This is a genomic window from Pseudorhodoferax sp. Leaf274, assembly GCF_001422445.1.
Lineage (GTDB): Bacteria > Pseudomonadota > Gammaproteobacteria > Burkholderiales > Burkholderiaceae_C > Pseudorhodoferax.
Genome location: NZ_LMNA01000027.1, coordinates 54,865 through 168,335 on the forward strand (window position 1 = coordinate 54,865; position 113,471 = coordinate 168,335).

At 72.2% G+C, this 113,471-nt stretch carries 98 protein-coding genes and 1 tRNA gene (2 of these 99 only partly in view); 57 read left to right on the forward strand and 42 right to left on the reverse strand.

From position 1 onward, the window contains the following. From ASF44_RS22605 to ASF44_RS22635, 7 genes are all read right to left on the reverse strand, one after another. Positions 1-25, reverse strand: the 5' portion of a protein-coding gene (locus ASF44_RS22605) for a copper chaperone PCu(A)C (protein WP_056901511.1). It extends 836 nt beyond the left edge of the window; 25 of the gene's 861 nt are visible here — the first part of the coding sequence; its start codon is at positions 23-25; its stop codon lies off the left edge, out of view. Positions 26-36: 11 nt separating this feature from the next. After that, entirely contained in the window at positions 37-2,328 is a 2,292-nt protein-coding gene (locus tag ASF44_RS22610) for a TonB-dependent receptor (RefSeq protein WP_056901512.1), read from the reverse strand. 86 nt (positions 2,329-2,414) lie between these two features. Further along, the gene (locus ASF44_RS22615) at positions 2,415-2,780 is read right to left on the reverse strand and encodes a DUF2946 family protein (protein ID WP_056901760.1); all 366 of its coding nucleotides are present in this window, start codon (positions 2,778-2,780) and stop codon (positions 2,415-2,417) included. A 58-nt stretch (positions 2,781-2,838) separates the two neighbouring features. Further along, entirely contained in the window at positions 2,839-3,990 is a 1,152-nt protein-coding gene (locus ASF44_RS22620) for a cytochrome c (protein ID WP_056901513.1), read from the reverse strand. A 3-nt stretch (positions 3,991-3,993) separates the two neighbouring features. Next, entirely contained in the window at positions 3,994-4,785 is a 792-nt protein-coding gene (locus tag ASF44_RS22625) for an ABC transporter ATP-binding protein (RefSeq protein WP_056901514.1), read from the reverse strand. Continuing rightward, positions 4,779-5,780 carry an ABC transporter permease gene (locus ASF44_RS22630; RefSeq protein ID WP_056901761.1) on the reverse strand — a complete coding sequence of 334 codons (1,002 nt, stop codon included), beginning with the start codon at positions 5,778-5,780 and terminating at the stop codon, positions 4,779-4,781. The genes ASF44_RS22625 and ASF44_RS22630 overlap by 7 nt, the downstream gene beginning before the upstream one ends. A 56-nt stretch (positions 5,781-5,836) precedes the next feature. After that, on the reverse strand, positions 5,837-6,859 hold the full coding sequence (locus ASF44_RS22635) for an ABC transporter substrate-binding protein (RefSeq protein ID WP_056901515.1): 1,023 nt from the start codon (positions 6,857-6,859) through the stop codon (positions 5,837-5,839). 252 nt (positions 6,860-7,111) lie between these two features. Here ASF44_RS22635 and ASF44_RS22640 point away from each other — a divergent pair, with 252 nt between their 5' ends. Next, complete coding sequence (locus ASF44_RS22640; protein WP_056901516.1) at positions 7,112-8,818, forward strand: M14 family zinc carboxypeptidase; 1,707 nt, start codon at positions 7,112-7,114, stop codon at positions 8,816-8,818. Between the two features lie 113 nt (positions 8,819-8,931). Here the strand turns inward: ASF44_RS22640 and ASF44_RS22645 are convergent, their stop codons facing one another. The 3 genes from ASF44_RS22645 to ASF44_RS22655 all read right to left on the reverse strand — a co-directional run bounded on the left by ASF44_RS22645 (position 8,932) and on the right by ASF44_RS22655 (position 12,065). Next, positions 8,932-9,936 (reverse strand): NADP-dependent oxidoreductase, encoded by a 1,005-nt coding sequence (locus ASF44_RS22645; RefSeq protein WP_056901517.1) that lies wholly within the window; start codon positions 9,934-9,936, stop codon positions 8,932-8,934. A gap of 187 nt (positions 9,937-10,123) precedes the next feature. Beyond that, entirely contained in the window at positions 10,124-10,912 is a 789-nt protein-coding gene (locus ASF44_RS22650) for an SDR family oxidoreductase (RefSeq protein WP_056901518.1), read from the reverse strand. A 61-nt stretch (positions 10,913-10,973) separates the two neighbouring features. Further along, complete coding sequence (locus ASF44_RS22655; protein ID WP_056901519.1) at positions 10,974-12,065, reverse strand: alkene reductase; 1,092 nt, start codon at positions 12,063-12,065, stop codon at positions 10,974-10,976. Between the two features lie 146 nt (positions 12,066-12,211). Here ASF44_RS22655 and ASF44_RS22660 point away from each other — a divergent pair, with 146 nt between their 5' ends. Continuing rightward, positions 12,212-12,796 carry a TetR/AcrR family transcriptional regulator gene (locus ASF44_RS22660; RefSeq protein WP_056901520.1) on the forward strand — a complete coding sequence of 195 codons (585 nt, stop codon included), beginning with the start codon at positions 12,212-12,214 and terminating at the stop codon, positions 12,794-12,796. Between the two features lie 45 nt (positions 12,797-12,841). Here the strand turns inward: ASF44_RS22660 and ASF44_RS22665 are convergent, their stop codons facing one another. Genes ASF44_RS22665 through ASF44_RS22675 form a run of 3 tightly spaced genes read right to left on the reverse strand, consistent with a single transcriptional unit; the run spans position 12,842 to position 15,940 of the window. Continuing rightward, positions 12,842-13,846, reverse strand: a complete 1,005-nt coding sequence (locus tag ASF44_RS22665; protein ID WP_056901521.1) for an ABC transporter substrate-binding protein — start codon at positions 13,844-13,846, stop codon at positions 12,842-12,844. A gap of 13 nt (positions 13,847-13,859) precedes the next feature. After that, the gene (locus tag ASF44_RS22670; protein ID WP_056901522.1) at positions 13,860-14,837 is read right to left on the reverse strand and encodes a tripartite tricarboxylate transporter substrate binding protein; all 978 of its coding nucleotides are present in this window, start codon (positions 14,835-14,837) and stop codon (positions 13,860-13,862) included. Beyond that, positions 14,837-15,940: an LLM class flavin-dependent oxidoreductase gene (locus ASF44_RS22675; protein ID WP_056901523.1), complete on the reverse strand. Its 1,104-nt coding sequence runs from the start codon at positions 15,938-15,940 to the stop codon at positions 14,837-14,839. Before ASF44_RS22675 ends, ASF44_RS22670 begins: the two co-directional genes overlap by 1 nt. Before the next feature lie 154 nt (positions 15,941-16,094). Here ASF44_RS22675 and ASF44_RS22680 point away from each other — a divergent pair, with 154 nt between their 5' ends. Both ASF44_RS22680 and ASF44_RS22685 read left to right on the forward strand, forming a co-directional pair. Further along, the gene (locus tag ASF44_RS22680) at positions 16,095-17,303 is read left to right on the forward strand and encodes an acyl-CoA dehydrogenase family protein (protein ID WP_056901524.1); all 1,209 of its coding nucleotides are present in this window, start codon (positions 16,095-16,097) and stop codon (positions 17,301-17,303) included. Positions 17,304-17,589: 286 nt separating this feature from the next. Beyond that, positions 17,590-18,543, forward strand: coding sequence for a CysB family HTH-type transcriptional regulator (locus ASF44_RS22685; protein ID WP_056901525.1), 954 nt, complete (start codon positions 17,590-17,592; stop codon positions 18,541-18,543). Positions 18,544-18,565: 22 nt separating this feature from the next. On the opposite strand, the gene ASF44_RS22690 is transcribed toward ASF44_RS22685, so the two are convergent. Beyond that, entirely contained in the window at positions 18,566-19,159 is a 594-nt protein-coding gene (locus ASF44_RS22690; protein WP_056901526.1) for an SCO family protein, read from the reverse strand. A gap of 2 nt (positions 19,160-19,161) precedes the next feature. Beyond that, positions 19,162-23,955 carry a galactose oxidase-like domain-containing protein gene (locus ASF44_RS22695; protein ID WP_056901527.1) on the reverse strand — a complete coding sequence of 1,598 codons (4,794 nt, stop codon included), beginning with the start codon at positions 23,953-23,955 and terminating at the stop codon, positions 19,162-19,164. Positions 23,956-24,210: 255 nt separating this feature from the next. On the opposite strand from ASF44_RS22695, the gene ASF44_RS22700 reads away from it, so the two are divergent. The 28 genes from ASF44_RS22700 (at position 24,211) to ASF44_RS22830 (ending at position 66,629) form a co-directional block, all read left to right on the forward strand. After that, complete coding sequence (locus ASF44_RS22700; RefSeq protein WP_056901528.1) at positions 24,211-24,615, forward strand: hypothetical protein; 405 nt, start codon at positions 24,211-24,213, stop codon at positions 24,613-24,615. Between the two features lie 141 nt (positions 24,616-24,756). Continuing rightward, positions 24,757-25,755, forward strand: coding sequence for a sigma 54-interacting transcriptional regulator (locus tag ASF44_RS22705; RefSeq protein ID WP_056901529.1), 999 nt, complete (start codon positions 24,757-24,759; stop codon positions 25,753-25,755). A gap of 189 nt (positions 25,756-25,944) precedes the next feature. After that, positions 25,945-26,151, forward strand: a complete 207-nt coding sequence (locus ASF44_RS22710) for a hypothetical protein (RefSeq protein WP_156374636.1) — start codon at positions 25,945-25,947, stop codon at positions 26,149-26,151. Positions 26,152-26,187: 36 nt separating this feature from the next. Beyond that, on the forward strand, positions 26,188-26,787 hold the full coding sequence (locus ASF44_RS22715) for a DUF4255 domain-containing protein (protein WP_056901531.1): 600 nt from the start codon (positions 26,188-26,190) through the stop codon (positions 26,785-26,787). 76 nt (positions 26,788-26,863) lie between these two features. Continuing rightward, entirely contained in the window at positions 26,864-27,667 is an 804-nt protein-coding gene (locus ASF44_RS22720; RefSeq protein ID WP_056901532.1) for a hypothetical protein, read from the forward strand. A gap of 41 nt (positions 27,668-27,708) precedes the next feature. Then, a complete protein-coding gene (locus tag ASF44_RS22725; RefSeq protein ID WP_056901533.1) occupies positions 27,709-29,478 on the forward strand; it encodes a phage tail sheath subtilisin-like domain-containing protein in 1,770 nt (589 codons plus the stop codon). Between the two features lie 10 nt (positions 29,479-29,488). Continuing rightward, on the forward strand, positions 29,489-29,932 hold the full coding sequence (locus ASF44_RS22730) for a phage tail protein (RefSeq protein WP_056901534.1): 444 nt from the start codon (positions 29,489-29,491) through the stop codon (positions 29,930-29,932). Positions 29,933-29,995: 63 nt separating this feature from the next. Beyond that, positions 29,996-31,582: a hypothetical protein gene (locus ASF44_RS22735; protein WP_056901535.1), complete on the forward strand. Its 1,587-nt coding sequence runs from the start codon at positions 29,996-29,998 to the stop codon at positions 31,580-31,582. Between the two features lie 186 nt (positions 31,583-31,768). Beyond that, positions 31,769-32,251, forward strand: a complete 483-nt coding sequence (locus tag ASF44_RS22740) for a phage tail protein (RefSeq protein WP_056901536.1) — start codon at positions 31,769-31,771, stop codon at positions 32,249-32,251. After that, positions 32,251-33,282 (forward strand): hypothetical protein, encoded by a 1,032-nt coding sequence (locus ASF44_RS22745; protein ID WP_056901537.1) that lies wholly within the window; start codon positions 32,251-32,253, stop codon positions 33,280-33,282. The genes ASF44_RS22740 and ASF44_RS22745 overlap by 1 nt, the downstream gene beginning before the upstream one ends. An 11-nt stretch (positions 33,283-33,293) precedes the next feature. Next, positions 33,294-33,458, forward strand: coding sequence for a hypothetical protein (locus ASF44_RS32020; RefSeq protein WP_156374637.1), 165 nt, complete (start codon positions 33,294-33,296; stop codon positions 33,456-33,458). 6 nt (positions 33,459-33,464) lie between these two features. Further along, on the forward strand, positions 33,465-34,547 hold the full coding sequence (locus ASF44_RS22750) for a phage late control D family protein (RefSeq protein ID WP_056901538.1): 1,083 nt from the start codon (positions 33,465-33,467) through the stop codon (positions 34,545-34,547). Next, a complete protein-coding gene (locus ASF44_RS22755) occupies positions 34,547-35,236 on the forward strand; it encodes a phage baseplate assembly protein V (protein WP_056901539.1) in 690 nt (229 codons plus the stop codon). Before ASF44_RS22750 ends, ASF44_RS22755 begins: the two co-directional genes overlap by 1 nt. Positions 35,237-35,472: 236 nt before the next feature. Beyond that, positions 35,473-37,029 (forward strand): hypothetical protein, encoded by a 1,557-nt coding sequence (locus ASF44_RS22760; protein ID WP_056901540.1) that lies wholly within the window; start codon positions 35,473-35,475, stop codon positions 37,027-37,029. Continuing rightward, positions 37,026-37,418 (forward strand): GPW/gp25 family protein, encoded by a 393-nt coding sequence (locus ASF44_RS22765; protein WP_056901541.1) that lies wholly within the window; start codon positions 37,026-37,028, stop codon positions 37,416-37,418. Before ASF44_RS22760 ends, ASF44_RS22765 begins: the two co-directional genes overlap by 4 nt. Positions 37,419-37,422: 4 nt before the next feature. Further along, positions 37,423-39,690, forward strand: a complete 2,268-nt coding sequence (locus ASF44_RS22770; protein WP_056901542.1) for a putative baseplate assembly protein — start codon at positions 37,423-37,425, stop codon at positions 39,688-39,690. A gap of 441 nt (positions 39,691-40,131) precedes the next feature. Continuing rightward, the gene (locus ASF44_RS22775) at positions 40,132-42,864 is read left to right on the forward strand and encodes a phage tail protein (RefSeq protein ID WP_056901543.1); all 2,733 of its coding nucleotides are present in this window, start codon (positions 40,132-40,134) and stop codon (positions 42,862-42,864) included. 49 nt (positions 42,865-42,913) lie between these two features. Continuing rightward, complete coding sequence (locus tag ASF44_RS22780) at positions 42,914-43,228, forward strand: hypothetical protein (protein ID WP_056901544.1); 315 nt, start codon at positions 42,914-42,916, stop codon at positions 43,226-43,228. A gap of 42 nt (positions 43,229-43,270) precedes the next feature. Continuing rightward, on the forward strand, positions 43,271-43,588 hold the full coding sequence (locus ASF44_RS22785) for a hypothetical protein (RefSeq protein ID WP_056901545.1): 318 nt from the start codon (positions 43,271-43,273) through the stop codon (positions 43,586-43,588). Beyond that, the gene (locus ASF44_RS22790; protein ID WP_056901546.1) at positions 43,585-44,511 is read left to right on the forward strand and encodes a hypothetical protein; all 927 of its coding nucleotides are present in this window, start codon (positions 43,585-43,587) and stop codon (positions 44,509-44,511) included. Before ASF44_RS22785 ends, ASF44_RS22790 begins: the two co-directional genes overlap by 4 nt. Positions 44,512-44,526: 15 nt before the next feature. Then, on the forward strand, positions 44,527-46,524 hold the full coding sequence (locus ASF44_RS22795; RefSeq protein ID WP_056901547.1) for a hypothetical protein: 1,998 nt from the start codon (positions 44,527-44,529) through the stop codon (positions 46,522-46,524). Next, on the forward strand, positions 46,521-51,710 hold the full coding sequence (locus ASF44_RS22800; protein WP_056901548.1) for a hypothetical protein: 5,190 nt from the start codon (positions 46,521-46,523) through the stop codon (positions 51,708-51,710). Before ASF44_RS22795 ends, ASF44_RS22800 begins: the two co-directional genes overlap by 4 nt. A gap of 364 nt (positions 51,711-52,074) precedes the next feature. After that, positions 52,075-53,541: a hypothetical protein gene (locus ASF44_RS22805; RefSeq protein WP_056901549.1), complete on the forward strand. Its 1,467-nt coding sequence runs from the start codon at positions 52,075-52,077 to the stop codon at positions 53,539-53,541. After that, positions 53,538-55,481: an ATP-binding protein gene (locus ASF44_RS22810; RefSeq protein ID WP_056901550.1), complete on the forward strand. Its 1,944-nt coding sequence runs from the start codon at positions 53,538-53,540 to the stop codon at positions 55,479-55,481. Before ASF44_RS22805 ends, ASF44_RS22810 begins: the two co-directional genes overlap by 4 nt. Positions 55,482-55,485: 4 nt before the next feature. Beyond that, a complete protein-coding gene (locus ASF44_RS22815) occupies positions 55,486-64,671 on the forward strand; it encodes a hypothetical protein (RefSeq protein ID WP_056901551.1) in 9,186 nt (3,061 codons plus the stop codon). Then, positions 64,668-65,582, forward strand: coding sequence for a hypothetical protein (locus ASF44_RS22820; RefSeq protein ID WP_056901552.1), 915 nt, complete (start codon positions 64,668-64,670; stop codon positions 65,580-65,582). Before ASF44_RS22815 ends, ASF44_RS22820 begins: the two co-directional genes overlap by 4 nt. A gap of 25 nt (positions 65,583-65,607) precedes the next feature. Further along, entirely contained in the window at positions 65,608-65,970 is a 363-nt protein-coding gene (gene arsC, locus ASF44_RS22825) for an arsenate reductase (glutaredoxin) (RefSeq protein WP_056901553.1), read from the forward strand. Next, positions 65,967-66,629 (forward strand): histidine phosphatase family protein, encoded by a 663-nt coding sequence (locus ASF44_RS22830; protein ID WP_056901554.1) that lies wholly within the window; start codon positions 65,967-65,969, stop codon positions 66,627-66,629. Before arsC ends, ASF44_RS22830 begins: the two co-directional genes overlap by 4 nt. Before the next feature lie 8 nt (positions 66,630-66,637). Here ASF44_RS22830 and ASF44_RS22835 read toward each other — a convergent pair whose 3' ends face one another. Beyond that, positions 66,638-67,279, reverse strand: coding sequence for a response regulator transcription factor (locus ASF44_RS22835; RefSeq protein WP_056901555.1), 642 nt, complete (start codon positions 67,277-67,279; stop codon positions 66,638-66,640). A 193-nt stretch (positions 67,280-67,472) separates the two neighbouring features. Between ASF44_RS22835 and ASF44_RS22840 the strand changes: the two genes are divergently transcribed. Both ASF44_RS22840 and solA read left to right on the forward strand, forming a co-directional pair. Further along, positions 67,473-68,453, forward strand: a complete 981-nt coding sequence (locus ASF44_RS22840) for an aliphatic sulfonate ABC transporter substrate-binding protein (RefSeq protein WP_056901556.1) — start codon at positions 67,473-67,475, stop codon at positions 68,451-68,453. A gap of 16 nt (positions 68,454-68,469) precedes the next feature. Continuing rightward, positions 68,470-69,720, forward strand: coding sequence for an N-methyl-L-tryptophan oxidase (gene solA / locus ASF44_RS22845; protein ID WP_056901557.1), 1,251 nt, complete (start codon positions 68,470-68,472; stop codon positions 69,718-69,720). Here solA and ASF44_RS22850 read toward each other — a convergent pair. After that, positions 69,684-70,517: a class III extradiol ring-cleavage dioxygenase gene (locus ASF44_RS22850; protein WP_056901558.1), complete on the reverse strand. Its 834-nt coding sequence runs from the start codon at positions 70,515-70,517 to the stop codon at positions 69,684-69,686. The genes solA and ASF44_RS22850 overlap by 37 nt on opposite strands. Before the next feature lie 66 nt (positions 70,518-70,583). Beyond that, positions 70,584-70,934: a co-chaperone YbbN gene (locus ASF44_RS22855; RefSeq protein WP_082525002.1), complete on the reverse strand. Its 351-nt coding sequence runs from the start codon at positions 70,932-70,934 to the stop codon at positions 70,584-70,586. Between the two features lie 169 nt (positions 70,935-71,103). Here ASF44_RS22855 and ASF44_RS22860 point away from each other — a divergent pair, with 169 nt between their 5' ends. Next, positions 71,104-72,078: a DMT family transporter gene (locus tag ASF44_RS22860; RefSeq protein ID WP_156374638.1), complete on the forward strand. Its 975-nt coding sequence runs from the start codon at positions 71,104-71,106 to the stop codon at positions 72,076-72,078. Here ASF44_RS22860 and ASF44_RS22865 read toward each other — a convergent pair. Both ASF44_RS22865 and ASF44_RS22870 read right to left on the reverse strand, forming a co-directional pair. Next, a complete protein-coding gene (locus ASF44_RS22865) occupies positions 72,075-72,737 on the reverse strand; it encodes an aspartate/glutamate racemase family protein (RefSeq protein ID WP_056901560.1) in 663 nt (220 codons plus the stop codon). The two genes, ASF44_RS22860 and ASF44_RS22865, sit on opposite strands and share 4 nt — an antisense overlap. 11 nt (positions 72,738-72,748) lie before the next feature. Further along, positions 72,749-74,215 carry an MFS transporter gene (locus ASF44_RS22870; protein WP_056901561.1) on the reverse strand — a complete coding sequence of 489 codons (1,467 nt, stop codon included), beginning with the start codon at positions 74,213-74,215 and terminating at the stop codon, positions 72,749-72,751. 264 nt (positions 74,216-74,479) lie between these two features. Between ASF44_RS22870 and ASF44_RS22875 the strand changes: the two genes are divergently transcribed. Beyond that, positions 74,480-74,887, forward strand: a complete 408-nt coding sequence (locus ASF44_RS22875) for a GFA family protein (protein ID WP_056901562.1) — start codon at positions 74,480-74,482, stop codon at positions 74,885-74,887. A 70-nt stretch (positions 74,888-74,957) separates the two neighbouring features. Here the strand turns inward: ASF44_RS22875 and ASF44_RS22880 are convergent, their stop codons facing one another. Then, on the reverse strand, positions 74,958-75,842 hold the full coding sequence (locus ASF44_RS22880) for a MurR/RpiR family transcriptional regulator (RefSeq protein WP_056901563.1): 885 nt from the start codon (positions 75,840-75,842) through the stop codon (positions 74,958-74,960). Between the two features lie 64 nt (positions 75,843-75,906). Here ASF44_RS22880 and ASF44_RS22885 point away from each other — a divergent pair, with 64 nt between their 5' ends. Further along, positions 75,907-76,236 carry a nucleotidyltransferase family protein gene (locus tag ASF44_RS22885; protein WP_056901564.1) on the forward strand — a complete coding sequence of 110 codons (330 nt, stop codon included), beginning with the start codon at positions 75,907-75,909 and terminating at the stop codon, positions 76,234-76,236. Further along, positions 76,205-76,579, forward strand: coding sequence for a DUF86 domain-containing protein (locus tag ASF44_RS22890; protein WP_056901565.1), 375 nt, complete (start codon positions 76,205-76,207; stop codon positions 76,577-76,579). Before ASF44_RS22885 ends, ASF44_RS22890 begins: the two co-directional genes overlap by 32 nt. Here the strand turns inward: ASF44_RS22890 and ASF44_RS22895 are convergent. From ASF44_RS22895 to ASF44_RS22925, 7 genes are all read right to left on the reverse strand, one after another. Continuing rightward, positions 76,545-76,760, reverse strand: a complete 216-nt coding sequence (locus ASF44_RS22895) for a molybdopterin-binding protein (protein ID WP_056670856.1) — start codon at positions 76,758-76,760, stop codon at positions 76,545-76,547. The genes ASF44_RS22890 and ASF44_RS22895 overlap by 35 nt on opposite strands. Before the next feature lie 26 nt (positions 76,761-76,786). Next, positions 76,787-77,575, reverse strand: coding sequence for an ATP-binding cassette domain-containing protein (locus ASF44_RS22900; RefSeq protein ID WP_056901566.1), 789 nt, complete (start codon positions 77,573-77,575; stop codon positions 76,787-76,789). 109 nt (positions 77,576-77,684) lie between these two features. Next, positions 77,685-78,650 carry an aliphatic sulfonate ABC transporter substrate-binding protein gene (locus ASF44_RS22905; protein WP_056901567.1) on the reverse strand — a complete coding sequence of 322 codons (966 nt, stop codon included), beginning with the start codon at positions 78,648-78,650 and terminating at the stop codon, positions 77,685-77,687. A 14-nt stretch (positions 78,651-78,664) separates the two neighbouring features. Further along, on the reverse strand, positions 78,665-79,522 hold the full coding sequence (ssuC, locus tag ASF44_RS22910; protein ID WP_056901568.1) for an aliphatic sulfonate ABC transporter permease SsuC: 858 nt from the start codon (positions 79,520-79,522) through the stop codon (positions 78,665-78,667). Between the two features lie 10 nt (positions 79,523-79,532). Further along, entirely contained in the window at positions 79,533-80,720 is a 1,188-nt protein-coding gene (ssuD, locus tag ASF44_RS22915) for an FMNH2-dependent alkanesulfonate monooxygenase (RefSeq protein WP_056901569.1), read from the reverse strand. Positions 80,721-80,760: 40 nt separating this feature from the next. Beyond that, positions 80,761-81,720, reverse strand: a complete 960-nt coding sequence (locus ASF44_RS22920) for a sulfonate ABC transporter substrate-binding protein (protein WP_056901570.1) — start codon at positions 81,718-81,720, stop codon at positions 80,761-80,763. A gap of 18 nt (positions 81,721-81,738) precedes the next feature. Beyond that, positions 81,739-82,764 carry a sulfonate ABC transporter substrate-binding protein gene (locus tag ASF44_RS22925; RefSeq protein WP_056901571.1) on the reverse strand — a complete coding sequence of 342 codons (1,026 nt, stop codon included), beginning with the start codon at positions 82,762-82,764 and terminating at the stop codon, positions 81,739-81,741. A 296-nt stretch (positions 82,765-83,060) separates the two neighbouring features. On the opposite strand from ASF44_RS22925, the gene ASF44_RS22930 reads away from it, so the two are divergent. Further along, positions 83,061-83,789 (forward strand): sulfite exporter TauE/SafE family protein, encoded by a 729-nt coding sequence (locus tag ASF44_RS22930; RefSeq protein WP_056901572.1) that lies wholly within the window; start codon positions 83,061-83,063, stop codon positions 83,787-83,789. Between the two features lie 88 nt (positions 83,790-83,877). On the opposite strand, the gene ASF44_RS22935 is transcribed toward ASF44_RS22930, so the two are convergent. The 3 genes from ASF44_RS22935 to ASF44_RS22945 all read right to left on the reverse strand — a co-directional run bounded on the left by ASF44_RS22935 (position 83,878) and on the right by ASF44_RS22945 (position 87,665). Further along, complete coding sequence (locus ASF44_RS22935; protein WP_056901573.1) at positions 83,878-84,999, reverse strand: catalase family protein; 1,122 nt, start codon at positions 84,997-84,999, stop codon at positions 83,878-83,880. A 17-nt stretch (positions 85,000-85,016) separates the two neighbouring features. Next, positions 85,017-87,335, reverse strand: coding sequence for an FdhF/YdeP family oxidoreductase (locus ASF44_RS22940; RefSeq protein ID WP_056901574.1), 2,319 nt, complete (start codon positions 87,333-87,335; stop codon positions 85,017-85,019). 117 nt (positions 87,336-87,452) lie between these two features. Further along, positions 87,453-87,665, reverse strand: coding sequence for a hypothetical protein (locus tag ASF44_RS22945; RefSeq protein ID WP_235579314.1), 213 nt, complete (start codon positions 87,663-87,665; stop codon positions 87,453-87,455). Between the two features lie 305 nt (positions 87,666-87,970). Between ASF44_RS22945 and ASF44_RS22950 the strand changes: the two genes are divergently transcribed. After that, complete coding sequence (locus ASF44_RS22950; protein ID WP_056901576.1) at positions 87,971-90,406, forward strand: catalase; 2,436 nt, start codon at positions 87,971-87,973, stop codon at positions 90,404-90,406. A gap of 134 nt (positions 90,407-90,540) precedes the next feature. Here ASF44_RS22950 and ASF44_RS22955 read toward each other — a convergent pair whose 3' ends face one another. Together ASF44_RS22955 and ASF44_RS22960 are read right to left on the reverse strand one after the other, a co-directional pair. Then, complete coding sequence (locus tag ASF44_RS22955; protein WP_056901577.1) at positions 90,541-91,428, reverse strand: LysR family transcriptional regulator; 888 nt, start codon at positions 91,426-91,428, stop codon at positions 90,541-90,543. Positions 91,429-91,903: 475 nt separating this feature from the next. Beyond that, a tRNA-Lys gene (locus ASF44_RS22960) sits at positions 91,904-91,979 on the reverse strand. A gap of 208 nt (positions 91,980-92,187) precedes the next feature. Here ASF44_RS22960 and ASF44_RS22965 point away from each other — a divergent pair. Continuing rightward, positions 92,188-93,114 carry a PfkB family carbohydrate kinase gene (locus ASF44_RS22965; protein ID WP_082524984.1) on the forward strand — a complete coding sequence of 309 codons (927 nt, stop codon included), beginning with the start codon at positions 92,188-92,190 and terminating at the stop codon, positions 93,112-93,114. Here ASF44_RS22965 and ASF44_RS22970 read toward each other — a convergent pair. Then, the gene (locus tag ASF44_RS22970; RefSeq protein ID WP_056901579.1) at positions 93,107-94,084 is read right to left on the reverse strand and encodes a GMP reductase; all 978 of its coding nucleotides are present in this window, start codon (positions 94,082-94,084) and stop codon (positions 93,107-93,109) included. The two genes, ASF44_RS22965 and ASF44_RS22970, sit on opposite strands and share 8 nt — an antisense overlap. A 165-nt stretch (positions 94,085-94,249) precedes the next feature. Between ASF44_RS22970 and nudB the strand changes: the two genes are divergently transcribed. The 15 genes from nudB (at position 94,250) to ASF44_RS23040 (ending at position 105,769) form a co-directional block, all read left to right on the forward strand. Then, positions 94,250-94,702, forward strand: coding sequence for a dihydroneopterin triphosphate diphosphatase (nudB, locus tag ASF44_RS22975; RefSeq protein WP_056901580.1), 453 nt, complete (start codon positions 94,250-94,252; stop codon positions 94,700-94,702). Next, on the forward strand, positions 94,699-95,904 hold the full coding sequence (gene clsB, locus ASF44_RS22980) for a cardiolipin synthase ClsB (protein ID WP_056901581.1): 1,206 nt from the start codon (positions 94,699-94,701) through the stop codon (positions 95,902-95,904). Before nudB ends, clsB begins: the two co-directional genes overlap by 4 nt. 115 nt (positions 95,905-96,019) lie before the next feature. Next, positions 96,020-97,036 (forward strand): ligase-associated DNA damage response exonuclease, encoded by a 1,017-nt coding sequence (locus ASF44_RS22985; protein WP_056901582.1) that lies wholly within the window; start codon positions 96,020-96,022, stop codon positions 97,034-97,036. Next, on the forward strand, positions 97,033-98,784 hold the full coding sequence (locus tag ASF44_RS22990; protein WP_056901583.1) for an ATP-dependent DNA ligase: 1,752 nt from the start codon (positions 97,033-97,035) through the stop codon (positions 98,782-98,784). Before ASF44_RS22985 ends, ASF44_RS22990 begins: the two co-directional genes overlap by 4 nt. A gap of 15 nt (positions 98,785-98,799) precedes the next feature. Then, positions 98,800-99,528, forward strand: coding sequence for a GTP cyclohydrolase I (folE, locus tag ASF44_RS22995; RefSeq protein WP_056901763.1), 729 nt, complete (start codon positions 98,800-98,802; stop codon positions 99,526-99,528). A 2-nt stretch (positions 99,529-99,530) separates the two neighbouring features. After that, on the forward strand, positions 99,531-99,953 hold the full coding sequence (locus ASF44_RS23000) for a BLUF domain-containing protein (protein WP_056901584.1): 423 nt from the start codon (positions 99,531-99,533) through the stop codon (positions 99,951-99,953). 132 nt (positions 99,954-100,085) lie between these two features. Then, positions 100,086-100,463 carry a response regulator gene (locus tag ASF44_RS23005; RefSeq protein ID WP_056901585.1) on the forward strand — a complete coding sequence of 126 codons (378 nt, stop codon included), beginning with the start codon at positions 100,086-100,088 and terminating at the stop codon, positions 100,461-100,463. A gap of 59 nt (positions 100,464-100,522) precedes the next feature. Continuing rightward, a complete protein-coding gene (locus ASF44_RS23010; protein WP_056901764.1) occupies positions 100,523-101,863 on the forward strand; it encodes a CHASE3 domain-containing protein in 1,341 nt (446 codons plus the stop codon). 160 nt (positions 101,864-102,023) lie between these two features. Beyond that, on the forward strand, positions 102,024-102,188 hold the full coding sequence (locus tag ASF44_RS31265) for a DUF1328 domain-containing protein (protein ID WP_082524985.1): 165 nt from the start codon (positions 102,024-102,026) through the stop codon (positions 102,186-102,188). Between the two features lie 97 nt (positions 102,189-102,285). Continuing rightward, entirely contained in the window at positions 102,286-102,705 is a 420-nt protein-coding gene (locus tag ASF44_RS23015; RefSeq protein ID WP_056901586.1) for a hypothetical protein, read from the forward strand. Between the two features lie 34 nt (positions 102,706-102,739). Continuing rightward, entirely contained in the window at positions 102,740-103,126 is a 387-nt protein-coding gene (locus tag ASF44_RS23020; RefSeq protein WP_056901587.1) for a phage holin family protein, read from the forward strand. Then, a complete protein-coding gene (locus tag ASF44_RS23025; protein ID WP_056901588.1) occupies positions 103,113-103,598 on the forward strand; it encodes a hypothetical protein in 486 nt (161 codons plus the stop codon). Before ASF44_RS23020 ends, ASF44_RS23025 begins: the two co-directional genes overlap by 14 nt. A 74-nt stretch (positions 103,599-103,672) precedes the next feature. After that, positions 103,673-103,999, forward strand: coding sequence for a BON domain-containing protein (locus tag ASF44_RS23030; protein WP_056901589.1), 327 nt, complete (start codon positions 103,673-103,675; stop codon positions 103,997-103,999). Between the two features lie 87 nt (positions 104,000-104,086). Beyond that, the gene (locus ASF44_RS23035) at positions 104,087-105,247 is read left to right on the forward strand and encodes a putative zinc-binding metallopeptidase (RefSeq protein WP_056901590.1); all 1,161 of its coding nucleotides are present in this window, start codon (positions 104,087-104,089) and stop codon (positions 105,245-105,247) included. 33 nt (positions 105,248-105,280) lie between these two features. Next, a complete protein-coding gene (locus ASF44_RS23040) occupies positions 105,281-105,769 on the forward strand; it encodes a Crp/Fnr family transcriptional regulator (RefSeq protein ID WP_156374639.1) in 489 nt (162 codons plus the stop codon). Here ASF44_RS23040 and ASF44_RS23045 read toward each other — a convergent pair. The 3 genes from ASF44_RS23045 to ASF44_RS23055 form a co-directional block, all read right to left on the reverse strand. Beyond that, positions 105,763-106,500 (reverse strand): metallophosphoesterase, encoded by a 738-nt coding sequence (locus ASF44_RS23045; RefSeq protein ID WP_056901592.1) that lies wholly within the window; start codon positions 106,498-106,500, stop codon positions 105,763-105,765. The two genes, ASF44_RS23040 and ASF44_RS23045, sit on opposite strands and share 7 nt — an antisense overlap. A 91-nt stretch (positions 106,501-106,591) precedes the next feature. Then, complete coding sequence (locus ASF44_RS23050) at positions 106,592-107,011, reverse strand: BON domain-containing protein (RefSeq protein WP_056901593.1); 420 nt, start codon at positions 107,009-107,011, stop codon at positions 106,592-106,594. 10 nt (positions 107,012-107,021) lie between these two features. Next, complete coding sequence (locus ASF44_RS23055) at positions 107,022-107,219, reverse strand: CsbD family protein (RefSeq protein WP_056901594.1); 198 nt, start codon at positions 107,217-107,219, stop codon at positions 107,022-107,024. Between the two features lie 191 nt (positions 107,220-107,410). Here ASF44_RS23055 and ASF44_RS23060 point away from each other — a divergent pair, with 191 nt between their 5' ends. After that, the gene (locus ASF44_RS23060) at positions 107,411-108,280 is read left to right on the forward strand and encodes a TIGR00730 family Rossman fold protein (protein WP_056901595.1); all 870 of its coding nucleotides are present in this window, start codon (positions 107,411-107,413) and stop codon (positions 108,278-108,280) included. On the opposite strand, the gene ASF44_RS23065 is transcribed toward ASF44_RS23060, so the two are convergent. The 5 genes in view from ASF44_RS23065 to pncB are tightly spaced (at most 10 nt apart) and all read right to left on the reverse strand, a layout consistent with a single transcriptional unit that may run on beyond the window. Continuing rightward, positions 108,268-109,452, reverse strand: a complete 1,185-nt coding sequence (locus ASF44_RS23065) for an MFS transporter (RefSeq protein ID WP_056901596.1) — start codon at positions 109,450-109,452, stop codon at positions 108,268-108,270. The genes ASF44_RS23060 and ASF44_RS23065 overlap by 13 nt on opposite strands. Continuing rightward, on the reverse strand, positions 109,449-110,795 hold the full coding sequence (gene rmuC / locus ASF44_RS23070) for a DNA recombination protein RmuC (protein WP_056901597.1): 1,347 nt from the start codon (positions 110,793-110,795) through the stop codon (positions 109,449-109,451). Before rmuC ends, ASF44_RS23065 begins: the two co-directional genes overlap by 4 nt. Further along, complete coding sequence (locus tag ASF44_RS23075) at positions 110,788-111,771, reverse strand: D-glycerate dehydrogenase (protein ID WP_056901598.1); 984 nt, start codon at positions 111,769-111,771, stop codon at positions 110,788-110,790. The genes rmuC and ASF44_RS23075 overlap by 8 nt, the downstream gene beginning before the upstream one ends. A 10-nt stretch (positions 111,772-111,781) precedes the next feature. Further along, positions 111,782-113,188 carry a sodium:proton antiporter gene (locus ASF44_RS23080; protein WP_056901599.1) on the reverse strand — a complete coding sequence of 469 codons (1,407 nt, stop codon included), beginning with the start codon at positions 113,186-113,188 and terminating at the stop codon, positions 111,782-111,784. Further along, positions 113,185-113,471, reverse strand: partial view of a nicotinate phosphoribosyltransferase gene (gene pncB, locus ASF44_RS23085; protein WP_056901600.1) — the 3' end only. The gene runs 910 nt beyond the window's last position; only the last 287 of its 1,197 coding nucleotides appear in the window; its start codon lies beyond the right edge, outside the window; the stop codon is at positions 113,185-113,187. The genes ASF44_RS23080 and pncB overlap by 4 nt, the downstream gene beginning before the upstream one ends.

A 113,471-nucleotide genomic window follows, 5' to 3' on the forward strand; every position in this document is an offset into this window, starting at 1 on the left:
GCAGGGGAAGGAGCAAGGAGCGCATGGGTGGTGCTTTCAAAGGTCGAATTGGAGCTGCGCGTGGTAGGTGCGCTGCGGATAGGGATGGAAGGCCCAGAACTGCTGGTTGTTGAGGTTGTCGATGCCGAAGGCGGCCGACCATTGCCGGTCGATCTGCCAGCGCAGCCGCAGGTCCAGCGTCAGGTAGCGGCTGGCGCCGAAGTACGTGAACGGGTTGGTGTCGCTGTTGTCCAGGTTGCTGTACTGGCGGCCGCTGTAGCGCGCGGCCAGCGTGGCAGACCAGCGGTCGTCGGCACGCCAGGTGGCCAGCGCCGTGGCACGCCAGCGCGGAACGCGCGGCTGCCACTTGCCCACGCTGGCAGGATTGGCGGCGTTGGCCACGGTCTTGCTGTTGGCGAAGGTCAGGCTGCCGCCGAGGTCCAGGCCGCGCAGTGCCACATCGCTGGCGTTGGCCGCCAGCTCCACGCCGAACGTGCGCACCTTGTCCACGTTCTGCACGCGCGAAGCCGTGCTGTTCGGAATCAGCTGGCTGATCAGCGCATCGCGCGTGGTCTCGTGGAACAAGGTGGCACGGACCAGGCCGGTGCCCAGGTCGCGCTCGGCTGTGAGTTCGCTCGTCCAGGATTGCTCGGGCCTGAGGGTCGGGTCGTTGACGAAGTCCAGCGCGCCACCCGAGGTCGCGCCATACAGCTCGCCCACGGTCGGGTAGCGCACGGCGCGGCCCAGCGAGGCCTTGAGCACGGTCTGCGGCGTGAGTTGGTAGGCCAGCGCGGCCTTGGGCGAGACATCGGACTGGCTGCGCGCCGCGTAGGCCAGCCGGCTGCTGGCCGTGGCGCTGAGGCCGTCCTCGGCCTGCCAGTGCTCCCAGCGCGCGCCCAGCACGGCCTTCCACTGCGGTGCGAAGGCCCAGGCGTCCTGCGCCCAGGCATACCAGGTGCTGGTGCGGCCGCCGACCTGGCTCACGAGCGCGCCGCCTTCGCCGCTGCGCCAGTCGCTCGTCACCGCGGTCTTCAAGATGTTCAGCTCATAAGCATCGCGGCCCGCGCCGAAGTCCACGATGTGTTCCCCGCCGACGCCCTGCGGCCGCCAGGTGCCCTTGGCCGCGAGCTGGTTCCAGCCCGTGCCGTCCTGCGTCTGCAGCGTGCCCGCGCCGCCGTTGGCGGCCTGCGGCAGCGCCGTGGTGGGCGCGCGCTGGCGGTCCCGGGCGTAGTCGTACAGGCTGGCCACGAGTTCCCAGTCCCAGGTGCCCTGGGTGCGGCTCTTGAGCGAGAAGCCATGCATCCAGTGCGTCTGCGCGTCGTCGGTCGAGGGGAAGGCGGTCGCGCCCAGCGTGTAGCTGCGCCCGTCGATCTGCACCGGGCCGCTGTAGACGGGATTGCCCGCCGCATCGCGCAGCCAGCTCTGCGACCGGCCTTCGGACTGGTTCTGCCACCAGCCCAGGGTGTAGCTGGCGCGCAGCTGCGGCGTGATGTCGTAGGCCAGCTTGAGCTTGGCCTGGTCCTGCGCGGTCGTGTACTGCGTGGCGCTGCCCAGCAGCCACCAGGGCTGGCCCGTGAGGTTGCGGCCGGGCACTGCGCCCGTGACGGGCACGCCACTGCCACCGGCCTGGCCGGCCGACTGCAGTGCGGTGGCAAAGGTCTGCGGCTGGCCCTCGCTGCGGCCACGCTGCAGCGCCAGCCACCACGACCAGTCGCCGCTCCTGCTGCCCAGCGAGGCGCTGGTCTGCCAGGAGCTGAAGGTGCGGTCCGTTCCATACAGGTCGTTGGGCTGGGCCGCGTAGCCCAGGCGGATGTGGGCTTCCAGCTTCGTTGGCATGCGCGTCACGTAGTCGACCACGGCACCGGCCGAGTTGCCCGGGTAGGCGGCCGAGAACGGGCCGTACATCACGTCCACGCGCTCGATCTCCTCGGGTGTGACCAGGCCCCAGCGCGGTGCGTAGTTCGTGCCGTTGGCGATGCCGTTGCCCAGGAAATTCGACAGCAGGATGCCATCGGCATAGACGGCCGAGCGCGCGCTGTTGCCCGTGCCCGAGGCGCGCGTGGACAGGATGGCGTGGTTGTAGTCGCCGATGTAGCGCTTGCGCACGAGCAGGCTGGGCAGGTACTTGAGCGCGTCCTCGGCGTCGGTGGCGTTGACCGTGGCGGCGATCTGCGCGCGCGTGACGCCCTCGATGGTGGTGGGGATCTGCGTGGGCAGGGACGTGGGCTGGCCGCCGCTGACGGTCACGACGCCCAGGGATTTCTGGCGCTCGGGCGCGTCGCCTGCGGCCTGCGCCAGGGCTGCGCCGGCCAGGGCGGCGCCCGACAACAGCACGGTGATCTTGTGCATGGAAAAGCTCTCTCGGATGGCGGGCCGGGGCCCGCCGCTGCATGGCAAGGAAAGGGCGCAGCAGCGCTACGCCATCGATGGCAATGTCAGGCGAACGAGGGAGGGCCGCGCGCCGGCAGCGGCGCCGCGGTGGCCGCGGCGATGCGCGCGGCGTGGATGGGCTGGACCGCGTGGCCCAGCGGCAGCACGGGCGGCAGCCCGGCCACGGACGGCAGCGGCGGCGCGCCGCCCAGCACGCACAGCGGGCAGTCCAGGTGGCCGGCGCCCATCTCCTGCACACCGTCGTCGGTGTGCACCACGGCCTTGATGATGCCGGCGCCCGAGCAGATCAGCTCCATGGCCTGAGGCTTGACCACGGGCGACGCGATGGCCACGCCCAGCGACAGCAGGAACAGCGCGAGCACGCCGCGCACCAGGCCCGCGCCCGGCCGCCGGCCTGCCACCAGGGGCATGCGGGCGATCAGGCGGAGCAAGGCGTGCATGGGCCGGCGATTGTGCATGAGGGCGTGCTCAATGCACGAAGCCGCCCTTGACGTAGCGCACGGGCTCGGCGTCCATCGCCGCGATCAGCGCCGACAGCCCATCGGCTGGCGCACGGCCCACTGGCGCGCGCGGCGCGCCTTCCGTGCGGCACAGCAGATCGTCCTCGGACCAGCCGGCCTGGCCCGGCGCCGCGCGCGCACGCGCCCAGCCATCGCGGTCGGCCAGCAGCTGCGTGCCGGCCAGGGCCTCGCTGCCCGTGATCAGCGCGAAGGCCTGCCAGGCCGCATCGCCAGTGGCCACGCAGTCGGCTTGCGGAACCGATGCGGCTGCGCCCGACGGCCGCAGCAGCACGGTGACGAAGCGTGGGTCTTCGAGCACCTGGCCCGCACCTTCGGCAACCACGCGCACGCGCTGCCCGCTCCAGCTGCGCAGCGGCCGCTCGGCCCGCCCCGCGCAGCGCACCGCCACATCGGGCAGGCCCACGGGCTGCGGCCAGAAGCCGGCCGCACGCAGGGCCTGGCCGGCGCCCTGGGCCTTCATGAAGTCGATCAGCGCCCAGGCCTCGTCGTCGGAAATCCTGTCACCGAAGCCGGCCATGGTGGCCTGGCCACCGCGCCCGCGCACGCCGTGCAGCACACGCCACCAGAGATCGCCATCGGCACGCCGCCACAGCAACGGCCCCGCGAAGTTCGGCGGCCAGACCGGCTGCGCCGCGGCCAGCGGCCCCTGTCCGCGCCCATCCGCACCGTGGCAGGCCAGGCAGTGCTGTGCGTACAGCGCCTGGCCCTGCACGATGGCCTGGGCCGAGAAGCCGGTCGGCGAACGGTGGAAGCTGGCCGGTGTGGCCGGCACCAGCAGCACGCGTGCCTCGGGCCAGGGCGCGGCCAGCAGCAGCACGGGCACGCTGGCCAGCAGCAACCAGCGGCGACGCCGCCAGAGCAGGGCCAGCAGCACCAGCAGCACGGCCAGCGCCAGGGCCGCCAGGCTCCAGCCCAGGCGGCGTGCCTGGCCCAGGTCGATCAGCAGGTTCTCGCCCGACAGGCGCAGCGCGAACGGCCAGGCCGGCTGGCCGTCCAGCGGCGGCACCAGCCCCAGCGCACCGAGCAGCCGCAGCAGCCCGTACTGGGCGGATTGCAGTGCGGCGATGAGCTGGTTCAGCCACTCCGTCTCCAGCGGCATCGGCTACCAGGTGGCGTCCAGGCCGAGATGGCGCAGCGCCTCGTGGCGCAGCTCGGCCAGGCGCTTGTGCCCGCGCTGGCGCGGGTACGGCAGGTCGACCTGGAGTTCGGCGGTGATGCGCGCGGGCCGGTCGCTCAGCACGATCACGCGCTGGGCCAGGAACAGCGCCTCCTCCACATCGTGCGTGACCAGCAGCGCCGAGAAACCGGCCCGCTGCCACAGCGCCACGAGTTCGCTCTGCATGGCGATGCGCGTGAGCGAGTCGAGCTTGCCCAGCGGCTCGTCGAGCACCAGCAGCTGCGGGTCGTTGACGAGTGCGCGCGCCAGCGCCACGCGCTGCGCCATGCCGCCCGAGAGCTGGTGCGGGAAGCTGGCCGCGAAGTCCGACAGGCCCACGAGCTTGAGCGCCGCATCGACACGCGCACGCTGGTGCTTGAGCAGGCCGCGCGCCTGCGGGCCCAGCGCCACGTTGTCCCAGACCGTGCGCCAGGGGAACAGCGTGGGGTCCTGAAACACCACGATGCGCGAGGGATCGGGCCGCGTGATGGGCGTGCCGTCCTGGGTCAGCGTGCCGGTGGTGGCGGGCTCCAGGCCCGCGACCAGCCGCAGCAGCGTGGACTTGCCGCAGCCGCTGGGGCCCAGCAGCGCGACGAACTCGCCTGGCGCGACCGTGAGGTCCACGCCATCGAGCACCTGCAGCGCACTGCCCTTCTGTTCGAACCAGTGGCTGACCTGCTGCACCGCGATGTGCGCACCCTTCTTCACCACGGGCGTGGCCTGCACCGTGCTCACCATTTGACCGTCCCCTTCTGCCAGGACAGCACGCGGTCGCGCACTGTGAACAGCAGCGTGATGAGGCCCGAGCACAGCACGGCCATGACCAGCAGCGCCGCGTACATGTTGGCGTAGGCGGCCCAGCCCTGGGCCCATTGCAGGTACCAGCCCAGCCCGGCCTTCACGCCCATCATCTCAGCCGTGACCAGCACCGAGAACGAGGCGCCCAGGCCCATGAACAGGCCGACGAAGACCTGCGGCAGGGCAGCAGGAATCGCCACGCGCAGCACCAGGAACCATTCGGACGCGCCCAGCGTGCGCGCCACGTCGTAGTAGCTCTTGGGCACCGAGGCCACGCCCGACCAGGTCAGCACCGCGACCGGGAAGAAGGTGGCCAGCGCGACCAGGAACACCGCGGCCGAGTAGCTCGACGGCGCGAAGAAGAAGGCCAGCGGCAGCAGCGCCGAGGCCGGCACCGGCCCCAGGAAGCGCAGCAGCGGATGCACCCAGTAGCCCGCGATGCGCGACCAGCCGATCCACACGCCCGTGAGGAAGCCCACGAGTGCGCCGAACACCAGGCCGTTGGCCAGCAGCCGCAGCGAATGCGCGGTGGACAGGCCGAGCCGGCTCCAGTCCTCCGCCACCACTTCGATCAGGCTCTGCGGCGGCGCGAAGAACGGCGGCGGCAACAGGCCCAGCTTGGCCGTCAGCACTTCCCACAGCGCCAGCAGCAACGGCGCGGCGATCAGCCACTGGCCCGCAGGGCGCAGCTTGCGGCCTACCTGGCCGGCGCGCGCGCCGAGCAGCGCGACCGCCAGCAGCAGCACCGCCACCGCCAGCGCGGCGATGCCGAACTCCTCGGTGAAGGCCCAGTCTGAAAAGCCGATGGGCTTGTTGGGCCAGGCCAGCGTCAGCACGCCCAGGCCGACCCAGGCCAAGGTGGCCACGAGGCCGGTGCGCCAGATGCCCGTGGGCACCTGCGCCTGCAGGACTGGCGCGGCTGGCCGTGCGGACATGGAGGGGCGCTGCGGCGGCGCCTCGAAGGAAGGAGTGGGTGCGAGCGCGCTCATGCTCAGCCCAGCACGTCCAGCGACACATGGTTGGCGAAGCGCACCACGTCCGTGCTCTTCTTCAAGATGCCGGCGTTGTGGAAGTCGCGCGCGAAGGCCTCGACCTCGGTGCGCAGCGGCGCGCCGGCGGGGTGGTGCTTGTAGGTCAGCTCGGCCAGCAGCTTCTGCAGGTCTTCCACGGGCACCTTGGGCGTGTACTTGTGGTAGATCCTGGCGGCCTCGTTGGGGTTCTCGGCCACGTCGTTGGAGGCCTGGGCCAAGGCGCGCACCACCGCCGCGGCGTGCGGCTTGTCTTTCTGCGCGAACTGGGCGCGCGCACCGACCACGCAGCAGATGCGCTCGGCGTACTCGCCCTTGGCACTGTTGCCGATCTCGGTGAAGAGGCCCGGGTTGCGCTTCTCGATCAGGTAGAGGTTGGGGTCGCCGTCGGCGATCGCCTGGATCTCGCCCTTCTTGACGGCGCCGTCCAGCAGGTCGGCCGGGTAGACGCGCCACTCCACGTCCTTGTCGATGTCCACGCCGCGCTTGGCCAAGTGGATCGCATAGAACTGCCTGGCCGGGCTGTTGAGGTCGGCCACGCCGATCACCTTGCCCTTGAAGCTCTTCACATCGCTCGTGATGCCGCCGCCCTGCGCCGCCACCAGGCGCAGGCAGCCGCCGTGCACGCTGCTGACGAGCTTCACGTCCAGCCCCGCCTCCAGCGGCTTGACCCAGCGGTGGATCAGGCCCACGGCCACGTCGGCCTTGCCCGTGGCCACGGCCTCGAGCAGCTGGTCGGCCGCGCCGGCCCAGTTCAGCAGTTCCACGTCCAGGCCGTTCTGCTGGAAGAAGCCGCGCTCCAGCGCCACCGGCACGGGCGTCAGGCAGAAGCCGGCCTGGCTCCAGGCAAAGGTCAGCTTGCGTGGCTGCGAACGTGCGCGCGAGGCCAGCAGCGTGCTTGATGCCGCGACGGCGGCAAGGCCGGCGGTGCGCACGAGCTTGCGGCGCGACCAGGTGGTGCCGTGCGTGGTGGGCAGATTGGACATGGTGAACCCCCTCTCCGTGGAACATCAGGAATGGGAGCGACGATAGGGGGGGCTGCGCACTTTTCCAACGCAGGAAAAAGCGTTTGGATATGCGCAGAACCGGGGGTTCGCGTCGGCTGCATGCGGGCAGTGCGATGGCGCATGCACCCATTCGGCGTTGACGACACGCTGCGCCACATCGACCAGTGGTTGGCGAACTGCCAATGCGCCCGGCCGATGCACGCGTGGGCGACTGACAAAATCCGACCGACCATGCAGTACCCGACCAGCCTCGCCCATCCCACACCCTTCGAACTCGGCAATGGCAACCAGACCACCACCTGGGCCGAATGCATCGCTTTCTACGAGCGGCTGGCCGAGCGTTTCCCGGGTGTGCTGCGGTGGTGGCGGATCGGCACCTCCGACACCGGCCTGGCCATGCACGCCGGCCTGGTCACGGCCGACGGCGTGTTCGACCGCGATACCTTGCGCGCGCAGGGGCGCCCGGTGTTCTTCAACAACAACGGCATCCATGCCGGCGAGCCCGAAGGCATCGATGCCTGCATGGCGCTGGTGCGCGACTTCTGCCTGGAGCCCGCGCGGCTGGCGACGCTCGGCGACACGGTGTTCCTGTTCATCCCGGTCTACAACGTCGACGGCTGTGTGAACCGCCAGTCCAGTTCGCGGGCGAACCAGCTCGGCCCCGAGTCGTTCGGCTTTCGGGGCAATGGCCTGCACCTCGACCTGAACCGCGACTTCATCAAATGCGACAGCCTGGCCGCCCAGGTGTTCAACCGCTTCTTCACCGCCTGGGACCCGGATGTGATGGTCGACACCCACACCTCCAACGGCGCCGACTACGCCTACACCATGACGCTGATCCCGACCCAGCCCGACAAGCTGGGCGGCGCCCTGGGCGACTTCCTGCGCGAGCGCATGCTGCCCGCCATCTACGGCGACATGCAGCGGCGCGGCTGGCCGACCTGCCCCTACGTCAACCTGCTGGCCGAGACGCCGGACGAGGGCATCGAAGACTTTCTCGACCTGCCGCGCTTCTCCACCGGCTACGCCGCGCTGCACCACACCATCGGCTTCATGCCCGAGACCCACATGCTCAAGCCCTTCGCCGACCGCGTGGCTGCGATGCGCACGCTGGTCGAGGTGGTGCTGGACTTCAGCGTGGCGCAGGCCCGAAGCATCCAGCAACTGCGGCGCGCAGCGCGGGCCGATGCCGCCCGCCGCACGCAGTGGCCGCTGCGCTGGCGCAACGACCACGCGCGGCCGGCGCGGCTTCGCTTCCAGGGCTTTGCTGCGGTGCGCACGCCGAGCCGGCTGGGCCACTACCAACGGCTCGCCTACGACCGCGGCCAGCCGTGGGAGAAGGACATCGTCCACTTCGACCGCTGCGTCGAGGAATGCGTGGTGGCGGCGCCGAGGGCCTACCTGGTGCCCCAGGCCTGGCGCGAGGTGATCGCGCGGCTGGAGTGGAACGGCGTCGCGCTGCAGCGCCTGGACGCCGACCAGCTGTTCGATGCGGCCCGGGTGTACCGGGTGCTGGAGGTCGGCACACGACCCACCGCCTACGAAGGCCACATGTTCCATGACAGTGTGCGCTTGAGCACGCACTTCGAGGCCATCCAGGCGCGCGCCGGCGATGTGCTGGTGCCGCTGGCCCAGCCCCAGGCCCGCTACGCGGTCGAGACCCTGGAGCCAGAAGCGCACGACAGCTTCTTCCGCTGGGGCTTCTTCAACAGCGTGCTGGAGAAGAAGCAGGCCTCCATCTCGGCCTATGCCTTCGAGGACACGGCCCTGGAGATGCTGGCCGACGAGCCGGCGCTGCGGCAGGCATTCGACGCATGGAAAGCCGCGCATCCGGAGCAGCTGTCCGACCCGCAGGCGGTGCTCTGGTTCCTGTTCACCCATGGCCGGCGCCATGCCGAGCCGGAGTGGCGGCGCTATCCGGTGGCAGCCTTGGTCTAGTCAGGGTCCTCCACGCAGCGTCCGAGTGCCCCCTCCGATCGCCACGGCCCCGCCGAGGTTCCGGCGGGGATCGAACGTCGCTCCGACATCGGCGAGACCGTGTGTCCTGAACGTCACACCGCCAACTGCACCACCACCTTGCCCTTGGCACGCCCACTGTCCACGTAGGCCAAGGCTTGGGCGGTGTCCTGGAACGGGAACACCTGGTCCACGACCGGACGGATGGCGCCCGATTCGACGAGGGACGTGATCTCGCGCAGCTGCGCGCCATCGGCCCGCATGAAGACGAAGCTGTAGGAACTGCCGCGCTGCTTCGCCTTGTTCCGGATGCCGAAACTCAGCAGGCGCAGCACCTGTAGTAGCGGCCAGGCCAGCCCCCGCGCGGCCGCGAATGCCGGGGTGGGTGGCCCCGAGATGGAGATGAGATGCCCGCCCGGCTTGAGGATCTGGAGCGACTTGTGGAGCGCGTCCTTGCCCAGGCTGTTCAGCGCCACGTCGTAATCACGCAGCACGGTGCTGAAGTCCTGCTTCCTGTAGTCGACGACGAGGTCCGCGCCCAAGGCCTTGACCCAGTCGACGTTGGCCGTGCTGGTGGTCGTGGCCACGAACGCACCGAGATGCCTGGCGAGCTGGATGGCGACGCTGCCGACCCCGCCCGAACCGGCTGAAATCAGCACCTTCTGCCCCTTCTTCAGATGGGCGGTTTCCACCAGCGTCTGCCAGGCCGTCAGCGCCACCAGAGGCAGGGAAGCGGCCTCGACCATGCTGAGATTCCTGGGCTTGGGCGCCAGCGACGACTCCTGGATCGCGATGCGTTCGGCGAAGCCGCCGATGCGGTCATCGTCGGGACGCGCATAGACCTCGTCGCCGGGCTTGAAGCTGCGCACGCGCGCACCAACCCGGATGACCGTGCCGGCCACGTCGTTGCCCAGGATCAACGGCAGGCGGTAGGGAAGGACCGGCTTGAACGCGCCGCTCCTGATCTTCACGTCCAGCGCATTGAGGCTGGCCGCGTGGACCTGGACCAGAACGTCGTCGTCGCGCATCTCGGGTTCGGGCATGTCGCCGATGCGCCCGGCTTCCTTCTTGCCATAGCGGTCGATCATGAATGCTTGCATGACGGGGCTCTTCTCCAGCGCTTTGTGCTGGTGTCAATTTCTGGGCGCCGGGCTGCGCGGTGCACGCGTGCGCCTTGGCGCACGCATCGACGGGCCTGCCGACGCAGCGGGCCGTGCCACAACGGCCACGGCCAGCGCCGAGGCAGCGAAGTCCGCGCGCGACACGCCTTGGCCTGTCGCCGGCGCGTCACGCCGCGGCGCGGTAGCGCTGCGCCACATGGGCCTGTCGCAGGTCTGCGATCAGGCCCCGCCGCGCGGCATCCAGTGCGTCCCAGTGCGCCGCATCGTGCAGCGCCGGCAGGGTCACGGGCTCGCGGCGGTCGAAGCCGACCAGCGCCGCATCCACCAGCGCCCCCACCTCCATCAGATCGGGCATGGCACTGGCATCAATGCCCGCGCGTTCCCAGATCTCGGTGCGGGTGCCGGCGGGCAGCACCGCCTGCACATAGACGCCCTTGGGCGCGAGCTCCAGGCTCAGGCCCTGGGACAGGAACAACACGAAGGCCTTGGTCGCGCCGTAGACCGACATGCCGAACTCGGGCGCCAGGCCGACCACCGAACCGATGTTCACGATCGCGCCCGTGCCAGCCTGCGCCAGGCGCGGGGCGATGGCGCTGGCCAGCCTGACCAATGCGGTGGTGTTCAGGGCGACCAGCCGGGCCACGTCGTCGGTCGCCTGGTCGATGAACGGACCGGCCAGCGTGGCGCCGGCGTTGTTGATGAGGGTGTCGATGCGGGTGTCCTCGCGCAGGCGCGCCTCGACCGCCGCAAGGTCGCCGGGCTGGGTCAGGTCGGCCGCCAGGATGTCGACGGCGGCGCCGGTTTGCGCGCGCAGGCGCGCAGCCAGCGCCTGCAGGCGCGCCTCGTCGCGGGCGACCAGCACCAGGTCGTGGCCGCGGTGGGCGAAGCGCTCGGCGTAGGTGGCGCCGATGCCGGTCGAGGCGCCGGTGATGAGAACGGTGGAGCGGGTGGTCATGTGTTGTATCTCTTGGTCCAAAAGGTGGGTCCATGCCGCGCTGTGCGGCGTGGGGAAGGGCTCACTGGGCGGCGCCTGCGAGCGTCGGGTAGTCGGTGTAGCCCGCCGCGCCGCCGCCGTAGAGCGTGGCGGGATTCAGCGCAGCCAGCGGCGCGCCACTCTTCAGCCGCTCCACCAGATCGGGGTTGCCGATGAACGGGCGGCCGAAGGCGAACAGGTCGGCCTGGCCCTCGGCCAGGCGGGCCTTGGCCAGCGGGAGGTCATAGCCGTTGTTGGCCAGGTAGGTGTTCTTGAAGCGGGCGCGCAACGCAGCGAAGTCGAACGGCGCAGCGTCGCGCGGGCCGCCGGTGGCGCCCTCCACCACATGCAGGTAGACGATGCCCAGCGCGCTGAGGCGCTCGGCGATGTGGTCGTACTGCGGCTGCGGATCGCTGCAGGAAATGGCCCCGGCCGACGAGACCGGCGAGAGGCGCACGCCGGTGCGGTCGGCACCGATTTCCTTGGCCACGGCGGCGGTGACTTCGAGCAGCAGCCGCGCCCGGTTCTCGATGGAGCCGCCGTAGGCGTCGGTCCGGGTGTTGGCACCGTCCTTGATGAACTGCTCCAGCAGGTAGCCGTTGGCGCCGTGGACCTCCACGCCGTCGAAGCCTGCGGCCATGGCGTTGGCGGCTGCCTGGCGGAAGTCCTCGACGATGCCCGGGATCTCGTCCAGGCGCAGGGACCGCGGCTCGGACACGTCATGAAACCCGTTGTTGACGAAGGTCTTGGTCGCCGCGCGGATGGCCGAGGGCGCCACCGGCGCCGTGCCACCTGGCCGCAGGTCGACATGGGAGATGCGGCCGACGTGCCACAGCTGCACAAAGATCTTGCCGCCCTTCGCGTGCACGGCGTCGGTCACCTGGCGCCAGCCGTCGATCTGCGCTGGCGTGTAGAGGCCGGGGGTGTCCTGGTAGCCCTGGGCATCGGCCGAGATCTGGGTGGCCTCGGTGATGACCAGGCCCGCGGAGGCGCGCTGGCTGTAGTAGGTGGCGGCATGTTCGCTGGGCACCAGGCCGGCGCCCGCACGGTTGCGCGTCAGCGGCGCCATCACGATGCGGTTGGACAGTTGGAGCGGGCCCAGGGTGTAGGGATGGAAAAGCGTGGTGTCGGTCATGTGGTGGTGCTGTGTCGTTGGGATCGGGCGGGACGTCGAGGCACAATGATGTCGTTCATCATCTTTACTGTCAAGATTTTGATGACGATCGACATCAATGTATATTCACGCCGTCCTCCGATGGCCCATCCACAGAGATCTCCCCCATGAAAGTCACCAAGGCGCAGGCGCAGGCGAACCGGGCGCGCATCGTCGAGACAGCCTCCGCGCTGTTCCGCGAGCGTGGCTACGACGGGGTGGGCATCGCGGACCTGATGGCGGTGGCCGGCTTCACCCATGGCGGGTTCTACAAGCACTTCCCGTCCAAGGCCGACCTGCTGGCCGAAGCGGCGACCTGCGGCTTTGCGCAGGCGGCCGCCAAGGCCGAGGGTGTCGATGCGGTCGCGTTCGTCGAGCACTACCTGTCGCGCGCGCACCGCGATGCGCGCGGCGAGGGTTGCACGATGGCCGCGCTGTGCGGCGATGCTGCGCGCCAGCCGGCGCCGATCAAGGCCGCGTTTGCGGCCGGCATCGAAGGCCTGCTGGCCACGCTGGCCAGCCAGTCCGGTGTGCCGCAGGACGCCCAACGCGAAAGCGAACTGCGTGCCCGGCGCATCGAGGTGATCGCGCAGGTGATTGGCGCGCTGGTGCTGTCGCGGGCCTGTCCTGACGACTCGCCCCTGGCCGACGAGATCCTGGATGTCTGCCGCGCGGCCGTGCTGTCGAGGCGGCCGCCCACCCGTGGTGCGTAGCGCAGGGTCGCTGGGGGCTCGGCAGCCGCGTCGTCCGCCCGGCCCTCAGCCCAGCACGTCCACCGACACGTGGTCCGCGAACTTCGCCACGTTGGTGCCCGGCTTGAGCACGCCCACCGACTGGAAGTCGCGCGCGTAGAACTCCACCTCGTCGCGCAGGCTGCGCCCGGTCGGGTGGTGCCGGTGCGTGAGCGTGCCGAGCAGCGCCTGCAGGTCTTCCACGCCGACCTTGGGCGCATAGCGGGCGAACAGGCGGGCCGATTCGTTGGGGTTGTCGGCCACGTAGTCGGAGGCCTGCACGATGGAGCGCACGAGTGCGGCCACCACGGGCTTGTCCTTGCGCACGAGCTCGCCGCGCGCGCCCAGGATGCAGCAGACCTTGTCCCGGTATTCGCCCGAGAGGTTGGTGGCGATCTCCACGTAGCGCGCCTTGTTGCGCTTCTCGATGAGGTAGATGTTGGGATCGCCGTCGGCAATCGCCTGGATCTCGCCCTTGTTCACGGCGATGTCCAGCAGGTCGGCCGGGTACTGGCGCCAGGCCACGTCCTTGTCGGCGTCGATGCCGTTCTTCTGGAGCAGGATGGAGAAGAAGTTCTTGCCCGGGCTCGCGATGTCGGAGACGCCAATGGTCTTGCCCTTGAGGTCGGCGAGCCTGGTCACGCCGGCCTCCTTCACGCCGACCAGGCGCACGCAGCCGCCGTGCGAGCTGCCGACGATCTTCACGTCGAAGCCCGATTCCAGCGGCTTGAGCCAGCGGTGGATCATGCCGACCGCCGCATCGGCCTTGCCCGTGGCCAGCGATTCGAGCAGCTGGTCGGTGGAGCCGGTGTAGTTGGTCAGCTCCACCGAGAGGCCGTTGCGCTCGAAGTAGCCGCGCTCCTGCGCGACCACTACGGGCGACAGGCAGAAGGCCGTGGCGTTCCAGGCGAAGTTGAGCTTGCGCGGCTGCGACCAGGCGCGCGCGGCCAGCAGGCCACTGGCCGCGACGATGGCAGCGCTGCAGGTAGCGCGCAGTGCGCGGCGGCGGGAGAAGGCAGAGGGTTCGGTCATGGTGTGGTGCGGTTCATTCGATGCGGACATCGCTCTCCCGGATGACCCGGCCCCAGCGGCCATGGTCCACCCGGATCAGCTCGGCGAACGCGGCGGGCGTGTTGTGCTCCACCGTGATGCCCTTGGCTTGCAGTTCGCGCACGGTCCTGGGCGCGCGCGCAATGGCCGCGATCTCACGCTGCAGCCGCTCGACCACCGGCGCAGGCGCGCCGGCGGGCAGCACGATGCCGAACCAGCCCGCGGTCGCGAACTCTGGCAGGCCGGCCTCTGGCGCACTGGGCACGTCCGGCAGCAGCGGCGAGCGCTGGGCGGCGGTGAGCACCAGGCCGCGCAGCTTGCCGGCCTGGATCTGCGGCGCCAGGATGGTCAGCGTGTCGACCGCCACCTGCACCTCGCCGCCCAGCACGGCCGCCACCGCGGGCGCGCTGCCCTTGTAGGGCACGTGCAGCAGGTCGGCGCCGGTCAGGCCCTTGAACAGCTCGCCGCTCAGGTGGCACAGCGTGCCGCTGCCGCAGGAGCTGTAGCTGAGCTTGTTCGGCTGCGCCCTGGCCGCGGCCACCAGCGCGTCCACCGAGTCGGCCGGGAACCTGGCGTTGACCGCGACCACGTTGGGCACCGAGGCCAGCAGCGAGACCGGCGTGAAGTCCTTGAGCGGGTCGAAGCGCAGGTTGGCCTGCAGGTGCGGCAGGATGGTCAGCTGGCCGCTGGTGGCCAGCGACAGCGTGTAGCCATCGGGCGCCGAGCGCGCGGCGGCCTCGGCCGCAATCGCCGTTCCCGCGCCGGGCTTGTTGTCCACCACCACGGCCTGGCCCAGCGCATGCGCGAGCTGCTCGGCGTAGTAGCGGCCGATGGTGTCGGCCGCGCCGCCGGGCGGGAACGGCACGATGAGCTTGAGCGGCTTGCTGGGCCAGGCCTGGGCCTGGGCCAGCGGCGCGGCGAGCAGGCTGGCGGCGCCGAGCAGGCCGAGGGCGATGCGTCGAAGCCTGCGCATCACGCGGCCTCGCGGCGGTTGGCGATGCGCTGCGCGACGCGTTCGCGCGTCAGCGGGATCAGCGCGCGGCCGTAGTCGCGCGCATCCTCCAGCGGGTCGAAACCGCGGATCAGGAAGGTGCTCACACCCAGGTCGTAATAGTCCAGCAGCGCGTCGGCCACCTGCTCGGGCGTGCCGACCAGGGCCGTGCTGTTCGAGCGCGCGCCGGTCTCCTGCGCGATGGCCGTCCATAGCCGCTTGTCCACGCGCACGCCCTGCCCGGCCGCGGCCAGCAGGCGGCGCGCGCCCTCGCTCTGCTGCGGCCCGCCGCGGCCGAAGCCCTGCACCACGCGCAGGCGGCGCGTCTCGGCCAGGATGGATTCGGCGCGCGCCCAGGCCTTCTCCTCGGTCTCGGCCACGATGGGCCGGAACGAGACCGAGAAGCGCACGCTGCGGCCGTGCTTCGCCGCCTCGGCGCGCACGCGCGTGGTCAGTTCGCGCGCCTGCTCGAGCGACTCGCCCCACAGCGCATAGACATCGGCGTACCTGCCGGCCACGGGGATCGCTGCTTCCGATGCGCCGCCGAAGTACACCGGCACATGCGGCTGGCCGTTGCGCTTCTGCAGCGGCTTGACCTCGGAGAAGGCGTTGCGCACGCGGTAGTGCGCGCCTTCGTGGTCGAAGGGCTTGTCGGCCGTCCAGACCTTGTGCAGCACATCGAGGTACTCGTCGGTGCGGGCATAGCGCTGGTCGTGGTCCAGCCAGTCGCCATCGCGCTTTTGCTCGTCGTCGGAGCCGCCCGAGATGTAGTGCACGGCCAGCCGGCCGCCGCTGAACTGGTCGAGCGAGGCGAACTGCCGCGCCGCCAGCGTGGGCGCCACGAAGCCCGGCCGGTGCGCCAGCATGAAGTGGATGCGCTCGGTGACCGAGGCCGCGTAGGCCACCGTCAGCGTGGCGTCCGCGCTGGTGGAATGGTGCGGCACCAGGATGCGGTCGAAGCCGGCGGCCTCGTGTGCCTGGGCAAACGCGCGCACGTAGTCGCGGTCGATGGCGGGGCCCTGGGCGGCATGGATCTCCGAGACCTTGTGGCTCTGGATCATGCCGATGAATTCGACTTGGCTCATGGGTTGCTCCGTTGGGAATCGGCGCGACCTTAGCCAGCGGGCGCCTCGGCAAGAACGAAGAAAAACGCCGTTGCATATGCGCTGCGCAAGTTTGGGCCGGGCGGCCCTGCCGATAGCCTGCGCAGCTCCTTCCCCAACGGCCGGACCCTGCCCCATGAACGCTCCCTTGCTCTACCGGCTTCCCAGCGCGCCTGCCGTGCCTGGACTGCACCCCACCGTGCTCGCCCGCCTGACGGCGCTGCTGGCCAGCGGCGCGGCCGACCTCGACGCCAGCGGCGACTTCCCGCATGCCAACTTCGCCGCGCTGCACGAGGCCGGACTCGTCGCGCTGGTGGTGCCCAAACCCTGGGGCGGCGCCGGCGCGGGCCTGGCCGAGGCACGCCGCGTGGTCGCCGCGCTGGCCCACGCGGAGCCGGCCACGGCGCTGATCCTGACCATGACCTACCTGCAGCACCTGGCGCTTGCGCACGAGGGCAGCCGCTGGCCGCTGGCGCTGCGCGAACGCGTGGCGCGCGACGCGGTGCGGCACGGAGCACTCGTGAACGCGCTGCGCGTGGAGCCGCTGCTGGGTTCGCCCAGCCGCGGCGGCCTGCCCGACACCGTGGCGCGCCGCGTGGGCGCAGGCTGGCGGCTGTCGGGCCACAAGCTCTACTGCACCGGCATCGAGGGCCTGCACTGGCTGGCCGTGTGGGGCCGCACCGACGAGGCCACGCCGCGCACCGGCGTGTTCCTGGTGCCGCGCGATGCGCCCGGCATCCGCATCGTGCGCAGCTGGGACCACCTGGGCCTGCGCGCCTCGGGCAGCCACGAGGCCGTGTTCGACCAGGTGCCGCTGCCGCTGGAGAACGCGGTGGACCTGCGCGCGCCGGCCGACTGGGCGCCGGGCGCCGGCAGCCCCGCCGAGCAACAGGCCCAGGCCCTGCACCAGGCCTGGATGGCCGTGCTGCTGGGCGCGCTCTACGACGCCGTGGCGCGCGCCGCACGCGACTGGCTGCTGGGCTTCCTGCGCACGCGCGCGCCGGGCAGCCTGGGCGCGCCGCTGGCCAGCCTGCCGCGCACGCACGAGGCGCTGGGCGAGATCGAGGCCCTGCTGCGCAGCAACCGCGTGCTGCTCGACGATGCCGTCGCCGCCGTGGACTGCGGCGAGCCGCCCGCCGTGCCCGACAGCGGCCTGCTCAAGCACAGCGTGACGGCCCAGTCCATCGAGGCCGTGGAGCGCGCGCTCAAGCTCTGCGGCAACCACGGCCTCACGCGGCACAACCCGCTGCAGCGCCACCTGCGCGACGTGCTGTGCGGCCGCGTGCACGCGCCGCAGAGCGACGCCGTGCTGGCCGCCGCCGGGCGCCGCGCGCTGGGCCTGTAGCGCGCCCCGGCGCCCGCCGGCCCGGCGCCTTCGCGCGCTGCGGATGGAAGGTTCCGCACCACGTTGCGCACATCAGCAAGCGCACAAATCTTCGTTGGCGGCCCGCGGGCAGCGGCCTGCATTCGGCGCGACAGATTGCTCCCTCGGAAGGGGACTTGGGCCCCATGCCACCCGGCATGGGGTTTTTTTTGGGCGGACGCCGGGCAGACCCTGCGATGTTTTGGCGATATAGAACCAACGAATCAATCGTTGGAGATTGGCGTGCCGGCCCGAACAATGCGGCACGATGAACTTCCAGCAATTGCGCTCCGTCCGTGAAACCGTGCGTTGCGGCTTCAATCTCACCGAAGTGGCCCACACCCTGCACACCTCGCAGCCCGGCGTGAGCCGGCAGATCCGCGAGCTGGAGGAGGAACTGGGCATCGACCTGTTCGTGCGTGCCGGCAAGCGGCTCACGGGGCTGACTGAGCCCGGCGCCCACGTGCTGCCCATCATCGAGAACATTCTGCAGGGCAGCCACAACCTGCGCACCGCGGGCCAGGAGTTCGTGGCGCAGCAAAGCGGCTCGCTCTCCATCGCGGCCACGCACACGCAGGCCCGCTATGCACTGCCCACGGCGGTGCAGGAATTCCGGCTGCAATTTCCCAACGTCAAGCTGCACCTGCACCAGGGCTCGCCGCGCCAGGTGGCCGAGATGCTGCTGTCGGGCGAGGCCGACATCGGCATCGCCACCGAGGCGCTGGCGCAGTACGCCGACCTCGTCGCCCTGCCCTGCTACCGCTGGACGCACTCCATCATCGTGCCGCCCAACCACCCGCTGCTCGAAGGCCCGCTGAGCCTGGAGAAGCTGGCGCGCTACCCGCTGATCACCTACGGCGCCGGCTTCACGGGCCGCGGCCACATCGACCAGGCCTTCGCCAAGCACCGCATCGAGCCGCGCATCGTGCTCAGCGCGATGGACGCCGACGTGATCAAGACCTATGTGGAGCTCGGCATGGGCGTGGGCATCGTGGCCTCGATCGCCTTCGAGGCCGAGCGCGACACGCAGCTGCGCGCCATCGACGCGGGCGCGCTGTTCGGCATCAACCTGACCAAGCTCGCGCTGCGGCGTGGCAGCTACCTGCGCGCCTACGTCTACGCGCTGATCGAGTCCTTCGCGCCGACGCTGCAGCGCAGCGTGGTCGACCAGGCCATGGTGGCCGACAAGGACAAGGTGACGGCGGACGGCTACGAGATCTGAGCCGCCGCCGGCGCCGGGCCGCTCAGCCCATGCGGCGCAGCACCGCGAGTTCGCTGCCCAGGCGGCGCGCGTCCGGCGGCTGGCCGTGCAGCCGCTGGACCAGCCGGCCCCTGGCATCCACGAGCCACAGCGTCGTGGCGTGGTCGTCCGGCCGGCGCACGGTGTCCTCGCGGCGGAACAGCCGCAGCCGCTCGGAGACACGTTCGACATCGGTGGGCCGGCCCGTCACGAAGCTCCAGCGCCTGAGGTCGACGGAGAACCGCGCCGCGTAGGCCTTCAGCGCGGCCGGCGTGTCCGCCAGCGGATCGAGCGACACCGAGACAAAGTGCACGCCCGTGCGCACGTCGGCCGGCAGATCGGCCTGCACCTGGGCCAGGACCTGCGTCTGCACGGGGCACACGGTGGAGCAGCCGGTGTAGATGAAGTTCACCAGCAGCACGCGGCCGGCCAGGCGGCCGATGTCGAAGGCCCGGTCGTCCTGGTCGCGCAGCGCCAGTCCTTGGAAATTGCTGGCGAAGGCGTCGGCGGCCGGCGCCGCCCAGTTCGGCATGGCGACCAGCCCGAGCAGCGTGCCGACGACGCGCCGGCGCTGGGGGTTCTTCGGCAAGGCGGCCATGCTCAGTAGCCCCAGGCCCGCAGTTCGAGGATGCCCGTGGCCCGGGCGCTGCGCATCGAGATGTAGAGCCCGTCGGTCGTCACCGGCGCGAAGTTGAGCCGGTTGAAGGTGTTCAAGGCCAGCTGGATGTCTCCCAGCGACACCCAGGCCGTGCCGTTCCAGGACCACACCGTGGCCGCGGTGGGCGTGGCGATGCCTTGGCCGTCGTTCCACCAGTACACCTCGAACGCGCTGAAGGTCTTCGGCGCGCCCCAGCGCAGGCGGACCCAGTTGGTGGCGCCATAGGCCGCGGTGCCGTTCCAGTTGCCATAGGCGCCCCCGGTCTTGTCGGCGGAGTTGGCCGGGACGATGTTGTTGTTCACCGCCGCCAGCGACTCCCAGTTCGACACGAACGAGGTGGTCAGCGTGGCCGACGGCGCCAGGTTGGCGGCCGACTGCACCGGCGCTGGCGCGGCGGCCTCCTCGCTGCCGATCTGCTGCAGGTAGGCCACCAGGTTGCCCAGGTCGGTGCCGGTGACGGTGTTGCCGGCGTGCGCCTGCACCGCCGCGGCCAGGGTGGGCGCGCTGCCGTCGTGCAGGTAGGGCGCGCTGGCCCACACGTCGCGCAGCGTCGGCGGGTCGATGCCCGTCAATGCGCCACCCAGGCGCTTGCCGCTGCTGGACTTGATGGTGCCGATGTCGCGCAGCGAGGATGCGTTCACGCTGGAGGTGAACGCGGTGCCGCCGTGGCAGCTGGCGCAGTTGGCGTTCTGGAAGACCGTCTTGCCGGCCGCTGCCGCCGTGGTGAGCGTGCCGTTGGCGTTGCGCAGCGGGCTGGGGTCGAAGGTGTTCAGCGAGCCCAGGTAGGCGGCCAGCGCGTCGAGGTCGGTGCTCAGGCCCGCCTTCTTGTCGCCCAGCGCCTGGTTGCGCGTGCCGGCGTTGTAGAGCGCGTCGCTCATCAGTCCCAGGCCGCCGGCGAGGTCGCGGATCTGCTTCTCGAAGTCCTGCACCTCGTCGAAGTTCGCACTCCAGTGCAGGAAGCCGTGCCCCGTGCCGGCGCGTCCCTTCAGGGCCACCGTGTTGCGCAGTCCCTCGCCCAGGCCGGTCAGGTCCCACACGCGGCCGTCGTGGCCGGCGTCGCTGTGGCAGGCCGCGCAGCTCATGTAGGCGTCGCGGGCCAGGCGCGGGTCCCGCGCGTCGTAGAACAGCTGCTTGCCCACCAGCACCTGCGCCGGCAGCAGCTCGGTGCCGACCGTCGCCAGCGTGGCCACGGCGGCCAGGCGCAACTCGCCGTTGTTGACCAGCGGCGCGAGGTCCAGCACGCTCACCGTGCGGTCCATGTAGTTCTGCACGTACAGCGTGCGGCCGTCCGCCGACACGGACAGCGCCTGCGGCGCGCGGCCGACGTCCACCCTGAACAGCTCGTGGCCGCCCACCGGGTCCACCACGGCGACCTGCCGGCTCGTCTCGAGCGCGACGAACAGGTAGGCCCCGCTCGGGTGGAAGGCCGCCGCCGAGGCGAGGCTGGCGTTGTCATGGTCGATACGCCGGCCCAGGTCCTCGGCCAGCGTGCCCATGTCGATGCGCGAACTGATGGCACGCACGGTGTTCTGGAAGTCCAGGTTCTGGCCGCTGCGCAGCATGCCGCGCTTGATGTTGTCCTGCTTGGACGGCACCCAGGCGCTCTTGCCGTCGGGCGAGACCACCGCCGCGCCCAGGTAGTTGGGGATGCCGCTGCCCTGGGTCTCGCTGTCGGCCTTGTCGCTGTGGCGCAGCACGGTGGTCTTGGCGATCGTCATGGCTGCGGCGTTGACCACCACCACCTCGGCACCGGCGCTGCTGGTGTCCACCTTCGCCGTGTTCTCGCCGGGCAGCGGCGGCGTGATGAAGCGCGAGACCAGCACCGTGGCGCCGTCCGCGCTGACCGACACATGGCGCGGGTTGGTGCCCACGGCCAGCGCGGCCTGCTGCGCACCGCTGGAGGGGTCGAGCTTGAGCAGCTGGCCGGTGGCCTCCAGCACCACGTAGGCACTGCCGCCGGGCGCGAAGGCCAGCCCGTGCGGCCGCGAGGCCCGCGGCAGGCCCACCGTCTGCACCACCTGCAGCGTGGTCGGGCTGAGGATGCTGATGCTGGCCGCATCCTTGTTGACCACCCAGGCGCGGCCGTCCGGCGCGAGCGCCACGCTGCGCGGCGACTGGCCCACGGCGACCTCGGCCACCCGCGTGCGGGTGGCCGTGTTGAAGACGGCCACGGTGTTGGTGTCGGGATTGGCCACCCAGAGGTAGGGCGTGGGTGCCTCGGCGCCATACACGCGCGCCTCCAGGATGCCGGTGGCGGCGGCGCTGCTCATCGCGACCCGCACCTGCGTGGTCGTCACGTTGAGTTTGGCCCGGTTGAAGGTGTTGAGCGCCGTGCCGATGGCGCCGGCCGCGACCCATGCGTTGCCGTTCCAGTACTCGACCTGCGCGGCCTTGGGCGTGGCGATGCCTTGGCCATCGTTCCACCAGTAGACGTCGAACGCCGTGAGCACTTTCGGCGTGGACCAGCTGAAGCTGACCCAGTGGGTCGCGCCATAGGCCCCGGTGCCGTTCCAGTTGCCGTAGGCGCCGGCGCTGTGGTCGGCCGAATTGGCCGGGGTGGCGTTGTCGTTGACCGCCGACAGCTTCTCCCAGGCCGACACGTAGGAGGTGGCGAGCGTGGCCGAAGGCGCCAGGTTGGCGGTCGTGGCCGGCGCGGCCTGGCCGGTCAGCGCCACGGCGCTCGATGCCGTCGGGCTCTTGGCGGTGGCGGCGTTGGCCACCGCCTGCACGATGCTGCGGCGCGCGGTCGATCCGTCGGCCGCGCGCGCCGTCAGGGTGACGGCATAGATGCCGGCCTGCGTGTAGACGTGGGTGGCCGACGCGGCCGTGGAAAAGGCCGTCGCCGCGCTGCCGTCGCCGAAGTCCCAGCTGTAGCTGGCACCGGTGGACGCCGGGTAGGAGAAGCTGGCGGTGCCGCCGGCCGCGATGATCGGCGCGTTGACCGCGCCCGAGGTGTCGGGCGGCGTGTAGGGCGTGGTGGACACCGGGGGCGCCTGCACGCCTTGGCCGATGGCCACGATGGCGCCGCGCGAGGGCACGCCGGCCGCGTCGATGGCCACCACCTGGTAGTAGCCCGGCGGCGCGACGGTGCTGCCCGGCAGCGTGGCGGTGAGGCGGAAGTTGTCCTGCGTGAAGGCCAGCGGGATGCGGCGCTGGCCCGCATTGAACGAGTGCGTGCCGACGCTCAGGCCGATCAGCGCGAGCCTGGAGACCGCCGCGCCGCTGGCCATGTCGATCTGCATCTGGCCCTCGTTGGCGTACGACAGGCCACTGATCGCCTTCATCACCGGGCGCGTGGCCAGCTTCGCCGTGCCGTTGACGGTGGTGAACAGCTGCGGCGGGTAGTAGACCTCGGCGTTCAGGTTGGTCACCGGCCCCGGCGTGCCGCCGCCGGTGGACAGGATGGTGCCGTTGGGCAGCAGCACGGTGAACGAGTGGTAGCCGCGGTAGATGGCCGCGCTGGCGCCGGTGCGCCAGGTGCCCGTCGCCGGGTCCCAGATCTCGGCCGCGTAGACGGCGGCCGCCGGCTGGCCCGAATAGAAGTTGCCGTAGGTCGCCCCGCCCGTGACCACCACCTTGCCGTCGGGCAGCACGATCGCATTGGGGTAGCGGCGCGCGTTGGCCATCGCCGGCTGCTCGGTCAGCACGGGCGCGGCGCCGTTGATGTCGATCTGGGTGGCGAGCTTGCTGGCGGGCAGCTCGTCGGCGTTGTACGAGCCGTTGCCACCCACGAGCAGGACCTTGCCGATGTCGTACATCACCGCGGAATTGGTCGCGCCGACGTTGGGCTTGGCCGTCGCGCCGGGCGCCTGCTTGAACGCGCCCAGTGTCGTGATGCTGCCGTTGCCGCCCGGGTCCAGGGACCACATGCGTTCGGCCGAGACGCCAAACACCTTGCCGCTGGGCGCCACCCAGCTGCGCGGATACGACGCACGCAGGTAGTCGGGCCCAAAGGCATCGCGGCTGTAGGCGCCAGGCAGCGAGCGCCAGGCGCCGTTCTCGTAGACCTCCGGCGTCATCGACGCCAGGCCCCGTGCCACGGCCTGGTCGGGGTTGTCCTGCATGGTCTCGGCGTACGGCGCCATGCCGCCCAGGATCAGCGGGCGGCCGTCGGGCAGCGTGAGCATGGTCGCGTACCAGCGATCGTCGGCCATGTTGGCGCTCGACTGGGCGACGGCGTTGTTCGACGGCGTGTAGAAGGTGCTGGTGACGCCGCCGTTGCCGCCCGATACCAGCAGCCGGCCATCGGTCAGGTAGGTGGCGGCCGCACAGAAGCTGTCCTGCTGTTCGGCGCGGTAGGTGGTGGTGTGCGCGGCGTTGGCGAAGCCGAGCGTCGGGTCCCACAGGTCCAGGTAGCGTCCGTTCTGCTGGCCACCGTCCAGGTTGGTGCCGTAGGTCAGCAGCTTGCCGTTGGGCAGCACGGCCGCGTGCAGGCCGTTGAGCGGCCAGGCCTGCACGCCCGACCACATGCCGCGCGTCGGCGCGTCGGCGGCCACCGCCAGGTTGTCCAGCAAGGGATCGGCCGGCGCATCGACGGTGACCCAGTTGCCGGAGGCGGTCACCGCGGCGATCCGCTCGCGGGCGGCATCCGGGCGCGCGGCAGGCCCCGGATCATCGCCGTCGCCTCCGCTGCCGCACGCCGCGAGGGCCAGGGCGGCGAACACGGTCGCCGCCGCCGCCGAACACCGGTGCCGCACGCGGCCCCCTTGCGACTGGTCATGGATGAAGAACAACAAGGCAACTCTCCTGCTCGCACCCCGGCCGACGGCATCGACACGTAAGTTTTAGACACAAATTGTTGCAATGTAACAAATTCGGGCGACGAAAGGTCACCGCGCGGCACCCAGCGGTACCAGACGGCCCTTCGAAGGCCCAGGACGGCACCGCCGCGTAGTCGCAAACCCACGCGCGCTCGCGTGGCCGGCCGACTGCGCCGCCACGCCGACCTGTCTACGCTCGTCCTGTCCCATCTCCTTACAACGGATCGCACCATGACCTCTTCCCGCCACCTGACCCTGATCGCCGTCGCCACCGTCGCGCTGGCCGGCCTGCTGCCTGCCGCCCAGGCCCAGGACATGACCACGCGCGAGCAGCGCATGGACCAGGCCCTGCAGAACTACCGCAGCGCCAACCCGCGCGACATGCAGCCGCAGACCACCTACCGCAGCGCCGACCCGCGCAACCCGCAGCCCGGCCCGGCCGCGCGCGCCGAGCAGAACATCAAGGAAGGCGCGCACAAGGCAGGCGCTGCCGTCAAGCACGGCGCCCAGCGCACCGGCCAGGCCATCAAGCACGGCGCGCAGCGCACCGGCGAGGCCGTGGGCAACGGCATGGAACGCAGCGGCGACGCAATCCGCCGCGGCGGCGAGAAGCTCAAGGACAAGAGCGCCAGCTGACCGGCACGGTGGGTGGCACGCGCCATCCACCATCCAGCCGATAAACGCCCCGGCTGCCGCACCGGCACCGGGGCGCGCCCCTTGCTCCGCGGGGCCATCCAGCGCTAGTCTCATGGACCACCGGCCACCGGGGGAGGATCCATGCAGCAGCCACCCAGCCTTGCCGCCCCACGCCTGATCGGCCGCTCGCCGGCATTCCTGCACGTCCTGCAGCTGATCGCGCGCATGGCACGCTTCGACGCGCCGGTGCTGATCCAGGGCGAGACCGGCACCGGCAAGGAGCTGGCCGCACGCGCCATCCACTACCAGTCCGCCCGCCAGCACGGCCCCTTCGTGCCCGTCAACTGCGGTGCGCTGCCCGAGACGCTGATCGAAACCGAGCTGTTCGGCTGCGAGCGCGGTGCCTTCACCGACGCGCGCCAGGCCCGTGCCGGCCTCGTGGCGGCAGCCGAGGGCGGCACCCTCTTCCTCGACGAGCTGGACGCGCTGCCGCTGCGCGCGCAGGTGGCGCTGCTGCGCTTCCTGCAGGACCAGCGCTACCGCCCCGTGGGCGGCGCGCGCGAATGCAGCGGCGACGTGCGCGTCATCGCCGCCGCCAGCCCGCGGCTGGACGCCCTGCTGGACAGCCACCATTTCCGCGACGACCTGGTCTTCCGCCTGAACGTGCTGCTGCTCGAGTTGCCGCCGCTGCGCGAACGCCCGGGCGACGCCGCGCTGCTGGCCGAGCACTTCATGGCCGAGCACACGCGCCGCCACGCGCTCGCGCCGCGCCGGCTGACCCGGTCCAGCCTGGACTGGATCGCCCGCCATGCCTGGCCCGGCAATGTGCGCGAGCTGGACAACCGCGTGCAGCGCGCGCTGATGTTGTCCGATGGCGACACGCTGGAGCTTTCGCCGCACATTCCGTTCGCCTTGTCCGGGCATGTGACCGTGGTCACACCGTCCAGCGTCGCGCCCGGCGCGCTGCGCAGCTTCCACGACGCGCGCGAGGAATCGCTGCAGCAGTTCGAGCGCGATTACCTGCAAAGCCTCATGCAGCTGGCCGACGGCAACGTGACCCACGCCGCGCGGCTGGCCGGCAAGGAACGGCGCGCGCTGGGCAAGCTGCTCAAGAAGCACGGCCTGGAGCGCCGCGGCTGACCCACCGGGTCCGCCCAAGCGGGTCGCGCACGACCCGCACACCCCGCCCGGCCCGCACAAAACCCAGGCACATCAAGCACTTGCCCCCGGCCCACGGGCTGGCACGGCATTCGCAATGGAACACCCAGACACGTACCGGGGGTGTGATTGCACGACGCAGCGGAACCAGGTTGGCGGCAGGCGCAGCAGGTGATCCTGGACTACCTGGCGCGCCACCCGTTGGCGGCCGATTCCGAGCAAGGCATCGCGCAGTGGTGGCTGGCAACGGCCGGGGTGCTCGTGACGGCGGACGAGCTGCAGCAGGCGCTGGACGCGCTACAGCAGCAGGGCCGGATCGAGCGGGTGCCGCTGCCGGGCGATGGCGCGATCTACCGGGCCCCACGGCCCCGGCATTGAAGAGAGAACCGACGCGAGAACACACGACGCGACAACATGGCGAACATCCAGGCGATCCACTCGGTGGGGCAGTCCCTCGTGACCTACCTGCGCAACACCTACCCGGCCGAGGTGGCGGGCCAGGCCATGCCCGAGTGCGGCTTCGCGCTGCTGTCCTCCGGCGAACTCGCCGGGCCGCAGGACGATGGCACGCGGATCACGCTGTACGTCTACCGCCTGACCGTCAACGAGCACCTGCGCCAGGCGCGGCCCGACCGCATGCCGGCCGACCAGCAGCCGCCGCTGGGCCTGGACGTGCACCTGCTGCTGACCGCCTGGGCCGGCAACCCGCAGGACGAGCTGCTGCCCATGGCCTGGGCCGTGCGCCAGCTCTACCAGCACCCCATCCTGGACGCATCGGCGCTGTCGCCCGAGGCCGGCTGGGCGCCGGACGAGGTGGTGCAGATCATCCCGTCCGAGCTGTCCACCGAGGACATGATGCGCATCTGGGACGCGCTGGAGCCGCCCTACCGGCTGTCGGTCTCCTACATCGCGCGCCGCGTGCGGCTGGACCCGGACGGCCTGCTCGCCGCCGCGCCCGTCGTCGCCACGCGCTTCGTGCACGGCACGGCCGTGCCTGCGGGAGCGCAGCCGTGAGCGCCGCGCCGGGCCGCCCCAGGCAAGCGCGTGCCCGCTTGGGCGGACGACAGGCCGCAGGCCGAAGGGTGCACCCATGACAGCCCTGCTGCTGCGCGAGCTCGAACGCGTGGAGACGCGCGTGCTGGGCGCCGTGCGCTGCGTCGACGCCGTCACGCGCACGCAGATCGACACCCCGCTGCAACTGCAGCTGACCGGCGGCACGCTGCGGCGCAACCGCAGCGGCCTGTACGTGGTGGTGCGCGCCGACGCGCTGGCCGCGCACGAGGCGGCCTTCGCGCTGCCGCCCGCGGCTCCGGCCATCGGCAGCGTGCGGCTGCCGCTCAGCGTGCAGGATCCGCTGGGCCGCTACCTGCCGCGCCGCACCACGCTGGCCCTGCCGCGCGACCCCGTGGCCGGCCAGCCCGATGCGCTCTTCACACCGGTCGAACTCGCGTTGTACCCGGCCGCCGCCGCGCCCACCGGCGCCAACTGGTCGCTGCTGCGCGCCAGCCTGCACGCGCAGGCCGGCGGCGATGCGCTGGGCGGCGCGCTGCTCGTGGTGCGCGCCGACGGGCGCGTGCTGGCCCGCGGCCTGACCGACTGGCGCGGCGAGGCCCTGGTGCCCGTGCCCGGCGTGCCCGTCACCACCTGGTCGGACGAGCCCGATGCCGTGGTCGTGAGCGAGCTGGCGGCCGCGCTGCAGTGGGTCTTCGACCCCACGATGGGCCTGCGCACGCCGCTGGCCGACGTGCAGGCCGGCCGCGTGCCGGCCACGCTGCCGCTGGTCGATCCGGACCTGCTCGAAGCCCGCGCCGCCCTGCTCCCGAACGCCACGCAGGCCGTGGCGCTCGCGGCGGGTCGGTCGCTGTCCCTGTCCCTTGTGCTCGCCCTGCCATGAAGGCCGAGCGAGCTTCCCGCCTGCATGAAAGGAGTTGAGCCATGCCCGAATACCTGGCACCCGGCGTCTACGTGGAAGAAACCAGCTTCCGCGCCAAATCCATCGAGGGCGTGGGCACCAGCACCACCGCCTTCGTCGGCCCCACGCGCCGCGGCCCCGTGGCGGGCGTGCCCGAGCTGGTCACCAGCCTGACCGACTTCGAGCACATCTACGGCGGGCTGGAGAACCTGGAGCTGGCCGACGTGGCCGACGCCGCGCGCCGGCTCAACTACGTCGCCCATGCCGTGCGGGCGTACTTCGACAACGGGGGCTCGCGGCTGTACGTGGCGCGCACCGTCAACGGCGCGCTGTTCGCGGCCGGCCAGCTGCTGGCCGGGGCCGATGCGGCCGGCGCCTTCATGCGCGCGCGCTTTCCCGGGGCTTCCTCCAACGGCCGCGTGCTGTTCCGCGTGGCGCAGCGCCCGGCCACGCTGCGCACCATGGCCACCGCGCCGGCCGGCAGCATGCTGGCCATCACGGTCGGCAGCACCGAGACGCTCTACCAGGGCAACGGCGCCACCTGGGCCCAGGCCAACGCCGCGGCGCTCGACCTCACGGGCCTGGGGCCGAACGACGTGCCCGGCGGCGCGGGCGCCACGGCCGCGCTGCTCACGCTCGCGCTGGACGTGGTCGATGCCGACGGCGGCGCCCAGACCTGGGAAGACCTGGGCCTAGCACGCGCCCACCCGCGCTGGCTGGGCACCGTGCTCGCGCTGAACCCCGGCAGCCGCGCCGAGGCGCTGAACAACCTGGTCATGGCCGACATCGGCGCCGACGTGGACGCCTTCGAGCTGCTAGCCGCCGTGCGCGCGCTGCCGGCCGTGGCCGGCGACACCGAAGGCCGCCGGCTGCTGCTGCTGGCCGGCGGCAGCGACGGCAACGCGCCCACGCTGGGCGCCGAGACCACGGCCGGCAGCTACGCCGCGGCGCTGGCCACGCTCTCGGGCCTGGAGGACGTGTCCATCGTCGCCGCGCCCGGCAGCAGCGCCTATGCCGAAGGCCCGGCCGTGCAGAACGCGCTGATCGCGCACGCCGAACGCCGCCGCGCCTACCGCATCGCCGTGCTCGACAGCGCGCCGCGCCAGACGCCCGGCGACATGCGCACCGCGCGCGGCCGCGTCGATTCGCGCCACGCCGCGCTCTACTACCCCTGGGTGGTGGTCGCCAACCCGCTGGCCCGGCCCGGGCGCGACGACATCCCGCGCGAGATCGAGCTGCCGCCCTCGGGCTTCGTGACCGGCATCTACGCGCGCAACGACGTGCAGCGCGGCGTGCACAAGGCGCCGGCCAACGAGGTCGTGACCGGCGCGCTGCGCTTCGAGCTGGACATCAACTTCGCGCAGCAGGAGTTGCTGAACCCGCTGGGCGTGAACTGCCTGCGCTATCTCTCCGGGCGGGGCTACCGCGTCTGGGGCGCGCGGCTCGTCTCCAGCGACCCGGAGTGGAAGTACGTGTCCGACCGGCGCTACTTCAACTACCTGGAATCGTCCATCGACCGCGGCACGCAGTGGGCCGTGTTCGAGCCCAACGGCGAGCGCCTGTGGGCCAACGTGCGCCAGACCATCTCCGACTTCCTCTACAACGAGTGGCGCAACGGCGCGCTCCTGGGCAGCACGGCCGATCAAGCCTACTTCGTGCGCTGCGACCGCAGCGTGATGACCCAGAACGACCTGGACAACGGCCGCCTGGTCTGCCTGATCGGCGTGGCCATCATCAAGCCGGCCGAGTTCGTGATCTTCCGCATCGGCCAGATGACGGCCGACGCTGCCTGAGGAGAACAGCATGGCAAACCGCACCACGCCCTACGGCGCCTTCAACTTCATCGTCAACTTCGACGGCGGCGAGGTCTTCGGCGGCTTCTCCGATGTCTCGGGCATCGGCACCGAGCTGACCGTGGCCGAGTACCGCTTCGGCAACGACAAGGAAAACCACGTGCGCAAGGCCGCCGGCGTGCACAAGGTGTCCGACGTCACGCTCAAGCGCGGCATCCTGAACTCCAAGACGCTGTTCGACTGGATCGGCAACGCGCGCGTCCAGGGCCCGGCGGCCCAGCGCAGCGTCACCATCACGCTGCTCGACGAGGCGCAAAAGCCCGTGCAGTCCTGGGTGTTGCGCGGCGTGATCCCGATGAAGTACACGGGCCCCACGCTGGCGGGCAAGGGCGGGGGCGACGTGGCGATGGAAGAGGTGGTGCTGTCCGCCGAAGCGCTCGAGTACAGCGCCTGAGAAAGACCATGCGCGCGCTCCCCACAGCCAGCGAAGGCCGAGCACGGATGCCAAGGGACTGACATGGCCCTGGTCTTCGAACCCGTTGCGTCGAGCGCCCCCGCCGACCTCTTCCGGTCGGACGTGGCCTGCTTCGTCGGCTTCGTCGGCCGGCGCGCGGGCCGGCCGCTGCCCGATGCGCTGCGCGCGCAGCTCGACGCGGGCGGCTGGGTCACCGGCCCCTGGGCGCGCCCCGCGGCGCAGGTCGAAGACCTGCTGGACGTGCCGCTGGCGCTCGACAGCTGGCACCTGTTCGACCGCTTCTACGACTGGGACCGCCGCGCCGTCGACCCGGCCGGCACGCGCCGCTGCGCCAGCTACCTCGGGGCGGCCGTGCGCAGCTTCTTCGCGCGCGGTGGAAGGCGGGCCATCGTCGTGCGCGTGGGCGACCCCTGGCCCGTGCAGCAGGACAGCGCCACGCGCGCCGCCCAGCGCGCCGCGCGGCTGGCGCGGCTGCTTCCCATGGGGCCGCTGTCGGCGCCGTTCGCACCGCACGAGCCGGCCAGCTGGCGCGGCGCGCAGCATCTCTACGGCCTGCCGCAGGCCAGCCTGCTGCTGCTGCCCGACCTGCCCGACCTGTGCGCCGGCCTGCCGCCGCCGCCCGACACTGCGCGCGCACTCGCCCCGCTGCCCGAAGGCTTCGCACCCTGCGACATCGAGCAGCCGCAGGAGCGCGACACCGCACTGCTGCGCGTGCCCGCGCCGCGGCTGGACGCGGCCGGCTACCAGCAGTGGCGCGTGGCACTGAACAGCGTGCGCGGCTTCCTGGCCCGGCACCGGCGCAGCGCCACGCTGCTGGCCGCGATGCCGCTGCCCGAGGCCGGCACGCGCAGCGCCGCCGGCGTGCACGCACAGTCCGAACTACTGGCCTACCTGCAGCAGGCCGGCGTGCTGGCGGGCAGCACCCTGGAAGACACCGCCCAGGGCCGCCCGGCCGAGGCGCTGTCGCAATTCGCCTGGCCCTGGCTGCGCACACGCGCCGCCGCGGGCGATCTGCCGCAGGGCCTGGAGCCGGCCGATGGCGTGCTGGCCGGCCTCGTGGCGCAGGGCGCGGTGGCGCTGGGCACGCACCGCTCGGTGGCGGGCGACCGGTCGCTGGCGCGGCTGCGCGATGTCGGCGGCGGCGAGCCCGTGCCGGCTTGGGGGCTGGCGCCGGACAGCCCATCGGCCCTGCTCGCGCGGCGCGTGTGCCTGTTCGCACCGCAGGCCGAGGGCTGGGCGCTGCAGTCCGACGTGAGCGCCTCGGCGCTGGACCCCTGGCGCTTCGGCGGCGCCAGCCGGCTGCTCGCCACGCTGCTGCAGGCCGCGCAGCGCGCCGGTGACACGGCCGTGTTCGAACCCAACGGCCCGGCCCTGTGGGCGCGCCTGCGCGGCACGCTGGAGGAACTGCTGGCCGGCTTCTGGCAGGCCGGCGCCTTCGGCGGCGCCACGCGCGAGCAGGCCTTCTCGGTGCGCTGCGACCGCAGCACCATGACACAGGCCGACCTGGACGCCGGCCGCATCCATGCCGTGCTGCAGGTGCGCCCGGCCATGGCCATCGAGCAGATCACCGTGGTGCTGCAGCTCGGCCACGCCGCCAGCGTCGATGCGCTGGCGCAGGAGATGACATGAGACCACCCCGTTTGGCTGGCTCACTTCGTGTAGCCATCCCATCCCCCTCCAGGGGCGCACCCAGCGGTCCGGCAGAGCCGGCCCCGCGGCTGCACACGCATGGCCTGCTCCGCGGCCTGTCGACCAGCGGCCCGCGAGCCGATTTCGTGTTCTTCGGGTGGCGCGCCAGCGCCATGGCCCACTGAGATGGCAACCGACACCGCCTTCGTCGGCCTGCACGTGTTCCGCTTCGCGGTCACGTTCAAGCGCGCGGGCAGCGGCGGCGGCGGCGCGGTCGAGGTCTGCAGCGGCGCCTTCGCCGAGTGCACGGGCCTGGAGGCCACCATGGAGCCCAAGCTGATCCGCGCGGGCGGCGCCAACTACGGCGCCACCCAGCGTGCCGGCCAGGTCAGCTTCGCCACCGTGGTGCTCAAGCGCGGCATGACGCGCTCGCGCGACCTGTTCCGCTGGTTCCAGCTGGTGGGCGGCGGCGCCTATGCCTACCGGCTGTCGGCCGAGATCGCGGTGCAGGACAGCGCCGGCAACCCGGCGCTGACCTGGGGCCTGGACCGCTGCCTGCCCGTCAAGTTCAAGGCCGCGGACCTCAACGCCAAGGGCACCGAGGTCGGCATCGAAGAGCTGCACCTGGCACACGAGGGCCTGCGCCTGTACGACACGGGAGCGGCGTGATGGCCTGGCTGCCCGACGCTCCCACCGTGGCCGCCGCCACCTTCAAGGTGCTGGACGGCCCGGGCAAGGGCGGCGCGCCGTTCGAGGTGCAGTTCAACCCGGCCTCGCTCGAATACACGATCGCCAACGAGTTCGACGACCGCAACGGCAACAACGGCGCGCGCCAGTTCGTCAAGAAGAGCAGCGGCAAGCTCGGCATGACGCTGGTGTTCGACACCACCGAGACCGGCGTCTCGGTGCGCGACGTCACGGCCCACATCAGCGGCCTGCTGGAGCCGGCCAAGGACGGCAGCAAGAAGTTCGCGCCCAAGGTCGAGTTCGGCTGGGGCAGCTACCGCTTCCGTGGCGTGGTCGAGCAGTTCAAGGAGACGCTGGACTTCTTCTCGGCCGAAGGCGTGCCGCTGCGCTCGTCCATCGCGCTCACGCTGGCCAGTCAGGAGGTGGAGTTCCAGAGCAACAAGAGCCCGGCCCCGCCGGTGGACCGCAGCGCGCCACGCGACCCGGTCAGCGCCGCACCCGGTGCCGGCGCGGCCAGCGTGGCCAACGCACTGGGCGACCCGCGGGCCGCGCGTGCCATCGCCAGTGCCAACGCCTCGGCCAGCCTGCGCTTCGGCGCCGAGGCCGGACTGTCGGTCGGCGGCAGCGTGACGCTGGCGGCCGCGGCGGATTTCTCGGCCGGGGCCGGGCTGTCGCTGGGTGCGGGGGTGGGTGCGGGAATGGGGGGCGGCGTCGGTGCGGGACTGTCCATCGGCGCAGGCGCAGGCATGGGCATCGGCGCCAGCGCGGGCGCCGGCCTCAGCGTCGGGGCCGCGCTCACGGCCACCGCCGGCCCGGCCTTCGCGGGCCTGTCCATCGCACCGGCCAGCGTGTCCGTGGACCTGGGGTCCGCGCGCGCCAGCCTGCTGCCCGGCCCGCCCGTGGCCGGCGCCGCGTTCGGCCCCGGCGGCCGGGCCGTGGTGCAGGCCGGCGGCAGCCTCAGTGCCGAGGTCGGCGCGCACGCGGACCTGCACGGCCGCATCCAGTTCGGTTGAGGAGCAGGACCATGGCCGTCACCTTCGAAGAAGTCAGCACCGAGATCGAACCGCCGCCGCCGGCCAGCGCGCCGGCGCCGGCCGCCCCAGCGCCCGATGGCGCCGCGCTGGCCGAACAGATCGAGCAGACCCTGCGCGTGCGCGCCGAGCGCGCAGCACGCCTGTGCGACCGGTAGCCCGCCATGACCGAAGCCACCCTCAGCCAGAGCGCCATCTTCAGTGCGCGCCCCACGCTGCGCATCGCGGGGCAGGAGGACGCACGGCTCAGCACGCAGCTGCTGGCGCTGCGCATGGAGGAGCACGAAGGCGGCCTGTCGCACCTGGAGCTGCGCCTGAACAACTGGGTCGCCACCGAGGGCAGCCCCGAGCTGGCCTTCGACGCCGGCTCCACGCTGCGCCTGGGTGCCGAGCTGGCCGTCTACAGCGGCGATGCGGCCGCACCCACCGAGATCTTCCAGGGCCGCGTGAGCGCGCTGGAGATGGTCTGCGACTACGGCAAGCCGCCCGAGCTCGTGGTGCTGGCCGAAGACGCGCTGGGCACGGCCCGCCGCGCGCGCCGCACCCGCGTCTACACCGACCAGTCGCCGGCCGAGGTGGCGCGCGCCATCGCCGCCGAACTCGGCCTGGGCATCGACGTGACCGCGCTGGAGCAGCCGCGCGGCACCTGGGCCCAGCTGGACGAGACCGACCTCGGCTTCCTGCGCCGGCTGCTGGCGCGCTTCGACGCCGACCTGCAGGTGGTCGGCCAGCGGCTGCAGGTGGCGCCGCGCGGCGAAGTGCAGCGCGGCAGCCTGGAGCTCACGCTGTACAGCCAGCTGGCGCGCGTGCGCATCACGGCCGACCTGGCCGGGCAGGTCAGCGCGGTCAGCGTCTCGGGCTGGAACGCGCGCGACGGTGCCCCCGTCAGCGGCCAGGCCAGCGCACTGGCGCACGGCGGACCCGGCAGCGGCCGCAGTGGCCCGGACTGGGCCGGCGACGCGCTGGGCGCGCGCCCGCTGCACCTGGCCGGCCCGGCCGTGCACAGCGACGAGGAGGCCCGCGCCGTGGCCCAGGCCGCGCTCGACCAGCGCGCGCGCCGCTTCGTGCGCGCCGAGGGCGTGGCCGAAGGCAATGCGCGGCTGCGCGTGGGCTGCCATGTGCGGCTGGCCGGCATCGCGCCACAGTTCGACAACAGCTACTACGTGGTGCAGGCGCGCCACCTGTTCGACCAGCGCCAGGGCTACCGCACCGAATTCCAGGCCGAGACGGCCTACCTGGGGACCTGATGCAACGCGACCTGCCCTTCATGACCGCGCCGCCCTGGGCCGCGCTGGCCCAGCTCGCGCGCGTGGTCTCGCTGGACGATCCCGAGCGCCTGAACCGCGTGCAGATCCGCCTGCTCGCCTTCGACGGCGCCGAGGGCCAGGACGCGCCGCTCTGGGCCCGCGTCGTCGCCCCGTTCGCGGGCGACCAGCGCGGCCTGTTCATGCTGCCCGACGTGGACGACGAGGTGCTGGTGCTGATGGCCCAGGGCGATGCGCGCGCGCCGCTGATCCTGGGCGGGCTGTGGAACGGCAGCGCCGCCGCCCCGGCCGACATCGCGGCCGGCGGCGTCAACCGCACCAAGCGCCTGCGTTCGAAGAACGGCATCCAGATCACGCTGCTGGACGAGAGCGGCCAGGAGACGCTGACGCTGGAGACCCCCGGCGGCACACGCGTGACGCTCAAGGACGGCCCCAGCCAGCTCACGCTGGAAGACGCCAACGGCAACAGCATCAAGCTGGAGACGTCGGGCATCACGGTGACGGCGGCGGCCAAGGTCTCGGTGCAGGCGGCCAACGTGGAGGTGACGGCCGGCATGGTCAAGGTCGACGCCGCCATCGCCGACTTCTCGGGCATCGTCAAGTGCGCGGTGCTACAGACCAATGCGGTGATCAGCGCGAGCTACACGCCTGGTGCGGGGAACGTGTGGTGATGCCATGAAACCCCTCATGCCCCACCCCACCATGCCCGTCGGCCGAGCGAAGCAATGGCCCGGGTCCCAGGCCGAGCGCAGCGATGGCCCGGATCGGAGTTTCCCCTGTGACACTGCCGAGGAGCGCAGTGCCGTGAAGTCGTGCGGGGGCGAAATCCCCACCTCCTCACCTCGATCAGACGTAGTGCTTCCCGCCGGCTCCAGGAGCCGGGATCGCTCGGCCACGGAACACTGACATGGCCACACACCACCCCGTCCTCATCGGCGCCCCCCGCGGCCTCGCCCGCAGCCCCCGCCCCTGGCTGCTGCAGCGCAGCGACGACGACTTCCTGCCCGCCACGCTGGCCGACCTGCGCAGCACCGCGGGCCGCGAACGCCTGCGCGCCCTGCGCGCCCGCGCCCTCGACGGCCAGGGTACGCTCAAGCTGTTCCAGCCGATCCAGCGCCAGTTCCACCTCGCGCTGCTGGAGACCTGGTGCGACACCGCCGGCGAACCGCGGCTGGACCCCAGGCGCGTCCAGGCCGCCGGCCTGGTGCTGCGCCGCATCGGCACCGACGGCCGCGCCGAGGGCTGGATGAAATCGGGCGGCCGCATCCACGGCTGGCTGCCGCTCACGCGCGTGGGCGGGGCCGATGCCGACCCGCTGCCCGGCCAGCGCAGCCAGCGCGGCCTGACCGGCGTGCCCGACATCGACCGCCAGCTGGCCGCCTTCACGCACGCCCAGCCCGACAGCGCGCTGGAGGAATCCACCATCCCGCTGTACCTGGCGCCGCCCGACGTCTGCGCCGATGCGGGCCAGAGCCTGTACTACGGCCTGGTGCCCACCGTCAGCAGCGAGATCAGCGAGGCCGACGACGCGTTCGCCGCCGCGCCCGGCACCGACTTCGGCCCGCGCTCGGCCGCCTTCCGCGACCACCTGGTGCTGGCGCTGCAGGGCCGCGCCATGGGGCTGCCGCGCAGCGGCCAGACCATCACGGCCGCCTGGCTCAAGGACAGCGAGCAGGCCGATGCCGATGCGGCCCTGACCCGCTTCGTGCTGCTGCTGCGCCAGCTGGCCAGCGAGTTCGACGCCTTCGGCAGCGGCGGCGCGCCCATCCTGCAGGCGCTGGCCTCGCTGCAGCTGCCGCTGGTGCTGCGCAGCGGCGAAGTCCAGCCGCGCCTGGTGCGGGCCGACCAGTTCCTGCAGCAGGCCCATGCCGTGGTGCTGCAGCAGCAGCCCAGCGGCCTGGAGATGCCCGCCACCTGGCCGGCGATGGGCACCGCGGCCGCGCAGCGCCTGCTCGATGCGCTGCACGCCGCCATGCAGGGCCGCTTCGCCGCGGTCAAGGGCAAGCGCGGGCGCTTCGACGAGCCCGGTGCGCGCTACCAGCTGCGCGCCTTCGTGCGGCTGGCACCCGAGGGCGCCTGCCCCGCGCGCATCCTCTGGGGCGAGGCCAGCGAGCCCTTCGTGATCGCCGCCTGGTACGAGGGCGCCGGCGCGCCGCCCGTGCAGATCGCGCTGCCCGATCCCAGCGACAAGGCCCTGCTCGGCGCGCTCAAGCCCAGCGTGGCCTTCGTCGTGCCGCCCTCGCTGCAGAGCCTGCTGTCCGGATCGAGCAAGAAGCTGCTGGACGGGGAAGGCCAGAGCAGCAACTTCGGCCTGACCTGGATCTGCAGCTTCAACATCCCCATCATCACGATCTGCGCCTTCCTGGTGCTGAACCTGTTCCTGGGGCTCTTCAACATCGTGTTCGGCTGGATGTTCTCGATGAAGATCTGCCTGCCGTTCCCGAAGATCCCGCCGAAGCCATGAGCGCGCATCCACGCCCCCTGCTCGGCTGGCCCCTGCTGCCGCTGCCCGATGCGCACGGCGCGCTGGCCTGGCCCGACCTCGCCACCAGCGTGCGCGACGGCATCCGCGCCATCCTGTCCACGCGCCCCGGCGAGCAGCTCATGCGGCCCGAGTTCGGCGGCGGGCTCGACCGGCTGCTGCACGCGCCCAACACCATCGCCACGCGGCGCGAGATGCGCGATCTGGTGCAGGACACGCTCACGCGCTGGGAGAGCCGCATCCTGCTCGACAGCGTGGAGGTCTGGGAGGTGGCGGGCGCGCCCAGCCAGGTGCGCGTGGAGATCGCCTACCGGCTGGCCCGCACCGGCCAGGCCGGCGCCATGAACGTGACAGTAGATCTAGAGGGTTGACGCCATGCCGCTCCTGCCTCCCTCGCTGGACGACCGCCGCTTCGACGACCTCGTCGAGGAACTGATCGCGCGCATCCCGGCCCACACGCCGGAGTGGACGCATCCGCGCCAGGGCGATCCCGGCCGCACGCTGATCGAGCTGTTCGCCTGGCTCGGCGATGCGCTGCTGTACCGCGCCAACCTGGTGCCCGAGCGCCAGCGCCTGGTGTTCCTGAAGCTGCTGGGCATGGGCCTTGCGCCCGCGCTGCCGGCGCGCGGCATCGTCGGCCTGGCCTTCGCGCGCGACACGGAGCTGGCCGCGCACACGCTGCAGCCGCGCGCCCTGCTCAAGGCCGCCGTGCCGTTCGAGACCCTGGCCGAGACCACGGTGCTGCCCATCACCGGCGAGGCCTACATCAAGCGCGCGCTGCCGGCCGCGCAACTGGCCCAGCGCAGCGACCTGCTGCAGGGCCTGGCCCGCATCCACCGCATCAGCGGTGCGCTCAAGGCTTACCAGACCACGCCCGTGTTCGCCGAGGGCCGCGCCGCGCCCGAGGGCGTGGACGTGTTCGCGCAGAGCGTGGACCGCGCGCTGTGGATCGCGCTGCTGGCCCCGCCCGCGCGCCAGCCCGGGCAGCAGGGCGACGTGAACACGGCGGTGCGCAACGCGCTGGGCGGCGGCGATGCCGCGCTGCCGCCGCTGCTGTCGGTCGGCGTGGTGCCGGCCGTGCGCCCGGCCGGTCCGTTCGACGAGGTCACCGCCCCCACGCCGGTGCCGGTGCTGTGGGAGATGACCACGCGCGGCGCCAATGGCCTGGACACCAGCTACATCACCCTGCCGGTGCAGGGCGGCACCGACACCAGCGGCGGCCTGGCCCGCGCCGGCACGCTGCGCCTGCAGCTGCCCGACGAGCGCGCCATCTGGGCCCCGTCCAACGACGTGGGCGAGAACCCGCATGCCGGCGTGGGCGATGCCCCGCCGCGGCTCGACGACCCGGCCCGTGCCGCGCGCCTGGTGGCCTGGCTGCGGCTGCGGCCGCAACCAGGCCAGCCCGTGCAGCAGCTGCCACTGGCCTGGATCGGCATCAACGCGGTCGAGATCGACCAGCGCAGCACGCTGGCCGGCCGCGTGCTGGGCGCCTCCAACGGCGCGGCCGACCAGCAGTTCGCGCTGCCGCTGGGCTCGGTGGACGCGGCCAGCCTGCAGATCGAGGTCGAGGCGCCGGGCCGCGGCTACCAGCCCTGGAGCCGCGTGGACGACCTCGCCGCCATCCATGCCGACCCGCAGGTCGCGCGCGACGCCACCGCCTACGAACTCGACGCCGAGGCCGGCACCCTGCGCCTGGGCGACGGCCTGCGCGGCAAGGTGCCCGAGGCCGGCATGCGCGTGCGGCTCGCGCTGGGCCGCTTCGGCGGCGGCCGCGCCGGCAACCTGCCGCCGCTGGCGCTGACCGAACTGACCGGCACCGTGCTGGCCGGCCAGGCCGCGCCGCCCATCCGCGTGCTGCAGCCGCTGCCGCTGGCCGGCGGCGAAGACGCCGAGACCCTGGCCGTGGCCGAGCGCCGCATCCCGGCCCGCCTGCGCCACCGCGACCGCGCGGTGACCGAGGACGACTACCGCAGCCTGGCGCTGGAGGCGCCGTCCATCGACGTGGGCCGCATCGAGGTGCTGCCGCGCTTCAAGCCGCGCGACCGGCGTTTCCACGTCCCCGGCGTGGTCAGCGTGCTGGCACTGCCGGCCGCGCCGCTGGCGCCGGCCCCCAATCCGCGGCCCGACCGGCCTTTCATCGAACGCCTGCACGCCCACCTGTCGGTGCGCACGCCGCTGGCCACCGAGCTCTACGTGATCGGCTGCGACTACGTGGCGCTGGGCCTGTCGGTCGCCGTGCTGGTGCGCGACGGCCACGCGCGCGACCAGGTGCTGCTGGCCGTGCGCGAGGCCCTGCGCCGCCTGCTGTGGCCGCTGGCCCCCGGCGGGCTGGACGGCGGTGGCTGGCCACTGGGCCGCTGCGTGCGCTCGCGCGAACTCGAGGTCGAGGTCTCGCGCGTGCCGGGCGTCGACGAGCTGCGCGGCCTGCGCCTGTTCCAGCGCCAGGGCGACGACTGGCAGCTGCTGCCGGCCATCGCGGCCGATGGCGCGCAGCAACTGGTGCTCTCGCCCTGGCAGCTGCCGGAGTTGTTGTCGGTCATCGCCATCGAGGGCACCAGCGCGCCGACCGACCTGCGCGCGTTGCCTAATCCCTTCGCCGACGCGAGCGCGGTGGCCGTGCCCGTCGTGCCGGAGCTGTGCTGATGGAACAGAACCGCCGCCACCTCCAAAGCCGAGGCCGAGCGCAGCGATGGCCCGAGCCCGTGGCCGAGCGCAGCGATGGCCCGAATGGCAACTTCCCCTGTGCCCCTGCCGAGGAGCGCAGTGCCATGGGCTGCGCGGGGAACCTCGCGCTTCGTGAACTGACTCATTGCGCTTGTCCGAGCGCAGTGAACGCAGTGAACGAAGCGAGTTGCGCAATGCAGCCCATAGCGCGAGCACCGCAGGTTGCCCGGAGCGCTAGCGCAGGGACAGGGGCACCGGGGTCGCCTTCTTTTGCTTACTTTTCTTGGCGAAGCAAGAAAAGTAAGTCCGGGTGTGGGCTGGATAGCCCCACCTCCTCACCTCGATCAGACGCAATGTTCCCTGCTGGCACCAAAGGCCGGGACATGCCCCCGGCCTTGGCTTCGGGCCTGGAGCACTGACATGGACGCCAACGGCCAACGCTTCTGGTTGCTCGGCGAATCCGCGCACTTCCCGTTCCACGCCCACACCGCCTGGGACGCCGACTGCCGCCGCCTGCGCCTGGCCTCCGAACGCACGCTCACGCTGGCCCTGGCGCCCGCCGCCGCCTTCACCGCCGCCCAGGAAGCGCTCGAACGCATCCCGCGCGCCATCGACGCGCTCGAATGCGTCGCCCGCTGGGATGCCGACAGCGGCACCGTCCGCGTGCGCAGCGTGCTGCCCGACGAGGCCGTCCTGATGGCGCTGGACGCCACGCCCACGGACCTGTGCGGCGGCGCCGACGGCGTGCTCTACGCCGTGCTGCCCGGCGCCGTGCTGCTGCACGACCTGCGCGGCCGCTGGGGCGACGTGCGCGTGGCACTGGCCGGCTTCACGCCCTGGCGCGCGGCGCCGGCGGCCGACGGCGGCATCTGGCTGCTGGAGCGCGGCACCGGCCGGCTGGCGCGCCTGACCGGCCGGCCACGCCGCACCGAGACCCCGCAGCCCGACGACTACGACCCGCGCGTGTTCCGCCCCAGCCCCGAGAACGCCTGCGCGCCGCAGATCCGCCTGCTCGCCGGCCCCCCCGGCGATGGCAGCGAGAACGCCGTGGCGCTGGCCAGCGGGCCCGACGGCGCGCTCGCGCTGCTGAGCTGGGCCACCGATGGCGCGCCGCGCCTGCGCCGCTGGCGTGCCGATGCGCAGCGCTGGGAGGCGCCCTTCGCGCCGCAGGGCGCGGCCTACGCCCATGCGCTCGCCTGGCTCGCGCCCGACCGTGTGGCGCTGCGCGTGCCGGGCCGGCGCGACGCACCGGCCTGGGCACTCGGCGCCACGCCCGGCCCGCGCGACCCGCTGGGCGATGTCTACCCGCTCGCGCCCGACGCCAACGAGGCCCCGTTCTGCAACGGCCCCGTGCAACCGCCCTGCTACCCGGTGGGCAGCGCCGGTGCCGAGCCGCTGCACGCGCTCTCGCTGAACCGCTTCGCCGCGCAGGGCGAGGCGCGCCACTACGCCGACAGCGCCACCGGGCTGGTGGCCCGGCTCATCGACAGCGGCGACACCACCACCGTCTGGCACCGCCTGTTCGCCGAGGCCGTGCTGCCGGCCCGCACCGGCTTCGTCGCCTGGCTGGCCGCCACCGACGAGCCCGCGCCGCCGGCCGCCGACGATGGCCTGGCCTGGCACGCCCACGGCTTCGGCCACCACCAGCTCGGCGCGCCGCAGCTGCCGCAGGCCGTCTGGGAACCCGTGCCCAGCGAGCTGCCGCACCACCCCGGCCTGCTGGGCGGGGCGCAGGAGCCCGGCCAATCCGGCCTGTTCTCGGTGCTGGTGCAGAACAGCCGCCAGCGCGTGCGCAGCCTGGCCGGCCGCTACCTGTGGCTGCGCGTGGCCCTGCAGGGCGACGGCCATGCCACGCCCGAGATCGCCGCGCTGCGCGTGTGGGGCAGCCGCTTCTCCTACGTGGACCAGTACCTGCCGCGCCTGTACCGCGAGTCGCTGTTCGGCAGCGCCGCCAGCCAGCCCGGCGAGCGCCTGGCCGCCATCGACACCGACTTCGGCCCCGCGCTGGACGCCGCCGACGCCAGCGACGCCGCGCTGCGCGCGCGCCTGCTGCTGGAGCAGGTCACGCTGGGGGCCGCCGCCCACATCGCGGTGGAGCGCGCCGGCCAGGCCTGGCTGCTGCAGGACGGCGCCAGCGCCTGGCGGCTGCGCCACGAGGGCGATGCCATCGCCATCTACCGCCCGCGCGCCACGCCGGCCGACTTCCAAGCGCGCCTGCTGGCCAGCTTCGAGGGCGTGCTCACGCGGCTGGAAGACCGCGTGGCCAGCGCCCACCTGCTGAGCGACCCGGCGCTGGCCGACGACAGCCGGCTGGACTGGCTGGCCAGCTGGATCGGCGTGGCCTTCGACCCCGCGCTGCCGGCCGCGCGCCGGCGCGACTGGCTGCGTGCTGCGTCCGACCTGGCGCGCTGGCACGGCACGCGGCGCGGCCTGCAGCTGGCGCTGGACATCGCCACCGGCGGCGCCGTGCGCGGCGGCGAGGTGCTGGTGGTGGAGGACTTCCGGCTGCGCCGCATCCTGGCCACGCTGCTGGGCGTGGACCTGGCCGACGAGCGCGACCCGCTGCTGCCCGGCCTGCAGGTCAGCGGCAACTCGGTCGTGGGCGACACGCTGTTCGTCGGCGAGCAGGCCCGGGCCGAGCTGGCCGCGCTGTTCGACGCCGGCCAGCTGGGCGCGGCCGGCGAGCAGGCCGCGCTGGCCTTCGATGCCCAACTGGCGCACCGCGCCACGGTGCTCGTGCACCAGGCCGTGGAGCCGCAGGACCTGGGCCTGATCCGCCGCATCGCGGAGCTGGAGGCGCCCGCCCATGTGGAGCTGCGCGTGGCCCAGGCCAGCTGGCCGCTGCTGGTCGGCATCGCCAGCCTGGTCGGCGTGGACACCTACCTCGGCCCGCCGCGGCTGCCGCGCCCGGTGCAGGTGCAGCGCAGCGGCCTGGGCCTGGGCGACTACCTCGTCAGCGCTGCCGTGCTGGACCCGCGCCTGGCCGGCGCGCCTGCGGCCACCGCCGCGGCCCCGCCCGAGGCCGATGCCGGCGCCGACCGGCGCGCCCCGCCCGGCGCCAGCTTCGTGCTGGACGGCAGCGGCTCGCGCGCGGCCTCGGGCCGCGCGATCGCCCAGTACCGGTGGCGCTGGCTGCCACCTTCCGATCCCTGAAGCCGATCCCTGAAGCCGATCCCCGAACCCGCAACCCAAGGAGCCCACCATGGCCGAATTCACCCCTGGCGTCGACATCTCCACCGACACACCGACCATCGAGGTCACCGTCGGCCCCAACAACCCCATGCCCATCGGGCGCCAGACCTTCCGGCTGGTCGTGGTCGACGACGCGGGCAACGCCTCGCAGCCCGACCAGGTCGTGATCATCATCGCCGACCAGGACGCGCCCACGGCCGTGATCCGGGGGCCGCGCATCGCCGCGTTCGGCAAGAGCTTCGAGCTCGACGGCTCGGCCTCGTTCGACGCGGGCGGCGGCAAGGTGGTCAAGTACGTCTGGACCTACATGGGACCGGTGACATGAAACCACACCGCGCGCGGCGCAGCAGCGGCGAGGACTGAACCCATGGCGCAGTTCGCCGTTGGCAAGCCCATCACCACGGACACGCCGGGCATCGCCGTCGATGCCGGCCTGGCCGTCGGCCGGCACCGCTTCCGCCTGGAGGTGCTGGACGCAGCCGGCCTGCGCTCGCGCGTGGCCGACGAGGTGGTGGTGCAGGTCCAGCGGCTGGTGGTGCCGGACCGGCCGATCCCCACGCCGGTCACACCCGTCACGCCCGTGCGCCCCACCCCCGTGGTCACGCCGATCGTCACGCCCATCGTGAACCCGGTGCGCCCGGTCGTCACGCCGGTGCGCACCCCCAACCCGAGGAGACCGCGATGAGCACCCTGGCCCCGGATGCCGACCCGCTGCTGGCCCGGCCCAACGCCGACCGGCTGGCCTACGCGACCGGCATGCTGCTGGACGCGCAGGACTTCAGCGACGAGCAGACCTACCACCGCGGCCGGCTCGCGCGCGCGCTGGCCTTCCTGGCCGGCCCCGGCACGCTGGCCGGGCTGCGCGTGGAGCATGTGCCCGGCAGCGACACGCAGGTCGAGGAGATCCGCGTGCAGCCCGGCCTGGCCGTGGACCGCCTGGGCCGCCTGATCGAGTTGCCGCGCGAGGCCTGCCTGCGGCTGCCGCGCTGGTTCGAGGCGCTGGCCGCCGTCGTCAGCCCGGGCGGCAACGCGCTGGCCCAGGCCTGCTACGACGACCTGGGCGGCTTCGTCTCGCCGCGCTTCACCGCGTCCGGCGCCACGCTGCCGGCGCGCGCGCTGGTGGCCGATGTGTTCCTGCGCTTCGTGGCCTGCCCGCGCGGGCTCACGCCCAGCTTCGCGCAGGGGCCGTTCGACGCGCTCAACGCGGTGTCCGTCGCGCGGCTGCGCGACGCCTACGCGCTGCAGCTGATCGCCCGCCCCGGCCTGGACACCGGCTACCACGGCCTGCCGCTGCCGCCCGGCGGCCCGGCCTTGGGCGACGCCACCGCCACGCCCGAGGCGCGCCGCGATGCGCTGCAGGACGCCGTGCTGCTGGGCTGGTCCGCCAGCGGCCACGCCGGCGGCCAGGGCGGGGACGGCGGCCTGGAGCCCGCCCCCGAGCACCCGGCCGAACTGGCCGACCACAGCGCCGTGTTCCTGGCCCGCGTGCTGCTGCCGGTGGACGGCGCCACGCCGCCGGCGCGCACCGCCGCCCTGCCCCTGGTCGACAACTGGGGCCGCCGTTTCCTGCCACCCGCCGCGCTGTTCGCGCAGTGGGCCGGTTCGTAGTCCAAGGAGTCCGCCATGGCCATCAACCTGACCCAGGGCGCCGCCCGCGAACGCATCGACCCGGCCGAGGCGCCCGAACTGCGCCAGCGCGGCGTGCTCGTGGAAGACGCACGGCGCGAGCGCCCGCGCTACTTCGACGGCCGCTTCCTGGCCGCGCGCGACCTCGTGCGCGACCAGCAGTACTTCCTCACCCGCGAGGCCGACCTGGGCCGCGCGGCCGGCAGCGGCGTCGCCCACGGGCTGGACGTGGCCCGGGGCCCCACGCCGCAGAGCCTCACGATCGCAGCCGGGGACGGCATCACCGGCGCCGGCGAGCTCGTGCTGCTGCCGCGCCGGCTGGACCTGAACCTGGCCGACATCCCGCTCGCCGAGCAGCTGTCGGCCCGCTTCGGCTTGTCGCGCCAGCCGGCCGCGCCGCTGCGCAGCCGCACCGGCCTGTTCGTGCTGGGCCTGCGGCCGGTCGAGTTCACGGCCAACCCCATCGGCGCCTACCCGACCACGCTGACCGGCGCGCGCACCGTGGAGGACGGCGACGTGGTAGAAGCCACCGCCGTGGTGCTGATCCCCTGGCAGGACGACGGCGCCGCCGATGCGCTGGACGCGCGCCGCGGCACGGCCGCGCGCCGCATCTTCACGCAGCCCAGCGCGCCCGGCTGGTCGGCCAACGTGCTGCCCGTGGCCATGCTGGCGCTGCAGTCCAACAGCGTGGTGTGGATCGACGAGGCCATGGTGCGCCGCGATCTCGGCGCCGACCGCGGCGACCTGCCCGGCCTGGGCCTGGTGCCGCGCGGGCTGCGGCTGGCACACCTGCTGCAGTACCAGGCGCACCTGGCCGAGGTGGTGGAGCAACTGGGCAGCCGCAGCTTCCCGGCGGCCACCCAGTTCCCGGCACTGCCTTCGGCCGGGCCGCTGCCGCCCGGCGTGATCGACACGCGCGACTTCACGCAGCGCTACTTCCCGTCGGAGGTGGACGTGGACTTCTCCATCGTCCCGGACGACGAACTGCCGGCGCTGGTCGAGGAGGCGCTGGCGCTGCCGCCCATCGACCTGCTGGCCAGCGAGGCCGCGCTGGACCTGACCGCCGTGCTGATCCTGGCGCCCGTGCCGCGCGCCGAGTTCCGCGCCGTGCGCGCGCGGCTCACCGCCGTGGCCCGCCCGCTGCGCCCGGCCGCGCCCAACCTGATCGCGCAGCGCAAGCCGCTGGAGATCCTCACGCGGCTGCGCCTGCCGCAGCCGCTGGTGCCGGTGGACGTGGCCAATCCCTCCGACGCCGAATGGACGCGCCTGGCCCAGCTGCCCGGCCTGTGGTACCTGCGCCGGCGCAACCTGGCCTACCGCGACGACCTGGTGGGCCGGCCCGTGGCCGTGGCCGGCGGCGACGACGTGCCGGTCGAGCGCGGCGTGATGGCGCGCGTGGACGCGCTGGGCCTGCGGCCCGCACTGGACCGCGTGCTGGCCGCCTCCAGCACGCGCGCCGCCGCCAACGTGGTCTCGCTCCTGGCCACGCCGCGCGTGGCCGCCTCGCCCACGCTGACCGCCGCCGCGCTGGGCGCGCTGAACGCCAAGGTCGAGGGCGCGCCGCAGATCGACCAGGCCCGCGTGCTGCGCGTGGGCGCCGACCTGGCAGGCGGCGCCGGCAGCGGCCTGGAAAAGCTCGAACGCGCCACCGGCAGCGAGGCCGTGACACGCACCGCGCTCACCAGCCTGGCCAGCAACGACCAGTGGCGCAAGCTCGACACCGCCGCGCAGAGCGCCGACAGCACGCGGCTGGCCCAATTGGGCCAGCGCCTCACGCGCACGCCGGGCGGCCCCGGCGCTGCGCCGGCCGAGGCGCCCGCGCAGGCGCCGGTGGCCGCGCCGGCCGCGGCCCCCGCCCCGGCACCGCAGGCCGAACGGGACACCGCGCCGCGCAAGGCCGCGGTCCGCAAGACACCCGCCCGCAAAGCACCCGCGAAGAAGGCGCCGGCCAAGGCCAGGACCAAGACCCCCACCAAGCCAGGAGACGCGCCGTGAGCACCACGCCCATCGATGGCGCGCTCGCCGGCGAGCGCGTCATCGGCCTGTCGCCGCAAAGCGCCACCGAGGCGGCCACCGACTGGCGGCGCCGGCCCAACGTGTTCCCGGGCCGCGCGCTGACGGCCGGCGCGCTCACGCAGTGGCAGGCCTGGCAGGCCGGCCACCTCGCGTTGCGCGGGCAGGACTGGACGGCCGGCGTGGTCGACGGCCTGGAGCTGTCGGTCCGGCTGCTGCCCGATTCCACCGGCTTCGAGGCGGTCGAGCTGGAGATCGGCCGCGGCCTCGCGCTGGCCACGAGCGGCGAAGACCTGGTGCTGCAGCAGCCGCTGCGCTGCCGCCTGGCCGACGTGCCCGTGGTGGCGCCGGCCGGCTTCTTCGAGGACGGCAGCGGCGTCGGTGCCGGCACCGAGGGTGATCCGCCGACGCTGCGCTCGCGCGGCATCGGCGCCGCGCTGGGTGCGCTGGGCGCCCCCGCCACCCCGGGCGGTGTGCCGCGCCCGGAGATCCCGGCCGCGCTGCCGCCCATCGGCGTGCTGGTGCTGCAGCCCGTGGTGGCCGACCGCGCCAGCCTGGACCCGATGGACCCCTGCGAGCGCAGCGCCTGCGACGAGGGTACCTACGGCGATGCCGCCGCGTTCGAGGACTGGCGCATGGCCGACGGCGCGCGGCTGCTGTGGTTCGTGTGGCCCGGCGAGTGGCGCGGCGTGCCGGCCGTGCCCGCCGTGCAGCTGCGCAACGCGCTGGCCTGGACCGTGTTCCAGGCCGAGGAGGCGCTGCCCGCCGGCCAGGTGCTGCCCTGGGAGGCCTGGGGCCAGCCGCTGGCGCTGGTGGCGCTGGATGGGGCCACGCGCGCACCGCTGTGGCTGGACCGCGCCAGCGTGGTGCGGCGCGGGGGCCAGGCCCGCGACGCGCGGCTGGTGGCCATGGCCGGCCGCCTGCAGGCCGACAGCCGCCGGCCCGCGCTGTGGCAGGCCCGCATCGAGCAGCTGGCCGAGCAGGTGGCCTCCAGCGGCGAGCCGGCACCCGCGCCCGGCACGCTCAACGATGCGTTCGGCCGCTTCCTGCCGCCCGTGGGCCTGCTGCCGCGCAACGCCTTCGACCCTGCCGGGCCGCGCAGCGCATTCTTCCCGGTGGGCTTCGACATCGACGCCGCGCCCATCCCGGTCGAGCAGCTCGACCTGGCGGTGCGCGCCAGCGCGGCGCTGGCGCCGCTGGCGGTCGGCGCGGCCGAAAGCGTGCGGCTGCTGGTGCCGGTGCCGCTGTCGTCCTGGGAGCCGGGGCTGCTGCAGCGCGCCCGCATCGACCCGCTGTTCCAGCAGACGCTGGACGCGCACCTGCTGCGCCGCGCGCGCACGCTGGGCCTGCGCCAGGGCCTGCGCCAGCAGGCCGCGATGCTGGACCATGCGCTGTCGGGCAAGGTGCAGACGGTGGCCTCGTTCAAGGACGACCCGCTCGCGGTCGAGACCGAATCGCTCGCGCCCTGGGGCGAGCCGCCGCCCGGCGGCGGCCACCGCAGCGCGCTGCGCGCCGGCCTTCACCAGCACTTCTTCGACGGCGCGGCGCCGCCGTTCACGGTGCAGCCCAACGAAGCCCTGTTCTGCTGGGTCTGCCTGGACCCCGACAACCCACCGCGCACGCTGATGCTGCGCTGGCATGGCCCGAACGGCTGGGAGCACCGCGCCTACTGGGGCGAGAACCTGATCGCCGGCGGCGCCGACGGCACGGCCGCGCGGCTGCGCGTGGGCGACCTGCCCACGCCGGGCCAGTGGGTCATGCTCACCGTGGCCGCCAGCGCGCTGGGCCTGGCCGGGCAGAACGTGGATGGCATGGCCTTCGCGCTTTACGACGGGCTCGCCGCCTTCGGCCTGACGGGTGCGCGCACGGCCGAGGTCTGGCGCAAGTGGTTCTGCAACTTCCTGCCCACCGGCGCGCGCGTGCAGGGCGACGAGCCCTGGGACCTGCTCAGCGCCAACGACCTGTGGGCGCCGTTCGAGCCGCAGCGCGGCGTGGAGCCCAGCCTGCCCGACCTGCAGGCCGAGGCCGGCGACGGCGGCATCTTCGGCCAGCCGGGCACCGGCACCGGCACCGGCACCCCGGCCGCGCGGCGCCTGGGCGTGCCCACCAGCGGCTTCAGCCTGGTCTACCCGCCGGCCACGGGCTGGCGCGGCCACAGCGTGGTCCACAACGCGCCGGCCACGAACGGCCAGGGCGGCCTGGCCAGCATCGCCATCGGCGCGGGCGACAGCTTCAGCTGCTGGATCTACCTGGACGAGCTGAACCCGCCCCGCTCGCTGTGGGCCGGCCTGATGCTGCTGGACCTGCGCCCGGACCCGCCGGCCGCATCGCGCATCCAGTACGCCTTCGGCTATTGGGGCGAGAACCGCCAGGCCGAGCTGATGCGCACCGTGCCGGGGCTGGAGACGCTGAACGCGCGCACCCAGCGCGCCGGCGCGCTGCCACGCTCGGGCGGCTGGGTCGAGCTGCCGCTGCGCCTGCCCACCGCGGCCGAGCTGCCGAACGGGGCCTCGCGCTACGCCGCGCTGGGCATGGTGCTGACGGCCTACCAGGGCCAGTTCGCCGTCAGCGACCTGCTGCACCGGCCGCCGCCCAGCGCCACGCAGCCCACGCCCGCGCCGGTGCTGCTGTGGCCCACCGCCATCAGCGCCGACCCGCGGCCGACCACGGTGCCGCCGTACGCGCCGTTCCTGGCGCCGGCGCCGATCCCGCAGCACAACCTGGGCGTGCTGACGCCCACGCCGTCCTCGCGCATCGGCACCGTCAGCCTCTACACCGAACTCGTGGGCGACCCGCTGCTGCTGCGCCTGTCCGGCCACGAGCAGTCGCAGCTGCTGCTGCGCGGCCTGCAGGGCTTTGCCGACTACCTGCGCCAGCGCATCGACCGGGCCGACGACATCACCGACTTCGGCTTCGCCCACATGCAGGTGGACATGCACCGCATCCGCCAGCTGACCATGAGCGCGACCGACGCCGGCCGGCTGGCCATCTCGCCCACGCTGGCGGCGCTGGCCAAGTCCGACAGCGCGATCGAGGTGCAGAAGGAGATCGGGGCCTACATCGACCGCGTGCGCCAGACGGCCACGGCGGCCTCCACGCCGCCGGCGCCACCCGCGCCGCCACCGGCACCGGCGCCCGGCCCCGTGCCGCAGCGGCCGGGCGTGTCCCGGCTGGCCGCCAACATCGGCAGCATCTCGGCCGTGCGCATCGGCACCATCACCGGCGCCAGCAGCGGCAGCCTGCTGGCCGCCAGCGCGCTCGCCGTGCGGCCCGGCCAGGCGGCGCAGCAGGCCAACCTGGGCAGCAGCACCAACCTGGCCGCACGCGCGGGCGTGGCCAGCGTGGCGGCCGCCAGCCGCCTGGCCGAAGGCGTGCTGGTCCAGCGGCCCACGGCGCCGCTCAACATCGTCTACGCCAACCCCGTCGTGGGCCTGTCGGAGGTGCGCACCACGGCACTGGCCGAGCGGCTGCGCAACCCGCCCTCGCCCGAGGCGCGCAACTACGCGCTGTCCAACCGCGCGCGCACCGTCACGTCGCTGCTGAATCTGCTGGAGGCCTTCGCCGCCGAAGACAGCGGCGAGGTGCCTGCGCTGCTGCAGGACTTCCAGGTCCCCGGCCTGGCGGGCGATCCTTTCCTGGCCGGCCTGCCGGCCACCACCCCGCCGACGCTGCAGCGCCCGCTGGCCGACTTCCGCGGCAACACCGCGCTGCAGGAGGCGCTGGCCCGCCCGCCCACCGGCAGCGACAACGCGCTCGACGAGGCCACGCTGTTCACGCAGGCGGTGAGCCTGTCGGACAACACCATCGCCATGCTGCGCCGGCTGGAGGCACGGCTGACCGTCTACCGTGATGCGCTGAGCCGCTGCGAGACCGCGCTGGCCACGCTGCGCGGGCAGATCGGCGCGCTCGACGCACGCCAGGCCGAGGTGGCCAGCCAGCTGGCCGAGGCGCGCCACGACGTCAGCGTCACACGCGCGCTGCTGGACGAGGAGACCGAGCGCATCGCCGCCATCAACGCGCGCCGCGCCAAGGTGCTGGCCGAGGAGGTCAAGTTCATCGCCTACGTGCGCCCGCGCGAGACCGACAACCTGCTGGCCACGCCCACCCATGCGGTCGATCCCGGCCTCGTGGAAGCGCCCGTGCCGGCCTGCCTGCGCGCCCACCCCGAGCCACCGGAGGAACTGCTGGACATGCTGCGCGTGGTGCGGGAGGCGCCCGCGCCCTGGTTCGTGCAGGTGCCGCCGCTGCTGCAGCGGCTGGACAAAGTCGACCACCTGATGCGCCTGCTGGACGGCGCCCAGGTGCGCGCGCTGGCCGGCCTGGCCCAGCCCCGGCTGTCCACGCAGGTGGTGTCCGGCGCCAGCCGGCTGGCCACCGGCATCGCCCAGCTGGCCACGCGCCAGACCGAGGCGCTGGCGCCGCGCGTGGCCACGCTGCAGACCATGAACCTGAACCTGCTGACCAGCCTCTCCTGGCAGGGCGTGCGCGACCAGGCGGCCCAGGTGGTGAGCTTCGGCGACCTCGCCGAGGGCGGCCACGGCCGTGCCGACGTGGCGCGCGCCGCGGCCGAGGAGCTGGACCGCATCCGCGGCGTGGCCGCCTGCCTGCATGCCGAGTTCAGCGGCGTGCTGCCGGCGATCCGGCTGCAGTGGGCCGAGCTGCTGTCCGAGTTCGACGCCGCGCCCAACCTGCGCAACCTGGCCAATTTGCCGCGCTGGGCCGAGATCCCCTACCTGGACCGGCGCCAGATGCAGGCCTATGCCGACTGGCTGTTCGGCCAGATCGAGCCCGGCCAGCCGCAGGCCGTGGCGCTGGTCAACGACGTGGTGCGCATGTGCCTGCTGCTGGCCAGCCACGCGCCGGTGGACCGCATCGTGCAGGGCCGCATGGCCCGGCCCACGCCGGGCGTGAGCCCGGGCGTGCGCATCCCGCTCACGGTGCTGGACGCCGCGCCGCTGCGCGTGGGCATGGCCGCGCTGCTGTACCGGGCCGACCAGCTGGTCGCGCGCGCCACGGTGGAGGACCTGGGCCAGGGCGAGGTGATGGCGCGCGTGGTGCACACGGCGCAGACGCGCGTGGACCTGGGCGACGACGTGCGCGTGCATTTCGACATGGCCACCAACGTGAGCCTGGCGGCCACGACGGCGCGGCGCACGTTGTTCAGGTGACATGACATGGAATCTCCAGCCGTCCCCCTCGGCCGAGCGAAGCGACGGCCCGAGTCCCAGGCCGAGCGCAGCGATGGCCCATGTGGGACTTCCCCCTGTGCCCCTGCCGAGGAGCGCAGTGCCATGGGCTGCGCGGGGAACCTCGCGCTTTGTGAACTGACTCATTGCGCAACTCGCACCGTTCACTACGTTCACTCAGCTCGAACAAGTGCAATGAGTCAGATGTTGAAGCGCGAGGTTCCCCGCGCCGCCCAGACCACTGCGCTCCTCGGCGTGTGCACAGGGGCCCCGGGAGCGGGGGCACATCCGGGCCATCGCTGCGCTCGGCCCTGGACTCACGCAGCGCGTTGAAGGGCAGACCAGCATGCCCGCCGCCCAGCGCACCGTCCGCCACCTGCGCCTGAAAGCCCCCCGCGCCGAGCAGGCGCGCCGCCTGCTGCCGGTGCTGGAAGACGCGCTGCGCTGCGCCAGCTTGGGCGATGGCGAAGACGCGCGGCTGATGGTCGTGCACCGGCTCGCGCTGGGGCCGGTGGCGGCCGGCATCTCGGCCCAGGCCCTGTCGCGCCTGATCGAGCAGCGCAGCGCCGAGGCCGTGCGCCACTGGGTCGACGCCGCGCACGCCACGGCCGACACCGCGGGCTGCGTCGCCTTCCGCGGCGCGCTGGACGCGCGCGTGCAGCTGGCGCTGCGCCTGCTGCATGGCCAGCCCTGCTCGGCCTGGTATTGGCCGGCCGCCGTGCCCGAGTACCGCGCGCAGGCCGATGCCGCGACCAACCTGCGCGCCCTGGCCCGGGCGGTGGCCGGCTGGCCCGAGGCGCGCAGCGCGCTGCCGGCCTGGCTGGCCGCCGCCGCGCACGCGGGGCATGCGGCTGCGCTGGCGCAGGCCATCGGGCCGGTGCTGGGGCCGGCGCTCGTCCAGCAATCCGGGCTGGGGCCGGTGCCGGGGCCGGCGCCGGTCCGGCAAGCCGGGCTGGGGCCCGTGACGGCACCGCCCACGGGCACCGCGGCACGCCGGCCGGACGGTCCTCCTGCACGCCGCGACCCGCGGGCACACCAGGCCGCCCCAGCGCCTGGCCCACGCGCGCCGCTGCCGCCCTGGCTGCACCACGCGCTGCGGCTGGCACCACCCTCCCGGCTGCCGCCGCCCCCGGCGGTCCCGGAGACGGCACCCATGCCGCCCGACCTGGCCGCGCCGTCCGGCAGCCCCGCGCCGGTGCCTGCCGTGGCCGCGCCCACGACGCCGACGCGCGGGCGCCGCCGGCCGTCTGCGCCACCGCGCGCGCAAGAGCAGCAGACGCGGCGCGCAGCGGGCGCCCCGGACGCGCCCGCGCCTGGGCGTGCGGCCATGCGCGCCCTCCAGCCGCTGGCCCAGCCGCCCTGGCTGGAACACACCGCGTGCGGCGGCCTGCTGTTCCTGCTGCCCGTGCTGCAGCACCTGCAATGGCCGCAATGGCTGGACACGCAACCGCCTGAGTCCGCCGCCCGCCATACCGCCGCCGTGCTGCACCTGGCGCTGCGGCGCCTGGCCGCGCCGCCCGACGACCCGCTGTGGCAGCTGGCCCCGCCCACCACCGAGCCGCCCGCGCTGCAGGCCCGCCATGCCGCCTGGCTCGCGTCGGCGCGGCGCTGGCTGCACCGCGCCGGCCGCCTGGGCCTCGTCACGCTGGCGCGCCGCCCGGCGCATGTGGCACTGACCGCCACCCATGTCGACCTGTACTTCCGGCTCGACCAGACCGACCTGCGGCTGCGCCGCCTGGGCCTGGACCTGGACCCCGGCTGGCTGCCCTGGCTGGGCCGCGTGGTCCGCTTCCACTACGGCGAGGACGCATGAACGCGCCCGCACCCCTTCTCCACCTCGACAGCCACCTGCAGCTGCCGGCCGGCCCCACGCTGGCCGAGATCGCACTGCGGCAGCTGGCGCCGGCCTGCGCCGATGCCGACGCCGCGCCCGAGGCCCTGTGGCTGGCCGGCCTGCACCAGCGCTGGCCGCTGGCCGGCGACCTGGCCACGGCGCTGCAGCAATGGCAGGACCAGCCGCCCGCCGCCGACACCGCGCTGCACCGGCTGGCGCAGGCCTTCGCGCTGGAGCCGGTCGAGCGCCTGGCCGTGGCGCTGGCCCTGGCCGTGGACACCGACCCGCTGGCCGCGCGCGCCGTCGGCTGGCTGCAGGCACCGCTGCGCGAGCTGCGCCCCACGGCCGGCCTCGTGGCCGCGCTGCATGCGGGGCCTGGCGGCGACGCCGCTGCCAGCCTGGCCGCGTTGCTGGACGGCGCGGCGCTGCGGCACCAGCTGCTGCGCCTGGTCGAGGCGCCCGAGCGCACGCTGCCCGACACCGCACTGGCCTTGCCCACGCCCGTGGTGCTGGCCGCGCGCGGCGCGCGCGGGCACTGGCCCGGCGTGACGCTGGAAGAGCCCGGCGCCCCACTGCCACCCAGCCTCCAAGGCGAGGCCGAGCGCCAGGCCGGCCTGCTTGCGGCCGGCGCCGGCGTGCTGGTGCTGCGCAGCGCCCACCCCGCCGAAGCCCGCCGCGCCGCCGCGGCCGTGGCCGCGCTGCTGGGCCGCCGCACGGCCTGCATCGACGGCGCCGAGCCGCCGGCGGGCCTGTCGGCCTGGCTCGTGTTGCATGGCGCATTGCCCGTGTTCTGCGCCCCGCTCGCGCCCGGCGAGCGGCGCCGCGTGCCCGCGCTGGCACCAGCCGTCGGCCCCTGCCTGCTGGCCAGCGGCCCGGAAGGCAGCTGGACGCTGGACGGCGACGCGCCGGCCGAATGGCCGCTGGCGCTGCCCACCGCCGCCGAGCGCACAGCGCTGTGGGCCGCGGGCGGCGCCGATGCCGCGCTGGCGGCCGAACTCGGTGCGCGGCACCGGCACAGCGCCGCGCGCATCGCCGCGCTGTGCCGCGCCGCCGGCCCCGGCGCGCTGCAGCGCCCCGCGCTGCACCGGGCCGCGCGGCAGCAGCGCAGCGAACTCGGCACGCTGGCCGAAGCCCTGCCCACCGACGTGCCCGACGCGGCGCTGGTGCTGGCCGCCCCGCTGCGCGCCGAGCTGGCCCACCTGCTGCAACGCTGCCGGCTGCGCGACAGCCTGGCCGACGGCCTGGGGCCGGGCGCACGCACGCGCTACCGGCCCGGGGTGCGCGCGCTGCTGGTCGGTGCCTCGGGCACCGGCAAGACCCTGTCGGCCGGCTGGATCGCCACCCAGCTGTCGCTGCCGCTGTACCGCGTCGACCTGGCCGCCGTCACCAGCAAGTACATCGGCGAGACCGAGAAGAACCTGGCCGAGTTGTTCGCGCGGGCCGAGCACGACGAGGTGGTGCTGCTGTTCGACGAGGCCGACGCGCTGTTCGGCAAACGCACCGAGGTCAAGGATTCCAACGACCGCTTCGCCAACCAGCAGACCAACTACCTGCTGCAGCGCATCGAGAGCTACGACGGCATCGTGCTGCTGACCAGCAACAGCCGGGCACGCTTCGACAGCGCGTTCACGCGCCGGCTCGACGCCATCCTCGACTTCCCGGCGCCGGGGCCGGAAGAGCGGCGCGCGCTGTGGCTGGCCCACCTGGGCGAGGCCCACGCGCTGGCGCCGGCCGCGCTGAACCGGCTGGCCGCCGGCTGCGACCTGGCCGGCGGCCACATCCGCAACGTGGTGCTGGGCGCCCGCGCGGCGGCCGGCGGCGGCGCCATCGACGCGCCGGCCCTGGCCGCCGCGCTGGGCGCCGAGTACCGCAAGCTCGGCAAGTCCATGCCGGCCACGCTGCTGGCCCCCGCGGGCTGACGCCATGGGCCGCGTCGCGCTCCCGGCGCGCATGCGCGCACGCGACCGACCGCCCGCCACCGCGGAGCCGCGCCGGCCCCGCACGGCGCCGCCCGATGCCGCGCTGGTGGCCGGGCCCGGCAGCGCCGAAGCCGATGCGGCGCCGGCCTGGCCGCGCTACCTGCCCCTGCAGCCCACGTTCGGGGCGCAGCCGGTCGGCGCCGGAGCGCTGCTGGATGCGCGCCTGGACGGCCCGATGGACACCCGCCCGGACGCACGCATGGATGCCCGCTTCGGCGCGCCGTTGCTGCCGCTATACCCGGCAGACGCGGCCCGGCGCGCGCCGCCACGGCCCGACGAGCCCATGGTGCGGTCGACACCGCCCGAGGCCGCCCTGCCCCGTGCCGCCGCCAGCCCGGCGGCGCCGTCTGCGGCGACGCCGCACGCGCCCGCGCCAGCTCCCGGCCCGGACGCCGCGCCCGGCACCCCTGCCGCAGCCGACCCACCGGCCGCCGCCCGCGCAGCGCCCGATCCCGCAGCCCTCGGCGCCCCCGGTGCCCGGGGCGCTGCCAGATCCGGCGCCGCCGCTGCCCGCCCTGCCGGCGGCGGTGGCAGCCCGGCCGGCCCGGCCCGCGCCGAAGGCCAGGCCGCCGCCGACGCGGAAGACGCCCAGGCCGAAGGCACGGCCCTGCCCGACGCCGTCGATGCGCTGGCCGACGCCTCGCTGCAGGCGCCCCCGCTGCCCTGGCAGGCCCTGGACGCCCCCTGGGAGGCGCCCACCGAACTGCCCGGCGATGCGCTGGTGGCCGCGGCCGAGCCAGGCCACCCGCCGCGCCCGGGCGCCGACGCTCCAGCCGCTCCAGCCGCACCGGCACCCGCCGCCGCGCCCCCGGCCGGCACCAACGCCGAAGACCAGCGGCGCGCCATGCGCGAGGCCGCAGGCCAGGCCCGCCAGGCCTACGCCGGCGCGGCAGACCAGCTGCGCGGCATGCACCAGCAGCTGCTGGCGCGTGCCAACGGCATCAGCCACTACATGGCCCAGGCCCATGGCCTGCAGGCCGGCGAGATCGTGCAGCGCCACGACCTGGACGGCGGCGCCATCGACCAGGCCGCCGACGGCGCCGCCGCCGCGACCGAGGAGGCCGGCCAGATGGCCGCCATGGCGGTGGACTCCGCCGCGCTGGACGCGGGCCAGGCCATCGCCGCGGCCGGCCGCAGCGCGCACGGCCTCATCAACGCCGGCGAGCGCAGTGGCGCAGCGCGCATCGCCAGCGTGGTCAGCGGCCTCGTCAGCGGCCATGTGTCGGCCTACGACGGCGCCGTGCGCCAGGCCCAGGAGGCCCACCAGGCGGCCCGCCGCACGCTGACGCAGTGGAACGAGGCGCGCGCCACGCACTATTCGTCGCAGCGCGGCGCCTGGCTGGAGCGGGCCAAGAACGAGAAGCGCCAGCTGCGCATCCCGCGCTGGGTCGACCCCGAGGTCAAGGGCCTGCAGCAGCGCTTCGACGCGAAGAAGAAGGCCTGGGAGCAGTCGCGCGACACCACGGCGTGCAGCCTCTCGTGCAGCTACCAGGCCGCGCTGGCCGGTGAGAACGCACGCCTGGCCACGCAGGGCCGCACCAGCGTGGCCGCCGCGCTGCGCCAGGCGCGCAGCCGGCTGCGCGAGCAGCAGCAGGCCGCGCAACAGGCGCTGGCTTCGCTCACGCACAGCCAGCTGCAGCAGCTGCGCACCCAGCAGCGCGCCGCCAGGAGCCGGCTCAACAGCCAGGCGCGCGGCGCGCTGAGCGGCGTGCGGCACGAGGCGCAGCAGGCCGTGGGCGGACTGCAGGCGGCCACGCGCGGCGCGCTGCCGACCTACCTGCGCACCGCCCAGGGCCTGGAGCAGAACCTGCGCGCCAGCGCCGCGCGCGGCGCGCCTGCGCTGCGCCAGGCGGCCGAGCGTGCACCCGAGGGCGCGCTGCAGGGTGCACGGGCCAGCAGCGGCCGGCTGGACCAGCGCCTGCAGGCCAACCAGCAACGGCTGGACGACAGCCTGGCCGAACAGGCCGGCGCGCAGCTGCAGCGCTCCGGGCAGGAGGCCAGCGGGTTGCAGGCCACGCTGGCCCAGCTGCAGGCCCAGGGCGCCGCGCAGCGCGCGCAGAGCGCGGCCGGGGTGACCGAAGCCTTCGGCGGCCTGGCCGGCACGGTGACCCAGGCGGCCCAGTCCTGGGCCCAGCCGCTCACGGTGCGCATGGCCGGCTTCATCGCCCAGCAGCGCGCCCAGGCCGCCAGCGCGCTGGCCAGCCTGCGCAGCGACGCGCCTGCCGCCACGCCGGCCCCGCCACCGCCCGCGGCCGACAGCGGCGGCCCGCCGGCGGCGCCCGCGCCGGATTGCGGGCACTGCGCCAGCGCCGGCGGTGGGGGTGGAGGTGGCGCCGCGGCCAGCGGTCCGGCCCCGGGCCTGGACCGCCAGGTCCGCGAGGAGGTCGACTACAACACCGCGCGCAACGAACCCGCCACCTACTTCGCCAGCCAGCTGGAGGCCGCCGGCGCCGAGACCCAGACCGCGCTGGAAGGCCGCGCCAACCGGGTCGTGGGCGCGCTGGGCGGCGGCTTCGCCGGCACCGTGGACGAGTCCGGCGTGCTGGCCGCGCTGCGCGGCATGACGCTGGCCCAGGGCCGCGCGCTGGACACCCAGGTCTACCCATCCCACATCGGCGGACCGCACCTGGACACCGACCTGCGCCGCGAACTGGGCGCCGACAGCACCGACTACGAGGCCGCCAGCGCGTACCTGTACGGCGACAACGTGACCGGCGCGCGGCTGGAGCTGGCCGATTCGCTGGGCACCTTCAACGACGACGAGGCGCGCATCGAGGAGGTCATGCGCGCGCTGTCGCCCGACCAACTGGCCACGCTGGGCCGCCCCGACGACGGCACCATGGCCGCCGTGCGCAATGCGCTGGGCGGCACCGACCGCGAGGTGTTCGACGCACTGGCCCGTGGCGAGCATGCCACGGCCGACGCGCTGCGGCTGCGCGACGCGGTGGACGAGGCGCGCGTGGACGGCAACGCCGACGCCGTGCACAGCGCCATCGAGCGCTACACCGGTGCGCCGCCCGACGGCGACTGGCGCGCGGCGCAGGAGATGGACGGCGATACGCGGCGCGAGGCCGTGGTGAAGGCACTGGGCGGCATCGTCACCGACGCAGCCGTGGCGCGCGGCGTCGCGCCCGACACCGATGTCCGGGGCCTCAGCGCCGAGGACCGCGCCGTGGCCTACGTCAGCCGCGACATCGATGTCTACGTCGGCGGCGCCGGCCCCGAGGGCGAGCCGCAGATGGTCACGCGGCGGCTGGAAGGTGCCAACCGCGACCTGGCCGGTGCGCTGCTGCGCCACGGCGAGAGCAGCGTGGAGGCGCGCGCGGCGCGGCTGGGCGTGGAGATGCAGCGCAGCGGCGACCCGCCGAACGCGATCAACATCGACCGCGCCACCTTCGACCCGCGCTTCCGCGCCGACCTCGCCAACGCCAGCCCGGCCGAGCGCGAGGCCCACCGCCGCGCGGCCGAGGAACGCGCGCGCGTGGTGATGCTGGCCGCCGAGCGCTATGCCAGCGGCCCGGCCACGCCCGAGGACTTCGCGCCCGCGCACGACCCGGCCAACCCGGCCGCGGCCATGGACGACACCCGCGTGACGGCCGCGCGCGACCGCGTGATCGGCCAGCTGCAGGCGCGCTTCGGCTCCGACAGCACGGGCGCCGCGCTGGCCGCCGGCCTGCTGACCGACGCCCGGCCCTCGCCCGAGACCGCCGCGCTGGCCATGCAGCACGCAATGGCCGGCTGCGGCACCAACGAGGACCTGCTGTTCCGCTTCACCGAGCGCATGGACCGCGCCGAGATCGCGGCCATGCGGCGCGCCTACCAGGACAACACCGGCAATTCGCTCGATGCCGACCTGGGCACCTTCGGCCACGGCTTCCTGGGCGAGGTGTCGGGCGACGACCGGCTGCGCATGGAGCGCGCGCTGCTGGGCCAGCCGCGCAACGACCGCGAGCGGCTGGAGGTGGCGGCCTTCGCCATCCAGCAGCAGCGCAACGAGGCCAGCGGCTTCGGCGCGTGGCTGGCCGACGGCACGCGGGCGGACCGGGCCATGGGCGTGGCCGAGTCCCGGCTGGGCGCACTGGCCGGCGGGCCGATCACGTTCGGCGCGGACGGCGCGGTCAACATCAGCGCGGCCAGCCAGAACTTCGACGCCAAGGGCCGCTACACGGGCACCGACCGCGACACCTTCGCCGCGACCACCGCGACGGCCCAGGCCATCGCCGAGACCTACGGCCGGCGCATCGACGCCTTCGCCGACATCGCCACCACCGGCATCGCCATCCTGGGCGCCGTCGCGGCGGCGGTGATCACGGTGGTCACGGGCGGCGCGGCCGGCCCGCTGATCGCCGCGGCCATCGTGACCGGGCTGGCCTCGATGTCGGCCAACTACGCGATCAAGGGCGGCCGCTACGGCTGGGAGCAGGCGGCCGTCGACCTGGGCATGACGGCGGTGCAGGCGGTGACGGCCGGCGTCGGCGCGCAGCTGGGCGCGGCGGCGCAGGTCGCCAGCAAGGGCGCGCAGGCGGCCAGCACGGCGTCGCGCACGCTGGCCAGCCTGTCGCGCATCTTCACCGGCAACCCGGTGGTGGACCAGATCATCATCGGCACGCTCACCGGGTCCTTAGGCGGCGTGGCCAACGCCGCGTTCGACGAGCGTACCTGGGCCCATGGCGGCGACGACGCCATCGGTGCGCTGTTCGGCGGGCTGATCAAGGGCGGGCTGTCGGGCGCGGCCACGGCCACGCTGACCAACTCCATCGAGGCGCTGGGCCGCAACGGCGCCGTGATCGCCGAGCGCGCGCGCGCTTACGCCGCGCAGGGCGGCATGGCGCGCGGCCTGGTCGGGCTGGCCGGCCGCGGCATCGGCGGTGTGGGCCGCGGCATCGACGCGGCACTGAACGCGTCGGCCCAGGGCGGCATGGCGCGCGGCGCCGGCGCCATGGCCGCGCGCGGCCTCGCGCGCGGCAGCCTCTCGGCCATCGGCGGCATGGGCGGGCGGGCCACCGAGATCCTGGTGGACGCCGGCAGCGGCCGCTTCAAGGGCGATGCCGGCGACGCGCTGCTGGACATCGGCCATGCCGGCGCGCACGCGTTCGTGCAGGGCATCGGCGAAGGCGCGGCCGAGTCAGTGGGCCAGGCCATGCACGGCCGCCGGCTGGCCGCCGCCGCCGACGCCATCGGCCGCGAGCGCGCCGAGCGCGGCATGCCGCCGCTGAGCCCGCACGACGTGGAGGCGGCGGCCCACGACCTGCTGTTCCTGAACCGGCACGGCCGCGATGGCGGTGACGGGCTGGGCCGCGCGCTGAACCTGGACCATGTCGTCACGCACGGCGGCCTGACGGCGCTGGCCACGCCGCATCCGGTGCCGGTGGTCGAGGACCACATGCGCGCCCAACTGCTGCGCCATGTGCCGGCCGAGCTGCACGGCAACTTCGCCGACGTGCCGATCCGCGTGCTGCCGGCCGGTGAGTACCACGCGCTGACGCGCAGCGAATCCGGCCCGGTGGTCACGCTGATCCACGAAGGCCGGCCCACGGTGGTCGTCCGCGAGGGCACGCCGCTGGCCCGCCTGGCCGACGAGGGCCCGCACCTGGTGCAGGCGCACGACGCGACGACGCGCGCCCGCGTCGCGCGGCTGGACGAGGCGGCGCTGGCGCACTGGGACACGCTGCCGGTCGAGGCGCAGATCGACCTGTACCGCAACAAGGTGGAACTGGAGATCGATGCGCACGAGCGCATCGCGCAATCGCTGCAGGCCGAGACCACCGGCGAAGGCGCGCCGGCGGCCCGCCTGGCCGCCGAGGTGGAACGCAACGAGGCCACGCTGCGCGCGCTGCGCCAGCGCCTGCAGGAGGTCGAGGACATCGGCCCGCTGCGCAGCGCGGCGATGGCCGAGGGCGCCGAGCCGCGCCCGCAGTACCTGGAGCAACCGGCGCGGCTGTTCTCCAAGGATGGCCCGCGGCGCTCGACGCCGGAGGAAATCGCCGCCGAATTCCAGCGCACGGTGCACGAGCAGGAGCAGCGCATCGGGCGCCCGCACGACGACGCCGATGCGGACGGGCCGCACCCCACGCTGCCGGACGAACCGCCGCAGCCGGCCGAAGGCCGGCCGCTGTTCGACCGCACGGCCGAACAGCTGGACGCCATGGTCGACCGGCGGGACCGCGGCAATACCTTCAACACCGAGCAGGAGGCCCACCACGCGCACAACGAGGTCTACCTCGACACGCCGGACGGCCGCCGCGTGCGCGCCGACTCCTATGTGCCGGGCGAGGAGATCGTCTCGCGCAAGCACACGCAGCTCTCCGAGTTGGGCGAGGACGCGGCCATCGCCTACATCAACGAGCTGGTCGAGAAGTACCCGCCCGGCACCCGGCTGGCCGACGTGCCCAGCAACGCGGCGCTGCTGGCCGCCGGCCACACCGCGCTGGACGGCCGCCTCGTGCTGTCGGTGCCCGAGCAGCACGGGCCGGTGCCGCAGGCCGTGCTGGAGCATGCGCGCCGCGCGGGCGTGGTGATCCGCGATCCCGAGGGCCGGATCTACACGCCCGAGCATCCCGACGGCATCGGCGCGCCAGGCGGACCGCGCGTGTCGGCGCGCGATCCGGAGCAGCATGCCGAGGCCATGCGCCGCGCGCTGCTGCGCCACGTGCCAGCGGAGCTGCACGACGCGGTGGGCGGTGTCGACATCGTGGTGTTGTCCGACCGTGCGTTCGTGCAGCTCACCGGCAGCGAGCGTGGCCGCGCGGTCACGCTCATCATGGACGGCAAGCCCATGGTGGTGGTGCGCGAAGGCACGCCGGTGGCGCGGCTGGCCGATGAAGGGCCGCACCTGGTGCAGGCCCACGAGGAAGGCACCTCTTCGCTGGTGGCGCGGCACGACGAGGCCGAGATGCAGCGCTGGCACCAACTGCCGCTGGAGCGCCAGATCGCGCTGTACGGCAACAAGCTGGCGCTGGAGATCGATGCGCACCAGCGCATCGCGCGCTCGCTGGATGCCGAGTCGCCGCAGACCGGCGCGGCCGCCGCCCGCCACCGCGCCGACCAGGAGCGCAACCACGCCACGCTGGCCGCGCTGCACGCGCGCCAGGCGGAGGTGCAGGCCGTGGCCGCGCCGCAGCGCCGCGCCGCAATCGAGGGCGGCACCGAGCCGCGCCCGCAGTACCTGGACCAGCCCGCGCGGCTGTTCTCCAAGGATGCCGACGGCCAGGTGCGCACGGTGTTCGAGCCGTTCAGCGGGCCGTCGCTGGACAGTGCGCATGCGCTGCAGGCGCGCTACCGCAACGCGCAGATGATCACCTCCGAAGCCAGCCCTGGCCGCGTGCCGGAACCCGTGGACCAGGCGGCCTTCCATGCCGTGGGCGGCCGCTTCCTGCACGAGCGCTTCGGCGCGTCGCTGCCCGACAACTCGGTCGACCGGATGCATGTGCGCTTTCCGCTGCCGCACGCCAAGACCGTGCAGACCATGGTCATCCTGCCCCGCGACCTGCCCCCGGGCCTGACGCTGGTGCAGAGCGTGGAGGCGATGCAGCAGATGGCGCGGCAGCGGGCGGCCCAGGCCGAGAGCCTGACCAACCTGGGCCCGCATGCGCTGCGCCTGCTGAGCCCTGGCGGCGAGATCGAGGTGGTCTACCACGAGCGCGAGATCGCGCACGAGATCGCAGCGCTGCAGCGCCAGGTGTGGACCGACCCCGCCACCGGCGAGCGTTACCGGCTGGAGCCGGTCGGTCCGGTGCAGGTGCGGCCCAAGTCCGAGGTGGCGCCGCATTCGGGCCATGGGGTGGGGCTCGGCGCGCACGACCCGGTCAACGTGTGCCAGCTGCGCAAGGTGCGCGTGCCCGGCACCGGGACGGACACCACAGCGCCCCAGGGCGGCACACGCCCCACCATGAGCCCCGAAGAGCTGGATGCCGCGCGCGCCGGCCGCAGCGCGCGCAAGCAGGAGGAAAAGCAGGCCCTGCGCGAGCGCGCCAAGGCCCGCCGCGAGGCCCAGGAACGCGCGCAACAGCAGCGCCAGGCCGTGGACGAGCGCCAACAGGGCGTGGACACCGAAAGGGCCGAACGCCAGCGCGCGCTCAACGAAGGCCGCACCACGCCCGAGCAGGACCTGCAGCAGCGCGTGGCCGACATCGCGGCCCAGATCGACATGCCCGCGCATGTGCTGGCGCGGGCGGTGCAGGGCTTCCTCGACGACCTGGGCGGCAGCGGCCGGCGGCTAGATGCGCAGGACGTGATCGACAGCCTGCGCAACCGCGTGCGCGAAGGCCGGCCCCCGCGCTTCGGCGACCTGGAAGGCCTGGTGGCCGAGCTGGTGCTGGAGCAGAACGCGGAGGCCGTGGCGCAGATGCGCGAGCATGTGGCGCAGATCAAGCCGGACGCCGTGCTGGGCGTGCAGCGCGGCGGCGCTTTCCTGGCCGAGATGCTGGCGCACGGCGTGGCCGATTTCCCGGTGATCGCCACCGTGCCCAAGTTCACGCTGCGCCGGCCCGGCATGCCCGATGCCGAACTGCGCACGCCGCACCTGGAGGTGCAGATGCTGGAGCGCATCGCCGCCGGCCAGCGGCACTTCGCGCTGGTGGATTTCTACATGGGCGGCGTGTTCGCCGCCGAGCTGGTACCGATGGTGCGGCGGATCCTGCAGCAGCACCCGCAGGTGCGCATCGACGTGCTGTGGATGCGCGAGACGGCGGGCTTCGAGCGGCTGGTGTTCCACCCCGAGCTCGAGCACCAGCCCGGCAAGCCGCGCCGCAATCCGCTGATCCCGACGCGGGAAGAGCTGGAGCGTGGCGTGGTGTTCGCCGTGCGTGGCATGCAGGACGGCCGGCCGGTGCTGGAAGGCCCAGGCGTGGTGATGCCGCCGCTGCGCGGGCGCGACGCCGCGCTGGAAGGGCTGCGCGTGCACGAGTTCCCGGTGGAGCTGGTGCTGGGCGACGACATGCGCATCGTGATGGACGCCGCACCCGACCGGCCGATCGTGCTGTTCGACCGCGCCGGCCGCATCGTGCGCACCATCCAGCCCGGCGCGCCGGACCCGCTGAGCGGCCTGGTGCTGGACCACAATACGCGCGAGCTGTTGTTGCGCCTGATCGAGGAGAAGATCCGCGGGCGCGCTGAAGGGCAAGCCCGATGAACTTTTCCTGGGTCCTGGATCCCGGCTGCGGCTTCGCAGCCCTGGCACAGCGCCTGGCTGCGGCCGGTTGGCGCCTGGCCAGCGCGGCCGAGGCGCCGCTGCTGCCGGGCGAGCCGGAGCACGCCGTGTTCGAGCGCGCCGCGGGCGAGCGCCTGCATTACAGCTTCAACCCGGTCTGCCTGCTGCGCGTGCTGGAGTCCGGAACCGCACCCGACGCCGACACGCTGGCCGGCCTGCCGCTGGCCGGCAGCGAGTCGGTCGGCGCCTGGCTGGCCGCGTCGGACGAGCGCACGCTGTGGCGCGGCGTGCTCTCGGCCAGGCTGCTCGGGCAATTCCAATGGCTGCCGCACATCGAGGCGCTGCGTGCGCATGCGTCGTCGCTGGTGGCCAAGGCGGCCGCAGCAGCGGCGCAGGAGATGGGCGCGACGCTGGCTGCCGCCGCGCCGCAGTGGGCGGCCGCGTCGATCGAACTGCTGCTGCAGCAGGCCCGACCGCTGCTGCAGGCGCTGGTGCACGAGACCGATGGGCGGGTGCTGCAGATGCTGCGGCCGCGCGAGACGGACGCGGATCGGGCGTTCGTGCCGTCGGCGGCAGCGGCCGCCCGGTCCGCCTACGCCACGGTCTGGCAGCAGCCGCCGCGCCCCGCCCGCGCCGCGCCCGGTGCGCGCCTGCAGTGCCACGCGGCACCGGCCGGCATGCTGGCCGACGACAACGCGCTGTCGCGCCCCTTCCCTGGCGGCTACCGTGCGCTGGCCGCCCTGCTGCAGCCCCAGCGCGTGTGGCTGGCCTGGAAGGTCATCGCGCCCGGCCGCGACGCCGGCATGGCCTACGACGGCCTGGTCTGGCTGGACGACCACTGGGCCTGGTTCCCCAAGCCCTACCGGGTGCTGGCACCGCTGCTGAAGGGGTGACGCGCAAATCGGGGATCATCGCCCCATGCACGCCACCATCTTCCACAACCCTGCCTGCAGCAACTCGCGCAACGCACTGGCCCTGCTGCGCGAACGCGGCATCGAACCCAAGATCGTCGACTACCTTCAGACGCCGCCGAGCGTGGAGCGCCTGGCCGGCCTGGTCGCCGCCATGGGCATCACGCCGCGCGAGCTGTTGCGCAGCAAGGAGCCGCAGTACGCCGAGCTGGGCCTGGACGATGCGAAGTGGACCGACGCCCAGCTCATCGCGCAGATGGCCCGGCACCCGGTGCTCATGAACCGGCCCATCGTCGAGACGCCGCACGGCACGCGGCTGTGCCGCCCCGGCGAACTGGTGCTGGACCTGCTCGGCCCGGGGCAGGCATGAAGACCATCACCCTGGTGCGCCATGGCGAAAGCGAGGCCAATGCGGGCCTGGCCAGCGGCGACCCCGCATCGATCCCGCTGACCGCGCGCGGCATCGCCCAGGCCGAGCACTGGGCGCGCGCCATGGACTGGCAGCCGGCGCAGGTGTTCAGCTCCCACTACGTGCGCGCGCAGCACACGGCCGCGCCCTGTGCCGCGCGTTGGCAGCTGCCCGTGCAGACCATCGAGAACCTGCACGAGTTCGTCACCCTGCCGCCCGACGAGGTGGCCGGCACCACCAACCTGGCGCGCAAGCCCCTCATCGACGCCTATTGGGCGCGTGCCGAGCCCGGGCACTGCACCGGCCCGGGGGCCGAGAGCTTCCTGGCCTTGGCCGGCCGCGTGGACCAGGTGCGCGCGCGGCTGGAGGCCCTGCCCGACCGCAGCGTGGTGTTCGGCCACGGCATGTGGCTGGCGATGCTGGTGTGGCGCTGCATGGGTTTCCCGGTGGACAGCACGCGCGCCATGCAGGCCTTCCGCGCGTTCCAGCTGGGCCTGCCGATGCCCAACTGCTGCAGCTACGCGCTGCATGGCAGCGACGGGCATTGGGCCATCCGCTTCGCCGCGGCGCTGCCGCGGGAACTGCCGACGCCGGGCGAGCAGGCGGTGCAGATCCAGTAGCCGCAGGATCAGGGCAGGACGCCGAGCAGGCTGCTGCCCGACGCCGTGATGTCGCTGGCGCCGGCCTGCAGCGCCTCGTCGCGCCAGCGCCGCGCGGAATCGGCGCTGCAGTAGATGTACAGCGGCACCTCCGTGCCCTGCGCGCGCAGCTTGCGCACCAGGTCGATGCCCGCGGTCCTGCCCTCCGGGCGGCCCATGTCGGAGACCACCACGTCGTAGCGCTGCGCGGCGAACCGGGCCAGGCCTTCGTCGGTGGTGAGTGCGGTGTCCACCTCGACACCGCGCTCCAGCAGCGCGGCGATCAGGTAGCTGTTGTTGCGCGGGTTGTCGTCGACCCACAGCACGCGGTGCGCGCGCGCCGCGCGCACGGTCTGCGCGGCCATCGGCGCCGCTGCCGCCTCGGGCGGCGGGCCGAGCCGCTTCTCCAGTTCGGCGACCTTGGCCTGCAGGTCCAGCAGGGCCTGGCTCTGCTGCTCTGCCGCCTCTTCCATGCTCAGTTCGTTGCCGGCGATCACGAGCTTGAACTTGCGTCCCTTGGCCGAGGCGATCAAGCCGGCGATCGGCCCGCGCAGCCAGACCAGCACGAATGCGAAGAGCGCCGGCCATGCCAGCGATGCCAACGCGGAAACCAGACCGGCGAACTCTTGCATGGCGGATGCTCCCCATCGAAGCCTGGGCGGCGACGCACGGACTGTAGCCCCCGGCGCACGCGCCTGCGTCCTCCATGTGGCGGAGACCGGCCAACGCCGCGGCCAGCGCATATGCACATGCGGGTTTCTTCGTGGCGGCCCGGGACCGGCATGCCTACGCTGGGACACCGTTCCCTTTTCCGGACCCCGACCCATGCCTCTCGCTTCCCTCGCTCCCCTCGCGCTGCCGCGCCGCCGGGCGCTGCAACTCGCCACAGCCGGCGCCGCGCTGCTTGCCGCACCCGCCCTGCTCGCGCAGGCCCCGCGCACCGTTCGCATCGGCTACCAGAAGTTCAACACGCTCAACATCCTCAAGGGTACGGGCCAGCTGGAGAAGGCCCTCGCGGCGCAGGGCGCCCAGGTCGAGTGGCACGAGTTCCTGGGCGGCGGCCAGCTGTCCGAGGCGCTGGCCGCCGGTGCCATCGACTTCGGCCATGCCTCGGACGGCATCGGCGTGTTCCAGCAGGCCAGCAGCAAGGGACTCGCGTACCTCGCGGCCGAGAGCCCCTACCCGCGCGGCGTGGGCTTCCTGGTGCCGGCCGACGCGCCGTTCAAGACCGTGGCCGACCTCAAAGGCAAGCGCGTGGCCACGGGCCGCGGCTACAACAGCCAGTACATCCTGATCCGCGCGCTGGAGGCGGCCGGCCTGCGCTACGAGGACGTGGACGCCGTCTACATCGTCACCGCCTCGGACACCGTGGCCGCGCTGCAATCGGGCAGCGTGGCCGCCATCGGCCTGTGGGACCCGTTCCTGGCCGGTGCCCAGGTGGCGACCGGCGCGCGGCTGCTGTTCGATGGCACCGGGCTGTCGGCCAACCGCACCTACCACTTCGCCAGGCCCGAGGTGGCGCGCGCGCAGCAGGACCTGCTGCGCACCGTGTTCGCCGAACTGCGCAAGGCCAACGCCTGGTCGCAGGCCAACCCCAAGGAGGTGGTGGCCACGCTGGCGCCGCAGCTCAAGGTCGATCCGCAGGTGCTGGCCCTGGCCACGGAGCGGCGCACATACGGCGTGGTGCCGCTCAGCGACGCCATCGCGCAGGACCAACAGCGGCTGGCCGATGCCTTCGCCAAGATCAAGCTGATCCCCAAACCCGTGCAGGTCAGGGACGCGTTCCTGGACCTGGGCATCGTTTGAGTTCTACTGCCGCCCCATGAGCACGAACGACGAACCGTATGACGTGGCCGTGATCGGCCTGGGCGCGCTGGGCAGCGCCATCGTGCGCCCGCTGGCCGAGCGCGGCGCGCGCGTGCTGGGGCTGGACCGGCATGCGCCGCCGCACGACCTGGGCTCCTCGCACGGCGAGTCGCGCATCACGCGGCTGGCCATCGGCGAGGGCGACGCCTACGTGCCGTTGGTGCGGCGCTCGCACGCGATCTGGAGGGAACTGGAACGCCAGACCGGCGTGCCGCTGTACGAGGCCACCGGCGGCCTGGTGCTGGGCAGCGAACGCAGCCGCCGCACGCACCACGGCAAGCCCGATTTCCTGCACCGCACGATCAGCAGCGCACAACGCCACGGCATCGCGCACGAACTGCTGGACGCGCGCGAGATCCGGCGGCGCTTTGCGCCGTTCGCGCTGCGCGGCGACGAGATCGGCTACTGGGAACCCGAGGCCGGCCTGGTGCGGCCCGAGCAGGCCATCCGCGCGCAGCTGGCCGTGGCCCGCGCATCCGGCGCGCACCTGCGCACCGGGGAGACGGTGCTGGCCCTGGAACCCCACGGCGACGGCAGCGTGATGATTGCCACCGGCCAGGGCCGCTACCGCGCGCGCCAGGTGGTGCTGTCGGCAGGCGCTTGGCTGCCCGGGCTGCTGCAGGGCCTGGGCCAGGACACCTGGGCCGCCTGGGCCGGCGAGTTCGCCGTGTACCGCCAGACCATGCACTGGTTCGCCCTGCAGGACGGCGCGGCGCCGGCCTTCGCGCCGGGGCGCTTTCCGGTCTTCATCTGGATGTACGGCGACGGCGAGGAGGACTACTTCTACGGCTTTCCCTCGGTCGACCCGCAGCAGCCCGCGCTCAAGGTGGCCACCGAGCAGTACCTCGCGCCGACCACGCCCGAAGCGCTGCGCCGCGAGGTGGGTGACGGCGAGGCCGCCGCCATGCACGCGCGCCGCGTGGCCGGGCGCTTTCCGCAAGCCGGGCCGCAGGTGCTGCGCTCGCGTGCCTGCATGTACACGGTCACGCGCGACCGCGACTTCGTGGTCGACCGGCTCGGCGCCGGCCTGCCCGTGTGGGTGGCCTCGGCCTGCTCGGGCCATGGCTTCAAGCACTCGGCCGGGCTGGGCGAGGCCATCGCGCTCAAGCTGCTGGACGTGGGCACCGGGGCGCTGCTGGCGTCGTTCGAACGGCGCCCCGCGCCGCAGCGTCAGCCGGCGTCGCCGGCCGCCGCACCGAACCGGTAGCTCGACACCGAGAGGCCGCCCATGAACGCGCCCTCGTGGTAGATGCGGGCGGCCTGTTCGTCCTCGGCCGCGCCGACCGCCACCATGAGCGGGATCAGGTGCTCCTCGCGCGGATGCGCGATGCGCGCGGCCGGCGCCTGCGCCCAGTCGACGAGGGCCTGGCTGCGCTGCGCGGGCGCAGCGCCCAGCGACTGCACCAGCCAGTCGTCGAAGGCCTGGGATGGCGCGGCGGCCTGCGGGCCGAAGGCGCGCAGGTTGTGGTAGCTCAGGCCGCTGCCGACGATGAGCACGTCCTCGTCGCGCAGCGGTGCCAGCGCGCGGCCCAGCGCCAGGTGTTCGGCCGGGTCGAGCCCGCGCCTGAGCGAGAGCTGCAGCACGGGCACGTCGGCCTGCGGGTAGATGGCCTGCATGGGCGAGAACATGCCGTGGTCATAGCCGCGTTCGGCATCGAGGGCGGCCGGCAGGCCGGCTGCCTGGACCAGCGCCTGCACACGCTGCGCCAGCGCCGGCGCACCGGGCGAGCGGTAGTGCACCTCGTAGGTGTGCGGCGGAAAACCGCCGTAGTCGTAGAGCATGCCGGGCTGCGCGGCGGCCTGCACCGTGAAGGCCGGGGCCTCCCAGTGGGCGGAGACCATCAGCACTGCGGCGGGCTTGCGGCCGAGCTGGCGCGGCATGTCGGCCAGCGCGGCCTCCAGCCTGGCGTAGGTGTTGCCCATCTCGGCCTTCATCCAGGGCCAGGGGCCGCCGCCATGGGAGATGAAGTAGGTGGGCAGGCGTGGGGTGTTGGAAGCGGTCATGGGCGTGTGGGAAAGAAGGTGCTCGCTGCAGGTGGGGCCGTGCCGGCCGATCGCAATGCCGGCGCGTCAGCGCGCCTGCAGCAGGTCGAGCAGCTGCTGCGCCACCGGATCGGCCGCGGCCGGACGCTGCAGCCCCTGCAGCAGCCGCCCGGCGACGGCTGCCGTGGGCTGCACCGGCCCGCAGAACAGCGGCTCGCCATCCTGCGCGATCAGCAGCACGGGAAAGGTCTCGATGTCCAGGATGTCGAGCACGGCCTCCTGCGCATCCACGTCGACCCAGACGAAGCGGTCCTGCGGATGCGCCGCGGCCAGCGCGTCGAAGCGCGCGCGCCATTCGCGGCACACGCCGCACCATTCGGCACACAGGCAGTAGACGAGGCGCCCGGCGGGGCGAAGGGCGGAGGCGGCAGCGGGCATGGGGCGCATCATGCCAAAGCCCGCCTGACCGCGGGGTGACAGCGCGGCGGCAGTCATCACACGACCTCTGCGCCAGCGAAGCCGCAGACCTACACGTTCCTTGGCGCATCGCCTGCAAGTTGTCGTACAACAGGGCACAATGCACCGTTTTGGTTCATCACCCTGCCCCATGTCGGCTTCCCCCGCCTCCGTTCCACTGGCCCGCCCTTCGCCGCTGACCGACCGCAGGACGGTGTTCCTGCTGGCCACGTTCTGCTGCCTGCTGTGGGGCAGCTCATACCCGGCCATCAAGGGCGGCTATGCGCTGTTCGGCATCGGCACCGACGACACCGCGTCCAAGCTGGTGTTCGCAGGTTGGCGCTTCGCGCTGGCCGGGGCCGCGCTGCTGGCCTGGGCCGCGGCCAGCGGCAAGCGCGTGGGCGGCTGGCCGGCGCGCACGCTGGGCCAGTTCGCGCTGCTGGGCCTGGTGCAGACCACGCTGCAGTACGTGTTCTTCTACATCGGCCTGGCCCACACCACGGGCGTGAAGAGCTCGATCATGAACGCCACGGGCACCTTCTTCAGCGTGCTGCTGGCGCACTGGATCTACCACAACGACCGGCTCAGCTACGGCAAGGCGATCGGCTGCGTGGTGGGCTTCGCGGGGGTGATGGTGGTCAACCTCGGGAGCGGGCTCGGCGGCCTGGGCGGGATGCCGGCACTGGACTTCACGCTGCTGGGCGAAGGCTTCGTGGTGATCGCCGCGGCCGTGCTGGCGGCCGCCAGCATCTACGGCAAGCGCATCTCGCAGGGCGTGGACCCCATCGTCATGACGGGCTGGCAGCTGGCCATCGGCGGTGCGGCGCTGCTGGCACTGGGCTACGGGCTGGGCGGCACGCTCACGCGCTTCACGCCGGCATCGACCGCGCTGCTGGCCTACATGGTGCTGCTGTCCTCGCTCGCGATCTCGGTCTGGAGCCTGCTGCTCAAGCACAACCGCGTGAGCCTCGTCACGGCCTTCAACTTCATGGTGCCGGTGTTCGGCGCGCTGCTGTCGGCCCTGTTTCTGCACGAGACCATCCTGGCGTGGCGCAACGCCATCGCGCTGGTGCTGGTCTGCGCCGGCATCTGGCTCGTGACGCGCGAGCCGCGCGGCCGCGCCTAGGCGACCGGGGCCTGCAGCAGCGCGGCCACGCGGCGCATCGCGGCGGCCACCGGCGAGACCACGGGCACGCCGAACTGCCCGGCCAGGCGTGCCGCGCTCTGCGCCAGCGGGCCGCCGCCGATGACCACGGCCTGCGCGCCGTCGGCCTCGATGCAGGCGCGCACGGCCTCGCCGAGCAGCCGGTCCTGCAGGCCGGGATCGGCCGCCAGGCGCAGCGGATCGTCCGCGGGAATGCGCGTGCCGCTGAACTGCGCCGCCAGCCCCAGCCGCGCCACGGCCAGCGCGATGGCATCCGCCAGGGCCGGCGTGGTGGTGGCCACGCCGAAGCGCCGCCCTCCGGCCGCAGCCTCCTGCATCGAAGCCTCGCCGATGCCGACCACCGGCACCGCCACGCGCGCGCGCAGCTGGGCCAGCGCCGGATCGCCGAACGCGGCGACCACGATGGCGCCCACATCGCCGGCCTCGCGCATGCCGATGGCCAGCACCTCGTCCACGGCGGTTGCGAGTTCCGCATCGCTCGTGATCATGGAGGCGCCGCGCGCCGCCGTGGCGCTGCGCAACGCCAGCGCGGGCGGCAGCGCCGCGCGGGCCAGCGCATGCATCATCGCGGTGGTCGCGGCCGACGTGTTCGGGTTGATCAGCAGCACCGTGCCAGGCATGCCCGCCCTCCTCAACGCGCAGCCTGCGCGGGTTGGGCGGGTTGACCGGATGGAAGGCCCGCGGCCGGATCGCCGGCACCGGCCTCTTCCTCGATGGACCTGCCGAAGGTCTCGGGCGCGAACTGCACGGCCAGCGCGAAGATGGCGTACATGGCCGCGATCATGCCGAACATGCCGGCCACGCCATGCAGGTCGAACATCCGGCCGGCCAGCAACTGCGACAGCGCCCCGCCCACCGTGCCCAGCGCCAGCAGGAACGAGGTGCCCAGGCCGCGCATGCGGGTCGGGTACAGCTCGGGCGCGTAGATCCAGATGGAGGTGTTCAGCGTCAGCACGCAGAACTGGAACAGCGCGCCGCAGACCAGCACCATGGCCACGCTGGTGGTCAGATTGCCGAAGGCCAGGCCCGCCAGGCAGGCCGCGATGGCCCCGGCCGTCAGCACGCGCTTGCGCGGGAACCTGTAGCCCAGCACCGAGGCCGTGACCGCGCCCAGCAGGCTGCCGCTCTGCATCACGATGGTGAAGGCGAAGCTTTTCGTGATCGAGTAGCCCTGGGCCACGAGGATGGTGGGCATGAGCGTGAGCACCGACAGCTGCGCGCCGAAGGTCATCCACGAGGCGATGCCCACCGCGACGGTGCGCCGCGCATAGCCGCCGCTGAAGATGTCGGCCAGCCGCGTCTTGCGCACCGGTGCGGCCTGGGCCTTGGCGCCCGCCGTGATGTAGTCGTGCAGCGGAAATTGCGCATTGGCCAGCCGGCCCGAGGCCAGCATGGACAGCACGCGGTTGGCCTCCGCGACGCGGCCCTGCGACAACAGGTAGCGCGGCGTCTCGGGCACGAAGCGGCGGTAGAACACGATGAAGATGGCCGGCAGCACCAGCGCACCGAACAGCCAGCGCCAAGCGTTCTCGCCCGGGAACAGCGCGAACACGCCCAGCGCGAAGGCCGGCGCCAGCATGTTGCCCAGCCCGCCGCCGCCCACGTTGATGAGCCCCACCGCCGTGCCGCGGAACTTCGACGAGCAGAACTCGGCCAGCATGGTCACCGCGGTGGTGATCTCGCCGCCCAGGCCCAGGCCGACGATGAAGCGCGCCACCGCCAGCACCGCGTAGTTGGGTGCCAGCGCGCACAGCACCGCGCCCAGCGTGAACAGCGCCAGGTTCACGTTGAGCATGAAGCGCCGCCCGAACCGGTCGGCACAGTAGCCCGAACCCAGCCGTCCCATTGCCGCGGCGATGAAGGTGATGGTGTTCAGGAAGCCGATGTCGGTCGCGTCCAGCCCCCAGTGCTGGCGCAGCAGCGGGCCGACCAGGCCCACGGCGTTCTGCTCGAACACGTCGAACAGCACGCCGCAGACCACCAGGAAGATGATGCTCTTGTGCGAGCGCGTGACGCCGATCTGCTCGAGCGCCGATTCGAGTTGGTGCATCTGCGCCGTCCTGGGCGCCGATGCGGAAATGATTGCTTCGCCTGCCATGGTGCAAACCTCGCTTGCCTGTGGTGAAAGAGCCTGCGGCCACGCCGGCCGCACTGCGCTGGTGCCCCGCACAGGGCACTGGGTCATGAAAAGCATTTTTCAGACCAGATTTTTTGTGAAACAAGTTTTTCAAAAACATCCGGACAAACCCGTGGCGCGCGCAGGCCGGCCCGGCCCGGATAGCCGTCGCGGATCCGCGCGGCGCTACAGTCGCGGCGCGGCAGCCCGACCACACCCAGAGCCGCCTGACCCGGAGAAATGCGATTGAAAGTTGAAGGCCAATGCTGCTGCGGCGCCATCGCCTATGAAGCGCAGGTGCAGCCCGGCACGGTGACGGTCTGCCATTGCACAGACTGCCAGAACCACTCGGGCGCGGCCTTCCGGGCCAACATACCGGCGCCCGCCGCCGGCTTCCGCCTGTTGCGCGGCGCACCCCGCAGCCACACCAAGACCGCCGACAGCGGCAACCAGCGGCTGCTCGCCTTCTGCGGAGATTGCGGCACCCCGCTCTACGCCTGCGCTGTCGAGAACCCCACCAGCTATTCGCTGCGCATCGGCACGCTGCAGCAGCGCAGCGAACTGGGCCGGCCCCTGCGCGAGATCTGGACACGCCGGCGCCTGCCCTGGGTCGGCGCGCTGGACGGGGTGGCGCAGTTCGACGGGCAGCCCTGAACGCCTGAGGCCATCGGCCGCGTCGCGACCGAGCGACTGCGCACGCGACCGTCTGCCAGGCAACCCCGCGTCAGGCGTCCGCCGCGTCGCCCCGCCCGGCCGTCCGCAACTGCCCCAGCGCCTCGTGCGCCGCCTCCACGCCGGCCAGGCGTTGCCGGCCTGCCGTGCCGGCGGCCTGCAGCGTGCGCGTGGCCAGCAGCTCGCACAGCAGCATCAGCGCCACGTGGCTGTCCAGCACGCCGGGCGCGGCGGTGTGGCAATGCAGCACCCAGCGCGCGCCGGCGCTGCCGGCTGCAGACGGCTCGGTCACGCACACGACCTGCGCACCCGCCTGCGCAGCGCGCTGCGCGAACGCCGTGGCCACGGCCGGGCTGCGGCGCAGCGCGAACACCACGAGCACGTCGCCCGCGGCGATGTCCACCGCGTACTCGGCCAGGGTTTCGCCGGGGCCCGGCAGCACCTGGGTGCGCGGCAGCACCTGGGCCAGCTGCCAGCGCAGGTAGGCCGCGAAGCTGCGGTTGTTGCGGTAGCCCAGGAACCACACTGCGCGGGCCTGCACCATGGCCTGGGCGATCGCATCGAGCGTGGTCTCGTCCACGCCGCGCAGCGTGGCGGCGATGTTGTCGTGCGCGGCCTGCGCGTGGGCGGCCAGGCCGCCGCCCGCCGCGCCGGCCGCGCGTGGCGCCAGGTACAGCGGCGAGCCGGCGGAGCGCTGGTCGCGCGCATGCCGGCGCGCCTCGTCGTAGCTGCCGTAGCCGAGCCGCTGCACGAAGCGGCTGACGCTGGCGTTCGACACGCCCACCAGGCGCGCCAGCTCGGACGCGCTGTAGCTGGCCAGCTCGCCCGGAAAATCGAGGATGAAGCGGCCCAGCCGCTGCTCGGTCGGCGGCAGCTGGTCCATCAGCTCGCGGATGCGCGCGAGGAAGGAGGCGGAGGGGTCGGTGGTGGCGGGCATGGGCGCTGGCGATGCTAAGGCAACGGGTGCCACGGCCTCGTAGTGCCTGACCCATAATGTTTCGATGCATGCCTCGCTTGCCCGCCGACTGCCCGAGATCGCTGCCCTGTGCAAGCAGTACGGGGTCGCGCACCTGGAGCTCTTCGGTTCGGCCACCACGCCAGACTTCCAGCCGACGACCAGCGACTACGACTTCCTCGTGGAACTGGATGCCCAGGCGCCTGGTTCACGCGCACGCCGCTGGACCGAGCTGGCCGATGCACTGGAGTCCCTGCTGGGGCGTCCGGTGGATCTGGTGAACCCGCGCTATATCCGGAACCCGTATTTCCTGGAAGCAGTCAACCGCAGCCGCACGGTGGTCTATGACCGACAGGCTTCCCAAGCTGCTGGTTGATGCGCTCGGCGCCATCGCCGCAGCGCAGGAATTCGTCGCAGGCATCCCACTGGAAGGCTACCTGGCCGACAAGATGCGGCGCTCGGCCGTCGAGCGGCAGCTCGAGATCCTGGGAGAGGCGTGCTCTCGCATGTTGAAGCTGGAGCCGGCAACCGCGGGCGCCATCGCCGACCTGAAGCTGGCGGTCAGCTTGCGCAACCGCGTCATCCATGGCTATGACGCCGTGGATGACGAGGTCCTCTATTTCACCGTCGTGGACGATCTGGATGCGTTGAAGTCCGACCTGACGCGGTTGCTGAACGCACGCGTCACAGCTTCGCGATCGACACCTCCGTCGACTTGACCAGCGCCACCACGTCCGAGCCCGGCTTGAGCGCGAGCTCGTCCACCGAGCGCGTGGTGATGACCGACGTGACGATGCCCCAGGGCGTCTCGACATCGACCTCTGAGACGACGTCGCCGCGGATGATCTCCTTGACCTTGCCGCGGAACTGGTTGCGCACGTTGATGGCTTGGATGCTCATGAAAAATCTCCTGAAGAAGTGAGGGGTCAGACCGCCCAGCGCAGGACATGCGCGGCTTGCGGGCGGTCGGGTTCGGGTTGTTCGACGGCGGGCTTTTGCAGCACGCGGTCGAGGATGCGTTTCTCGATGGCGGCGAAGGCCGCATCGCCTTGCGCCCTGGGGCGCGCCAGGTCGATGCGCTGGTCCAGCGCGATGCGGCCGTCCTCGATCAGCACCACGCGGTCGGCCAATGCCACGGCCTCCTGCACGTCGTGCGTGACCAGCAGCGCGGTGAATCGGTGGCGCTGCCACAGGCCTTCGATCAGGCGGTGCATCTCGATGCGCGTGAGCGCGTCCAGCGCGCCCAGCGGCTCGTCGAGCAGCAGCAGTTGCGGGCGGTGCACCAGCGCGCGCGCCAGTGCCACGCGCTGGCGCTGGCCGCCCGACAGGCGGGCCGGCCACTCGCGCGCGCGTTCCGCCAGGCCGACCTGGGCCAGCACTTCTTCGCCGCGCGGGCGCGCCGATTCGGGCAGGCCCAGCAGCACGTTGTCCAGCACGCGCTTCCAGGGCAGGAGGCGCGCCTCCTGGAACATGATGCGGGTCTGCGGGTTCAGGCCGGCGATGGCCTGGCCGTCGACCTGCAGGCTGCCGCCGCTGGCCGCTTCCAGCCCGGCCACGAGGCGCAGCAAGGTGCTCTTGCCGCAGCCGCTGCGGCCCACGATGGCGATGAACTCGCCGGGCGCGATGTCCAGCTGCGTGTTCTGCAGCACGGTGCGCGCGCCGTAGCGCTTGACGAGGTTGCGCGCCTGCAGGCGCACGCCGCCGGCTTCGCTCATGTGGCCACCTCCGAAACGGTGCACGGGTGCACAGCGCACCGGGGTCGGCGGCTGGCGCCACTCGCGCTGTTGTCGATCCCCGCTGCGCGGGGCCCCTCGCCAAGTGCGCTCATGTCGCGCTCCCGGGTTTGAAGAGAGGCACATCCAGCGCGTTCACCCGGCGCGGCAGCAGCTTCTCGTCGAAGAAGGCATCGGCGATCTTCTGCTGCTCGGCCAGGCCTGCGGGCACGGCCGCGCGCACGGCGTAGCTGCGCCGGCCGTTGGCCTGCAGCACGGTGGGCACGTCCACGCCCCAGACGGGCGAGAGCAGCGCGGCTGCCGCATCTGGGTTGGCCTTGACCCACTGGCCGGCCTTGGCCAGCTCGGCGTAGATGACCTCCAGCACGTCGGCGCGCGCCTGCGCGAACTTGGTGCTGGCCAGGTAGTAGCGCTGGTAGCTGGCGATGCCGGTGCCGTCGGCCAGCACGCGCGCGTTGGACTGGCGCTGCGCGGCCGACAGGAACGGGTCCCAGACCACCCAGGCGTCGATGGCGCCGCGCTCGAAGGCGGCGCGGCCGTCGGCCGGGGTCAGGTAGGCGGGCTCGATGTCCTTGAACGACAGGCCGGCCTGCTCCAGCGCGGCGATCAGCAAATAGTGCGCGCCAGCGGCCTTGGCAAAGCCGATCTTCCTGCCCTTGAGTTCGGCCACGCTGCGCAGCGGCGAATCCGCGCGCACCACGATGGCCTGGGCCGTGGGCGACGGCGCCTCCTGCGCGACGAAGGTGAGCTGAGCGCCAGCGGCCTGCGCGAACACCGGCACGGTGTCGGCCACGTCGGCGCTGAAGTCCAGGTTGTCCAGGTTCAGCGCTTCGAGCAACGGAAGGCCGCTCGTGAACTCGTGCCAGCTGACCTTGGTGTTCAGCGGCGCGAGCCGGCGTTCCAGCGTGCCTTGGGTCTTGAGCACCACGGTCAGCGTGGACGACTTCTGGTAGCCGATGCGCACGGTGGCCGGTGCGGGCTGGGCCCAGGCAGCGCCTGCGGCCAGGGATGCCGCGGCGCCGAGCAGCGTGCGGCGTTGGAAGGAGACGGGGTTCATGGATCTCTCACCATTCATTTGTGATAGCCAGGGTGCCAGCGCAGCCACCAGTGCTCCAGGCCACGGGCCAAGAGGTCGGCCAGCTTGCCGAGCAGCGCATACAGCAGGATGCCGACCAGCACCACGTCGGTCTGCAGGAACTCGCGTGCGTTCATGGTCAGGTAGCCGATGCCGGCCTGCGCCGAGATGGTCTCGGCCACGATCAGGATCACCCACATCAGGCCGAGCGAGAAGCGCAGGCCCACGAGGATGGACGAGACCGCGCCGGGCAGGATCACCTCCTTGTAGAGCTGCCAGCGCGACAGCCCGTAGGTGCGGCCCATCTCGATCAGCTGCGGGTCGACGTTGCGGATGCCGTGGAAGGTGTTCAGGTAAACGGGGAAGAACACCGACACCGCGATGAGGAACAGCTTGGCCGACTCGTCGATGCCGAACCACAGGATCACGAGCGGGATCAGCGCCAGCGCCGGGATGTTGCGCACCATCTGGATGGTGGAGTCCAGCAGCGTCTCGAAGAACTTGACCGAGCCCGTCAGCAGGCCCAGCAGCAGGCCCAGCCCGCCGCCGATGGCCAGGCCCGCCAGCGCGCGGCCGGCGCTGACCTTCACGTGGGTCCAGAGCTCGCCCGACGCAGTGAGCGTCCACGCGGCCGTGACCACGTCGACGGGCGCCGGCAGCACGCGCGTGGACAGCCAGCCCAGGCTGGAGGCGGCCTGCCAGGCCACCACCAGCAGCACGGGAACGAGCCAGGGCAGCAACTGGCGCGCGAACGCGGCCAGCCAGGCCGACGCCTGCGCGCGGTCGGGCGCGTCCACCAGGTCTGGCAGCGGCGTGACCTGCGGCTCGCGGATTTCGGAACCCAAGGTGCTCATGTGCCGGCCCTCAGCTCTGCGACGCCAGCCGTGCGGGCGCGTCCAGGTTGGCCACGACTTCGCCGAACGGCCCTGTCACGGTGGCGCCGGCCAGGCGCTCGCGCAGCTTCAGTGGCAGCAGCGGGAACACCAGCTCGGCGAAGCGGTAGGCCTCTTCCAGGTGCGGGTAGCCCGACAGGATGAAGGTGTCGATGCCGAGCGCGGCGTATTCCTGGATGCGCGCGGCCACGCTCTGCGGGCTGCCCACGAGGGCGGTGCCCGCGCCGCCGCGCACCAGGCCGATGCCGGCCCACAGGTTGGGGCTGATCTCCAGCGCCTCGCGCGAGCGGCTGGAGGCGCCGCCCTTGGCGCGCGCCTGCGCATGCAGCGCGGCCATGCGCTGCTGGCCCACGGAATCCATCTTGGCGAATACCGCCTGGGCGCGGTCCACCGTGGCGTCGTCCAGGCGGCTGATCAGCGCATCGGCGGCGCTCCACGCAGCCTCCTCGGTCTCGCGCACGATCACGTGCAGGCGGATGCCGAACTGCAGCTTGCGGCCCTGCCGGGCGGCGCGCGTGCGCACGGCCTCGATCTTGCCGGCCACGTCGGCCGGCGGCTCGCCCCAGGTCAGGTAGGCCTCGACCTGTTCGGCCGCCAGATCCTGCGCGGCCGGCGAGGACCCGCCGAACCACACCGGCGGGTGCGGCTTCTGCACGGGCGGGTACAGCAGCCGCGCGCCTTTCACGCTCAGGTGCCTGCCGGCGAAGTCGTAGGTCTCGGTGCCATGGCTGCGCGCGAGGATCTCGCGCCAGATGCGGATGAACTCGGCCGATTGTTCGTAGCGCGACGCATGGTCCTGGAACACGCCGTCGCCTTCCAGCTCGCCCTGGTCGCCACCGGTGACCAGGTTGACCAGCAGGCGACCGCCCGAGAGGCGGTCGAAGGTGGCGGCCATGCGCGCGGCCAGGGCCGGCTGGTGCAGGCCGGGCCGCACGGCCACGAGGAACTTGAGGCGCTGCGTCGCGCCCACCAGGCTGGAGGCGATGACCCAGGGGTCTTCGCACGAGCGGCCGGTGGGGATCAGCACGCCCTCGTAGCCCAGGCGGTCGGCCGCGCCGGCCACCTGCTGCAGATAGGACAGGTCGACCTGGCGGGCGTCTTCGCCGGTGCCGAGGTAGCGGCTGTCGCCGTGGGTGGGGAGGAACCAGAAGACTTGCATGGGGTTGTGGGGACGGTGGTGCGGTGGGTGGTGGTCGGGCTCAGGCGGCGATGCCGGGAGCGGCCGCTTCGAGCACTTTGATGGGCTTGGGGATCAGCTTCAAGGCGTGGAAGGTGTCGGCGATCTGCTGCTGCTCGGCGAGGATGGCGCGCGTGATCGGCGTCGTGCCGTAGCGGCTGCGGCCCACCGACAGGTCCAGCACAGGCTTGGGCAGGCCCAGCAGCGCGGAGAGTTCGCCCGCGAAGGCATCCTTGTGGGCCTCGGACCAGCGGTCGAGCGCGTTGATCTCCTCGGTCACGATGGCCAGCACGTCGGCGTTCCTGGCGGCGTAGTCGAGCGACGAGAAGTAGTAGGCGCGGTTGCCCACCACACCCTGCGCATCGGCCAGCAAGCGCGCGCCCAGCGTCTTCTCGGCGGCGGCCAGGAAGGGGTCCCAGATCACCCAGGCGTCGATCGAGCCTTTCTCGAAGGCCGCGCGCGCATCGGCCGGCGGCAGGTAGACCAGGTTCAGGTCGCCGTAGGCCAGGCCGTGCTTCTCGAACAGCTTGACGATGAAGTAGTGGACGTTGCTGCCCTTGTTCAACGCGATCTTCTTGCCCTTGAGGTCGGCCACCGTCTTGATGGCCGACTGCGCGGGTACCAGCACGGCCTCCGATGCCGGGCGCGGCACGGTGGCGGCCACGTAGGCCAGCGGCGCGCCTGCGGCCTGGGCGAAGATCGGCGGGGCCTCGCCCACGTCGCCGAAGTCGATGGAGCCGACGTTGAGCGCTTCGAGCTGCACCGGTCCGGCCGTGAACTCGGTCCACTTGAGGGCCACGCCCAGCGGTGCGAGCCGCTTGTCCAGCGTGCCGCGGCCCTTGAGCACGCTGAGGCCGCCCTTCTGGTGGCCGATGCGCAGCTGGCGCTGCGGCGTCTGCGCCAAAGCGTTGAAGGTGGGCAAGGCGATGGCGGCGGCCGTGGCCTGGACCAGGCGGCGGCGCGCAAGGGAGATGGGGGTCATGTCTTGTTCTCTTGAAGTTCAGTCCTGTGCGAACACCACGGCTTCACTGACCTTGATGGGCTTGGGAATCAGCTTGAGCGCGTGGAAGGTGTCGGCGATGAGCTGCTGGTCGGCCGCCACCTCGCGGGTGATGGGCTTGACGTTGAACTCGTAGCGGCGCAGCGCCAGCTCGACCACGTCCACTGGCAGGCCCTGCAGCGGCGCGATGAGCTCGGCCGCCTGGCGCAGGTTCTTCTTGAGCCAGATGCCCTGCTCCACCGAATCGGCGAACAGCGCCTGCACCACCTTGGGGTTCTTCTGCACGAAGCCGCGCTCGCCCAGGTAGTACTGGTAGTTGTTGACCACGCCGGGCGTGCCGTCGGCCAGCACGCGGGCGCCGGTGGCCTTCTCGGCCGCGGCCTGGAACGGGTCCCAGATCACCCAGGCGTCGACGTTCCTGCTTTCGAACGCGGCGCGGCCGTCGGCCGGGGCCAAGTAGATGGGCTGGATGTCGGACAGCTTCAGGCCGTTCTTCTCCAGCTGCCTGACCAGCAGGTAGTGCACGTTGCTGCCCTTGTTGAGCGCGACCTTCTTGCCCTTGAGGTCGGCCACGCCCTGGATCGGCGAGTCCTTGGCGACCAGGATGGCCTCGGCGCGCGGCGCGGCCGGGTCGAAGCCGAAGTACACGAACTTGGCACCGGCGGCCTGGGCGAAGATGGGCGGCGCCTCGCCCACGTAGCCCACGTCCACCGCGCCCACGTTGAGGCCTTCCAGCAACTGCGGGCCGGCCGGGAACTCCACCCACTTCACGCCGAAGCCCAGCGGCGCGAGCCGCTTCTCCAGCGTGCCCTGGGCTTTTTGCAGCACGAACAGGCTGGCGGACTTCTGGTAGCCGATGCGCAACTCGGGCCGTGCCTGGGCCTTGACGGGCATGGCCAGCAGGCCCACGGCCAGCGCGATGACGGCCACGGCGAGCAGGGCCACGCCGAGATGGCGCAGCGCGCTGCGCCAGAACGGGGCTTGGGGGATGGGCGCTTCGGCTGGCGCGGCGGGATGGGGCAGCATGGACGGGTCTCCGGTGGCTTGGGTCGGCTCGGGGCCTGGGGTGGCGCCAGTGTCCGAAGCCCGGTCGCTGAAGAGAACGAATCAATGTGTCCGTGCTTATGCGTTTTCCGAGCAAAGAGGCCCGGTCATCCACTGCCCGGCGATTGGGCAATCCGTTGCATCCCGCGCTGTTGCTGGGCCCGCGCAGCCAACACCGGAGTTCTGCACAGTGTTTTCCACAGAAGCTGGGGGCAAGCGGCAGCGCCCCGCCTGCGCACCGCGCGCCACAATCGGCGCACGCAAGGGAGTGACCTGGAATGCTGGAGGGATACGCAGCGGTGCTGCTCGTGGGGTTGGTCGCTGGCGCGGTCAGCGGGGTGATCGGCACGGGCTCGTCGGTGATGCTGCTGCCGGTGCTGGTGCACGCCTTCGGGCCCAAGCAGGCCGTGCCCATCATGGCGGTGGCGGCCGTGGTCGGCAACGCGGCACGCGTGCTGGCCTGGTGGCGCAGCGTGGACTGGCGCGCCGTGTGCGCCTACGCCCTGCCCGGTGCCCCGGCCGCGATGCTCGGCGCCCGCACGCTGTGGGCCATGCCCGCGCAGGCCGTCGACATCGCGCTCGGGCTGTTCTTCGTGCTGGTGGTGCCGCTGCGCCACTGGCTGCAGCGGCGCCAGTGGCGGCTGCAGCTGTGGCAACTGGCCGTGGCCGGCGCCGCGATCGGCTACCTGACCGGCGTGGTGCTGTCGACCGGGCCGCTCAGCGTGCCGGCCTTCTCGGCCTACGGGCTGGTCAAGGGAGCCTTCATCGGCACCGAGGCGGCCAGTGCCCTGCTGCTGTACGTGGCCAAGTCGCTGGCGTTCGCGCAGCTCGGCGGCCTGCCGTGGGAGGTGCTGTCGCGCGGGCTGATCGTGGGCGCCGCGCTGATGGCCGGCACCTTCGCCGGCAAGGCCTTCGTGCTGCGCCTGCCCGCCGGCCTGTTCCAGCGCCTGCTGGACGCCCTGCTCCTCGTCTCGGGCCTGGCGCTGCTGGCCGCCGCCTGGCGCTAGCCCGGGCGGGCATCAGCGGCCATGGCAGGCCGCGCTGCAGACCTGTGCTCCGCCGTCCGCCCTGCCCTGCGGGCCAGGCCCGCGGGCCTCAGGGCGAGGCCGGCTCGTCCTGCGGCACGCCGTTCTGCGTGCGCCGGAACGCCGCCGCCATGGCGTAGGCCTGGCGGCGCACGCGCATGATGGAGCCGAGCGGCCGGTGCGCCTCGATGCCGCGCCAGGGGCTGAACGCGAGCCGGTCTTCCGCGCCGGGCGTGCCGGCGGTGTTCCAGGCGTCCTGCGCCGGCACGACGAGCCGCGCCACGGGCAGGAAGGGCGACAGGTCTTCGGGCCAGCGCACCGAGGCATCCTCGATCGGCATCTGCGCGAGGTCCACGCACAGCTGCACCCGCAGCTCCCAGGTGCCGCCGAACTCGGCGAAGTGCGCCACCACCGCATCGCGCAGCGCGTTCGGACCGGCGCCCAGGTCCACCGGCGCGTCGTGCAGCGCCAGCAGCTCCGGCGACACGGGCGCCAGCGACAGCTTGGCCATGAACGGGCCGTAGCGCAGCGGCACCTGGGTGTAGTAGATCTCGCCCAGGGGGTGCGTGGCGGGGTGGCCGCCCAGGGCCTTGAGCGTGGGGCTCTCGCCGCCGGCCTTCTCGACCAGGCTCTCCAGTCCGCGCAGCGCGGCCGACAGCAGCTTCTTGGCGCCGGGCGCCTTGTCGGTCGTGGCCGCGAGCAGCTTGAGGCTTTGCAGGAACTTCTTGGCCGTCGGCGCCGTGAACACGGGGCCATTGATCATCAGGAAGTCCTGCGTGGCCGCGCCATCGGCCGGCTCCAGACGCTCGCCTGCCACGTCCAGGATCTTCAACGCCAGGCCGCGCGGGGTGGAGACACCGTCCTCCAGCAGGTCGCCCGGCGAACTCGACAGCCGCAGGATGGCCGCATGCTCGCCCGGCGTGGCGAACACGCCCTGGGCCAGCTCCGGCGGCAGCTGCGGCACGTGCAACCGGCCGTGGAGAAGGGCATGGCTCTTGGCGTGCACGCTGCGAAAGGCGTGCCCCTCGTCGCGTGCCACGGTCTCGCTGATGCCGCGCATGGTCTCGACCAGTTCGCGCGCGGTCTCGGCCTCGTCGTCCTCGGCCTGCTCGCAGGCGGGTGTCCATGGCAGCGGTGCGTTCGGCAGCGCGGCCTGGGGCAGGTCTGCGGCATCGTGGGGTGTCGTCGGCATCGGGTTTTCTCCTCGGATCAGGCGGTGGCGCGTTCGACGCGCACGGGGATGGACTTGGCAGCGGGCACATGGCTGCCCACGGCGTGGTGGGCCAGCGGCACCAGCGGGTTGCATTCGGGGAAGTAGCCGGCAACCGAGCCGGCCGGCAGGTCGTAGGGCAGCGCGCACAGGCCCGACAGGCGGCGCACGTGGCCGTCCGCCGCGACGCCGTGGACCAGCACCGCATCGCCCTTGGCCAGGCCGCGCGCGGCCATGTCGGCCGGGTGCATGAGCAGCACCATGCGCGAACCCCAGACGTTGCGGAACCGGTCGTCCAGGCTGTAGATGGTGGTGTTGAACTGGTCGTCGCTGCGCAGCGTCATGAGCCGCAGCACGCCGGCATCGGCCGCGGGCTCGGCGGCGGGCGGCACGATGAAGCAGGCCTTGCCGCTGTCGGTGTTCCAGACCCGCTGGCGTGCCGCATTGGGCTTGGCAACGCCACCGGGCTCGCGCAGCCGCGCATTGAAGTCCTTGAACACCTCGGGCCAGGTGGCCTCGATGGCGTCGCGCACGCTGGCGTAGTCGTTGGTCCAGCGCGCCCAGGGCACCTGCGCGCTGGGCGGCAGCGTGGCCTGCGCCAGCGCCGCGACGATGGCCAGCTCGGAGCGCAGGCCCGGGTCGGCCGGCTCGGCCACGCCATCGGACGCGTGGAAGCAGCCCGTGGAGTCCTCCACCGACACGGTCTGCGGGCCGCTGGCCTGGCGGTCGATCTCGATGCGGCCCAGGCAGGGGAGCAGCCAGCCCGTGCGGCCGGGCAGCAGGTGCGTGCGGTTGAGGCGTGTGGCCACGTGCACGGTCAGCTGCATGCGACCCCAGGCCGCCTCCAGCCGCTCGGTGTCGGGCGCGGCGCGCAGGAAGTTGCCGCCCAGGCCGACGAAGCCGCGCACGCTGCCGTCGAGCACCCCCTCGCAGGTGGCCACGGTGTGGCGGCCGGGCGCACGAGGCGGCTCGAACCCATACAGCGCGGCCAGCTGGTCCAGCGGCGCGAGCTCGGGTTTCTCGGTGATGCCCACGGTGCGCTGGCCCTGCACGTTGGAGTGGCCACGCACCGGGCAGATGCCGGCACCGGGCTTGCCGATGTTGCCGCGCAGCAGCAGCAGGTTGCTGACCATCTGCACATTGGCCACGCCCTGGCGGTGCTGGGTGAGGCCCATGCCGTAGACGCCCAAAACGGCGCCGGCCGCGGCATAGGTGGCGGCGGCCTGCTCCAGCGCCGCACGCGTCAGGCCGCTGTGCTGCGCGATGTCGTCCCAGCTGGCCGCGCGCACATGCGCGGCGAAGGCCTCGAAGCCCTGCGTGTGTTCGGCGATGAAGGCCGCGTCGAGCACGCGCGCAGCGCCCGCGGCCTGCGCCGCGTCGTCGGCCTCGACCAGCCACTTGCACATGCCCGTCAACGCCGCGATGTCGCCGCCGTTGCGCACCTGCAGGTACTGGGTGCTGATCGCCGTCTCCGCGGGCGTCAGCATGTCGCGCGCCGACTGCGGGTTGGCGAAGTGCACCAGGCCGACTTCCTTGAGCGGATTGAAGGTGACGATGGGCACGCCGCGCGCACGCGCCTCCTGCAGCTGGTGCAGCATGCGCGGGCTGTTGACGCCCACGTTCTGGCCGAAGAAGAAGATGGCCTCGGTGTGCTCGAAGTCGTCCAGCGCCACGGTGCCCACCGGCACGCCGATGGTCTTGGGCAGTGCCACCGAGGTGCTTTCGTGGCACATGTTGGAGCTGTCGGGCAGGTTGTTGTTGCCGTACAGCCGTGCCAGCAGCTGGTAGAGGTAGCTGGTCTCCAGCGATGCGCGGCCGGAGGCATAGAACACGACGGTCTGCGGATCCTCCTCGCGCAGCAGCCGGAGCTCCGCGCCGATGGCGGCGAAGGCCTCGTCCCAGCCGACCGCCAGGTAGCGGTCGCTGGCGGCGTCGTAGCGCAAGGGATGCGTGAGCCGGCCGCCGGCCTCCAGTGCGTGGTCGCTCCAGCCGCGCAGCGTGGCCAGCGTGTGCTCGGCGAAGAAGTCAGGGCCGAGCCGCTTGTCCGTGAGTTCCCAGGCGGTGGCCTTGGCGCCGTTCTCGCAGAACTCGGCCAGGTGCGGCTTGGCGGGCTTGGCCCATGCACAGCTGACGCAGGCGAAGCCGCCCGGTTTGTTCTGCTTGCGCAGGGCATTGGCGGTGGCGAGCGGCGCGCCTTCGCGCACCAGGCTGACGGTGACGGCCTTGAGCGAGCCCCAGCCACCGGCGGCCTGGCCGTAGGGTTCCAGCGGTTCTGGCCGTTGCGGGCTTGGCGGCCGCTCGGTGGGGGGTGTCTGCATCGGGGGCTCCAGGGTTTGCGCCACTGTGCGTGGCCCGCCGCGCGCGCGCCGTCGGCCGGGCCGAACGCGGCGCGTAGGAGAACAGGCGCCCTGGCGGCGCCAGGCGTTCAAGGATGTTCAAGAGGACGGTGCGTCGGCGTCGTTCTTGCGCAGCCCGCGCAGGTTCATGGCGGCCAGGCCCAGCTGCAACACCACCAGTGCCCAGCCCGCGGTGTAGACGCCCCAGGCGACCCACAGCACATTGCTGAGCAGGAACACCCAGAAGCCGACCGCCCTGCGCCGCTCGGCGCTGGAGGCGACCAGCCATGCGGCCGCCAGGGAAGAAAGCATGGCCGGCCACTGCAACATATCCCACATCGTGTTTTCTCCCATGGCTGGAGCTTTCCATGCGGCTGGGGCGGCCAGCGTGGGACAGCAGCGCGAAGAGCACACGGCGTGCGCTGAGTGCGCCGAGTGCAGGTGGGCGCGGACGCCATCGCTCTGCACAGCGCCACCCGCGCCGGCGCCGCCCGGGCGGATCGGCCACATGCGCAGCAGCAGCTGTCGCCACGTCCTACACCAAGGCGGCTGCAGACCTCCTAGGGTTGCGTGTTCGGCAATCTCGCCGCAGCTCCAACACAACACCCCACCCCACCATGGCCAAGTCTCCCAAATCCACACCGGCCGGCCGCGTGCCGCCGCCCAACGCCCGCAGCTCCCCGGCCGCGGCCCAGCGCACCGACAGCGGCCCCGCAGAAGGCCCGGCCGGCGACCCGAACGATCCGGCAGCCCTGCAGAAGGCACAGGTGCAGGATCTGGTGGCGGGCATGCCGTCCAACCCCACCAAGGCCGACGAGCATGGCTTCGCGCGCGGCGTGGCGCCCAAGCCCGGCGTGCACATCGCGCCCGCATCGCGCCTGCCGGGCGCCAGCACGCTCACGGAAGCCAATGCATCGGACAAGACCGGCGGCATCGCGCCCGAGGGCGGCAATCCCACCGTGGGGCCGCTGGACCGCGTGCGCGTGGACGCCACCGGCCAGCGCCTGACCACCAACCAGGGCGTGCCCATCGCGGACAACCAGAACTCGCTCAAGTACGGCGTGCGCGGGCCGGTGCTGCTGGAGGACTTCATCCTGCGCGAGAAGCTCACGCACTTCGACCACGAGCGCATTCCCGAACGCATCGTGCATGCGCGCGGCTCGGCCGCGCACGGCTTCTTCGAGTGCTACGAGCCCCTGACGCAATTGACCAAGGCCGCGCCCTTCCAGCAGGCCGGCAAGGCCACGCCGGTGTTCGTGCGCTTCTCCACCGTGGCGGGCGAGCGCGGCTCCAAGGACACGGCGCGCGACGTGCGCGGCTTCGCGGTGAAGTTCTACACCGACGAGGGCAACTGGGACCTGGTGGGCAACAACATCCCGGTGTTCTTCATCCAGGACGCGATGAAGTTCCCCGACCTCGTGCACGCCGTCAAGCCCGAACCGCACCACGGCATGCCGCAGGCCGGCAGCGCGCACGACACCTTCTGGGACTTCGTCTCGCTGATGCCGGAGTCCACGCACATGCTGCTGTGGGCGATGTCGGACCGTGCCATCCCGCGCAGCTACGCCACGATGCAGGGCTTCGGCGTGCACAGCTACCGCTTCGTCAACGAAGACGGGGTGTCGGTGTTCGTCAAGTTCCACTGGAATCCGAAGTACGGCACGCATTCGCTGGTCTGGGACGAGGCCGTGAAGATCTCCGGCGCCGACCCCGACTACCACCGGCGCGACCTGTGGGAACGCATCGAGGCGGGCAACTACCCCGAGTGGGAACTTGGCGTGCAGATCTTCACCGAGGAAGAGGCGGACAAGTTCAGCTTCGACATCCTGGACGCGACCAAGCTCATTCCCGAAGAGCTGGTGCCGGTTCGGCCCGTGGGCCGCATGGTGCTGAACCGCAACCCCGACAACTTCTTCGCCGAGACCGAGCAGGTGGCCTTCTGCACGGCGCACGTGGTGCCGGGCATCGACTTCTCGAATGATCCGCTGCTGGCCGGGCGCATCCATTCGTACGTGGACACGCAGATCTCGCGCCTGGGCGGGCCGAACTTCCACGAGATCCCGATCAACGCGCCGATTGCGCCGGTGCACAACAACCAGCGCGACGGGATGCACCGCCAGGCCATCCACCGCGGCCGCGTGTCCTACGAGCCCAACTCGCTGGCCGGCGGCTCCCCGTTCCAGGCCGGCGCGGTGCAGGGCTTCGTTTCGGTGCCCGCGCGCATCGCCGCCAAGGAGGAACAGGGCAAGGTGCGCGCCAAGCCCGAGAAGTTCGCCGACCACTACACCCAGGCCACGCTGTTCTTCGACAGCCAGACGCCGGTCGAGCAGGCGCACATCGCGGCGGCCTTCCGCTTCGAACTGTCCAAGCTCACGGTGCCGGCCATCCGTACCCGCATGGTGGCGTCGCTGCGCAATGTGTCGGAGGAACTCGCGCGCAAGGTGGCGCAGGGCCTGGGCATGCGCGAGCTGCCCGACCCGCTGCCGCGCGCGCTGCCCAAGCCGGCCAAGCCCGAGGTGCGCACATCGGCCGCGCTGTCGCTGCTGGCACGGCCTGGCGAGGTCGGCATCCGCGGGCGCGTCGTCGCGCTGCTGGCCGCCGACGGCATGGACGGCAAGGCGCTGCAGGCGCAGGCCGCGGCGCTGACCGCGCAGGGCGCGGCGCCGCGCATCGTCGGCCCGCACGTGGGCGCGCTGGTCGATGCTGACGGTGTCACGGTCCAGGCCGATGCCTCGCTCGAGAACGAGCCCGGCTTCCTGTTCGACGCCGTGGTGCTGCCGCAGGGCCAGGATGCCATCGCGGCACTGGCCGCCAACGGCCTGGCGCTGGAATTCGTCAAGGAACAGTACCGCCACTGCAAGACGCTGCTGGTGCCCGCCGACGCGCGCGTGCTGCTGGAGCAGGCCGGCATTCCGTGGGAGCTGCCGGACGGCGCGGCCGACCCGGGCCTGGTGGCGGGCGATGGCGATGGCCAGAGCGCGCTCGACGCCTTCGTGCAGGCGGTGGCGCGGCACCGGCATCCCGAGCGCGAGACCGATCCGCCGCGGGTGTGAGGCTTGCGCCGGCCGCACGGCCGGCGCAGCGCACGCGGCCCGGCAGGTCTGCCGGGCCAGCGTGTCGGCGGCTCATGCTGCCGCCCTGCTGAACGGAAACCTGTGGTTCGCCCCTTGCGGGGTCACGTCCACCTTCAGGTGGAAAAGTCGGCCAACACTTGCAGCACTGTGGCGATCGTCCCGCCCGGCCCCGCCGGGTGCCGGTGGGCCACGGCCATGGGACGCATCAACGCTGGGCGCAGGTGGCGCACCTGGACTTCCGGCGTGTTGCACAGATCCTGCACTTCTTCGAGCGGCAGGATGGCCGCGCTCTGGCTTGCAGCCGCCAGGCTCTTCAAGGCGCCGGGGTAGCTCAACGTCAGGAACGGCCGCGGGTTCAGCCCGGCCTGGCCGAACCAAGCCGCGATGAGGCCGTGCATCTGCGTCGCCGGGGCGAACGAGGCCCACCGGCGGCTGGCCAGCCATTCGGGGGTCACCCACTCCGGCGCGTCCCAGCAAGCCGGCAGGAGCGCGACCATGTGGTCGTTGCGCCACGGCAGCAACCGGATCTGCGTCACGGCCGGCTGGGGGCTCGCCACGATGCCGATGTCGAGCGTGCCCGCCCTCAGCCGCTGCATCGAATCGGCCGAACCGACCGCTTCGAGCTTGATGTCGATGCCCGGGCTTCTCTCGCTCAACGCAGCGAGCACCAGCGGCAGCAGCCTGGTGCTGACCCCGGCCGACACCCCCATCCTGACGACACCTTCGCGCCCGGTGGCGCGGCGCCGCACGAGGTCGATGAGATCGTCGCTGGCGCACAGCAGCTTGCGGCCCTCCTGCACCAGCGCATCGCCAGCCGGGGTCAGCACGGCTTGCCTTCTGCCGCGCACGAGCAGGGCCGCCTCCATGCGCGATTCCAGCTCCTTGATGTGCAGGCTCACGGTGGGCGGCGCCAGATGCAGCGCCTGCGCGGCGGCGGCGAACGTGCCCAGGTCCGCAATGGCGATGAGCGTCTGCAGTTGGTCCAGGTTGAGGTTACGCATCAGGAAAGGTGAATCCAATCGTCATTCAATTCAACTTTACAGCTGTTGCCGGGCCGCTGAGGATCGCCGCCTCCATGCGCCAAACGATCCATACGCCGCCCCCCGATGAACGCCCCGCGGACAGACCGCAGCAACCGGACCTGACCGCGGCAAGCGATGCCACGCAACCCACGGTCAGGGGCAGGCTTCGGGACTGGATGGAAAGGGGCACGCGGGCGTTGGAACGCGCCGAGCGGCAGATCATGGAACGGTTCAAGGTGCCGCCCAACGGGGGGTGAGTGGCATGCCTGCGTGGGCAGGCGCTGCTGGAGCGCTGCGGCCGCGACGGCGGGGGGCTACGGTCGCGGCGGCAGCAGCAGCGGCAGCGGCAGTATTGCCGCAGCGGCCAAGCCATCGGCTGCTTTTTGCGCGAGGTCCGGACAAAGAAAAAGGCACTTGCAGTTTCCTGCAAGTGCCTGGTTCCATTTCTTAATTTTGGTGGGCCCTGAGTGGCTCGAACACTCGACCTACGGATTAAGAGTCCGCTGCTCTACCAACTGAGCTAAGAGCCCGATGTCCTGTGCTGCAGACCTGCCGTCTTGTTCAAACGACCGATCGCATTTGCAACCATCGCCGCGAAATTCAGAGAAATTCTTGTGTTCCGCGGAAGCCCTAGACTATAGCCTACATTTTGTGGATAGCGCAAGATTTTTCAAATTTTTTGGCAACGGGTCCATCTAAGATGGCGGCACAGCCAGCCACAAGAACAAGGACCACACCATGCGCGAACCCGGCCCGTGGACACTTTGCACGGTGGGCCATGCCGCACTGGACCACTGCTTTTCCATTGCGGACTTCCCACCCGCCCCGACCAAGACACCGGCACAGCACTACCAGGCGATCTCTGGCGGCATGGCTGCGAACGCGTCGATCGCGGCCGTGCGCCTGGGCGCGGCCGTGCGGCTACACGGCGCGATCGGCGATGACGATGCCGGCGACTTCCTGGTCCGCCGCCTGAGCGAATGCGGCGTGGACTGCAGGCAGCTGCAACGCGTGGCGGGTGCGGCCTCCTCGGTCTCGGCGGTGGTCATCGATGCCCGCGGCGAGCGCCAGATCTTCAACCACCGTGGCGACGCACTGGCGCGCGCCGCCGGGCTCGACACCGCGGTGCTGGCCGGCTGCGACGTGCTGATGGCCGACCCGCGATGGATGCCGGGCGCCGTGGCTGCCTTGCGCTGGGCGCGCCAAACCGGTGTTCCTTCGTTGCTGGACGGCGACCTCTCGCCCACGCAGGACCTGCAGGCGCTGGCGGCACTGGCCGATTGGGCCGTGTTCTCCGAGTCGGGCCTCGCCGCATTCGCGCCGCAGGCCACGCTGGCAGATGGCCTGGGCGCCGCGCTCGCCGCCGGCGCCCAATTGGCCGCGGTGACGCTGGGCGCGCACGGTGTGCGCTGGCAGCGCCCTGGCGGCCAGGTGCACAGCCTGCCGGCCTTCCGGGTGCAGGCCGTGGACACCAACGGCGCGGGCGATGTGTTCCATGCCGCGCTGGCCATGGCCATGGCGCGCACGCTGCCCGACGCCGACGCCATGCGCTTCGCCTGCGCGGCCGCGGCACTCAAGTGCCTGCGCCCGGGCGGCGTGGCCAACGGGCCGGATTGCGCGGAGGTCGAGCGCCTGCTCGCCGTGCACCCCCCTGCCCTCACATGAGCAGGTGCTCGCCGGCGTTGTCGCCGCCCAGGATCACGTAGTTCACCTTGCGGATGTCCATCAGCTTCTTGCCGCCGGCATAGCTGATGGAGCTCTGCACGTCCTGCTCCATCTCGACCAGCGTGTCCGAGAGCTTGCCCTTGATGGGCTCCAGGATGCGCTTGCCCTCGACGTGGCGGTACTCGCCCTTGTTGAAGTCGCTGGCCGAGCCGTAATACTCCTTGAAGAGCTTGCCGTCGACCTCCACGGTCTGGCCCGGCGATTCCTCATGCCCCGCGAACAGCGAACCGATCATGACCATCGAGGCGCCGAAGCGGATGCTCTTGGCGATGTCGCCGTGGTCGCGGATGCCGCCGTCGGCAATGATGGGCTTGGTCGCCACGCGCGCGCACCACTTGAGCGCCGACAGTTGCCAGCCGCCCGTGCCGAAGCCGGTCTTGAGCTTGGTGATGCAGACCTTGCCCGGGCCGATGCCGACCTTGGTCGCGTCCGCGCCCCAGTTCTCCAGGTCGATCACGGCCTCTGGCGTGCCCACGTTGCCAGCGATCACGAAGGATCCGGGCAGCTTGTCCTTGAGGTAGGCGATCATGTCTTTCACGCTGTCGGCATGGCCGTGCGCGATGTCGATGGTCACGTACTCGGGCGCCAGTCCTTGCTGGACCAGCGCGTCCACGGTGTCGTAGTCCGGCTTCTTCACGCCCAGCGAGATCGAGGCGAAGGTGCCCAGGTCCTTCATGCGGCGCACGAAGGCCACGTTGTCCAGGTCGAAGCGGTGCATCACGTAGAAGTAGCCGTGCTGGGCCAGCCACAGGCAGGTGGCCTCGTCGACCACGGTCTTCATGTTGGCCGGCACCACCGGCAGGCGGAAGCTGCGCGCGCCCAGCGTCACGCTGGCGTCGCACTCCGAGCGGCTCTCCACGCGGCACTTGCGCGGCAGCAGCAGGACGTTGTCGTAGTCGAAGATTTCCATGGCAATCCAGCTTCCATCAATGGTTGTGAAACGATTGAGCGCTTGGACTGGCCCGGCGGCTGCCGTGGAGCAGGCAACAAAAAACCGGGTGCCAATGACTTGGGCCCGGTGACTGATTCTAGTCACCGCGGCATCCCCTTGCCCGCCTCCCTAGAATCCCCGCCGATGGCCCGCCCCTTCAAGATCCCGCAGTCCGTCCTGGTCGTGATCCACACGCCCGCGCTCGAGGTGCTGCTGATCCGCCGGGCCGATGCGCTGGAGCATTGGCAGTCCGTCACCGGCAGCAAGGACACCGACGCCGAAGGCCTGCGCGACACCGCTCGGCGCGAGGTGTTCGAGGAGACGGGCATCGCGTGCGGCGACGCGCTCGTGGACTGGCAGCTGGAGAACATCTATGCGATCTGGCCGCAGTGGCTGCACCGCTACGCACCGGGCGTGCGGCACAACACCGAGCACCTGTTCAGCCTGGCCGTGCCGGCCGGCACGCCGGTGCGGTTGCATGCGCGCGAACACACGGCCTTCCATTGGCTGCCCTGGCATGCCGCGGCCGACGCCTGCTTCTCGCCGTCCAATGCCGAGGCCATCCTGATGCTGCCGCGCTTCGCGGCCCGCGCGTGACGCGTGCCGCCGACCGCCTGCACGGTGGCCACCAGCTCACGCTGCTGGAGGGCACGCGCGAGTTCTCCCCCGCGCTGATCGCGGCCCTGGACGCAGCGCGGACGCTGGTCCATTTCGAGACCTACATCTTCGACTTCACGGGCAGCGGCGCCGACCTGGCGGAGGCCCTGCTGCGCGCGGCCCGGCGCGGCGTGCGCACCTGCGTGGCCGTGGACGGGCTGGGCACGGGCGCGGCGCCGCGCGAATGGATGCAGCGCTTCGCAGACGCCGGCGTGCAATGGCGCGTGTACTCCCCTGTCAACGCGCTGGCGCTGCTGCTGCCCACGCGCTGGCGCCGCCTGCACCGCAAGCTTTGCGTGGTCGACGGCACGGTGGCCTTCTGCGGCGGCATCAACGTGCTGGACGACTTCCACGACCCGAGCTGGGGCCGGCTTGAGGCACCGCGGCTGGACTTCGCCGTGCGCGTGACGGGCCCGCTCGTGGCCGAGGCGCAGCAGACCGCCGCGCTGCTCTGGCGCCGGCTGCAGGCCGTGCACGACCTGCGGCGCCGCGAGCCGCTGCAGGCCGTGCAGGACCTCATGCAGGACGGCGGCGGCCATGGCGCGGCCGTGCCGCACGGCACGGCCGGTGCGCGCGCCGTGCTGCTGCTGCGCGACAACCTGCGCCACCGCAAGCGCATCGAGCGCGCCTACCTCAAGGCCATCGGCGAGGCACGGCACGAGGTCGTGATCGCCAACGCCTACTTCATCCCCGGCCGCAGGCTGCGCAACGCGCTGGTGCGCGCAGCGCGGCGCGGCGTGCAGGTGCAGTTGCTGCTGCAGGGCCGCTACGAGTACTTCATGCAGTACCACGCCTCGCGGCCGGTGTACGGCCTGCTCATGCAGGCGGGCGTCGAGATCCACGAGTACGCGCCCAGCTTCCTGCACGCCAAGGTGGCCGTGATCGACGGGCACTGGGCCACGGTGGGCTCGTCCAACCTCGACCCGCTGAGCCTGCTGCTCGCGCGCGAAGCCAATGTGGTCATCGAGGACAAGGCCTTCGCGCAGCAGTTGCGCGCTCGCCTGCTGCGCGCGATGCGCGAGGAGGGCAAGCGCATGGAGCCCACCCGCCACGGCCACCGGCCCTGGGTGCAGCGCTGCAAGGAACACCTGGCGATGCTGGTGATGCGCCTGGCCCTGCTGGTCACCGGCAAGCGCTATTGATAGCACCAACAGGTCCGCCGAGGGCACCAACCTCCAGCACCGCGGGCCGCCGGCCTACGCCAGCATTGCATCGGGGCCGTTCTCGACGGCGCACGGGCCGCCGCACAATCGTTGCATGAGTGAACTCGTGGTGCAGCGGCCCGAGGGCCTGTATTGCCCGCCCGGCGATTTCTACATCGATCCCTGGCGGCCCGTGCCCCGCGCCGTCATCACCCATGCCCATGCCGACCATGCCCGCATCGGCCACGGCCACTACTTGGCGGCCGCGCCCGGCGAAGGCGTGCTGCGCCAGCGGCTGGGCGAGATCACGCTGCAGACCCTGGCCTACGGCGAGCGCATCGTGCACGGTGGCGTGGAGGTCTCGCTGCACCCTGCAGGCCACGTGCTGGGCTCGGCACAGGTGCGGATGGCGAGCACGGGGCGAGGTGGCGGAGAGGTCTGGATCGCCAGCGGCGACTACAAGGTCGCGCCCGACCCGACCTGCGCGCCGTTCGAGCCGCAGCGTTGCGATGTGTTCATCACCGAATCGACTTTCGGACTGCCGATCTACCGTTGGCGCAGCGATGCCGAGCTGTTCGCCGAGATCGACGCATGGTGGCAGTCCAATGCCGAACTCGGCCGCGCCAGCGTGCTGGCCTGCTACAGCTTCGGCAAGGCCCAGCGCATCCTGGCCGGCGTCAACGCGGCGATCGGGCCCATCGTCGTGCATGGTGCCGTGGAGCCGCTGAACCAGGCCTACCGCGCGGCCGGCGTGGCCTTGCCGGCCACGCAACTGGCCACCGAGGTGACGGACCGTGCCGTGTTCAAGCGCGCACTCGTGCTGTGCCCACCCAGCGCGGCCGCCAGCACCTGGGCGCGCCGCTTCGGCGAGTTCGGCACGGCCTTCGCGAGCGGGTGGATGCAGCTGCGCGGCGCGCGCCGGCGTGGCGGCTACGACCGCGGCTTCGTGCTCAGCGACCATGCGGACTGGCCCGGCCTGCACGCGGCCATCGGCGCAACCGGTGCGCAGCGCGTGATCGTGACCCACGGCAGCATTCCCGTGATGGTGCGCTACCTGGCCGAGCAAGGCCTGGAGGCCGGCGCGTTCCAGACCGAGTATGGCGACGAGGCGCTGGAGACCGAGGCGGCATGAAGCTCTTCGCGCGCCTGTTCACCGAGCTGGACGCCACCACCTCCACCAGCGCCAAGGTGCAGGCCATGCAGCGCTACTTCGCGCAGGCGCAGCCGGCCGACGCCGCCTGGGCCGTGTACTTCCTGGCCGGTGGCAAGCCGCGCCAGGTGGTGCGCACGGCCAGCCTGCGCACCATCGCGTGCGAGATGGCCGGCATCCCCGACTGGCTGTTCGAGGAGAGCTACCAGGCCGTGGGCGACCTGGCCGAGACCATCGCCTACATCCTGCCGCTGCAGGGCGGCGGCAGCACCTTGGGCCTGGCGGCCTGGATCGAGGAACGCCTGCTGCCCCTGCGTGGCCTGCCGGAGCCCGAGGTGGCCACGCGCGTGCGCGGCTATTGGCAGGAACTCGATCCGCAAGGCCGCTTCCTGCTCATCAAGCTCGTGAGCGGCGGCTTTCGCGTGGGCGTGAGCAAGCTGCTCGTGCAGCGGGCGCTGGCCGCGCACGCGGGCGTGGACGCCAAGCGCGTGGCCCAGCGCATGATGGGCTACACCGACACGCGCAGCATGCCCACGCCCGAGCGTTTCGCAGCGCTCACGCACGCGGCGCAGGAGGGAGACGGCCCCCATGCGCCGGCCGACCCGGGCCAGCCCTACCCCTTCTTTCTCGCGCACCAGCTCGACACCCCGCTCGACGAGCTGCCCGCACGGCTGGGGCCCGTGGACGACTGGCAGGTGGAATGGAAATACGACGGCATCCGCGGCCAGGTGGTCAAGCGCGCGGGCCAGGTCTGGCTCTGGTCGCGCGGCGAAGAGCTCGTGACCGATCGCTTTCCCGAGATCGTGGCCGCCTCCGCCGCCCTGCCCGACGGCACGGTGCTGGACGGCGAGATCCTGGTCTGGCCGGCGCAGGCCGAACAGCCCGCGCCCTTCGCACTGCTGCAGCAGCGCATCGCGCGCAAGACGCTGCCGCGCAAGCTGCTGGCCGATGCCCCGGTGGCCTTCGTGGCCTACGACCTCCTCGAATGGGAGGGCCGGGACCTGCGCGCCCAGCCGCAAGGCACGCGCCGTGCGGAGCTGGAGCGGCTGCTGGCCGGCCATCCCGTGCTGCGGTTGTCGCCGCTGGTCGTGGGGGCCGACTGGCCTGCACTTGCGGCGGCCCGCGCGCAATCGCGCGAGCGCAGCGTCGAAGGCCTCATGCTCAAGCGCCGCGATGCCGCCTACGGCACCGGCCGCACCAAGCTCGACGGGCTGTGGTGGAAGTGGAAGATCGACCCGATGACCGTCGACGCCGTGCTGGTCTACGCCCAGGCCGGCCATGGCCGCCGCGCTTCCGTCTACACCGACTACACCTTCGCGGTATGGAACCGCACGCCCGCGGACGCTGCGGAGGCCCAGGGCGTGCTCGACGCCATCGCGCGCCGGGAGCCGGCCGTGCCGGGCGCGCTGCAGCTGGTCGCCTTCGCCAAGGCCTACTCGGGCCTGACCGACGTCGAATTCCGCCGCGTGGACGCGGTGATCCGGCGCAACACGCTGGAGAAGTTCGGGCCCGTGCGCAGCGTCGTGCCCTCGCTGGTGTTCGAGCTCGGTTTCGAGGGCATCGCGCGCAGCCCGCGGCACAAGAGCGGCATCGCGGTGCGCTTTCCGCGCATGCTGCGCATCCGCGACGACAAGCCCATCCACGAGGCCGGCACGCTGGCCGAACTCGAGGACCTGCTGCACGCCAGCGCGGCCAGCGGCGAGCCCGTTCCCGAAAAAGGCCTGGGTTAATATCCCGCGATGCTCATGCACCCGCCAGGCGCAGCAGCGCTGACCTCTACCGCAACCGAAGACGAAGGCACGCCTGTCTCGGTGAAGATCCGCGAGCGCCTGAACGCCGCCAAGAAGCGCTTCAACGCCAACGACAACATCGCCGAGTTCATCGAACCCGGCGAGCTCGAGCAGTTGCTCGACGAGGTGACGAAGAAGATGGAGGGCGTGCTCTCCAGCATGGTGATCGACACCGAGCGCGACCACAACACCGACAACACCGCGCGCCGCGTGGCCAAGATGTATGTCAACGAGGTGTTCCGCGGCCGCTACGTGAAGCCGCCCAGCATCACCGAGTTCCCGAACGCCGAGCACCTGAACGAGCTCATGATCGTCGGCCCGATCACGGTGCGCAGCGCCTGCTCGCACCACTTCTGTCCGGTGATCGGCCGCATCTGGATCGGCGTGATGCCCAACGAACACACCAACGTGATCGGGCTGTCCAAGTACGCGCGGCTGGCCGAGTGGATCATGGGCCGCCCGCAGATCCAGGAAGAGGCCGTGGTGCAACTGGCCGACCTGATCATGGACAAGACGCAGCCCGATGGCCTGGCCATCGTGATGGAGGCCAGCCACTACTGCATGGCCTGGCGCGGCGTGAAGGACATGGACAGCAAGATGATCAACTCGGTCATGCGCGGCGTGTTCCTCAAGGACCCGAACCTGCGCCGCGAATTCCTCGCGCTGATCCCCAACCGGAAGTAAACATGCTCGTCCGCCTGCTCTATGCCAGCCGCGCCGTGGACACCAGCCCGGGGGCCATCGAGGCGATCCTGACCCAGGCCCGCGAACACAACCCGAGCTGCGGCATCACCGGCATCCTCTGCTATGGCGGCGGCATCTTCCTGCAGGCCATCGAAGGCGGGCGCATGGCCGTGAGCGAGCTGTTCGGCCACATCCAGAAAGACCCGCGCCACCAGGACGTCGCGCTGCTGCACTTCGAGGAGATCAGCGAGCGGCGCTTCGGTGGCTGGACGATGGGACAGGTGAACCTGAACCGGCTCAACCACTCCATCTTGCTCAAGTACTCGGAGAGGGCCGAACTCGATCCCTACGCGGTCTCGGGCAAGGTCTCGCTGGCGCTGCTCGAAGAGCTGATGGCGACAGCCTCCATCATCGGGCGTGTGTGATGGACCCGGGTGTATACCCGGAACACAAACGCGCCATGTGTAGGCAACCTCCTACGCCTTGCCCCATGCTGCGCTGGCACAATCCTGCGAGCGCGGATGCACCTTGCTCCCGCGGCCAGAACCCGAACCACCGTGGCGCTCAGAACATACATCGTCGAAGACAACCCCACCATCCGCGAGAACCTCATCGCGACCCTGGAGGAACTGGCGAACATTCTGGCGGTCGGCAGTGCCGAGACCGAAAACGAGGGCAAAGCCTGGCTTACCGAAAATGGTCCGCAATGGGACCTCGCCATCGTCGACCTGTTCCTCAAGCAGGGCAGCGGCCTGGGCATCCTGCATGCATGCAAGGACCGCACGCCGAGCCAGAAGCTCGTGGTGCTGTCCAACTACGCCACCCCCGACATCCGCAAGCGCTGCGCGCAGCTGGGCGTGGACGCGGTGTTCGACAAATCCAACGAGATCGATGCGCTGATCGATTTTTGCGTCGAGCAGTCGTCTCGCGCGTGAGCGCGGGGGGCTGACGCGTGCTGCGCTTCGCACGTCCGCGCTGGCTTTCCATCCCGACGATGGCTGTCAGCCTGCCGCTGGCGATCCTGGCCGCTGCCGTGCTCATCGCGATCAACGAGACCGGCCACAGCCGGTCGATGGCCGCGCTGTCCAGCATGACCCAGGTGCAGCAGACACGCAGCGGTGTCACCCAGTTGCTGCAGCACATGCTGGATGCCGAGACCGGCCAGCGCGGCTATCTGCTGACGGGCGATGTGCGTTACCTCGAACCCTACGAGAGTGCCACCTCGGTCATCGCGCAGAACCTGGACGAACTGCGGAGCCTGTACCTGCAGCACCCCCGCGAGCTGGACCTGTTCGCCGAACTCTCGCGCAACGTGCAGCGCAAGCTGGCCGAGATGGACGTCAGCGTGCGGCTGCGCAAGCAGGGGCACGAGGACGCCTGGAAGTTCGTGCTCAGCACCGACGTCGGCCAGGAGCACATGAACGCCATCCGCGAGCAGTCGGCGCAGTTGCTGCAGGCCGCGATGCTGCGCCAGGCGGCGGGCGAGGCGCAGATCACGCAGGCGCTGCAGCTGTCGCGCATCGGCATCGCGCTCGTGGCCATGGTCGGGCTGCTGGCCTTCTACATGTACCTGCGCCAGACGCGCCGGCTGCAGGCGGTCGACCAGCGCGTGCAGGAAGACCTGCAGCGCGAGCGCGACCTGCTGGGCCAGCAGGTCAAGGAACGCACGGCCACCCTGGCCGAGCTGGCCACCCACCTGCAGGAGGTGCGCGAGCGCGAGCGCGGACACCTTGCGCGCGAACTGCACGACGAACTCGGCGCGCTGCTGACGGCCGCCAAGCTCGATGTGGCGCGCCTCAAGTCGCGGCTGGGCGCGGACTCGCCCGACGCGCTGCAACGCATCCAGCACCTGACCGACACGCTCAACAGCGGCATTGCGCTCAAGCGCCGCATCATCGAAGACCTGCGCCCTTCCTCGCTGACCAACCTGGGCCTGGTCACCTCGCTGGAGATCCTCGCGCGCGAGTTCGGAGAGCGCTCGGTGCTGCCCGTCACCACCAACCTCGAGCATGTCGAGCTCGACGAGGCCGCGCAGCTGACGGTGTACCGGCTGGTGCAGGAGTCGCTGACCAACATCGGCAAGTACGCGCGCGCCAAGCAGGTGCACGTGAGCGTGCAGAACTACGGCAGCCACGTGACGGTGGAGGTGCAGGACGACGGTGAAGGTTTCGACACCAGCCGCACGGCACCGGCTGCCAGCCACGGCCTGGCCGGCATGCGGCACCGCGTGGAAGCAGCCGGCGGACGCCTGGCCATCAGCTCCACCCTGGGCCAGGGCACGCGCGTGTCGGCAACGCTGCCGGTGGGCGCACGCCCACCCCGCGCCGGGGCCTGAGCGCCTTGCGGCAGCCCCGGTCGGCTGCCTCCTACACAGCGAGCGCACTGCAACCGACGGTGCGAGCCGCCGGCCGCTGATCGGTCTGCGCAACCGCTCTCCTTAAGCTCGTGACCAGGCCACAACGATGGCCCTTCCCAACAGCCACAAGGAGTCTGACATGCTGCACTACTCGGTCGTTTTCCTGGTGATCGCACTGATTGCCGCTGTCTTCGGCTTTGGCGGCATCGCTGCCGGCGCGGTCGAGATTGCCAAGATCCTGTTCTTCATCTTCGCCGTGATGGCCATCGTCGGCTTCGTCGTCAGCATGGTGCGTCGCAACTAGCAGCCAGGCCGGCCGGCGCCGCCGTCTTCCCGAGCACCCCGGCCCGCCGGCCGCCCAACGCCGCATCCGCCTCTTCCCTCGAACACAAGGAAATTCCATGAACATCCGCACGCACAACGGCCTGTCCCGCGAAGCCGACCAACTGACCCGCCAACTGTCCGACAAGGTCATGCAGTCGGCCCATGACGCGGTGGAGTCGACCCGCGACCTGGCACACCACGCACTGGAAGGCGCCGACAGCGCAGTGCGCCGCGCCCGCAGCCGCATCGACCCGGCCATCGAGGATATTGCGCACGGCGCGCAGAAGCTGGCACACCGCGGCATCGACCTGGCCTCGCACACCGGTGCGCGCGCCCAGCAGTCGCTGCGCCAGTGCGCGGCCGTGACCGAGCGCTATGTGGCCGACCAGCCGGTGCGCGCGATCCTGATCGCTGCCGCAGCGGGCGCGATCATTGCCGCGCTGGCCCTGGCGACGACGCGCAAGCGCCGCGACGACACCAAGCACCGCCAGTACTGAGCCGACGGCACACGCCCTAGCGCCCTGCACGACGATGCTGCACCCCATCTTTTCCACCGTGGTGTCACGGCCCGACCTCGTGGTCGATCACCTGTCCGCATATGTAGCCCTGGCCAGCGAAGAGGTGTCCGCCACCGGGCGCGACCTCAAGGTGCGCCTGCTGTCCCTGGCCGTGGCCGGTGTGTTCGGACTGATGTTCGTGCTGCTGGCCGGCGTGGCCGCCATGCTGGGCCTGTTGCACGGGCAGTTCCACTGGGGCCTGGCCGCTGTGCCCGGAGCCGCATTGCTCATCACGCTGCTGGCCTTGCTGGCCAGCCGGCGCCCCTCGCCCGGCGAACGCTTTGCCGAGCTGCGCCGGCAGATGGCCGCCGACATCGGCCTGTTGCGCACTGCAGGAGAAGGCAGCCATGGACACCATTGAACTGGCGACCCAGCCCACGCCACGCGAGCGGCTGGAGCTGACACGCAACGCGCTGGCGCGCCAACTGGCGCGCCGCCGCCGCCCCGGACTTCCTGCCGAAGACCCGGAACTGGCGCAGCAGCAGGGCATGGTGCCCCGCATGCGCCGCGCGGCACGCGTCTGGTGGCATTCGCACCCGATCCACAACGCGGTCGACTTCGCGCGGCCCGCCTTGCAGGACTATGCCGATGACAAGCCCTACCGGCTCGTCGGCATGGCGGCGGGCGCAGGTGCTGCGCTGGCCCTGTTGCGCGTTTGGCATCTGCTGCCGCTGACCGGCGTCGCATTTGCGCTCATGAAATCGTCCGACCTGAAGGCCACGGCACGCTCATTCGTCGCCACGCCGCTCAGTGGAGACAACGATCCTCGCGAGGGGGAAATCCCACGCACGGCTGCAGCGGTGGCATCGGGCCCCCGCGCAGACGCCGCGTGAACCGTGCGACAAGCCTCGTGCAGCTTGCCGACGTCATGTTCCAGCACCACAACAAACCACCACAGGAGCTTTCCATGCGCACACCTACCACCCTGCGTCCCGTCGCACTCGTCCTCGCCGCCGCGCTGAGCGTGGCCACCATCACCGGTTGCGCCGTGGCGCGCGACCAGCAGTCCGTGGGGGCCTATGTCGACGACGCTGCCATCACGACCGCGGTGAAGGCCAAGTTCGTCGAGGACAAGACCGTCGACGCCGGCGCCATCAACGTCCAGACCTTGAACGGCACCGTCGCGCTGTCGGGCTTCGCCAAGTCCACGACCGAGCGCATGCAGGCCGAACGCCTGGCACGGGACGTGAAGGGCGTGCGCGACGTGCGCAACACGCTGACCGTGCGGCCCTGAGCACCCGCGTCAGCACGCACTCAGCCATGACGGGCGCGCACCACGGTGTGCGCCCGTTTTTCGTGTGACGTCCATTCAGGGCACTCCATGCAGATCTTCAGTTGCGACCAATGCGGTCACCCGGTGTTTTTCGAGAACGTGCAATGCCTGCAATGCGGCAGTGCCCTCGCCTTCGTGCCCGAGCGCATGGCCGTCACGGCCATCGAGCCGGCACCCGCTCCGCCCCTGGACGCGCAGCCCGACCCGCAGGCGCCGCTCCCTACCCCTTTGTGGCAGGTGCGCAGCGCCAGCGACGGCGGGTCCCCGCTGCAGTACCGCTTGTGCCAGAACCAGACGCAGTGGCAGGCCTGCAACTTCACCGTGGCCGCCGACGACCCCAATCCGCTGTGCATGTCGTGCCGCCAGACGCGCATCCTGCCCGACCTGTCGGTGCCGGAGAACGTGCCGCGCTGGGTCCGCATCGAGACGGCCAAGCGGCGCCTGCTCTACACGCTGCTGCGCCTGAAGTTGGCCGACCCGCGCGCGAGCGAAGGCCCTGTCTACCAGTTCATGGCCGATCTGCCCGGGCAGGCACCGGTCATGACCGGCCATGCGGCCGGCGTGATCACGCTGAACGTGGCAGAAGCCGACGACGACGAGCGCGCGCGCCGCCGCGTGCAGCTGTTCGAACCCTACCGCACGCTGCTGGGCCACCTGCGGCACGAGTCCGGCCACTACTACTGGGACCAGTTGGTGCGCGACCATCCGGACCGGCTGGCCGATTTCCGTGCGCTGTTCGGCGACGAAAGCCAGGACTACATGCAGGCGCTGCAGTCGCACTACGCGGCCGGCGACAACAAGCCCGACTGGCGCCCGAACTTCGTGAGCGCCTATGCGGCGGCGCATCCGTGGGAAGACTGGGCCGAGACCTGGGCCCATTACCTGCACATGGTCGACCTGCTGGAAACCGCGGCCTCCTACCGCACGCGCATCGTGCTGCCCAGCGCCGATGGCGCGCGCCCGAGCCGCCCGGCCGATCCGTTCGAGGAGAGCGGGACCAGCTTCGACACATGGATTGCGCAGTGGGTGCCTGTCACCCTGCTGCTCAACAGCCTGAACCGCAGCCTGGGCCAGGACGATGCCTACCCGTTCGCGCTCAGCGAGCAGGCGCTGCGCAAGCTGCGCTTCGTGCACGATGTGATCGCGCAGATGGGCGCACAGGCGGGGGCGCAGCCTGCACCGCCGGCCATGGAAGCAGCGGTCGCGTAGACCCGATGGCGCGTGGGCCTCAGAATCGAGGCCATGCTCCATCCCTCTTCCGACGCTTCTTCCTGGCCCGAACGGCAGGTTCCCGCCGGGACCGTGCTGATCCAGGAAGCCGAGCGCAGCGACCACCTGTACGTGCTGCGCCAGGGCGCGTTCGACATCGTGCGCGCCGGTGTGCGCATCGTGCAGGTGCGTGAGCCCGGCGCCTTCCTGGGCGAGATCGCGCCGCTGCTGGACACGCCGGCCACGGCCAGCGTGATCGCCGCCTGCGACAGCGTGGTGCAGGTCATCCACCCGGCCGGCGCAGCGGTGCGCAGCGACCCGGCCCTCACGCTGGCCATCGCCCAGCTGCTGGCGCGCCGGCTGCAGACCGTCACGGCCTACCTTGTCGACCTGCAGCAGCAGTACGCCGGTACCGGCACCCACCTGGCGCTGATGGACCAGGTGCTGGCGCGGCTCATGGAGCTGCAGCCGGCACCGCGCCAGGAGACAGGGTCCGAACGCCCCGACGTCCCCGACTACTGAAGGTCCTCCAGCACCAGCGTCTCGACGCCCGCCAGCGAGACCCAGGTCGCCGTGCCGGCGGCCAAGTCGATCTCGATGCGGGCCGGCACGTCGCCGATCTGCCGGCCGGCGTTGAACAGCCAGGTGGCGCCGATGCGTTCTGCCCAGGCACCGCCGGCCTTGAACGGGGCCTCGTGGATATGGCCGCACAGCACGGCGCTGGGGCGGTGGCGCGCGATGAGCGCGGGCAGCAAGGGATCGCCGTAATGCCGCCGGCCGGTCCAGCTAAGGCCGCCTTCGGGCGGTGCGTGGTAGACCCAGACCCAGCGCCCCGCCTCGGCTTTGCCGCGGCGCAAGGCGGCGGCCTCGATCTGCCGCTGGACCTCGGCCTGGGCATGCGGCCCGTCCCACCACGGGCAGACCGTGAACAGCGTGCCTGCGATGCAGACGCTGTCGCCATCCACCGCCAGGCGCGGCCCGCGCAGGGCGTCGAGCCAGTCGGCCGTCTTCTCGCCGGCGGCGTTGCGGGCATTGAGGTCGTGGTTGCCCGAGCAGGCCAGCACCGGCACCAGCGTGGAAAGGCGCACCAGCGTGGTCGACAGCGCGGCCACCTGCACCTCGCCGGGCACGGCGGACACCACGTCGATGTGGTCGCCAGCCACCACCACTGCATCGAACTGCGCCGCGCTCTGGAAGAGCCAGTCGTACTGGCGCAGCTTGTAGTGCAGGTCGGAGGTCAGCAGGATGCGCATTGCGCCCGACTCTACGCGCGTACGCGGCGCGGCCCATGAAAAAAGCCGCTCGAAAGCGGCTTGGTGGAGGAGAAGGTGGCGTTGACGGCGGTCAGCCCGCCCGCACTTCCAGGTTGTTGTTGACACCGGCCACGCCCTGCACGGCCTGCGCCAGGCTGGTTGCACGGTCCTTGGCGGCCGGCGTGGGTGCCGGGCCGTTCAGTGTGACGACGCCGGACTTGGTGTCCACGTTGATCTTCATAGCCGACAGATCGGGGTCCTTGGCCAGGCTGGCGTTCACCGAGGCGGTGATGGTGGCATCGTCGATCTTGCGTTCGACGTTCTGCGCCATGTTGCCGGCGGCGTTCTCGGTGCGCTCCACCGCGGAGTCGACGCGCTGGCCCACGGTGGGCTCGGCCGGCTTCATACCGGCCGTGTCGACGCGTTCGCCACAGGCCACGAGGCCCAGCGCCAGGGCGCTGGCGGCGAGCAGGCCGGCTGCGCGCGAGGTGATGTGCTTGGTGCTGTTCATGCTGTGCTCCTCAAAGCTTGTCGATGGCGTCCTTGGCCTTGTCCTTGGCACCTTCGCGGGCGTCGCCCAGGTGCTTCTCGGCCTTGCCCATGTTCTTCTGCACGTTGCCTTCGGCCTCCAGGCTGGCATTGCCCGTGACCTTGCCAGCCACTTCCTTCACGGCGCCCTTGGCTTGTTCGACGCGGCCGGAAACTTGGTTCTTGTTCATGGTGAATGTCCTTTCCTGACAGATTGGTGGAAGGCCTGCGGCACTGCCGCTGCGGCCTGGACGAATGATGGGCGCCCTGCAGGGCCGGCACTGTCGGCATCAGCCGATGCGCGCGTAGGACGGCTGCGCCGCGAAAAGCCAGCCTGGCGGCCACCCCGGTGCCCCAGGCTTTGCCGGCACAATCTGCGCCAATGGAAAACACCGACACCCTCGACAAGCGCAGCGTGGACATGGCGGCCGCCTGGGCCCAGCTGCAGGCCTCCGCCGACCAGGGCCAGCCGCTGCAGGCAGATGCCTACCGCCTCGCATTCGCCGACCCCGAATTCCTGCTGCGCCGCGAAACGCGCGGCATCCGCTTCCAGCTGGAGATGCTCAAGCCCGACCTGGAGCAGCAGGCGCAGGGCATCGAGAACACCATCGTGGTGTTCGGCAGCGCCCGCTTCCCGGCGCCCGAGCAGGCCGAGCTGGAACTGGCCGCGGCGCGCAGCAGCGGCGACGACAAGGCGCTGAAACTGGCCGAGCGCCGCATGCGCAACGCCCAGTACTACGACCAGGCGCGGCGCTTCGCCGCACTGGTGGCGCGCGACAGCGCGAGCCGCCCCGCGGCCGAGCGCCTGGTGATCTGCACCGGCGGCGGCCCCGGCATCATGGAGGCGGCCAACCGCGGCGCCCACGAGGCCGGCGCGGCCAACGTGGGCCTGAACATCGCGCTGCCGCACGAGCAGAGCGGCAACCGCTTCATCACGCCCAGCCTGTCGTTCAAGTTCCACTACTTCGCGCTGCGCAAGATGCATTTCATGATGCGCGCCAAGGCGCTGGTGGCCTTCCCGGGCGGCTTCGGCACGCTGGACGAGCTGTTCGAGGTGCTCACGCTGGTGCAGACCGGCAAGGCCAAGGCCGTGCCCATCGTGCTGTTCGGTTCCAGCTACTGGAAGCGGCTGCTGAACCTGGAGGTGCTGATCGAGGAAGGCGCGATCTCGCCGGACGACCTCAAGCTGTTCAGCTACGTGGACCAGCCCGAAGACGCCTGGGCCGCGATCCAGGCCTTCTACGCCTTGTGATCGGCGGGCTCGATCTTCAGGCCCAGCACGGCGCGCCCGCCCAGCGCGAGCACGCCGCACACGATCCAGAACACGCCGCCGATGCCGATCAGCGCGCCGACCGAGCCGAACATCATCGGCATGGCGACGCTCGATGCGTTGATGACCATGAGCCGCAGGCCCAGCGCCTCGCCCTGCCGGTGCGGCGGCGTCAGCTGGTGCAGCAGGCTCATGACCATGGGCTGCACCGCGCCGAGCGCAAAGCCCAGCACCACCGAGCACAGGCCCATGAGCCAGGGTGAGTACAGGAACGGATAGACCGCGAACACCGTGGCCGTGACCACGGTGGAGGTGAAGATCACGCCGCGCTCGGTGGTGCGCGCCGCGATCAGCGGCAGCACCAGCCGGATCGCCGCGGCGGCGATGGCGAAGGCACCCAGCAGCGTGCCGATCACGGCGGCGCCCATGCCACGCTCGTGGCCCAGCACGGGCAGCACGAAGGCGTGCACGTCCCAGCTGGACGACTGCAGCCAGTTCACGAACAGCAGGCGGCGGAACATCGGTTCGCGCAGCAGGTCCCAGGCGCGTGTGGGCGCGCTGCCGTCGGGCGGCGGGCTGGCGGGCAACTCCGGCGCGCGCCGCACCAGCAGCCAGCAGGCCAGCGGCAGCAGCGCCAGCGCGCCGAAGCACACACGGAAGGCCAGCAGGTCGGCGGGCGCGCGGCCCGCATGGTCGATCAGCAGCCCGGCCGCGAACGGGCCGAGGAAGTTGGCGCCGGCCGGCGCGATGGCCAGCCAGCTGAACATGCGCTTGAGCTCGCCGGTGTCGTGGGCGGAGCGGCCGACGTGGCGCTGCAGCGCGATGACGGTGGCACCGGTGGCGCCCCCCGTCATCAAGGCGGCCACGCACATGGCCGTGAAGCTGGGCCACGCCAGCGCCAGCAGCACGCCGATGCAGGCGGCGGCCGCAGACAGCGCGATCGGCCGCTTCAGGCCATGGCGGTCGGCGAAGCGGCCGGCCGGCAGCGCCAGGAACACCTGGGTCAGCGCGAACAGCGCGATCAGCAGGCCCACGGCCGCCGGGCTGTAGCCCTGCTGCAGCGCCAGCAGCGGCGCGGCCAGGCGCATGCCGGCCATGGCGGCGTGCAGGCAGACCTGGGCGCCGATCAGGCGCAGCAGTTCGCGGCCCGTCATGGGTTCTCGGCGTCGTCCTGCGGCAGCAATGCCTGCGTGCCGGGCAGCGCCTCCACGTCGCGCAGGTGCCGGTTCAGCACGTTGCTGCGGGTCTGGGCCTTGTCCAGCGTGTTGAGCACGGTCTGGGTCTGGCGCCGCACATCGGCCAGCACGCCGCCGAACTTCTGGAACTCGCTCTTGACGGCGCCCAGCACCTGCCAGACCTCGCTGCTGCGCTTTTCCAGCGCCAGCGTGCGAAAGCCCATCTGCAGCGCATTGAGCATGGCCAGCAAGGTGGTCGGCCCGGCGATGGTGATGCGGTGCTCGCGCTGCAGCGCCTCGACCAGCCCGGGCCGGCGCAGCACCTCGGCATACAGGCCTTCGGTGGGCAGGAAGAGGATCGCGAAATCGGTGGTGTGCGGTGGCTCGACGTACTTCTCGGCGATGGCGCGGGCCTCCAGGCGGATGCGGCCTTCCAGCGCGCGGGCCGCGCTGTCGACCGCCAACGCGTCGGCGCGCTGCTGGGCGTCGAGCAAGCGCTCGTAGTCCTCGTTGGGAAACTTGGCGTCGATCGGCAGCCAGACCGGCGCGCCGTCGTCGCCACGCCCGGGCAGGCGGATGGCGAAGTCCACCACGTTGCGCGTACCGGGCTTCGTTGCCACCTGCTCTGCGTACTGCCCGGGCGCCAGCACCTGTTCGAGCAGCGCGGCCAGCTGCGCCTCGCCGAACATGCCGCGCGTCTTCACGTTGCTGAGCAGGTGCTTGAGGTCACCCACGCCCTGGGCCAGCGTCTGCATCTCGCCCAGGCCCTTGTAGACCTGTTCGAGCCGCTCGGCCACCTGGCGGAAACTTTCGCCCAGCCGCGTCTCCAGCGTGGTCTGCAGCTTCTCGTCCACCGTGCGGCGCATCTCGTCGAGCTTGCCGGCGTTGCTGGCCTGCAGCTGCGCCAGTTGCGTCTCCATGGTGGCGCGCACCTCGGCCAGGCGCCGGGCGTTGGATTCCGAAAGCCCCAGCAACTGCTGGGCCAGCGTGTCGGCCAGCGACTTCTGCAGCACGGCCAGTTGCTGGGCCAGCGCGTCGATCTGGGCGTTCTGCGTGCGCGTGGCCTCGGCCCCCTGCGCCAGCAGCGTGCGCTGGAACGTGGCGAAGGCCTGGGCGCTTTCCTGCCGGCCGCCGCGTGCGCTGTCGGCCAACTCCTGGCGCAGGTTGCGCTCGGTGCGCTCGGCGTGGGTGCGCACCATGTCGTCGAATTCGGCCGCACGGCCGGCCGGCCGGCTCAGCAGCAGCACCAGCAGCACCACGTTCAGCGCCGCCAGGCCCAGCAGCAGCCAGGTGGCCCACGCCGCAGGAAGAAGTTCAGGCATGCAGTGCGGCGGCGTTCAGTGGCGTCAGGGGCTTGCCGTGCACGAGATAGCCGATCAGGTTGTCCGCCGCCAGGTTGGCCATGGCCAGGCGGGTCGGCACGCTGGCGCTGGCGATGTGCGGGGTCAGCACCACGTTGGGCACGTCCAGCAGGCCGGGGTGCACGGAGGGCTCGCCCTCGAACACGTCCAGGCCGGCGGCCGCGATGCGCCTGTCCTTGAGCGCAGCGGCCAGCGCGGCGTCGTCGACGATGCCGCCGCGCGCGATGTTGATGAGCGTGGCGGTCGGCTTCATCTGCGCCAGCTCGGCCGCACCGATGGCGTGGTGCGAGGCCGGCGAGTACGGCAGCACCAGCACCAGGTGGTCTGCCTGCTGCAGCAGCTCCTGCTTGCCGACGTAGCGGGCCTTGCAGGCGGACTCCAGCTCGGGCGTCAGGCGCGACCGGTTGTGGTAGACCACGTTCATGCCGAAGCCGTGCGCGCCGCGGCGGGCGATGCCTTGGCCGATGCGGCCCATGCCCAGGATGCCCAGCGTGGCGCCATGCACGTCGCTGCCGGCGAAGAGGTCGTAGCTCCACTTGGTCCACTGGCCGGCGCGCAGGTAATGCTCGCTCTCGGCGATGCGCCGGGCGGTGGCCATCAGCAGCGCGAAGCCGAAGTCGGCCGTGGTCTCGGTCAGCACGTCGGGTGCGTTGGTGGCCAGCACGCCGCGCGCGCTCATGGCGTCGAGGTCGAAATTGTTGTAGCCGACCGCCATGTTGGCGGCGATCTTCAGATCGGGGCAGCGCGCCAGCAGCGCCGCGTCGATGCGCTCGCTGGCTGTGGTGAACACGCCCTGCTTGCCGGCCAGGCGGGCAGCCAGCTCGTCGGCGCTCCAGGTGGCGTCGGACTGGTTGCTGCTCACCTCGAAGTGCTGTGCCAGGCGCTCCAGCACTGCGGGGAACACGGCACGGGCGACGAGAACGGCAGGCTTGGTCATGGGTGGCCTTTCAGAGGAAGAACAGGAAGGTGACGATCACGAACAGGGGAAGCAGCACGGCGCAGGACCAGGCCATGTAGCCGAAGAAGCTGGGCATGGCCACGCCGCGCTCCTCGGCGATGGCCTTGACCATGAGGTTGGGTGCGTTGCCGATGTAGGAGTTGGCACCCATGAACACGGCGCCGGCCGAGATGGCCGCCAGGGTGGGCGCCAGCGTCGTCATGAGCTGCTGCGGATCGCCGCCCGCCGTGTTGAAGAACACGAGGTAGGTCGGCGCGTTGTCGAGGAAGGAACTCAGCACGCCGGCGGCCCAGAAGTACATCGCGGGCAGCGGCTGGCCATCGGGCCCGGTGACGGCGCGCACCACGGCGGCGAAGGGGCCCTCGGTGCCGGCGCGCAGCATCGCGATGACGGGGATGATGGTCAGGAAGATGCCCGCGAACAGCTTGGCGACCTCGACCATCGGCCCCCAGGAGAACTGATTGTCGGCATGCACCTTGGCGGCAGTGAGCCTGAGCGACAGCACGGTGACGGCGACCAGGCCGATATCGCGCACCAGCGAGGGCAGCGGCACCGGCGTGCCGACCACGTCGAACACCACGGGCGATTGCCACAGGCCGCTCATGAGCACCAGGCCCACCACCACGGGCAGCAGTACGACGTTGATGCCGCCTTCTAAACCCAGGCGCGGCGTGTCCGGCGTGGTGTCGACCGGCAGCACGCCTTCGCGCTTGTAGTACCAGCTGTCCAGCGCATGGAACAGCGCCAGCAGGCAGGCCAGCATGAACGCCGTCTCGGGCAGGAGGTGGCGCAGGGTCCAGAAAAATTCCACGCCCTTGAGGAAGCCCAGGAACAGCGGCGGGTCGCCCAGCGGCGTAAGCGAGCCGCCGATGTTGGAGACGATGAAGATGAAGAACACCACCACGTGCACCTTGTGCCGGCGGTTGTCGTTGGCGCGGACCAGCGGGCGGATCAACAGCACGGACGCGCCCGTGGTGCCCATGATGCTGGCCAACACGGCGCCGATGGCCAGGATGCCCGTGTTCAGTGCTGGGCTGCCGTGCAGGTTGCCGCGGATGTGGATGCCGCCTGCCACCACGAACAACGCGGTGAGCAGCACGATGAAGGGGATGTACTCGGCCAGCAGGGCGTGCACGAGGCTGGCACCGGCCAGGCTCGGCCCGAAGACCAGCACGAAGGGCACGAAGAAGGCCAGCGCCCAGGCGGCGGTGATCTTGCCGTAGTGGTGGTGCCAAGTGCGCAACGCGACCAGCGGGAACAGTGCGATCGACAGCAGCACGCCCGCGAACGGCAGCGCCCACCACGCGGCCAGGCTGCGGCCGTCCAGCTCGGCCGCCAGCGCAGCCACGGGCGCCCCCAGGCCCCACAGCAGCGCGGCGGACCGCCCTGCCCTCATGCGGCAGGCTGCTCGATCTCGAACACCTGGCGCAGGTAGGCCAGGTACTTCTCGTCATCGCACATGTTCTTGGATGGCGTGTCCGACAGCTTGGCCACGGGCTGCCCGTTGCAGCGCACCATCTTGATGACGATCTGCAGCGGCACATGGTCCGGCGGGTCGCCCAGGTCGTTGGTGAGGTTGGTGCCGATGCCGAAGGCCAGCTGGCAGCGGCCACGGAAGCGCTGGTAGAGCTCGATGGTGCGCGGCACGGTCAGGCCGTCGCTGAAGATCAGCGTCTTGG

Coding starts and splice junctions, on each gene's coding strand:
- ASF44_RS22610 (WP_056901512.1), bottom strand. CDS start 2,328: ATGCACAAGATCACCGTGCTGTTGTCGGGCGCCGCCCTGGCCGGCGCA.
- ASF44_RS22615 (WP_056901760.1), bottom strand. CDS start 2,780: ATGCCCCTGGTGGCAGGCCGGCGGCCGGGCGCGGGCCTGGTGCGCGGC.
- ASF44_RS22620 (WP_056901513.1), bottom strand. CDS start 3,990: ATGCCGCTGGAGACGGAGTGGCTGAACCAGCTCATCGCCGCACTGCAA.
- ASF44_RS22625 (WP_056901514.1), bottom strand. CDS start 4,785: ATGGTGAGCACGGTGCAGGCCACGCCCGTGGTGAAGAAGGGTGCGCAC.
- ASF44_RS22630 (WP_056901761.1), bottom strand. CDS start 5,780: ATGTCCGCACGGCCAGCCGCGCCAGTCCTGCAGGCGCAGGTGCCCACG.
- ASF44_RS22635 (WP_056901515.1), bottom strand. CDS start 6,859: ATGTCCAATCTGCCCACCACGCACGGCACCACCTGGTCGCGCCGCAAG.
- ASF44_RS22640 (WP_056901516.1), top strand. CDS start 7,112: ATGCAGTACCCGACCAGCCTCGCCCATCCCACACCCTTCGAACTCGGC.
- ASF44_RS22645 (WP_056901517.1), bottom strand. CDS start 9,936: ATGCAAGCATTCATGATCGACCGCTATGGCAAGAAGGAAGCCGGGCGC.
- ASF44_RS22650 (WP_056901518.1), bottom strand. CDS start 10,912: ATGACCACCCGCTCCACCGTTCTCATCACCGGCGCCTCGACCGGCATC.
- ASF44_RS22655 (WP_056901519.1), bottom strand. CDS start 12,065: ATGACCGACACCACGCTTTTCCATCCCTACACCCTGGGCCCGCTCCAA.
- ASF44_RS22660 (WP_056901520.1), top strand. CDS start 12,212: ATGAAAGTCACCAAGGCGCAGGCGCAGGCGAACCGGGCGCGCATCGTC.
- ASF44_RS22665 (WP_056901521.1), bottom strand. CDS start 13,846: ATGACCGAACCCTCTGCCTTCTCCCGCCGCCGCGCACTGCGCGCTACC.
- ASF44_RS22670 (WP_056901522.1), bottom strand. CDS start 14,837: ATGCGCAGGCTTCGACGCATCGCCCTCGGCCTGCTCGGCGCCGCCAGC.
- ASF44_RS22675 (WP_056901523.1), bottom strand. CDS start 15,940: ATGAGCCAAGTCGAATTCATCGGCATGATCCAGAGCCACAAGGTCTCG.
- ASF44_RS22680 (WP_056901524.1), top strand. CDS start 16,095: ATGAACGCTCCCTTGCTCTACCGGCTTCCCAGCGCGCCTGCCGTGCCT.
- ASF44_RS22685 (WP_056901525.1), top strand. CDS start 17,590: ATGAACTTCCAGCAATTGCGCTCCGTCCGTGAAACCGTGCGTTGCGGC.
- ASF44_RS22690 (WP_056901526.1), bottom strand. CDS start 19,159: ATGGCCGCCTTGCCGAAGAACCCCCAGCGCCGGCGCGTCGTCGGCACG.
- ASF44_RS22700 (WP_056901528.1), top strand. CDS start 24,211: ATGACCTCTTCCCGCCACCTGACCCTGATCGCCGTCGCCACCGTCGCG.
- ASF44_RS22705 (WP_056901529.1), top strand. CDS start 24,757: ATGCAGCAGCCACCCAGCCTTGCCGCCCCACGCCTGATCGGCCGCTCG.
- ASF44_RS22715 (WP_056901531.1), top strand. CDS start 26,188: ATGGCGAACATCCAGGCGATCCACTCGGTGGGGCAGTCCCTCGTGACC.
- ASF44_RS22720 (WP_056901532.1), top strand. CDS start 26,864: ATGACAGCCCTGCTGCTGCGCGAGCTCGAACGCGTGGAGACGCGCGTG.
- ASF44_RS22725 (WP_056901533.1), top strand. CDS start 27,709: ATGCCCGAATACCTGGCACCCGGCGTCTACGTGGAAGAAACCAGCTTC.
- ASF44_RS22730 (WP_056901534.1), top strand. CDS start 29,489: ATGGCAAACCGCACCACGCCCTACGGCGCCTTCAACTTCATCGTCAAC.
- ASF44_RS22735 (WP_056901535.1), top strand. CDS start 29,996: ATGGCCCTGGTCTTCGAACCCGTTGCGTCGAGCGCCCCCGCCGACCTC.
- ASF44_RS22740 (WP_056901536.1), top strand. CDS start 31,769: ATGGCAACCGACACCGCCTTCGTCGGCCTGCACGTGTTCCGCTTCGCG.
- ASF44_RS22745 (WP_056901537.1), top strand. CDS start 32,251: ATGGCCTGGCTGCCCGACGCTCCCACCGTGGCCGCCGCCACCTTCAAG.
- ASF44_RS32020 (WP_156374637.1), top strand. CDS start 33,294: ATGGCCGTCACCTTCGAAGAAGTCAGCACCGAGATCGAACCGCCGCCG.
- ASF44_RS22750 (WP_056901538.1), top strand. CDS start 33,465: ATGACCGAAGCCACCCTCAGCCAGAGCGCCATCTTCAGTGCGCGCCCC.
- ASF44_RS22755 (WP_056901539.1), top strand. CDS start 34,547: ATGCAACGCGACCTGCCCTTCATGACCGCGCCGCCCTGGGCCGCGCTG.
- ASF44_RS22760 (WP_056901540.1), top strand. CDS start 35,473: ATGGCCACACACCACCCCGTCCTCATCGGCGCCCCCCGCGGCCTCGCC.
- ASF44_RS22765 (WP_056901541.1), top strand. CDS start 37,026: ATGAGCGCGCATCCACGCCCCCTGCTCGGCTGGCCCCTGCTGCCGCTG.
- ASF44_RS22770 (WP_056901542.1), top strand. CDS start 37,423: ATGCCGCTCCTGCCTCCCTCGCTGGACGACCGCCGCTTCGACGACCTC.
- ASF44_RS22775 (WP_056901543.1), top strand. CDS start 40,132: ATGGACGCCAACGGCCAACGCTTCTGGTTGCTCGGCGAATCCGCGCAC.
- ASF44_RS22780 (WP_056901544.1), top strand. CDS start 42,914: ATGGCCGAATTCACCCCTGGCGTCGACATCTCCACCGACACACCGACC.
- ASF44_RS22785 (WP_056901545.1), top strand. CDS start 43,271: ATGGCGCAGTTCGCCGTTGGCAAGCCCATCACCACGGACACGCCGGGC.
- ASF44_RS22790 (WP_056901546.1), top strand. CDS start 43,585: ATGAGCACCCTGGCCCCGGATGCCGACCCGCTGCTGGCCCGGCCCAAC.
- ASF44_RS22795 (WP_056901547.1), top strand. CDS start 44,527: ATGGCCATCAACCTGACCCAGGGCGCCGCCCGCGAACGCATCGACCCG.
- ASF44_RS22805 (WP_056901549.1), top strand. CDS start 52,075: ATGCCCGCCGCCCAGCGCACCGTCCGCCACCTGCGCCTGAAAGCCCCC.
- ASF44_RS22810 (WP_056901550.1), top strand. CDS start 53,538: ATGAACGCGCCCGCACCCCTTCTCCACCTCGACAGCCACCTGCAGCTG.
- ASF44_RS22815 (WP_056901551.1), top strand. CDS start 55,486: ATGGGCCGCGTCGCGCTCCCGGCGCGCATGCGCGCACGCGACCGACCG.
- ASF44_RS22820 (WP_056901552.1), top strand. CDS start 64,668: ATGAACTTTTCCTGGGTCCTGGATCCCGGCTGCGGCTTCGCAGCCCTG.
- arsC (WP_056901553.1), top strand. CDS start 65,608: ATGCACGCCACCATCTTCCACAACCCTGCCTGCAGCAACTCGCGCAAC.
- ASF44_RS22830 (WP_056901554.1), top strand. CDS start 65,967: ATGAAGACCATCACCCTGGTGCGCCATGGCGAAAGCGAGGCCAATGCG.
- ASF44_RS22835 (WP_056901555.1), bottom strand. CDS start 67,279: ATGCAAGAGTTCGCCGGTCTGGTTTCCGCGTTGGCATCGCTGGCATGG.
- ASF44_RS22840 (WP_056901556.1), top strand. CDS start 67,473: ATGCCTCTCGCTTCCCTCGCTCCCCTCGCGCTGCCGCGCCGCCGGGCG.
- solA (WP_056901557.1), top strand. CDS start 68,470: ATGAGCACGAACGACGAACCGTATGACGTGGCCGTGATCGGCCTGGGC.
- ASF44_RS22850 (WP_056901558.1), bottom strand. CDS start 70,517: ATGACCGCTTCCAACACCCCACGCCTGCCCACCTACTTCATCTCCCAT.
- ASF44_RS22855 (WP_082525002.1), bottom strand. CDS start 70,934: ATGCCCGCTGCCGCCTCCGCCCTTCGCCCCGCCGGGCGCCTCGTCTAC.
- ASF44_RS22860 (WP_156374638.1), top strand. CDS start 71,104: ATGTCGGCTTCCCCCGCCTCCGTTCCACTGGCCCGCCCTTCGCCGCTG.
- ASF44_RS22865 (WP_056901560.1), bottom strand. CDS start 72,737: ATGCCTGGCACGGTGCTGCTGATCAACCCGAACACGTCGGCCGCGACC.
- ASF44_RS22870 (WP_056901561.1), bottom strand. CDS start 74,215: ATGGCAGGCGAAGCAATCATTTCCGCATCGGCGCCCAGGACGGCGCAG.
- ASF44_RS22880 (WP_056901563.1), bottom strand. CDS start 75,842: ATGCCCGCCACCACCGACCCCTCCGCCTCCTTCCTCGCGCGCATCCGC.
- ASF44_RS22885 (WP_056901564.1), top strand. CDS start 75,907: ATGCATGCCTCGCTTGCCCGCCGACTGCCCGAGATCGCTGCCCTGTGC.
- ASF44_RS22890 (WP_056901565.1), top strand. CDS start 76,205: ATGACCGACAGGCTTCCCAAGCTGCTGGTTGATGCGCTCGGCGCCATC.
- ASF44_RS22895 (WP_056670856.1), bottom strand. CDS start 76,760: ATGAGCATCCAAGCCATCAACGTGCGCAACCAGTTCCGCGGCAAGGTC.
- ASF44_RS22900 (WP_056901566.1), bottom strand. CDS start 77,575: ATGAGCGAAGCCGGCGGCGTGCGCCTGCAGGCGCGCAACCTCGTCAAG.
- ASF44_RS22905 (WP_056901567.1), bottom strand. CDS start 78,650: ATGAACCCCGTCTCCTTCCAACGCCGCACGCTGCTCGGCGCCGCGGCA.
- ssuC (WP_056901568.1), bottom strand. CDS start 79,522: ATGAGCACCTTGGGTTCCGAAATCCGCGAGCCGCAGGTCACGCCGCTG.
- ssuD (WP_056901569.1), bottom strand. CDS start 80,720: ATGCAAGTCTTCTGGTTCCTCCCCACCCACGGCGACAGCCGCTACCTC.
- ASF44_RS22920 (WP_056901570.1), bottom strand. CDS start 81,720: ATGACCCCCATCTCCCTTGCGCGCCGCCGCCTGGTCCAGGCCACGGCC.
- ASF44_RS22925 (WP_056901571.1), bottom strand. CDS start 82,764: ATGCTGCCCCATCCCGCCGCGCCAGCCGAAGCGCCCATCCCCCAAGCC.
- ASF44_RS22930 (WP_056901572.1), top strand. CDS start 83,061: ATGCTGGAGGGATACGCAGCGGTGCTGCTCGTGGGGTTGGTCGCTGGC.
- ASF44_RS22935 (WP_056901573.1), bottom strand. CDS start 84,999: ATGCCGACGACACCCCACGATGCCGCAGACCTGCCCCAGGCCGCGCTG.
- ASF44_RS22940 (WP_056901574.1), bottom strand. CDS start 87,335: ATGCAGACACCCCCCACCGAGCGGCCGCCAAGCCCGCAACGGCCAGAA.
- ASF44_RS22945 (WP_235579314.1), bottom strand. CDS start 87,665: ATGCTTTCTTCCCTGGCGGCCGCATGGCTGGTCGCCTCCAGCGCCGAG.
- ASF44_RS22950 (WP_056901576.1), top strand. CDS start 87,971: ATGGCCAAGTCTCCCAAATCCACACCGGCCGGCCGCGTGCCGCCGCCC.
- ASF44_RS22955 (WP_056901577.1), bottom strand. CDS start 91,428: ATGCGTAACCTCAACCTGGACCAACTGCAGACGCTCATCGCCATTGCG.
- ASF44_RS22965 (WP_082524984.1), top strand. CDS start 92,188: ATGCGCGAACCCGGCCCGTGGACACTTTGCACGGTGGGCCATGCCGCA.
- ASF44_RS22970 (WP_056901579.1), bottom strand. CDS start 94,084: ATGGAAATCTTCGACTACGACAACGTCCTGCTGCTGCCGCGCAAGTGC.
- nudB (WP_056901580.1), top strand. CDS start 94,250: ATGGCCCGCCCCTTCAAGATCCCGCAGTCCGTCCTGGTCGTGATCCAC.
- ASF44_RS22985 (WP_056901582.1), top strand. CDS start 96,020: ATGAGTGAACTCGTGGTGCAGCGGCCCGAGGGCCTGTATTGCCCGCCC.
- ASF44_RS22990 (WP_056901583.1), top strand. CDS start 97,033: ATGAAGCTCTTCGCGCGCCTGTTCACCGAGCTGGACGCCACCACCTCC.
- folE (WP_056901763.1), top strand. CDS start 98,800: ATGCACCCGCCAGGCGCAGCAGCGCTGACCTCTACCGCAACCGAAGAC.
- ASF44_RS23000 (WP_056901584.1), top strand. CDS start 99,531: ATGCTCGTCCGCCTGCTCTATGCCAGCCGCGCCGTGGACACCAGCCCG.
- ASF44_RS23010 (WP_056901764.1), top strand. CDS start 100,523: ATGGCTGTCAGCCTGCCGCTGGCGATCCTGGCCGCTGCCGTGCTCATC.
- ASF44_RS31265 (WP_082524985.1), top strand. CDS start 102,024: ATGCTGCACTACTCGGTCGTTTTCCTGGTGATCGCACTGATTGCCGCT.
- ASF44_RS23015 (WP_056901586.1), top strand. CDS start 102,286: ATGAACATCCGCACGCACAACGGCCTGTCCCGCGAAGCCGACCAACTG.
- ASF44_RS23020 (WP_056901587.1), top strand. CDS start 102,740: ATGCTGCACCCCATCTTTTCCACCGTGGTGTCACGGCCCGACCTCGTG.
- ASF44_RS23025 (WP_056901588.1), top strand. CDS start 103,113: ATGGACACCATTGAACTGGCGACCCAGCCCACGCCACGCGAGCGGCTG.
- ASF44_RS23030 (WP_056901589.1), top strand. CDS start 103,673: ATGCGCACACCTACCACCCTGCGTCCCGTCGCACTCGTCCTCGCCGCC.
- ASF44_RS23035 (WP_056901590.1), top strand. CDS start 104,087: ATGCAGATCTTCAGTTGCGACCAATGCGGTCACCCGGTGTTTTTCGAG.
- ASF44_RS23040 (WP_156374639.1), top strand. CDS start 105,281: ATGCTCCATCCCTCTTCCGACGCTTCTTCCTGGCCCGAACGGCAGGTT.
- ASF44_RS23045 (WP_056901592.1), bottom strand. CDS start 106,500: ATGCGCATCCTGCTGACCTCCGACCTGCACTACAAGCTGCGCCAGTAC.
- ASF44_RS23050 (WP_056901593.1), bottom strand. CDS start 107,011: ATGAACAGCACCAAGCACATCACCTCGCGCGCAGCCGGCCTGCTCGCC.
- ASF44_RS23055 (WP_056901594.1), bottom strand. CDS start 107,219: ATGAACAAGAACCAAGTTTCCGGCCGCGTCGAACAAGCCAAGGGCGCC.
- ASF44_RS23060 (WP_056901595.1), top strand. CDS start 107,411: ATGGAAAACACCGACACCCTCGACAAGCGCAGCGTGGACATGGCGGCC.
- ASF44_RS23065 (WP_056901596.1), bottom strand. CDS start 109,452: ATGACGGGCCGCGAACTGCTGCGCCTGATCGGCGCCCAGGTCTGCCTG.
- rmuC (WP_056901597.1), bottom strand. CDS start 110,795: ATGCCTGAACTTCTTCCTGCGGCGTGGGCCACCTGGCTGCTGCTGGGC.
- ASF44_RS23075 (WP_056901598.1), bottom strand. CDS start 111,771: ATGACCAAGCCTGCCGTTCTCGTCGCCCGTGCCGTGTTCCCCGCAGTG.
- ASF44_RS23080 (WP_056901599.1), bottom strand. CDS start 113,188: ATGAGGGCAGGGCGGTCCGCCGCGCTGCTGTGGGGCCTGGGGGCGCCC.